Here is a 107,480-nt window from a genome sequence, read left to right as displayed (position 1 = left end):
GCCAGCGTCGCCGAAACGCGTTAACAGATCCTGACAGCACCGAACGGTCCTCCCCCGGTGCGCGCAACACCTTGACAGGCTGGCGCGCGCGTCACCCGCTTGCGCCCGAAGGCCCCTGCCCTTACGGAGCGCGCCATGCCCGACGATCCCCGGACCCTCGTTTCCACCGAATGGCTGGCCCAAAGGCTGGGCGGGCCGGACCTCGTGATTCTCGATGCCTCGTGGCACCTGCCCGGATCGGGCCGGGATGCCGAGGCCGAGTTCGGCGCAGGGCGCATCCCCGGCGCGCGGCGATTCGACATCGAGGCGGTCGCGGATACCGAAAGCGCCCTGCCCCACATGGCGCCTTCGGCCGAGGTCTTCGCCAAGGCGGCGTGGGACCTAGGCATCGGGCCGGGCACGCAGGTCGTTACCTATGACGCGGCGGGGCTCTTCTCGGCGCCGCGCGCGTGGTGGACCTTCCGGCTCATGGGGCATGAGCGGGTCGCGGTACTGGACGGGGGCCTCCCGAAGTGGCGGGCCGAGGGGCAGGCGTTGGAGACGGGCGAGGCCGGCGCCGCGCCCGAGGCCGCGCCGCTGACGCCCGCGCCCGAGGCGGCCCGCGTCGTGGATGCGGACGCCGTGGAGCGCGCGCTGGAGACGGGCGAGGCGCAGGTGCTGGACGCCCGGGCGCGGGCGCGATTCCGGGGCGAGGCGCCGGAGCCCCGGGCGGGGCTTCGGGCCGGGCACATGCCGGGAGCGCTGAACGTTCCCTTCGGCGAGGTGCTGAACCCGGACGGCACGATGAAGGACGAGGACGGTCTTCGCGCGGCGCTGATCGCCGAGGGGGTGGACCCCGCGCGGCCTGTCATCGCCACCTGCGGATCGGGCGTCACGGCCGCGATCCTGGCGCTGGCGCTCGAGCGGCTCGGGCGCAGCGCCGCCATCTATGACGGCTCCTGGGCCGAGTGGGGGGCCGATCCCCTGCGCCCGGTGGCCACAGGACCCTGAGGAGATTCCATGCTCGACCAGTTGAAGGACCAGCCCGCGGACAAGATCCTGAGCCTCATGGCGGCGTTCCGCGCCGACCCGCGCGAGGGCAAGATCGACCTGGGCGTGGGCGTCTACAAGGACGCCGAGGGGCGCACCCCGGTCATGCGCGCCGTGCGCGCCGCCGAGAAGCGCATCTGGGACGAGGAGACCACCAAGACCTACACGGCGCTGGCGGGCGACCCGGCCTTTGCCGACGCGCTGGTGCCGCTGGTTCTGGGGCCGTCCGTGCCCCGCGCCAACGTCGCCGCCGTGGCGACGCCCGGCGGCACGGGGGCGGTGCGGCAGGGGTTCGAGCTGATCCGCATGATGAGGCCCGAGGCCACCGTCTGGGTGCCCGAGCCGACCTGGCCCAACCACCTGTCGATCCTCAAGCACCTCGGGATGACGGTGAAGGGCTACCGCTACTTCGACGGGTCCACCCTGGCGGTGGACGCCGAGGGGATGCTGGCCGACCTGCAGGGCGTGACGTCCGGGGACGCGGTGCTGCTGCACGGCTGCTGCCACAACCCGACCGGCGCGGACCCGGAGCCCGCGACGTGGAGCCGCCTCGCGGACCTGCTGCGCGAGAAGGGCGCCCTGCCCTTCATCGACCTCGCCTATCTGGGCTTCGGTGATTCGCTGGAGCTGGACGCGGCGGCGACGCGGATGATCGCGGGCGGGGGCGAGTGCCTGATCGCGGTCTCGTGCTCCAAGAACTTCGGCATCTACCGGGAGCGCGCCGGGCTGCTGATGGCGGTGGCACGGGACGAGGCGACGGCCAAGCTGGCGCAGGTGAACCTCGCGTATCTGAACCGGCAGAACTATTCCTTCCCGCCGGATCACGGGGCGCGGGTCGTGTCGACGGTCCTGGGCGACGCCGACCTTCGCGCCGACTGGGAGGCGGAACTGGAGGAGATCCGGGCCGGGATGCTGGGGCTGCGCGAGAGCCTTGCGGCGGAGCTGCGGCGGCTGACGAATTCGGACCGCTTCGACTTCCTGACCCGGCACAAGGGCATGTTCTCGCGGCTGGGGGCCACCCCGGAGCAGGTGGAGGCCATGCGGCGCGACCATGGGATCTACATGGTGGGCGACAGCCGGATCAACGTGGCGGGGCTCAATGCCCGGACCGTACCGGTGCTGGCCAAGGCGATGGTGGAAGCGGGGCTGTAAGGCGTCCTCCCCTCTCCGAGCGGATGAAGGGGCCCCGCGGGGCCCCTTTTTCGTGTCCACCGGCACGAAACGGCCCGCGCGGGAGGAGACGCGCGGGCCGCCGGTCCGGTCCTGGGCGCGGAGGGAGGCTCCGTCCCGGGCCGGAATCACATGTTGTAGGCGGGCTCGCCGTGCTCGGCGAGGTCGAGGCCCTCGCGCTCCACGTCCTCGGTCACGCGCAGGCCCATCACCATGTCCACGACCTTGAAGAGGATGAAGGAGCCGATGCCGGACCAGGCGAGCGTCAGGAGGACCGCCTTGAGCTGGGCCATGATCTGGAAGCCGAAGTCGTAGGCGCCGACCTGGAGCGTGCCGGGCTGGCTCAGGTAGTCGGGGATCCCGGCGCCGCCCAGGGCGGGGTTCACGAGGATGCCGGTCGCCAGCGCGCCGATGATGCCGCCCAGGCAGTGGATGCCGAAGACGTCGAGGCTGTCGTCGAGGCGCATGGCCGCCTTCATGTAGGCCACGAACCAGAAGCAGCCCACGCCGGCGACGAGGCCCAGGACGATCGAGCCCATGGGGCCGGCGAAGCCCGCGGCCGGCGTCACCGCCACGAGGCCCGAGACCACGCCCGAGACGAGGCCCAGGAGCGAGGGATGGCCCTTGAGGCTCCATTCCGCGAAGAGCCAGGCCACGCCGCCCGCAGCGGCCGCGACGAAGGTGTTCACGACGGCGAGCGAGGTGATCGAGTTGGCTTCGAGGTTGGAGCCGGCGTTGAAGCCGAACCAGCCGACCCACAGGAGGGCGCCGCCGATCATGGTCATGGTGAGCGAGTGGGGGGCGAAGTTCTCGCGGCCGTAGCCGACGCGACGGCCCAGGACGATGCAGCCCACGAGACCCGCGATGCCGGCGTTGATGTGGACCACGGTGCCGCCCGCGAAGTCGAGCGCGCCCCAGTTCCAGATGAGCCCGTTGGCGGCCAGCGCGGCGGAGGCGGCCTCGACACCCGCGGTGTCACCGGCGGCTTCGGCGATGCGGCGCAGGGTTTCCTGCTCGGCCAGGAAGTCCGGGCCGCCCCACCACCAGACCATGTGGGCCACGGGGAAGTAGATGAAGGTCACCCAGAGGATGGTGAAGACGAGGAGGGAGGAGAACTTGATGCGTTCCGCGAAGGCGCCGACGATCAGGGCCGGTGTGATGCAGGCGAAGGTCATCTGGAAGGCGATGAAGGTGTATTCCGGCAGGTAGATGCCGTTCGAGAAGGTCGCCACCATCGTCGTGGGATCGACGCCAGCCAGGAACGCCTTGCTGAAGCCGCCGACGAAGCTGTTGAGCGAGCCGCCGTCGGTGAAGGCGAGCGAATAGCCGTAGGTCACCCAGATGATCGCCACCACCGAGGTGATCGCGAAGACCTGCGTCAGCATCGACAGCATGTTCTTGGTGCGGACGAGGCCGCCGTAGAACAGGGCGAGGCCCGGTACCGTCATCAGGAGCACCAGCACCGTGGAGATGGTCATCCAGGCCACGTCGCCTTTGTCGACCGCCATCTCGTAGGTGTAGGGCGCCAGGGCCGCGGCGTCGCTGGTGGCGGAGGCCACGCCCTCGGCCGCCTCCTGCGCCATCGCGGGCAGGGCGGCCAGTGCCGTGCCCAGGGCCGCGAGGCCGGATAGTCTGGTAAGTGTCGTCATTGTCCGGTGTTCCCTGACCCCATGCCCCTCAGAGGGCGTCCTCGTTGAGCTCGCCCGTGCGGACGCGGAGGGCCGCCTCCACGTCGACCACGAAGATCTTGCCGTCGCCGATCTTGTCGGTGCGGGCCGTGCGCGCGATCGTCGTGGTGACCTGGTCCACGAGGACGTCCGGCACCACGATCTCGAGCTTGACCTTCGGCACGAAGGCCACGGCGTATTCGGCGCCCCGGTAGATCTCGGTATGGCCCGACTGCGCGCCGAAGCCCTTGATCTCGGTCACCATCATCCCGCGCACGCCCACGGCGGTCAGCGCCTCGCGCACCTCCTCGAGCTTGAACGGCTTGATGGTCGCGATGATGAGTTTCACGTCCCTGGTCCCCCTTCGGATCTCCGCTCGGGATGACCAAGGCGCGGGAGCGGCCTGCGGGGCAAGAAAGCGCGGGGCCCGTCGAACCCGACGCTCGCCACTATCGGCCGGGCGAACGCACAAAATGTGCGCATTGCACATTATTCGTGCGTTCGGTGAAAGGTCACGTCGGCGTGAGTCGTTTCCGCCCCTTCGACAGTGGCGCAGGGCTGGGTTATGGTGCGCCCTCAAAACGAGGGCGGCCGACGCGGGCGGCCGGAGGCGCATGGGCAGACAAGGATCGGGCAAGCCGCCGCTGGTGGCGGATCGGCGCTATGGCGGCGGGTCGGCCAAGGCCGCCAAGGCGCCGCCGCGCGCCGCCGCGCCCAAGCGGCGGGCGGCGGCGCCCAAAGCCCGCCGCCGGCGCGGGCCGCTGGGCTGGCTCGTGGGGCTGGTCCGAATCGTCCTGCACGCGATCTGGTCGGTCGTTTGGCGCGCGGGGGTCGTGGCGACGCTGCTGCTGGGCGCGGCGGTGGCCTGGCAGGCCTCGCGGCTTCCGGGCGTCGAGACGCTGGTGGATGGGCGGGCGCGCGGCTCGGTGACGCTGCTCGACCGCTCGGGCGAGCCCTTCGCCTGGCGCGGCGACCAGTTCGGCGGCATGGTCACGGCGGGGGAGGTGTCGCCGCATCTCGTCCATGCCGTCATCGCCACCGAGGACCGGCGGTTCTGGTGGCATCCGGGCGTGGACCCGCAGGGGATCGCCAGCGCCGTCCGCATCAACCTGAGCGAAGGGCGCGGGCCCCTGTCGGGCAACGGCGGCTCGACCATCAGCCAGCAGACCGCGAAGCTTTTGTGCCTGGGGCGGCCGTTCCGGCGCGACGAATGGGAAAGCGAGGCCGACTACGAGGCCGACTGCCGCCGCTCCACCATCGCGCGGAAGGTGCAGGAGGCCGTCTACGCGATGGCGATGGAGCTGCGCTATTCCAAGGAGGAGATCCTGACGATCTACCTCAACCGGGCCTATCTGGGCGCGGGCACGCGCGGCTTCGAGGCGGCGGCGCAGCGCTACTTCGGCGTCTCGGCGCGCGAGGTGAAGCCCGCCGAGGCCGCAATGCTGGCGGGGCTGCTGAAGGCGCCCTCGGCCTATGCGCCGACGGGCAACCTCCAGCGCGCGCGAGACCGGGCGGCGGTGGTCGTGGGGCTGATGGCCGACCAGGGCTACCTGGACGAGGCGCAGCGGGCGGAGGCGCTGGAGAACCCGGCGCGGCTGTCGCAGACGGCGTCCGCGCGCATGGGCGGGGCCTTTGCGGATTGGGTGATGGAGTCGGGCCCCGAATTCTTCACCCGCGACACCACCGAGGACGTGACGATCCGCACCACGCTCGACCCGCGCATCCAGGCGGCGGCGCAGGAGGCGCTGTCCCATGTCTTCGAGACGCAGGTGCGCGCGGGCAGCAAGGCCGAGGCGGCGATCGTGGTGATGAGCGCCGACGGCGCCGTGCGCGCCATGGTGGGCGGGCGGCAGTCGGGCGCGGGGCAGTTCAACCGCGCCACCCAGGCGCTGCGGCAGACGGGGTCGAGCTTCAAGCCCTTCATCTATGCCGCGGCGCTGGACCTGGGGCTGCACCCGATGGACCTCGTGGACGACACGCCGCTCTGCCTGTCGATCGTGGGGTCGGGCGACTGGTGCCCGGACAACTACGACGACACCTTCAAGGGCCGCATCACCCTGACCCAGGCCCTGGCCGAGAGCCGCAACATCCCCGCCGTGCGCCTGTCCGAGCAGGTCGGGCGCGAGAACGTCCGCAACGTCGCCCAGGGCTTCGGCATCGGCCGGGACCTGGCGGCGGGACCGGCGCTGGCGCTGGGGGCGTCGGAATCGACGCTGCTGGAGATGACGGGGGCCTATGCGGGCATCCTGAACGGCGGCTCGGCGGTGGTGCCCTACGGGCTGATCGACGTGACGCTGCAGGGGGAGCTGGAGCCCGTCATGGGCGCGGGTGGCGGCATCCGCGAGCGGGTGATCCAGGAGACGGCGGCGCGGGAGCTGACCTGGATGATGTGGCGCGTGACCGAGGACGGCACGGGGAGCCGGGCGCGCGTCCCCGGCTGGGAGGTCGCGGGCAAGACCGGCACCACGCAGGCCGCGCGCGACGCCTGGTTCATCGGCTTCTCGGCCGACTACGTGACCGGCGTGTGGATGGGCTACGACGACAACACGCCGCTGTCGGGGGTCACGGGCGGCGGGCTGCCGGCCGACATCTGGCGCGAGACCATGACGCGGGTGCTGGCAGGCGAGGTGCCGAAGCCCCTGCCGATGGCGCCGCCCGCGGGTGGGGGCACGAGCTTCGTGGACCCGAACGGCGTGCTGGCCGACGGCTCGGGCGAGCCGTTCCGGTCGACGGGCGACCCCGCGACGGACGCCGCGCTGGCCGAAGCCTTCGGGGCCCCGCAGGCGGCAGCGGCCCAGCCGCAGGCCGAGAGCGACCCTGTGCTGGACGCGCTGCTGTCGATCTTGGGGGCGCAGTAGGCCCTAGTCGGCGGGAGCGGCCTCTTCGGGGGCGGCCTCTTCGGGGGCCGCGCAGCTTTCGTAGCGGAAGGCGTAGCCGCGCCACATCAGGAAGATGGCGTCGCCTTCGGCCGCGCGCATGAGCATGGCGCGCTCGGTCCATTCCTGGCCCTCGCCCTCGCAGGCCATGACGTAGAGCGTGGCGCCCAAGTCGAGCACGTCCACGGGCTCGGTCATGCGGCAGGTGGATTCGAGGCCGTGCAGGACGTTGTCCTCGATGCGCAGGAGGCCGGCGCCGGCCGCGCAGTCGGACTCGGAGGACAGGCGGTAGGTGCCGTCCCAAGGCAGCGCGACGGCGAGCGAGGGGGCGAGGAGAAGCGCGAAAGCGAGGCGGGCGGGCATGGCAAAGGCCTCCGGTCGGGGTTCCGGAGGCCTTATGGCGCGGGGCGCGCGAAGGACCAAGCGGGCCGGGCGCGTCACATGGCCGACAGGTCCGCGATAAGCCGGTCGATGTCGCCGCCGCGTTGGTCGAGCAGGGCCTGCACCTCGGTCCGCTCGGAGAGGAGCATGTTCACGCCCTCGATGATGAGGTTGAAGAACTTCGGCTGCCCCGTCGCCTCGGACACCCAGAAGTCGGCGCGGAAGGGGGCCTGGTTGCGGAAGATCGCGGTGGTCGTCACCTCGATGCCGTTGGGGACGGCGCGGGCGTCCTCCACCACGATCTCGCCGCCCACGAACTCGCGGAAGCGGCGGCCGTACTTCTCGGCGACGTAGTTGGAGAAGGCCTGCGTGTAGCGGGCGAGCTGGTCGGGGCTCGCGGCGCGGGCGTCGGCGCCGAGCGAGTAGCGCGCGATGGTGGGGGCGTCGGCGTAGGCCTGGAAGATCTGGGCGAACTGCGCGATCATCCGGTCCTCGGGCACGCCCGAGGCGATCACGGCGTTCACCTCGGCCACCAGCCGGTCGACGAGGGCGCGGGCGGCGGCCACGTCCTGGGCGCGGGCGGCGGCGGGCCAGAGGGCCAGGGCGGCCCCGGCCCCCAGGAGGGCGCGGCGGGTCAGGGTCATTCGGCGGTCTCCGCGTAGGGGTCGAAGTAGTAGTCCTCGTCGGTGGCGGCGGGGGCCTGCCCCAGCTCGAACCGGCGGTTCTGGAGGTAGATCAGCCGCGCCTGGGCGTAGCTGTCGGCGCTCTCGTAGAGGATCTCGTCGAAGGTGGACCCGAGCTGGCCGCGTTCCACCACCTGCTCCGCCACCTTGGCGGGGAAGGACAGGTCGCGCACGGGGTCGGGCACCTCGCCCAATCCGTCGAGCGGGTCGAGGAGGATGTCCACCACGCGCCCGGCGGCGTCCCGCTCGGTCGAGGGGCCGAAGCCCGGAAGCTCCAGGTAGGCGCCCTCCGGGGCGCCCCAGCGGGCGAGCGTGGCGCCGAAGTCGGTCTCGACCTCCTGAAGGCCGATGGCCCCGGCCGGGTCCGCGAGGCCCAGGACGCCCACGGTGGTGTTGACGACGAAGCGCAGCGAGTTGCGCGCGGCGCCCTCGACATCCCCCTGAAGGAGATTGTTGACCACCGTCCCCGGCAGGCCCGCGTTGTCGGAGAAGTTGACCACCGGCTGGGTCACGACCTCGGGCGCCTGCGCGGCGAGGCGGCCCAGGGGGCGAAGCGCGACGCGATCGGCGGCCTTGTTGACCGCGTGCACCCGCCGGTTGAGCCCTTCGTAGGGGTCGTGGACCTCGGCCCCCGGCGGCGCGACCGAGCACCCCGCGAGGGCCCCCGCGGCCAGCAGGAGCACGAGACTGTGAGGAAGGCTTGACATGATGCGTCCGGGGTTACGGCAAAGGCGATCTCTGGTATAGCGACACAGGGAGCGGGCGGAACCCCCCGGGGTGTTCACGATTGCCGCCGGGGGCGGATCGGCCCGCGGCACGTTGGTTGAGGGGACCATGGCCAAGGAAGACGCAGCCGCGCGGGGCGCGGCCGAACTGCGGGCGGCGCGGGCCGAGAGCCGATGGCTCTTCGGGTCGGTCGCGATCTTCAGCTTCTTCGTGAACATGCTGATGCTCACGGGGCCGCTCTACATGATGAACGTCTATGACCGCGTGCTGGGATCGCGCTCGGTCGAGACGCTGGTCGCGCTGTCGGTGCTGGTGCTGTTCCTTTACGGCTGCATGGGCCTGCTGGACTTCGTCCGCGGCCGCGTGATGCAGCGGGTGGGCGCGCGCTTCCAGGCGCGGCTCGACCGGCGGGTGTTCTCGGCGGCGATGCGCGCGCCCCAGGCGGCGCGGGCCCAGCGCGAGGCGCAGTCGGGCCTGCGCGACCTAGAAAGCGTGCAGAAGTCCTGGACCTCGCCCGCGTTCATGTCGTTCTACGACATCCCCTTCGCGCCCATCTTCTTCGCGGGCATCTTCCTGCTGCATCCCTGGCTGGGCTATCTCGCCATCGGCGGGGCCATCCTGCTGGTGGTGCTGGCGGTGTCCAACCAGCTCGCCACCAAGCGGCCCCTGGAAGTCGCCGCCCACACAGCCATCGCCGCCGAGTCCATGGGCCAGCAGGTCCGGCACGAGAGCGAGACCATCCAGTCGCTGGGGATGCGCGACGCGGCTTTCGCCCGCTGGCAGCAGGCCCGCGGCCGGTCGCTGGAAACGACCATCGCCGCGCAGGACGCGGGCGGGACCTTTTCGGCGCTCATCAAGACGCTGCGGATGTTCCTGCAGTCGGCCATGCTGGGCCTGGGCGCCTATCTGGTGCTGAAGGGCGTGGCCACGGGCGGCGCCATGATCGCGAGCTCGATCCTGCTGGGCCGGGCGCTGGCGCCCATCGAGCAGATCGTGGGGCAATGGGCGGTCATCCAGCGCGGCCGCGAGGGCTGGAAGAACCTGGCGGTCCTGCTGGGCGAGGTCCCCGAGGAGCAGAAGCGCACCGCCCTGCCCCGCCCCAAGGCGAAGCTGGAACTGGAGCAGGTCACGGTGATCCCGCCCGGCGAGCAGCAGGCCACGCTGCGCATGATGTCCTTCCGGGTCGAGCCCGGGCAGGCCGTGGGCGTGATCGGGACCTCGGGGTCCGGCAAATCGACGCTGGCGCGCGCGATCACCGGGGTCTGGCGCGTCGCCGCCGGCAAGATCCGGCTGGATGGCGCGGCGCTCGACCAGTACGACCCGGACGTGCTGGGCCGCTACGTGGGCTACCTGCCGCAGCGGGTCACGCTGTTCGACGGCACCATCAAGGACAACATCGCCCGACTGTCGCCCAACCCGGACGACGCCGAGGTGGTGCGCGCGGCCAAGATGGCGGCGGCGCACGAGATGATCCTGAAGCTGCCCGACGGCTATGACACCCGCGTCACCGCCAACGGCGGGCGGCTGTCGGGCGGGCAGATCCAGCGCATCGGGCTCGCCCGGGCTCTGTATGGCGACCCGGTGGTCGTGGTGCTGGACGAGCCGAACTCGAACCTCGACAACGACGGGTCGGTGGCGCTGAACCTCGCCATCAAGAACCTGAAGGAGAAGGGCGCGGCGGTGCTCATCATGGCGCACCGGCCGGCGGCGATCCAGGAGTGCGACATGCTCCTGATGATCGAGGGCGGTGCCAGGCGGGCCTTCGGGCCCAAGGAGGAGGTCCTGCGCGAGATGGTCGCGAACCATCGCCAGATCGCGACGCAGGGCCAGACGGGAGGTGTGACGTGACCCATCCGGTGGATCAGCGCTGGTCGGCGCGCTCGCCCCTGCTGACCGGGGCGCTCTGCGTGGGGCTCCTGGTGGGGGGCTTCGGCGCCTGGGGCGCGACGACCCACATCATGGGCGCGGTGATCGCCCATGGACGGGTCGAGGTGGCCCAGAACCGCCAAGTGGTGCAGCACCCCGACGGCGGCGTGGTGGCCGAGATCCTGGTGAAGGAAGGCGCGCGGGTCGAGCAGGGCGACCTGCTGATCCGGCTCGACGCCGAGCAGCTCCGGGGCGACCTCGCGGTGGTCGAGGGGCAGCTCATGGAGGTGCTGGCGCGCAAGGCGCGGCTGGAGGCCGAGGAGGCGGAGCTTCCCGCGCTCGAGTTCGACCCGATGCTGACGGGGATGGACAACCCGCTGGCCGCCGAGATGATGGCGGGATCGGAGCGGCTGTTCCGCCAGCGGCTGGAGACGGCCGAGCGCGAGATGGAGCAGCTGTCGCGCCAGCAGGACCAGATCGCCGACCAGATCATCGGCATCAAGGCGCAGCAGGAGGCGATCGGCCGGCAGCTCGAGCTGATCGAGCGGGAGTTGGCGGACCAGCAGACGCTTCTGGCGCGCGGGCTCGCGCAGCAGGCGCGGGTTCTGGAGCTGGAGCGCGGGCAGGCCGACCTCCTGGGCCGGCAGGGCGAGCTGGCGGCCGCCGTGGCGCAGGCCGAGGGGCGCAGCACCGAGCTGGAGATCCAGCGCCTGCGCATCCAGTCGCAGCGGCGCGAGGAGGCGTCGTCGGCCCTGCGCGATCTCGGGTTCAACGAGATCGAGTTGGCGGAGAAGCGCGAGGCGCTGCTGCTGCGGCTCGACCGGCTCGACATCCGCGCGCCGGTCGGGGGGGTGATCTACGGGATGCAGGTCTTCGCGCCGCGCTCGGTCATTCGGCCGGCGGACCCGGTTTTGCACATCGTGCCGCAGGACAGGCCGCTGGTCATCTCCTCGCAGGTGGAGCCCATCCACGTGGACCAGGTCCATGTGGGCCAGGAGGTGACCCTGCGGCTGTCGGCCTTCGACCAGCGGATGACGCCCGAGCTGAAGGGCCGGGTTGTGCAGGTCTCGGCGGACGCCTTCCAGAACGAGCAGTCGGGGCTGTCCTTCTACCGCGCGGACATCGAGCTGCTGGAGGGCGAGGCCACCAAGCTGCCCGAGGGCATGGCGCTGATCCCGGGGATGCCGGTCGAGGCCTTCATCCGCACGGGCGAGCGCACGCCGATCTCCTTCCTGACCAAGCCGCTGACCGACTACTTCGCCAAGGCCTTCCGCGAGACCTGATGGCGCGGACGTGATGGACGGCCCCCCGGCCCCGGGCTAGCTTGCCGCCCGGACAAGGGCCGAGGGGACCGATTCATGGACGACATCGAGGAGCGGCTGCGCGCCCTGGGGCTGGAGCTGCCCGAGCCCGCGGCGCCGCTGGCGGCCTATGTGCCCTTCGTGCGGGCGGGGGACCTCCTGCACATGTCGGGGCAGATCGCGCGCGACGGCACGGGCGTGATCCGCGGCACGCTGGGCCAGGACCTCGACGCCGAGGCGGGCGCGCGGGCGGCGCGGGCCTGCGGCCTGCACGTCCTGGCGCAGGTGAAGGCCGCCTGCGAGGGCGACTGGGGGCGGCTCCTGCGGGTGGTGAAGCTCACGGGGTTCGTGGCGAGCGCGCCCGGCTTCTTCGACCAGCCCAAGGTGGTCAACGGCGCCTCGGAGCTCATGGTCGAGGTGCTGGGCGACCGGGGGCGGCACGCGCGCTCGGCGGTGGGCGTCACGGCGCTTCCCCTGGGCGCGGCCGTGGAGGTCGAGGCCGTGGTCCTGCTGCGATGAGCCTGCCCTCGGCCTTCCTCGACCGGCCCATCGCGCACCGGGCGCTGCACGACCGCGCCCTGGGGCGGCCCGAGAACGGCCGCGCGGCGATCCGCGCCGCCGTGGAGGCGGGCTACGGGATCGAATGCGACCTCCAGCTTTCGGCCGACGGGGTGGCGATGGTCTTCCATGACGAGGCGCTGATGCGCCTCACGGGGGAGACGGGGCTCGTGGCCGAGCGGACGGCGGCGGACCTGGGCCGGCTGCGGCTGAAGGGCAGCGACGAGGGCATCCCGACCTTCGCCGAGCTGCTGGCGCTGGTCGCGGGCCGGGTGCCGCTGCTCGTGGAGGTCAAGGACCAGACCGGCGTGCTGGGGCCGGTGGAAGGCGTGCTGGAGGAGGCGACCGCGCGGACGCTGAAGGGCTACGAGGGGCCGGTGGCGCTCATGTCCTTCAACCCCCATTCGGTGATGGCGCTGCGGGACCTCGCGCCGGACGTGCCGCGCGGGCTCACGACCGACGCCTTCGAGGCGGGCGCATGGCCGGGCCTGACCGAGGCGGCCTGCGCGCGGCTTCGGGAGATCCCGGACTACGAGGAGGCCTGCGCCTGCTTCGTCAGCCATGACTGGCGCGACCTGTGGCGCCCGCGGGTGGCGGAGTTGAAGGCGGCGGGGGCGGCGTTGCTCTGCTGGACGATCCGCTCGCCCGAGGAGGAGCGGCAGGGGCGCCGCATCGCCGACAACGTCACCTTCGAAGGCTATCTGGCGTGACGACCCTGGAGGTGAGCGTCCACGACCGCATCGACGAGATCCCGGCCGCGACTTGGGATGCCTGCGCCGCACCCGAGGCGGTCGGGGGCGGACGGCCCCGCGACCCGTTCACCACGCACCGCTTCCTCAAGGCGCTGGAGGACAGCCGCAGCGTGGGCGGCCGGTCGGGCTGGCAGCCGCGGCACCTGTCCGTGCAGATGGGCGGGCAGACCATCGCAGTGGCGCCGCTCTACGCCAAGAGCCACAGCCACGGCGAATACATCTTCGACTGGTCCTGGGCCAACGCCTGGGAGCGGGCGGGCGGGCGCTACTATCCCAAGCTCCAGATGGCCGTGCCCTTCACGCCCGTCACGGGGCGGCGCTTCCTCTGCCGGCCCGGGCACGAGGACATGGGACGCGCGGCGCTGGTCCAGGCGGCGGTGAAGATCGCGAGCGACAACGACCTGTCCTCGGTCCATGTCACCTTCTGCGACGCCGAGGAGGCCGAGGCCGGGGAGGCCATGGGGCTCCTGTCCCGCGCGTCGCAGCAGTACCACTGGGAGGACGGGGGCTACCGCAATTTCGCGGGCTTCCTTTCGGCGCTGTCGTCCCGCAAGCGCAAGACCATCCGGCGCGAGCGGGAGGAGGCGCAGGGCTTCGGAGGCGAGATCGTCGCGCTGACGGGCAAGGCCATCGAGAAACGCCACTGGGACGCGATGTGGCGCTTCTACCAGGACACGGGCGCGCGGAAGTGGGGGCAGCCGTATCTCCCCCGCGCCTTCTTCGAGCTCGCGGCCGAGCGGCTGACCGACGACTGCCTCCTGATTCTTGCAGAGCGCCAAGGGCACCCCGTCGCGGGGGCCTGGAACTTCGTGGGGCGCGACACGCTCTTCGGCCGCTACTGGGGCGCGACCGAGCACATCCCCTTCATGCATTTCGAGCTGTGCTACTATCAGGCCATCGACTGGGCGCTGGCTCATGGCCTGACCCGCGTCGAAGCCGGGGCGCAGGGCGAGCACAAGATCGCGCGCGGCTACAAGCCGGTGATGTGCCATTCGCTCCACTGGATCGGGGACGAGCGGTTCCGCGACGCCATCGCCGACTACCTGGAGCGGGAACGGGCGAGCGTGGACGAGGAGATCGAGGTGCTGACCTCGCTAGGCCCCTTCCGGCGCGAGGTCCACGAGGAGCAGGACTGAGACGCCGCGATGGGGGATCGCGGCCGGGGGCGCGCAGACCGCCGCCAGTCGGTCGGGCCCGGGCGCGCGGGGGGCTGACGCAGGCGGAAGGGTGGGTAGAGTGCCTGCGTCCGCAACAGGAGTCGGCCCATGGCGCTCACGCTCTACACCAACCCGATGTCGCGCGGTCGCATGGCCCGCTGGATGATGGAGGAGGTAGGCGAGCCCTACGAGGCCCGCATCCTCGACTTCGGCCCCGCGATGAAGGCACCCGAGTACCGGGCCATCAACCCGATGGGCAAGGTCCCGGCGCTCGTGCACGACGGCACGGTGGTGACCGAGGTCCCCGCGATCCTGAGCTACATGGCCGAGGCCTTTCCGCAGGCGGGGCCGATGCCGCAGGACCGGGCGGGCTTTTTCCGCTGGATGTTCTTCGGGGCGGGGCCGCTGGAATACGCCGTGACCAACACGGCCCTGAAGGTCGAGGTCCCGCCCGAGCGGCGGGGCATGGTGGGCTACGGCTGCCTGGAGGACGTGGTGGCGGCGCTGGCCGGGCACCTGGAGGGGCGGACCTATTTCTGCGACGAGCGCTTCTCGGTCGTGGACGTCTACCTGGGGTCGCAGATCGGGTGGGGGCTGCGCTTCGGGACCCTGCCCTCGGAGCCCGCCTTCACGGCCTACTGGGACCGGATCAAGGACCGGCCCGCCCATCTCAAGGCGTCCGAGACGGACGACCGGCTGCTGGCCGAACGGACGACGACCCATGCCTGAGAAGCTGACCCCCGAGGAACGCGACGCCCTGCTGCCCGCGCTGGGCGCGGCGGGCTGGGGGGCGGACCCCGAGCAGGACGCCCTCCGCAAGATCTGGAAGTTCCGCAACTTCTCGCAGGCTTGGGCCTTCCTGAGCCGCGTGGCGCTGCTCGCGGAGAAGCGCAACCACCACCCGGACTGGCGCAACGTCTACAACGTGGTGGACCTGCGGCTGACCACACATGACGCGGGCGGGCTCACGAAGCTCGACACCGACATGGCGGCGGTGATCGACAAGTATGCGGGGGATGCCGAGGTGCAGCGGGACCAGGCGGAGGAGATCCGGTGCCTGTGCCAGGAGCGGCACGCGGGGACGACGAAGGGCGGCTGACAAGGTGGCCGCCCGGCCGGGGAGCCGGGCGTTCGGCGGGGAAACGGCCCACCGGACCGTTTCCCAATCCGCCTCACCCCATGGCCGCCAGCATCGCCTCGCCGGCGGTGGCCTCGCAGACGCCGGGGCCTGCCTCCTCGTGCCAGAGCTCGACCACCCCGTCCACGACCAGCGCCGAGAAGCGGCGGGAGCGACGGTGGAAGCCCACCTGCGGCGCGTCGAAGGCGGTGCCCAGCGCCTCGATCCACTCGCCCGCCGGGTCGGCCAGCAGCGTGATGCCGGCCGGAGTCGCCCCGGTCTGCTCGCCCCAGGCCTTCATCACCCAGGGGTCGTTGGCCGCGACGCAGACCACCTCGTCCACGCCGCGCGCCAGGAGCGAGGGCATGACCCGCATGTAGGAGGGCACATGCGCCGTCGAGCAGGTGCCGGTGAAGGCGCCGGGCAGCCCGAACACCACCACGCGGCGACCGCTGAACAGGCCGGCACTCGGCACCGTTTCGACCCCGTTCTCGCCCATGCGAAGGAGATTGCCCTCGGGCATCCGCTCGCCTGCCTTGACCGCCATCTGCGTCACCTCTTTTGCGATTGCGCGTGCAGCAAGGGGAGATAGGCTGCGCGCCGTCAAGCGGGAGGGGCGGAGCATGACCCATGTCGTCGTGGTGGGGGCCGGTCAGGCCGGGCTGGCGCTGGTGGCGCGGCTGCGGGGCGACGGCTTCGAGGGCCAGATCACCCTGATCGGCGACGAGCCGCACCCGCCCTACCAGCGCCCGCCCCTGTCCAAGGACTACCTGCTTGGCGAGCTGGAGCGCGAGCGGCTCTACCTGCGACCCGAGTCGTTCTATGCCGAGCACGGCATCGACCTGCGGCTGGGCGCCGAGGTCGCGGCCGTGGACACCGGGCGGCGGGTGGTCATCCTGCAGACCGGGGGCGAGGTGCCCTATGACGAGCTGGTGCTGACCACGGGATCGACCCCGCGCCGCCTGCCGGCCGCGATCGGGGGGAGCCTCGACGGCGTGCTGGTCATGCGCGACATCCGCGACGCCGACCGGCTGGCGCCCGAGCTGGCCGAGGGCAAGCGCGTACTGGTGGTGGGCGGCGGCTATATCGGGCTGGAGGCGGCGGCGGTCTGCGCCAAGCGGGGCCTGTCGGTCACGCTGATCGAGATGGCGCCGCGCATCCTGCAACGGGTCGCCGCGCCCGAGACCGCGGACTACTTCCGCCGCATCCACACCGAGATGGGCGTGGCTATCCGCGAGGGCGTGGGGCTGGAGCGCCTTCTGGGCGACGAGCGGGGCCATGTGCGGGCGGCGGTGCTGTCCAAGGGCGAGGAGATCCCGGTGGACCTCGTGCTGGTGGGGGTGGGGATCGTGCCCAACACCAAGCTCGCGGAGAGCGCGGGCATCGCGGTGGAGAACGGGGTCAAGACGGACGAATACGGCCGGACCTCGGTGCCCCATGTCTGGGCAGCGGGCGACTGCGCCTCGCTGCCCCATGGCGAGGGGCGCATCCGGCTGGAATCGGTGGGCAACGCCATCGACCAGGCCGAGACGGTGGCGCGCAACATCATGGGGGCGGAGCAGCCGTATGTTCCGCAGCCCTGGTTCTGGTCGGACCAGTACGACACCAAACTGCAGATCGCCGGACTCAATACCGGGTACGACCGGGTCTTCGTCCGGCAGGTCGGCGAGGGGCTGTCGCACTGGTACTACTGCGGCGAGAGGCTGGTCGCGGTGGACGCCATGAACGACAGCCGCGCCTATATGATCGGCAAGCGGCTGATCGAGGGGGGCAAGTCCCCCAAACCCGAGGTGGTCATCGACCCGGCCACGGACCTCAAGGCGCTCCTGAAAGCCTCGTGAGACCCGGTTCGTGAGGATCGTCGGGGGCGCGAACCGGGGGCTGAAGCTCGCCGAGGTCGGCGCGGGGGATGCCGGGGCGCATCTTCGGCCGACGAGCGACCGGGTGCGCGAGGCGATCTTCAACCTGCTCGGGGGCGGGCGCTTCGGGGACCCGGTGGAAGGGGCGCGGGTGCTCGATCTCTTCGCCGGGACAGGCGCGCTGGCGCTGGAGGCGCTGTCGCGCGGCGCGGCCGAGGCGGTGCTGGTCGAGCAGGGGCGCGTGGGCCAGAAGCTCATCCGCGAGAACCTGCGGCTCATGCGGCGCGAGGGGCAGGCGCGGCTGCTGGCCGTGGACGCGACCCGGCTGCCGCCCCACGCGGGCGAGGCGTTCTCGCTGGCGTTCCTCGATCCGCCCTATGGCAGGGGGATGGGACAGCTCGCGCTGGGCGCGGCGCTGGCGGGCGGCTGGCTCACGCCCGGCGCGGTGGTGGTCTGGGAAGAAGCCGAGCCCCAGATGCCCCTGCCCGGCACCGCGCTGCTGGACCGGCGGAGCTATGGCGGGACCTGGATCACGTTGCTCGGGGTCGAGCCCTAGCGGAGCGCGGTCTCGATTCGGGCGGCCCAGGCGGCATCGGGGTTCCAGCCCGCGAGCCGCGCCGCGCGGAGAAGGCCGCCGCCCAGCACGGAGAGCTGCGGATCAGACGGGGGGCCGAGCCGATCCGTCACGGCGGCCAGGACCGCCCGACTTTGGAACACGCCTCCGGCAGGGACCCAGGGCGAAGGTCCGGGCAACCCCGCCCTCTGCGCGGCCGTACGGGCGGCCCAGGCGAGGTCGTCGCCCGCCTCCTCCAGGATCGCCGCCGCCGTCTCGTCCCCCTGCTGCGCGAGGGCATCCACCTGCCGCGCCACCCCGGCCAGGGCGGGGCGAGGGCCGGCTTCCTGCGCCATGAGCCAGGTCAGGGGCGCGAAGGGGCCCGTGGCCTCGGACCCCAGCCCCGGCAGGAGCGCGTCGGCGAAGGGGCGGGCCTGCGGGAGGCGGCCGTCGAGGGCGCGGGCGGCCGCCGTCAGAGCCGCGCGGCCAATGGCATGGGCGCTGCCCTCGTCGCCCAGGAGGTCGCCCCAGCCGCCCACCCGCACCTCGCCCGCGGGACCCCGCGCCCAGGCCATGGAACCGGTGCCCGACAGGACGAGAACGCCGAAGCCGCCGCCGAAGGCCCCGAGATGGGCAAGGGCCACGTCGTTCACGGGCTCGAAGGGGACAGGGAGAAGGTCGCGCAGAAGCGCGAGCGTGGCGGCGTCATGGGCGGGGACCTCGCCATGGCCAGGCAGGCCCAGCATCATGGCCGCGAGCCCTCCCGGAGCGTCGAGGGCGTCCGTCACGGCGGTGCGCAGGACCCCGTCCCAGCCGGAGCCGTCCTGCGGGTTGCAGCCAGCACCGGAGGGCCGCCGCAGGACCTCGCCCCGGCGGTCGGCAAGCGCCACCGCCGTCTTGGTGCCGCCGCCGTCCAGCGCGGCGACCCAGGTGCCTGCCGTCATGCCGTCCCCTCCCTGCCCCGCGCCAGACTGGCACGGGAACGAGGGGCGCGTCAGCCCTCGGGACGCGCGACGGGGCGCAGCGGGGCCTTGGCGACCTCGGCCGCCGCAGCGGCGGCGATGGCCGGGGGCGCGGAGGAGGTGGAGAGCCGCTCCACGGGCACGAGGGTGGTCGCGTCCACGAGGCGCGGCCGCGACTCGGGGCGGATGAAGGGCGGCTCGCCCTTGAGGAGCGCGGTGAAGCGGACGGGGCCGTTGGTCTCGCCTGTCAGGCGCGCGCGGTAGACCGGGATCGATTCGGAGACGCGCATGACGTAGGTGCGGGTTTCCGCGAAGGGGATGTGCTCGATCCAGTCGACCACGTCCACGCCGTCGTCGCGAATGTCGCCCCGGCGGCCCATCCATTGGCGCGGACGGCCAGGGCCCGCGTTGTAGCCGGCCGCGATCAGGACCGGCGAGGTGCCGAACATCTCCTCCAGCGTGGCGAGGTAGCGGGTGCCCAGCGCGGCGTTGTACTCCCAGTCGGTCAGGCGGGCCTGGGAATAGGGCAGGCCCAGTTGGCCCGCCACCTCGCGCGCGGTGCCGGGCATGAGCTGCATCAGGCCCTGCGCGCCGACCGGCGAGGAGACGCCCGCGTTGAACTCGGATTCCCGCCGCGCGATGGACAGCGCGAGGTCGGCTTCGACTGGCCAGTCCTGGCGCGCCATCGGGTGGATCGGGAAATAGGCGGTGGGGACGACAATGCCCCGCTCCACGGCGGCCTTGCCGACGAGGACGGCAATGTAGGGCTCGTGCATTTCTTCGAGGAGTTGGGCGAGCTGGCCTATGGCCGGGCGGTCTGCCGTCCGCGCGATCTGGAGCGCGAAGCGCAGCGCGTCCTGCCGCTCGCCGGCGGCGAGGAGGAGGAGCATCGCCTGCGGCAGGGGCGCCGCCATCGCGGGCGAGCGACGCCAGTCGCCGAAGTCCTCCTGCCCCGTCAGGCGGGGGTCGAGGGGAAGGCTGGCCTTTTCGGCGGCGAGGAGGCCGTAGAAGGCGGTCTGGTTCCGACCGGCCTCGGCATAGGCCTCGTGCGCCTCGCCGTCGCGGCCCAGCGCCTCGAGTGCGCGGCCCTGCCAGTAGAGGGCGCGGGACAGCGAGATGGGACCGGAGACGGACTTCTGGGAAGCGCGGAAATGGAGGAGCGCCGTTTCCGGCCGGTCGAGTTGGCGCAGCGCCAGATAGCCCGCGAGCCATTCGAGGTCGGCGTAGGCCTCGCTGTGCTCCGTGAGCCGGTGGCGGGTCGCGATCTCGTAGGCCTCGGCGGGGCGCCCCTCGCGCATAAGCCAGCGGGCGATCTGCGCGCGCCAGGCGGCCCAGCGATAGGGCTCGCCCAGGTCGGCGGCCGAGCCGGTGCGGGCGCGCAGGATCTCCAGCGCTTCGGAGTAGTCGCCGTCCTCTGCCAGGTGGTTATAGCGGTCGTAGGCCAGACCGGGATCGGCCTTCAGCGCCGCGGGCAGGTCGTCGATCAGCGCGTCCGCGCCGCCGCCCCGGATGAGCGCGATCCGGGCGCGCACGAGGGTCTGCCGGGCCGGGGACAGGTAGGGCAGCATCCGCTGGGCGTCGGAGGTGCGCCAGCGCCAGAGCATCGCGTCGGCGCGCCGGGCGTGGAGGGGCGCGAGCCAGTCGGGAAAGGCCTGCGCCAGCGTGACCGTGCCCGCGTCGTTGAGGGGCTGGGTGAGCCAGACCCGCTCGACCACGCGGCGGGCCTCGCCCTCGCGGCCCTCGGCAATGAGCGCGCTGGCCAGCGCCACGGCGCCGCGGCCCGTCTGGGGCAGGGCGTCACCGAAATAGGCCAGCACATCCGCCGGGGTGGCGCCGACAGGGATCGAGGTCTCGCCGCTGGCGCGCAGGTCGTCGAGGTCGGGCCAGTCGGGATGGGCGGCGAGGAAGCGGGCGTACTCGCGGAACTCGCCGCCGTCGTCGCGCAGCGCCTGCCAGTCCACCAGTGACTCCACCACGGGGCCGCCCTTCTCGGCGGCCGCGAAGGCGCTTTCCCAGTCGCCCTGCCGGACCTCACGCATGGCGTCACGCAGCGCGACCAGCGACGTGGGCTCGGCCCAGGCGGGGGCTGTCGCGACCAGGACGGCCAAAAGGGACGCCGCAAGGCGGCGGGCGGCCGAGGCCGGACGTTCCGAGAATCGCATGGGGGCGCCTGCTGCCGGAAAGTGGATTCGAGGGAATTCCACCTTAGGGTTGCAGGCAGGGATGCAACGGGCAAGTCACTAACTTGGCAGTCGGCGGAAAACCGTCTAGGGGTTCCCGCGCCGTGATGCCGGGGCCACGGCCCCCGGATCGCATGGTGGATCAACGGAAAGGACCGCCGAAATGTTCCAGGGCTCGCTTCCCGCCCTCGTCACCCCCTTCCGCGATGGCAAGCTGGACCTGGATGCGCTCAAGCGGCTGGTAGAATGGCAGATCGCCGAGGGCTCGCATGGGCTGGTGCCGGTGGGGACCACGGGCGAGAGCCCGACCCTGAGCCACGAGGAGCACGACTTCGTCGTGGCCGAGGTGGTGCGGCTGGCCGCAGGCCGGGTGCCGGTAATCGCGGGCGCAGGCTCGAACAGCACCATCGAGGCGGTGCGGCTGGTGGAGGCCGCCAAGACGGCCGGAGCCGACGCGGCGCTGGTGGTCACGCCCTACTACAACAAGCCCACGCAGGCCGGGATGATCGCGCATTTCCGCGCCGTGGCCGAGGTGGGCCTGCCCATCGTGATCTACAACATCCCCGGCCGGTCGGTGGTGGACATGATCCCCGCCACGATGGGGGAGCTGGCGAAGCTGCCCGCGATCATCGGGGTCAAGGACGCCACCGGGGACCTGAGCCGGGTGCCCAAGCAGCGCATCGCCTGCGGGGCGGACTTCGTGCAACTGTCAGGCGAGGACGCGACGGCGCTGGGCTTCAACGCCCATGGCGGACGGGGCTGCATCTCGGTGACGGCGAACGTCGCGCCCCGGCTCTGCGCCGAGTTCCAGGAGGCGACGCTGCGCGGGGACTACGCGGCGGCGCTGGAGCTGCATGACCGGCTGATGCCGCTGCACGAGGCGATCTTCCTGGAGCCGGGCGTCGCGGGCGCGAAATACGCGCTCTCGGTCCTGGAGATGTGCTCGGAGGAGGTGCGCTCGCCGCTCCTGCCGCCGACCGATCGGGTGAAGGACGCGATCCGCGCGGCGATGCGCCACGCGGGCCTCATCAACTAGAACGGGACCAGCGAGGTCACCTTGAAGGTCCGTCCTCCGTCGGGGTGGCGGACCTGAAGGCTTTCGGCGTGGAGCATGAGGCGCGCGTGGTCGTCGCGCGCCGGACCTTCGGCGTAGAAGGGGTCGCCCAGGATCGGGTGGCCGAGCGCGGCCATGTGGACGCGAAGCTGGTGCGAGCGGCCCGTCTCGGGGAAGAGCCGCACGCGCGTCTCGTTGCCGCCGCGCTTGAGCGCCTTCCACCGGGTGACGGCGGGGCGGCCGTCCGGGTGGACCATCTGCTTGGGGCGGTTGGGCCAGTCGACCATCAGGGGCAGGTCCACGACCCCGTCCCGTTCCGCCATCTCGCCCCATAGGCGGGCGAGGTAGGTCTTCTTCGCCTTCCGCTCCTCGAACTGCCAGCCCAGGTGGCGCTGGGCGAGGGGCGTGAGCGCGAAGACCATCACGCCCGAGGTGTCCCGGTCGAGCCGGTGCACCAGCAGCACCGTCGGAAAGACCTTGCGGACCCGCTCGATCAGGCAGTCGGCCAGGTGCTCGCCCTTGCCGGGGACCGAGAGGAGGCCTGCGGGCTTGTCGACGAAGACCATCTCGTGGTCGTCGTGGAGGATCTTCAGCGGGTCGGTGGGCGGGTTGTAGGCAGCGTCCATGCGGGGCCATGTGGCCGAGCGGGATGCGGCTGGCAAGGGTGGATGAGGGCCCGGCTCCCGCGCCTGCGGCTCTCTCCCGGGATATCGGGGACCAAGGGAAGGGCCCTCAGTCCGGGCCGGCCTCCGGGGCGGCCGGAACGTTCGGGGGGATGTCGTAGTAGTCGCCCTTGAAGGCCGTGAAGATGTGGAGATCGGGCGCGCGGCCGGCCAGCGCGTCGAAAAGGCCCGCCTCGAGCGACAGGAGGCCCGTGGGGCCGTCGAAGGCGATCTTGGTGCCGCAGGTCGGGCAGAAGCTGCGGAGCGCGCCGCCGGGGCTTTGGAAGGTCGCGACCTCGCCCTCGATCCGCGAGAGGCGGTCGGGGTCGTCCAGGCTGTGGGGGACATGGCCCGAGGTCTTTCGGCACTGCACGCAATGGCAGGCGGTGATCGCGCCGGGGTCGGCGTCCAAGGTGACCGTTACCGCGCCGCAGAGACAGGCGTCCCGGAGCGGGCCGCCGGGCTGGGCCGCCGGATCGGGCACGTAGAGATGGCGCAGCACGACAAGCTCCGTGGGGCCGTCGACGGCGCCCAGCGCCACGCCGATCTCGTCCGACGCCTCATCCTCCCAGAACAGAAAGGCGCCGCAGGTCGGGCAGAAGCCGCGCTGGGCCCGGTCGGTCGCGTGGTACCAGCGGACCTCGCCGGTGATCGTCACGTCGCCGCGCGCGAGGTCGGCCGAGGCCCAGGTGCCCCCCGACTGCCGGCGGCATTGCGAGCAGTGGCAGATCGAGGTCCGGCGAGGCGGGCCCCGCGTCTCGAAGCGGACGGCGCCGCAGTGGCAGGAGCCCCTCACGCCAGGCGCCCGAAGGTGTCGGACAGGATCGCAGCCAGTTCCCGCGCGTCCTGCTCGTCGAAGGCCGCCGGCTCGTCGCTATCGATGTCGAAGACGGCGATCAGGTCACCGGCGGCATCGCGGACCGGCAGGACGATCTCGCTCCGGGTCGAGGAGGAGCAGGCGATGTGGCCGGGGAACGCCTCGACGTCGGGGACGAGTTGCACCTCGCCCGTCCGCGCCGCCGCGCCGCAGACGCCGCGCGCGAAGGGGATCACGAGGCAGCCGTGCCCGCCCTGGTAGGGACCGATCTTCAGGAGGTCTGGCGCGACCACGCGGTAGAAGCCCGTCCAGTCGAAGCGGTCGTCGGCGTGGTGGATCTCGCAGGCGACGGTGGCCATCAGGGCCACGGCGTCGTCCTCGCCTTCGGTGAGGGCCGCGATCCGGCGGCGGAGGTCGGGGTAGTCGGCGCGCATGGGGCGATCTCCGGGCTCGTCGCGGGATCAGGCCCGCTCGCGGCAGGCTTGTCCAGCATCGTTTCCGGCTGCGCAATGCTCTGGCCACGCAACGCCGCCGTGCCGCCGGATTGCAGCCCCGATACGGCCTCCTGGAGGGATCAGGCAGGAATCAAGGCACGGACCGTCGGCGCCGGGGGACCAGGCCCCCACCCCTCCCGGCGCCGGCGGAACCGGCTGCCTCAGTTGAGCTGGACGTGGAGCGGGTAATGCCCGTCCTCGTAGGGACCGAAGAGGTCGGTCAGGTCGGGATGGTCCACGGGCTGGCCCGACGTGTCGGGGACGAGGTTCTGCTCGGACACGTAGGCGATGGAGGCGCCCTCGGCGTTTTCCGCCAAGAGATGGTAGAAGGGCTGGTCGCGCCGGGGACGGCTGTCCTCGGGGATGGCGAGATACCAGTCCTCGGTCCGCGAGAAGCTGGCATCGACGTCGAAGACCACGCCGCGGAACGGATGGGTGCGGTGCCGCAGCACCTGGCCCAGAGAGTATTTGGCGCATGTGGTCTGCATGAGGCCGTCCCCTTTCGATGTGATTAGGCGCCGATCTGGACGTAAAGTCCACAATTCCGCCGCAGTTATGCCAGAAACAGTCCGTCCACTTCTTCCCAACAGTGGCCCGCTCACAAGGTCGGGCGCAGCAAGACGGTTTGCCGCGGGCCACGAGGCTGCTACACTCGGCCCCAAGAACCGCCGGGACCAACCCGGCGCCCGAGTCTGAGGGACATCGAGCATGAGCAAGCAACTGCGCGCCTTGGCGCTCGTCCTCCTTGTGGCGGCCTGCGGCGGCCAGCGGGAGTATTCCGCCCCCCGGGAGCTCGACAACGCCTGCAGCATCCTGGCGCAGCGGCCGAGCTATTCCCGCGCGTTCCGCGCCACCGAACGGCGCTGGGGCGTGCCCGTCGCCGTGCAGATGGCGATCCTCTACCAGGAATCGAAGTTCGTGGGGAACGCGCGGCCGCCGCACCAGTACGCGCTAGGGGTGATTCCCGTCGGGCGGCAGAGCTCGGCCTACGGCTACAGCCAGGCTCTCGACGGCACCTGGGACGAGTACCAAAGGGCACAGGGGCGCGGCCGGCGCGACGACATCTTCGACGCCACCGACTTCATGGGCTGGTACATGGCCCAGACCACGGCCGAGCTGGGCATCCCGCTGCATGACACCGAGAACCAGTACCTCGCCTATCACGAGGGGCGCGGCGGCTACGCCCGGCAGAGCTATCGCGAGAAGGCCTGGCTCATGCGGGTGGCGGCGGACCTGGAGAGCCGGGCGGCGATGTACGACGCCCAGCTTCATTCCTGCCGGCGGGCCTGACCGGGATCAGCCGCCCCAGTCGCTCATGGCGGCCTGGATGTTGAAGGCGCGGTCGCCGATGCGCACCCCGGGCTGGAGATCGTTCAGGACCACGGTGGTCTGGTTGCCGCTGCCGTCGGTGACGACCCATTGGCGCAGCTCTATGGGGCTCGCGGTGAAGACGAGCTGGATCGAGCCGTAGTCGGGGTGCTGCGGGTCCTGCGCCGTCACGGTGGTCGTGGTGCCGTCCGACGTGTGGCCCGTGACCATGCCGGCGCGGCCCAGATCCACGTTGTCGGCCAGGATGATCGAGAGTGGCGTCTCGCTGAGCGGGAAGCGCTGCGGCCCTTCGGTCGAGGCGGCGTCGAAGACGGCGACCTGCCCGCCCCCGGCCAGGAACAGCGCCGAGGCGTCGGCGTACTCGAACCGGATGCGGCCGGGGCGCTTGAGGTAGAGCGTGCCCGTCGAGATGCTGCCGTCGACGTTGACTTGGGTGAAGCCCGCGGTCGCCGTCTGCAGCGCGTTCAGGTAGCCGGAGATCTCGCCCAGCGAGAGTTGCTGGGCGCTCACCGGGGCGGCCACGACGATCGCAGCGGCGGCGAGGAGGTGGCGGAGGGGCATGGTCGGGTCCTTCGAGATTTGATGCCGGGGTGGAATATAGCACCCTTTGGCCCCGGAGCCCGCCGTCAGGCGATAACGGCCGGTCACGCAGGGAATAGCGGGAGGCGGAACCGGGCACGGCTCGTCCGGCTTGTGCCGGCGCGAACGGGGGCCGTGCCCCGTGCCCCCGCGCCAGAATGGAGAGCGACATGCCCGAATCCTTTGCCGGAGGCCTCGACGCCCAGACCCGCACCCGCATGGCGGACCTGCTGAACGCCAACCTCGCGGACGCCATCGCGCTCACGCTGTCGGTCAAGGAGGCGCACTGGAACCTGAAGGGGCCGGGCTTCATCGGCGTCCACGAACTGCTCGACAAGGTGGCCGACCGGTTGCGCGAGAGCGCCGACCTGATGGCCGAGCGCGCGGTGATCCTGGGTGGCCTCGCGCGGGGGACCGTCGAGGCGGCGGCCCGGGCGAGCCGGGTGGAGCCCTACCCCACCGACATCGTCGCCATCGAGCAGCACCTCGAGGCGCTGCGGGACCGATTCGTGGCGGTGGGCGCGAACCTGCGCGAGGCCATCGACGAGGCGGGCGAGGCGGGCGACGAGGACACGGCCGACATCCTCACCGAGGTGAGCCGGCAGGTCGACAAGGACGCTTGGTTCATCGGCGCGAACCTGCGGCCGTCCGAAGTGGGCCGTTAAGGCCCCCCACCCCGGCAGGGGAGGGGGGGCCGGCCGGTCAATGCGGCTCGGGGACCAGGATCTCGCGCTTGCCGACATGGTTGGCGGGCGTGACGACGCCCTGCTCCTCCATCTGCTCCACGAGGCGCGCGGCCTTGTTGTAGCCGATGGCGAGCTTGCGCTGGATGTAGCTGGTGGAGCACTTGCGGTCGCGCGCCACGATCTGCACGGCCATGTCGTAGAGCGCGTCCTCGGTCTCGTTGCCCGTGGGGGTGGCGGTGGGGCTCTCGGTCTCTTCCGGGGGTTCCTCCAGCACGGCGCCCACGTAGTCGGGCGGGCCGAAGCCCTTGAGGTAGGTCACGATCTCCTCGACCTCCTCATCCGAGCAGAAGGGACCGTGAATGCGGGTGATCCGCCCGCCGCCCGCCATATAGAGCATGTCGCCCTGGCCCAGGAGCTGCTCGGCCCCTTGCTCCCCGAGGATGGTGCGCGAGTCGATCTTGGAGGTGACCTGGAAGGAGATCCGGGTCGGAAAGTTGGCCTTGATCGTGCCGGTGATGACGTCCACCGAAGGGCGCTGTGTCGCCATGATGAGGTGGATGCCCGAGGCCCGCGCCATCTGGGCGAGGCGCTGGATGCAGGCCTCGATCTCCTTGCCGGCGACCATCATCAGGTCGGCCATCTCGTCCACGATGACGACGATGAAGGGCAGGATCTCGGGCTGGATCTCCTCGGTCTCGAAGATGGGATCGCCCGTCTCGTCGTCGAAGCCGGTCTGGACGGTGCGCGAGAACATCTCGCCGCGTTCGAGCGCGTCGCGGACGCGGCCGTTGTAGCCCTCGATGTTGCGGACGCCCATCTTGGACATCTTGCGGTAGCGCTCCTCCATCTCGCCCACGACCCACTTGAGGGCGACGACCGCCTTCTTGGGATCGGTGACCACGGGGGAGAGCAGGTGCGGGATGCCGTCGTAGACCGACAGCTCCAGCATCTTGGGGTCGATCATTATGAGCCGGCATTCCTCGGGCGTGAGCCGGTAGAGGAGCGACAGGATCATGGTGTTGATGGCCACCGACTTGCCCGAGCCGGTGGTCCCCGCGATCAGCAGGTGGGGCATCTTGGCGAGGTTGGCGACCACGGGCTCGCCCCCGATGTCCTTGCCCAGCGCGAGAGGCAGGCGGATCTGGGCGTCGTCGAAGGCGCGGGCGGCCAGGATCTCGCGCAGGACGACCTTCTCGCGCTTGTCGTTGGGCAGCTCGATGCCGATGACGTTGCGGCCGGGAACGGTCGAGACGCGGGCCGAGAGGGCCGACATGTTGCGGGCGATGTCGTCGGCCAGGCCGATGACGCGGCTGGCCTTGAGGCCCGGGGCAGGCTCCAGCTCGTACATGGTGACGACGGGGCCGGGGCGGACCGAGACGATCTCGCCCTTCACGCCGAAGTCGTCGAGCACCTGCTCGAGCGAGCGGGCGTTGTCGGCGAGCTGGGCGTCGGGCAGGTGATGGCGCTGCACGTCCGCGGGATCGGTCAGGAGATCGAGCGGCGGCGGCACGTAGTCGATCACGGCCGGCATCCGGGGCGCGACCGGCTTGGGCGCGGGCCGGGGCGCGGCGGCGGGAGCCGCAGGCGCGACCGCACGGGGCGCGGGGCGCGGCGGCTCGGGCATCGGGGCGGGATCGACCGGGATCTCGGCATCGAAGGGCTCGTCCTCGTCGTCGAGGGCGAGCGCCTCGACAGGCTCGGGCTGCCGGGGTTCGGGCGCGCGGGACGCGGGCGCCGGGGGCGCCTCGACGCGACGGGGCATGGCCGGCTCGATTGCCGGCGCGGGACGGCGCGGCGCCTGCGCCGGCTCGGGGAGCAGCGGGTCGAAGGCATCGGCCTCGAACGGGTCGGCCTCGAACGGGTCGGCCTCGACGGGCTCCGGCTCGAACGCCTCGACGGGTCGCGTAACCGGCGGTGGCTGCTTGCGGGCGCGGATCGCGTCGCCGATGCGGGCGCGGATACGTTCGTCGGTTTCCGGGTCCTCGGGCAGATCGTGGACAGCCACGGCTTCGGGCTCGGGCTCGGGCTCGGGCCGGGTCCGGCGCAGGAGACCCGACAGGAAGCCCGCCCCGCGCGGGCCCGATTCGGGGGCGTGGTCGGGCGCCGAGGCCGCCAGGAAGGAGGGCGCGGGCGGGATCGGGGGCAGCGCCGGGGCGGTGTCCTGCCAGAAGGCGTCGTCGTCCAGCAGGTCGAGGTCGTCCTGCGGCTCGGGCGCCGGGGGGACCTTGGCGAAGGGCGGCGGCGGCATGACATGGCTGCGCGAGGGATCGGGCGCGCGACGGATGGTCGTGCGGAGCGGCACCGGGTCCACGGCGGGCATGCCCGGCTCCGTAGGCGCGGGCAGGGCGCGGGGCGGCCGGGCCGCGGCCTCGCGGGCGCGCTCGGCCGCGTGGGCCGCACGCTCGGCCAGGAAGGCGCGGGTGCGGGCGTGGACATGCTCGTAGACATCGAGCGCCACGAGGAGCGCCCGGCCGCCGTTCCGCAGCGCCCAGGCATAGGCCAGGACCAGCGCGAGGCCCGTGCGGGCGCGGGCGGTGCGGATCTCGGCCCGCGTCACGCCCAGGACGTAGAAGCCGAGCGCCAGCGTGCCCGCCCAGACGAGGAGGGAGACGAGGATGGTGCCCAGCGGCAGCACCGTGAGCACGAAGCCCAGCGCCGTGTCGCCGAAGAGGCCGCCCGCGCCGTAGCTCTGGCTCCAGCCCTCGCCCGGCGGCAGCGCGGCGAAGGCGGCGGCCAGCGCGGCCACGAGGATGGGAGCGAAGACGGCGCGCGCGCGCTCCTCGGACCGATGGATGGCGTGGCGCAGGCCCCAGGCGAGCAGCACGAGGGGGATCGCCCAGGAGGCGCGGCCCACGATCATCATCAGGGGATGCGCGACCGAGGCGCCGAAGCGGCCGAGCCAGTTTCCCGTCGGCGCGTCCGAGGCCAGGAGCCAGTTCGGGTCCTCGGGCGAGTAGGTGCCGAGCATCACCGCCGCGAGCAGCCCCAGGGCGAGGAGCGTGAAGCCCAGGAGCTCCTTGCCGCGCTTCTCCAGGGCGGCCTGGGTGTCGCTGTCGAGGAGGGGGGCGCGGTCGCGGGTCTGATAGGCCATGGAACGCCTCCTTATCGGTACAGCACATCGCGGAGGAGCCCGAGGCCCCGCCGCACGTCGGATGCGCCCGCCACGAGCGCCACGCGGATATAGCCCTGCCCCGGGTTCCCCTGTCCCGCATCCTTGGCGAGATAGGCGCCGGGCAGGACGCGGAGGCCCGCCTCGCGCCAGAGGCGGAGCGTTGCGGCTTCGCCGTCCTCGACGGGCAACCAGAGGAAGAAGCCCGCCTGAGGCGGCCGGTAGCCCGGCACGTCGCCCAGGATCTCGTCCGCGAGGCGGTACTTCTCCTGGTAGAGCGCGCGGGAGGCGGCGACGTGGCCCTCGTCGGCCCAGGCACGCTCGGCCACGCGCTGGAGGGGCAGCGGCAGGGGGGCGCCCGCGTAGTTGCGAAGCTGGCGCATCCGGGCGATGGCCCCTGCCCCCCCTGCGGCGAAGCCGGAGCGGAGCCCCGCGAGGTTGGACCGCTTGGAGAGGGAGTGGAAGACCACGAGCCGCTCGGGGTCGGCGCCCAGCGCCTGCGCGGCGGCCAGCGCCCCGTCGGGGGGCGCGTCGCGGTAGACCTCGGAATAGCATTCGTCGGCGAGGACGACGAAGTCATGCCTCTTGGCCAGTTGCAGGAGCGTCGTCCAGTAGGCCCGGTCGGCCACCGCGCCCTGCGGGTTGGCGGGCGAGCAGACATAGGCCATCGCCGTGCGGTCCAGCACCTCGGGCGGCAAGGACGCGTAGTCGGGCAGGTGCCCGGTCGCGTCGGTCGCGGGGACGAAGACGGGCTCGGCCCCGACCGACAGCGCGGCGACCATGTAGACCTGGTAGAAGGGGTTCGGGACCAGCACGACTGGCCTCTGGCCGTTCTTGGTCTCGGGGCAGAGCGCCATGGCGACGTTGTAGAGCCCTTCGCGCGTGCCGTTGAGCGCGAGGAGCCGGTCGGGCGCGACCTCGACGTCGTAGCGCCGGCCGAGCCAGCCGGAGATGGCGGCGAGAAGCTCGGGCGTGCCCTCGTTCGGCGGATAGGAGGCGAAGCCCTGAAGGTTCGCCGCGATCACCTCTCCCACGAAGGGGGGCATGGGATGGGTCGGCTCTCCGATGGACATGGCGATGGGCTCGCCCCCGGGCGCGTGCCCGTCGAGAAGCTTCCGCAGGCGCGGAAACGCATAGTCCGGAAGGTCCGAGAACCGCGCAGGAGCCGCCATTACCGCCTCATGTTCCGAGGTCGTTGCTGCCCCGGCTCGGGACAAGAGTATCGTCCCCTTCGCCACGCTGTCCAGAAATCCAAGGACGAATCGGGAGGGCGGCCGGGGGGGTCTGTGGCATCTAGGCCATGATCCTTAACATGGCCTGCCCCAATCTTAACAACTGTCCGTCCCGGCCCGGACGGGCGCTGAGCAGGAGCCCGCAGGAGGGCAGGCCGGCGGGAATCGACAGCGAGCAGAGCTCCAGGAGATTCGCCATCCGCGTGTTGCGCAGGGCCAGGAGGTTCGTGGTGCGGAAGGCCTCGTGGTCCGCCTCCATCGCGGCGGCGAGAGGCGGCAGGATCGGCGCGGTGGCGCAGAGGACCGCGTCGAAGCCCGCCACGGTGGCCTGCGCGCGGGCGCGGATGCGGCGCAGTTCCTCCATCGCCGCGAGATAGTCGGCGGCCAGGACGTCGCGACCCATGTGGACGCGGGCGAGGACGGGCGGGAAGACCCGCTCGGGCGCGGGGGCGATCACCTCGCGCCACGAGGCCCAGGCCTCGGCCGCGTAGAGGGGACCACCCAACTCATAGGCGCGGGGAAGGTCCGGAAGGTCCAATTCCTCGACCCTAGCCCCCGCGCGGGCGAGCGCGTCGCAGGCCGCGGCAAGCGCGCGGGCGGGGGCCTCCTCCAGTCCGTCGCCCACGACGGTGCGCAGGACGGCGAGCCGGACGCCTCCGAGGCTAGCCCCCGCGAGGTCGACGCGAGGACCGCCCAGCGCCTCCCACAGGAGCGCCGCGTCCTCGACGCTGCGGGCGAGCGGGCCCGCGGTGTCGAAGGACGGGCAGAGCGGCACCACGCCGTCCAGCGGCAGCGCGCCGTGCGTCGGCTTGAAGCCCACGAGGTCGTTCCAGGCGGCGGGCAGGCGGATCGAGCCGCCGGTGTCCGAGCCGATGGCGCCGGCCGCGAGCCCGTAGGCCAGCGACGCGGCGGCGCCGGAGGAGGAGCCCCCCGCGAGCCGAGCGGGATCGTGCCGGTTGGGCGGCGTGGCCGTCGCGGGGTTGAGGCCCAGGCCCGAGAAGGCGAACTCGGTCATGTGGGTCTTGCCCAGGCAGACGGTGCCGGCGAGCATGGCCGTCTCCAGCACGGCGGCGTCGCGGTCGGGGATGCGTCCGGCGAGGAGCGAGGTCCCGGCCTCGGTGCGGGTCCCGGCGCTGTCGAAGAGGTCCTTCCACGACAGGGGCACGCCGTCCAGCAGGCCGCGGCGGAGGCCGGACCTGGCGCGGTCGCGGGCGGCGCGGGCCTCGACGCGGGCGCGTTCGGGGGTCGTGCGGGCGTAGATGCGGGGGCCCAGCTCGTGGGCCTCGATGGCGGCGAGAAGCGCCTCCGTCACCTCCAGCGGGTCCGCCCGACCCGCGTCGATGGCGCGGCCCAGTTCCGCCGCCGTGGTCGTGGCCCAGTCCATTCCGCCCCCCTGCCCTGCCCGCTACAGAGCTAGCGCAGGCCGCCCCGCATGGACAATGGCGCCTGCGCGCTCCATCTAGTCGGCCATGACCGATGCGATATCCGATACCGTGATCGTGGGCGGGGGCCTCGCCGGCCCGGCCCTGGCCCTGGCCCTGGCGCGCGAAGGCCTGTCCGTCACCCTGGTGGACGCCCGGCCCCGCGCGACGGGCGACCAGCCCTACGACGGACGATCCTACGCGCTGGCGCTGGCCTCGCGCCGGCTTCTCGCCAATCTCGGCGTCTGGGCGCGGGTGGCGAACCAGGCCCAGCCCATGCTCGCCATCAAGGTCGCGGACGGGCGGCCGGGCGAGGCACCCTCGCCGCTCAGCCTGGCCTTCGACCATGCCGAGATCGAGGAAGGCCCCATGGGCCACATGGTCGAGGACCGGCACCTGCGCGCGGCGCTGGACGCCAGCCTCGACGAGACGCCGGGCGTGACGATCCTGGCCGGCGCCGCGGTGGTGACGCAGGAGGTGGGGCCCACGTCGGTCGTCGCGACGCTGGCCGACGGGCGGCGGATCGAGGGACGGCTCCTGATCGGCGCGGACGGCCGCGAGAGCGGGACCGCGCGGCGCGCGGGCATCGGGCGGATGGGCTGGCGCTATGGCCAGACGGCCGTGACCTGCACGGTCGCGCACGAGAAGTCGCATCGCGGCACGGCCCACCAGCTCTTCCTGCCGTCGGGACCGCTCGCGATCCTGCCGCTGACGGGCAACCGCTCCTCCATCGTCTGGAGCGAGACGGACGCGCGGGCGCAGGCGCTGATGGCCATGGACGACGACCGGTTCCTCGCGGCGCTGCGGCCGGTCTTCGGCAGCTTCCTGGGCGGGATCCGGCTCGACGGGCCGCGCTTCGCCTATCCGCTTGGCCTGACGCTGGCCAAGAGCCTGACGGGGCCGCGCCTCGCGCTGGTCGGGGACGCGGCGCACGGAATGCACCCGATCGCGGGCCAGGGGCTGAACGCGGGGCTCCGGGACGTGGCGGCGCTCGCGGACGTGCTGGCCGAGGCGCGGGCGCGGGGCGAGGACATCGGCAGCGCCCCGGTGCTGGACCGCTACGCGCGCTGGCGGCGCTTCGACACGGCGACGCTGGCGTGGACCACGGACGGGTTCAACCGGCTCTTCTCGAACGATTCGCGGCCCCTGCGGCTGGTGCGGGATCTCGGGCTCGGGCTCGTGAACCGCCTGCCGCCGCTTCGGCGCGCCTTTATCCGCGAAGCGGCGGGGCTGACCGGGGACCTGCCGCGGCTGATGCGGGCCGAGGACCGGGCTGCGGCCCGGCCCTCCGCGCGGGCCGTCAGCGGCGGAGCGCGTTGATCGAGCGACGCAGCTCGGCGGCCATGTCGAGCCGGTCGGCCTCGGCATCGGTGACGCGGAACCGCGCCGTCCGCTCGCCGCCGAGCTTGAAGATGCCGCCCCGGTTGTCCACGGTCAGCATCACCTCGATGCCGCCGGGCGCGGGCGCGAAGGAGATCTCGACCTCCTCGATGCCATAGTCGCCATAGGACATCGGCTTGAAGTCGAACTCCTGCACGAAGGGGTTCGCGCGGCGGGGGCTGTATTCCACCTCGGTCTCGGCAAGTCGGAAGCCCGCGCGCTCCATCCCCCGGAACACCGCGTCCATGGCGCGGGTAGGCAGGACGCGCACGCGGTCGCTGTCGCGGGCGTCGACCGCGCGGGCGATGTCGAGCCGGGTCCGCAGCACCGTCGAGGTGGAGCCCACGGTCAGCGGCGCCGAGGGCGGCAGCGGGATGCGGAAGGGCAGGACGCGGCTGTCGCGCGGTCCGATGGGGCCCGGGTCGAGATGGACGGTGCCCAGCGCGATCTCGGCATAGACCTTGTCGTCGCCCCGCGTCTCGACCACGCAGCGCGTCACCAACTCCAGCACCACGTCGCCGATCTCCTGCGCGACCTCGCCGCCCTTTATGCGCACCTCGCCGGTGATGAGGCCGCCCACCTCGACCTCGGCGTCGTGGAGGACGGTGTCGACGCTGGCGCCGCCGATACCGAGGCTGCCGAGGATGTTCTTGAGCATGAGTCTCTCCCTGTCTCGCTTCGGCAGGGAGATAGGGATTGCCGGGGCCGGTCCGCTAGGGCCGGCCCGTGCGATTTCGCGTCAGTCGAGGCCGCGCGCCTCGGAGGCCAGCATGATCGGGATGCCGTCCCGGATCGGATAGGCGAGATGGGCGGCGCGGGAGATCAGCTCCTGCCGCTCGGCGTCATAGGTCAGCACGCCGTGGGTCTGCGGGCAAACCAGGGCCTCGAGCATGCGGGGGTCGAAGCCGGGGAGGCGGGGCTCCTCGGACATGGAGGCGGTCGGGTCGGTCATTGCATCACCTCGCCCGCCTCGCCGCCGTGGAGCGCGAACTCGATCAGCGTCACGAGCGTCTCGCGCCGGGTGGGCAGCGTCGGGGCTTCAAGGAGCGCCTGCTTGTCCTCGGGCGGGAAGGGGCAGAGCATGGACAGGGAATTGATGAGGAGTTCGTCCTCGGCTTCGCGCACGGCATCCCAGTCGGTGGACAGGCCCTGCGTCTGGAAGAAGCGGTTCAGCAGGTCGAGGAAAGGCGTGCGGTCGAGGCCGGGGTCCTTCTCGGTGGCGCCGCGGTCGCGCTCGAAGCCGGTCCAGGACACCTCGCAGCGGCGATAGGGGGTGAAGCCCTCGACCTCGTGAAGGATGCGGAAGCGCGACACGCCCGAGAGCGTGATCATGTAGCGCCCGTCTTCGGTCTCGGAGAAGGCCGAGAGCCGCCCGGCGCAGCCGATGGCCTGGAGCTTGTCCGGGCCGTTCGGCGTCTCGCGCGGCTGGACCATGCCGATGAGCCGGTCCGGCGTCTTGAGCGCGTCCTCCACCATCGCGAGATAGCGCGGCTCGAAGATGTGGAGCGGCAGGCGCGCCCGGGGCAGCAGGAGCGCCCCTGGCAACGGGAATATCGCGATCGTGTCGGGCAGCTCAGCGGGCAGTGGCATGTGTCGGATCTAGACCGCCTGTGCTTTAGGCAAAGATGAGAGAGGAGAGTTTCCGCCGACCGGCGAGCGCGATCGGGTCCTTGGGCGGCAGCGCGTCGAAGATCTGGAAGAGCTGCGCCTTGGCCGCGCCGTCGTTCCATTCGCGGTCGCGCCGGAAGATCTCCAGGAGCTGGTCCACCGCCTCCTGCACCCGGCCGGAGGCATGGAGCGCGGTGGCGAGGTCGAAGCGGGCCTGGTGGTCGGCGGGATCGGCCGCCACGCGGGCGGTCAACTCCTCGACCGGGCCGGCCTTGGCGGCCTGGCGGGCCAGCGCGATCTGGGCGCGCACGGCCTCCAGCTCGGGCTTGAGCGCGATCGAGGCCGGAGCGCCGTTCAGGATGGCCTCGGCCTGGTCGAGGTCCCCCGCGAGGATCATGGCCCGGACGAGGCCCGCATAGGCGCGGGGATTCTCGGGCTCCTCCTGCAGGATGGCGGCGAAGGTCTGGGCGGCGTCCACGGCCGCGCCTTCCTCCAGCATGGCCTCGGCGGCCTCGATGGCCTCGCCCAGGCCGCCGTCTCCGGCGAGGTCGGCGAGCTTCTGGACGAACTGGTCGACCTGGCTGGCGGGCAGCGCGCCCTGGAAGCCGTCCACCGGCTGGCCCTGCCAGAAGGCGTAGACCGTGGGGATCGACTGCACGCGGAGCTGGCCCGCGAAGGCGGGGTTCTTGTCCACGTCGATCTTGACGAGCCGGACCTTGCCCTTCTGCTTGGTCACCGCCGCTTCCAGCGCGGGGCCGAGCGTCTTGCAGGGGCCGCACCAGGTCGCCCAGAAATCGACGATGACGGGTACCTCCTGCGAGGCCTCGACCACATCCTTCATGAAGCCCGCGTCGGTGCCGTCGATGATGTCGCGCTGCGCCTGCGCCGCCTGAGCCATGATGTCCCTCCTGATCCTTGCCCCGCTATATGTGTGCGCCGGACGGGAAGGTGAAGGGCCGTTTGACCGCTCCGGGGCTCCGGCCTAGCGTGGCGCGGACCCCATCGGAGCCCTTTTCATGCCCATCCTCCTGTGCTTCGGCGACAGCAACACCCACGGCACGCCGCCCATCGTCACGCGCGGGGAGTACGCCCGCTTCGACGCCGACACGCGCTGGCCTCGGGTGGCCGCCCGGCGCCTGCCCGGCTGGGAGGTGGTCGAGGAAGGTCTGCCGGGGCGGACGGCGCAGTTCCCCGACCCGGTGATGGGCGCGCACATGGACGGGCGCGAGGGGATCAAGATCGCGCTCCAGAGCCACGGCCCCATCGACGCGATGACGCTGTTGCTGGGCACCAACGACGTGAAGACCCGATTCGGCGCGACGCCCGAAAAGGTCGCGGCCGGGATCGCCGGGCTTCTGGACATCGCCATGGGCCCGGAGATGCAGACGCGGCACGGGGGATTCCGCGTGCTGCTGATCTGCCCGCCCCCGGTTCTGGAGCAGGGGCCCATCGCGTCGGAGTTCACCGGCGCGCGCGCGGTGTCGCGGCAGCTCGCGCCGCTTTACCGGGCGCTGGCCGAGGCGCGAGGGGCGGCGTTCCTCGATGCCGCGGAGGTCATCGAGGTGAGCCCGCAGGACGGCATCCATTTCGAGGCGGAAGCGCACCACGCCCTGGGCGCGGTCGTGGCCGAGGTGGTGGGGAAGCTGTAGTCCACCCCTGAACGGCACAGCTTCCCCTACCCCGGCCCGGGTTGGCAACCCGGCGCTCGGGAATCACTCTGCCACAGAACGGTTAAGAATTCCTTGATAGCTTAAAGGTCAAAGGTGGCGAAGACCGGCACATGGTCCGAGGGCCCGTCCCAGCCGCGCGCGTCGCGCAGGATGCGGCTGCCGTGGGTCGCGCCCACGATGTCGCGCGAGGCCCAGACATGGTCGAGCCGCCGGCCCTTGTCGGCGGCGTGCCAGTCGGGGGCGCGGTAGGACCACCAGGAATAGAGCTTGCCCTGGGGGCGGTCGAGGCGGGTGACGTCGACCCAGCCGCCCTCCTCGCGCGCGTCCTCGAAGTGCTCGACCTCGATGGGGGTGTGGCTCACGACCTTGAGCATCTGCTTGTGGGACCAGACGTCGTCCTCCTGCGGGGCGACGTTGAGGTCGCCCACGAGGATGGCGCGGCGGGGGCGATCCGCGCGGAAATGGTCGCGCAGGTGAGTGAAGAAGTCGAGCTTCTGGCCGAACTTCTCGTTCGCCACGCGGTCGGGGATGTCGCCTCCGGCGGGGACGTAGACGTTGTGGATCACCGCACCGCAGGGCAGGCGCGCCGCGACATGGCGGGCGTGGTTCAGGCCGGCGAAATCCACGCTGCCCGCGTCCTCCAGGGGGCGCTTCGAGAAGATGGCGACGCCGTTGTAACCCTTCTGGCCGCGGATCACGACGTGCGGGTAGCCCAGTGCGGCGAAGGTGGCGACGGGAATCTTCTCGGCCGGGGACTTGCATTCCTGCAGGCAGAGGATGTCCGGGTCCTCCTCGCGCAGGAGGCGGGCGACGAGCCCTTCCCGCAGGCGGACCGAGTTGATGTTCCAGGTGGCGAGCGTCAGGGGCATGGGCGTCTCCGTGGGCGGCCCCTGATAGCCGCAAGCGCCGCCGGGGGGAACCCGGCGTCCGGGAGGATCGACTGTCAGTAAATATTGTACTGGCTGTAGGAGCAGATGTCCCAGGTGTCGGTCTCCTGGTAGCCCGACTCCCATTCGACCAGGACGTCGTAGTAGCAGTTCGACACGTTGTGGATCATCACGTCCAGGCCCTGGCCCGGATAGAGGACGTTCGCGCCGAGGAGGTCCCGCTCCCAGTTCTGGTTGTGGGTGGGCGAGGAGTAGATCCGGTAGACCGTCGCCCCCGAGTTGTTCTGGAAGCGGATCTCGTAGGACTGGGCGGCGGCGGGCAGCGCCGCGAACGCGCCGAGGGCCAGGGCGGAGGCAAGGGAAAGGAAGCGGGTCATGGGAAAGGCTCCGGGAAAGGGTGGGTCTGCAATGACCCTGTCCTACCCCCGGCGCCCCCGGCCGTCAGGTCGGGAAATCCCGACGGAGAGGTGCGGAAAACCCACCTTTCCCGCAAACGGGAAAAGGGCGCCTGACCTTGCGGCCGGCGCCCCGGATCGGCGGCCCTGTCGCTTCGCGTCAGCCGGGGCTGAGGGTGTAGCTGGCGCTGTCGCAGACGTTGACGGTGTCGGTCTTCTCCGAGCCGTCCTCGAAGACGAAGCGGATGTCGCGGTCGCAGGTCTCGGAGCCGCCGGCGATGGTGACGGTGCCGGTCTCGCCCGCGGGCAGGACCTGAGCGGCCAGGAGGTCGTCGCTGGCCAGCGAGCCTTCGCCCGCGGGGGCGGAATAGAGCTCCATCAGCGTGAGGCCGCTGTCGTTGGTGATCTGATAGCTCACGTCCTGGGCCAGGGCGGGGACGGCCAGCGCGGTCAGGAGGAGGGCGGAAGCCAGTCGGGTCGAAAGCATCGTCGGTCCTGTCGGGCCGGGCGGGCCCAGTCGGGGGCGCGCCATGCGCCCTCGTCCACCATATAAGGGATGGCGGGGCCGATTGCATCCGTCCGCAATCCCCGGGCGACAAAAATTCGGCGACGCAGAAAAAAGGCCCGGAGCAAGCTCCGGGCCAAGTCCAACAGGGAGGGATGATGGCATTGCCCCGCCATCGAGGGGACGTAGGGGCAACGGTCGAGCCTGTGCCAGGTTCCGGGGCAACGCCCAAAAAACCGCCGCTCAGGCGACCAGGCGATAGCCGCCGGACTCGGTGACCAGAAGTCGGGCGTTGCCGGGGTCGGGCTCGATCTTCTGGCGGAGGCGGTAGATGTGCGTTTCCAGCGTGTGCGTCGTGACGCCCGCGTTATAGCCCCAGACCTCGTGCAGCAGCACGTCGCGCGGCACCACGCCGTCCTGGGCGCGGTAGAGGAACTTGAGGATGTTGGTCTCCTTCTCGGTGAGCCGCACCTTCTTGTCGTCCTCGGTAACGAGGAGCTTCTGGGCGGGCCGGAAGGTGTAGGGGCCGAGCTGGAAGATGGCGTCCTCGGACTGCTCGTGGGTGCGCATCTGGGCGCGGAGCCGGGCGAGAAGGACCGGGAACTTGAAGGGCTTGGTCACGTAGTCGTTCGCGCCGGCATCAAGGCCCAGGATCGTGTCCGAATCCGAGTCGTGGCCGGTGAGCATGACGACGGGACACTTGACGCCCTGCTTGCGCATGACACGCGCGAGCTCGCGCCCGTCGGTGTCGGGCAGGCCCACGTCGAGGATCACGAGGTCGAAGAGCCCCGCCTTGGTCTTGGCCAACGCGTCCTGGCCGGTGGCGGCCTCGAAGACGTCGAAATCCTCGGTCCGCACGAGCTGCTCGGACAGCGCCTCGCGCAGGTCGTCGTCGTCGTCCACCAGGAGAATCTTCTTGAGCTGCGCCATCGCGGCCTCCGTTCGAACACTGGATGTTCACAGGGGCGCAGATGGGGAGGAACCCTTTGCAGTCCAAGGGCTTGTAGGATTTCTCACGCCCATGTGTCGGCTGGGGCCCGATTGTTTCAATCCGGCCTTCGCCGGGGTATGGGAAGCCATGGCCGACCTTCTCGCCCTCAGTGATGCCGAACGCCTGGCGCGCGCCCGCGCCGACCTGCGCATGGGGTTGCCCGTGCTGCTGACCGACGGGGACGCGCGCGCCCTGGCGCTGGCGGCCGAGACGGCCACCGTTCGGCGGCTGGAGGGCCTGCGCGCGGCGGGCGAGGTGATCCTGGCGCTGACCGCGCGGCGGGCCGAGACCCTGCGGGCGCGGGCCTATGACGGCGACCTCGCGCGCGTGCGGGTGCCGGAGGACGCGGACCTGCCCTGGGTCCTGGGGACCGCAGACCCGGCCGAGGACCTCGCGCGGCCTCTGAAGGGGCCGTTCATGACCTTGCGGGACGGCGAGGGCCCCTCCCCCGCGCTCGCCCGCGCGGCGATCCGGCTGGCGAAGTCCGCGCGGCTGCTGCCGGCCGCCCTGCTGGTGCCGTTGGCAGGCCCCGCGCCCGAGGGGATCGTGGCGGTGCCCGCGGCCGCCACGCGCGACGCGTCGCTCGCGCCGCTGTCGGAGGTCGTGTCGGCGCGGGTGCCACTCGCGGTGTCTCAGGCGGGACGGGTGCATGTGTTCCGCTCTCCCCTCGACGACGCCGAGCACGTGGCGGTGGAGATCGGCTCGCCCCCGCGCGACGCGCCGGTGCTGGCGCGGCTGCATTCGGCCTGCTTCACCGGGGACCTGCTAGGCAGCCTCAAGTGCGACTGCGGCCCCCAGCTTCAGGCGGCGCTGGCCAGGATGGCCGAGGAAGGCGCAGGGGTGCTGCTTTACCTGGACCAGGAAGGCCGTGGGATCGGGCTGGCCAACAAGATGCGCGCCTATTCCCTGCAGGACCAGGGCTTCGACACCGTGGAGGCCAACCACCGCCTGGGCTTCGAGGACGACGAGCGCGACTTCCGCGTCGGGGCTCAGGTGCTGCAGGCCCTGGGGTTCGGGGCCGTGCGGCTTTTGACCAACAACCCGCGCAAGGTGCGTCTGATGGAGGAGGCCGGGGTCCGCGTGGCTGAAAGGGTGCCGCTGCGCGTGGGGCTCAACGATCACAACGCGGCCTATCTCGCGACCAAGGCCGCCAAGTCCGGGCACCTGCTGTGAGGGGCGATACGATCCGCATCGCGCCCGAGGACCTCGTGGTGACGCCGCGGGGGCTGCGCTTCCGGGGCCGGGTCTTTCCCTGCACACGCGGCCGGCGTGGCCTGACGGACGACAAGCGGGAAGGCGACGGCTGCACGCCCAAGGGCGCGCACGGGATCGCGGGGGTGCTCTACCGGCCCGACCGGATGACACCGCCCACGGCAGCCGCGACGCCGATCCGGCCCGGCGACCTGTGGTCGGACGACCCGCGCGATGCCCGCTACAACGGCCCGGTCCGCGCGCCCTATGGCCCGTCGCACGAGCGGCTGCGGCGGGCGGACCCGCTCTACGACCTCGTGCTGGTGACGGACTGGAACATGGGCCCGGCGCGGCCGGGTCGGGGCTCGGCCATCTTCGTGCACCGCTGGCGAAGGCCGGGGGCGCCCACGGCGGGCTGCATCGCGCTGCGCCCAAGCGATCTGCGCTGGATCGCGGCCCGCCTCACGCCCCGGTCGCGGCTGGTGGTGCGCTGACTCGGTCCCCGAAAATCGCCGAGCCCACGCGGACATGGGTCGCGCCCTCGCGCACGGCGGCCTCGAAGTCGCCGCTCATGCCCATCGACAGGCCCGGCAGGCCGTTCCGCTCCGCGATGCCCCGCAGCAGGCGGAAATGCGGAACCGGGTCCTCGCCCTCGGGCGGGATGCACATCAGTCCCCGGACCGGCAGGCCGAGGGCGCGGGCGCGGGCCACCAGGGCATCGGCCTCCTCGGGCAGGCAACCCGCCTTCTGCGGCTCGCGCCCCGTGTTGACCTGAAGGAACAGGTCCGGGGAGGCGCCCCGCTCCTGCGCGAGCCGCGCCAGGGTCTCCGTGAGACGGAGGCGGTCGACCGAATGGATGGCCTGGAACAACTCCACCGCCGCGCGCGCCTTGTTGGTCTGGAGGGGGCCGATCAGGTGCAGCTCCACCCCTTCGAACTCCTCGCGCAGCGGGGTCCATCGCCCCTGCGCCTCCTGCACGCGGTTCTCGCCGAAGATGCGTTGGCCGGCCCGGAGCACGGCGCGGACGCGGTCCTCGGGCTGGACCTTGGACACGGCCAGCAGAGTCACCGACCCCGGCGCGCGGCCGGCCTCCCTTTCCGCGGCGCCAAGCCGCGCCCGGATCGATTCGAGCCCTTGCGGTTCCATTCCACCCCCATTATGCGCGACCGCCAGCGGCCCTGGGCAAGGCCCGGTCGCGCCCTAGCTGGCATATTGCGACGTCCGCCTTGCCATGGCTCAGGGCCCGTTTCCACCTGTGTGGCCTGCCTGCATCAATTTCGTTGCCCGCCTTCCTCACGGTTCCGAGACTGTTGAATGTGGCCCCCCGAAGGCTCAAACACGGGCCAATGCTAGTCGATCTGGCATTCTCGGGAATGCACAACACGAGGGAAACCATGAAAAGCATCCTGTTGGCCACGGCGTCGATCCTGGCCTTCGCGGGCGCCGCGTCTGCCGACGTCGTCTTCGGCGGCAGCGCCACGCTCGGCTTCAACGAAGACAACGGCTCGGAACCGCGCGACGAGGGCGACACCGACGTCAACGGCGACGTCGACAACGGCGAAGGCTTCTTCTGGGAAGCTGACCTCGGCGTCACCCTGACGCAGGAACTGAACAACGGCGTGACAGCCACCGCGTCGTTCGGCCTGAACATCACCGACGAGGATGCCTCGGGCCAAGACGACGTGGGCGTCGATGACGACTTCCTGCTGAGCCTGACCACCGAGCAAGGCGGCCTGTTCTTCGGCGACACCGAGTTCGCGGCCTTCACGCATTGGGACGCCGCCGGCAACATGCTTGCCGACCGCTTCTCGGAGCAGGACGATGAAATTGTGCTGCGCGGCGACGCCCTCTTCGGCGGCGTAGAGGCCTCGGTCTCGTACACCGTCGCGGATGCCGAGGAAGAGCGTCCCCAGGACGACCTCGACCAGCTCTCGATCGGTGCCTCGGGCACGCTCGCCCGCTTCACCTTCTCGGTCGCCTATCAAGAAGAATCCGAGATCGTCGACAACCCGGCCGGCGAGTATCAGGCCTATGACGACTTCGAAGTGTCCGAAGTGTTCGCGCTGTCGGCCGGCACCACCTTCGGCGGAGCCGACGTGGCCGTGGCCTACGCCTCGGACCAGACCCTCGAGGACAGCTCGCTCGGCTTCGAAGTCGCCTACCCGGTCGGCCCGGTGACCCTCGGCGCCTACTATGTCCTCGAAGAGAATGATGCCAGCGACTTCGACGCCGGCTTCGACGACATCGAGAACTCTCTGGGCGTGTCGGCGGATTACGCCTCGGGCCCGCTGTCGGTCTCGGCCTTCTATGAAATCGAGGATGACGGCGACGCGATCGACAATCCCGAAGGCGGTGACGCCAACGAGTTCGAAGGCGACGACGACGACGAGAACTCGAACTACGGCCTCGAAGTCGGCTACGACTCGGGCGCGGGCATCGAGTTCTACGCCGGCTACATCCAGGAAGACGGCGGCTACGCCGGCGTCGAGTACGACCTGGGCAACGGCGCCGAGCTGATCGCCTCCTATGCCGACGAGGACGAGGAAGGCGCCCGCGAGTACGAGGGCGGCACCACCGTTCTGGTCTCGCTGGAATTCTGATCCCTCACGGGAACCGGACGGAAGGGCGGCCCATCGGGCCGCCCTTCTTCGTTTGGGACGGGATGGTTCGGCGGGCTGGACAAGGGTGCCCCGCTCGGCCATGAGCGAAGGCGTTTCCCGATGCCCGAAGGATCGCCCATGTCCCGTCCCGACATGCCCGCCTACTCCGCCCCCGCCATCGAAGCCCGCTGGCAGGCGGCCTGGGACGAGGCCGGGTGCTTCCGCGCCAAGGCGGACCCCGAGAAGCCGAAATATTACGTGCTGGAGATGTTCCCCTATCCGTCGGGGCGCATCCACATGGGGCATGTGCGCAACTACACCATGGGCGACGTGGTGGCGCGGCACCGGCGCGCGACGGGGCACGCGGTGCTGCACCCGATGGGCTGGGACGCCTTCGGCTTGCCCGCCGAGAACGCCGCCATGGCCTCTGGCGGCCATCCCAAGGACTGGACCTACGCCAACATCGCGGACATGCGCGGGCAGATGAAGCCCTTGGGCTTCTCGATCGACTGGAGCCGCGAGTTCGCCACCTGCGATCCCGAATACTACGGCCAGCAGCAGGCGCTGTTCCTCGACATGCTGGACGCCGGGCTGGTGACGCGGCGGGCCGCCGTCGTGAACTGGGACCCGGTCGAGATGACGGTGCTGGCCAACGAGCAGGTCGTGGACGGCAAGGGCTGGCGCTCGGGCGCGGAGGTGGAGCGGCGCGAGCTGACGCAGTGGTTCTTCAAGATCTCGGACATGGCCGGGGACCTGCTGGACGCGCTGGAGGGCCTGGACGACTGGCCGTCCAAGGTGAAGCTGATGCAGGCCAACTGGATCGGGCGCAGCCGGGGGCTGGAGCTGTCCTTCGCGCTCACCACTCCCGCGCCGGGCTTCGACGCGATTCCCGTCTACACGACCCGGCCCGACACGCTGCTGGGCGCGAGCTTCGTCGCCGTGAGCCCCGACCACCCGCTGGCCAAGGCGCTGTCCGAGCGGAACCCCGAGATCGCCGCCTATTGCGAGGAGGCGCGCAAGGGCGGCACGACCGAAGAGGCCATCGAGACCGCCGAGAAGACGGGCATCGACACCGGCTTGCGCGTACGGCACCCGCTGGACCCCTCATGGGAGTTGCCGGTCTGGATCGCCAACTTCATCCTGATGGACTACGGCACCGGGGCGATCTTCGGCTGTCCGGCGCATGACGGGCGCGACCTCGATTTCGCCCGCAAGTACCGCCTGCCGGTGGTTTCGACCTTTGTGCCCGTCGAGGGCGAGCACGTGCGGCCCGAGGAGGGCGCCGAGGCCTTCGTGCCCCAGAAGTCCGAGCCCGTGCGCTATGTGAAGCTGTTCGCGGGCGAGGAGGTGCAGAGCGGCGATGCGGGCGTCGAGGCGGCCATCGCCTTCGCGGAAGGACTGGGCTGGGGCAAGGGCGTCACGCGCTACCGGCTGCGCGATTGGCTGCTGTCGCGGCAGCGCTACTGGGGCTGCCCGATTCCGGTCATCCATTGCGAGGCTTGCGGCGCGGTCCCCGTCCCGCGCGACCAGTTGCCCGTGCGGTTGCCCGAGGACGTGACCTTCGACCGGCCGGGCAACCCGCTCGACCGCCATCCGTCCTGGGGCAAGGTCCCCTGCCCGTCCTGCGGCGGAGAGGCCCGGCGCGAGACGGACACGATGGACACCTTCGTCGATTCGTCCTGGTACTATGCGCGCTTTACGGCGCCCCAGTCCGCCACGCCGACCGACCTGGACGAGGCGGCCTACTGGATGAACGTCGACCAGTACATCGGCGGCATCGAGCACGCGATCCTGCACCTGCTGTATTCCCGCTTCTTCGCCCGCGCGATGGTGAAGACGGGGCACCTGCCCGCCGCCGCGTGTGAGCCCTTCGACGCGCTGTTCACGCAGGGCATGGTCACGCACGAGATCTACCAGACCCGCGACGCGAACGGCCGCCCCGTCTACCACTTCCCCGAGGAGGTCGAGGGCGGCACGCTCAAGGCGACCGGCGAGTCGGTGGAGGTCATCCCCTCGGCCAAGATGTCGAAGTCCAAGAAGAACGTCGTGGACCCCGTGGGGATCGTGGCGACCTATGGGGCCGACACCGCGCGGTGGTTCGTGCTCTCCGATTCGCCGCCCGAGCGGGACGTGGAATGGACCGCCGCAGGGGCCGAGGCGGCCTTCCGGCACCTGGGCCGCGTCTGGCGTCTGGCGCACGAGGCGGCCGCGTCGGAGGCTCCGGCGAATCCCGCGGCCGATGCGGCGCTGGAGCGCGCGCGGCACAAGGTGATCGCCGAGGTGAGCGGGGGCATCGAAAGCTTCGGCTTCAATGCCGCCATCGCCAAGCTCTACGGCTTTACCAACGCGCTGGCGAAGTCCGAGGCGGGGGCCGAGGCCAAGGTCCGCGCTGCGCGGACGCTGGTGCAGCTCATGGCGCCTATGACGCCGCACCTCGCCGAGGAGCTCTGGACGCTGCTGGGCGGCGTGGGGCTCTGCGCGCAGGCGCCCTGGCCCAAGGCCGACCCCGCCATGCTGATCGAGGACAGCATGACCCTGCCGATCCAGGTCAACGGCAAGCGCCGGGGCGAGATCAGCGTGCCCCGCGACCTGGCCGTGCAGGAGATCGAGCGGCTGGCGCTGGAGGCCGTGGCCAAGAGCCTGGAGGGCGCCCCGCCCAAGAAGGTGATCGTGGTCCCCGGCCGGATTGTCAACGTTGTGGCCTGACCGGACGCGCCGCGCCCTGCTGCTGGCCCCGCTCGCGCTGGCGGCCTGCGGCTTCGCTCCGGCCTATGGGCCGGGCGGGTCGGGGACGGCGTTGCGGGGGCTCGTGGCGGTCGAGACGCCCGAGACCTCCGACGGTTTTCAGTTGCGCGCCCGACTGGAGGACCGGCTGGGACGCGCGGCTGCACCGGTCGCGACGCTGGCGATGGACCCTGCGGTCGAGGTCGTGCAGGCGGCCGTGACGCCCGAAGGCGCCATCACGCGATACAATCTGCAGGGTCGGGCGCCTTGGCGGCTGACGGACGCCTCGGGAACGGTGCTGGCCGAGAGCGAGGCCACGGCCTTCACCGGCTATTCCGCCACCGGGCCCATCGTCGCTAGCCGCACCGCGGCCGAGGACGCGCGGGAGCGGCTCATGATCCTTCTGGCGGACGAGGTGGTGATGCGGCTGCTTCTCCTGCCTGAAGGCACGCTGCGGTGAAGCTGTCCTCGCGCGATGGGAAGGCGTTCCTGCGCAAGCCCGATCCGGCGGTCGCAGGCGTGCTGATCTCGGGCGAGGATGGGGCGCGGGTGGCGCAGGCGCGGACCGAGCTGGTGCTAGCGCTGATCGGGCCGCAGGGCGAGGCCGACATGCGGCTGGAGCGGATCGCCGGGGCGGACCTGCGGCGCGACCCGTCGCTGGTGATCGACGCGCTCAAGGCGGTGGGATTCTTCCCGGGCCCGCGTGCGGTCCTGGTGGAAGAGGCCACGGATGGCCTTGCCCCGGCGTTGGGGGCGGCCCTGGAAGCCTGGTCCAAGGAGGATGCGCGGCTGGTGGTCACCGGCGGCGCCCTGCCCTCCAAGGGGGCTCTGCGCAAGCTCTTCGAAGGACGGCGCGACGCGGCGGCGATCACGCTCTATGACGATCCGCCGACCGAAGGCGAGGTGCTGGACCTCCTGCGCGAGGCGGGGCTGCGGCCCGACCCGGCCGCGCGCGCGCATCTGGTGGGTCTTGCCCAGAGCCTGTCGCCCGGCGACTTCCGGGGGCTGGTGGAGCGGCTGGCGCTGCACGAGCTGGGCGAGGGCCGGCCGCTCGACGATGCCACGGTGAGCGCACTCGCGCCGCAGGCGGAGGAGGCGGAGATGGACGACCTCCTTGCGGCGATCACCGAGGGGCGGCGGGATCGGGTGGCGCCGCTGCTGGCGCGGCTTTCGGCGCAGGGGATGGGGCCGGTGGCGGTGACGATCCAGGCGCTGCGGCACGTGCGGGCGCTCCTGCAGGTCGCCAGCGATCCGGGCGGGGTGCAGACAGGACTGGCGTCGCTGCGGCCCCCGGCGGGCGGGGCGCGGCGGCAGATGCTTCAGCGAGGGGCCGAGACCTGGCGGCGGGAGCGCGTCGAGGAGGCGCTGCGGACGCTGGTGGAGTTGGACCTCACGCTCCGCTCGGGCCGGCCGGTGCCGGATGCGGCGATTCTCGAGCGGGTCTTGATGCGGCTCGCAGGCTGAGCCGCCGATTCGACCGTCCCGAAATGCGACAAGGCAGGCCCGGGGGCCTGCCTTGTCAGTTCCCGCCACGATGTGGCGAAGAGTCGGATCACTCGGGCGAAACGGGGCTCGAGTCGCCTTCGTCGTCATCGGAGGCCACGGCGATGGCCACGAGGCCGCCGAGCAGCGCGAGCGGCAGCAGGAGGCCGAAGGTCGAGCGGGGAGCTTCGGGCTCCACGATCACTTCGGGGGCGACGGGCGTGGGCTCGGCCACGACGGGGGCGAAGCCGCCGGCGACGGCTTGGCCGGCGACGGTCGCGGCCACGGCCGCCGAAAGGGCGAGGACCTTGAGGTTCTTCATGCTAGTGCTCCTGTGGATAGGTACGGCCATGGCCGTCGTCGCGATCATGGCACCGGCCTTTGAACGAAACAAGGCAGGCCCATGGGCCTGCCTTGCCGGTTCTTGCCGCAGTGTGGCGAAAGAGCCGATCAGATCGCGCCGATCACTCGGGCGAGACGGGGCTCGAGTCGCCTTCGTCGTCGTCGGAGGCCACGGCGATGGCCACGAGGCCGCCGAGCAGCGCGAGCGGCAGCAGGAGGCCGAAGGTCGAGCGGGGAGCTTCGGGCTCCACGACCACGACGGGCTCGGGCTCGGCCACGACGGGGGCGAAGCCGCCGGCGACGGCTTGGCCGGCGACGGTCGCAGCGACCGCGGCGGCGAGAAGGGCGGTGGTGAGGCGCATGTCTCTACTCCAGTTGGTAACAAGACGTTGAAGTGGTGATAGTGTTATAGCGCTTGTGTCTCAAGGGAAGGCAGCCGCTCTGGCGTGAGTCCGATGATTCAAAGTCGGCTGCTGCGCAAATATGCAACAGTCGGCGACACATATTGCCGCGATGACACGATCTGGCCCGCGTCGTCGAGCCAGTAGATGTTGTCGAAGATGATGGCCGTGCCGCGGCAGTTCTCATCGAATCGGGCCAGGTCGGCCTGTCGCAGGCCCAGATCGACGGTCTCGCGGCCTGCTGGGGTGATGGTGCAGGCGAAGCTGTCGGTCAGCACCTGGTCCTGGCCGTCGAGCGCTTCCATCCGGCGCGTGACCTGCCCGCCACCCGCGCGAAGAGCCGCGCGCACGTCGCCCGATTCCATCGTGAGCAGGTCGTCGCCGAAGCCGCGCGTGGCGACGAGCACGCCCCCGTCGAAGGCCGCCGTAGGCCCCGACTGGAGGGCGAGCGTGGTCTCGTCGCCGTTCTCCTGAAGCAGTCGCGCCGGCTCGGCCAAGCCCAGCGCGTTGATCTGGACGAGCCGATAGGCCCCGGGCTCGGCGGCGATGGCCTGGGGCGTGAAGCCGCCGGGCACGGCGCGGGGCGCGCTCACCGACGTGCGCGTGCCCAGGCCGCCGAAGACGCGCTGCACCTGCCCCACGGCGCCCGCCGCTCGGGCTTGGACCTCGGCCGGGCTCTGCGCCGTCTCGCCGCCGCAGCCCGCCAAGGCGAGCGCCGCGGCCAGGATGACGAGCGTCCGCCTCATCTCCAGAACCGTCCCCATGAATCCTCGAGCTCCGTGTAGTGACCGTCGCGCACGATTTCGTAGAGCCGCCCTTCGACGCCCAGCCGGGCGCCCCCGTCCCGGTTGAGCGAGCGGATCTCGGTGTCCACCTCGCGCCGGGTCGGCGTCCCCAGGACGAAGTCGATCGGGATCGTCAGGCGGATGCCCTTGTCGAAGGACCCCTCGCCGAAATCCTCGAAGGGGATGTCGGTCAGCGTGAAGTAGCCGCCCACGCTCCAGCCGTTCTCGAACTCGCGGTCGAGCGAGAAGCTTGCCCCCCAGTCGCCCGCGAGGAACCGCCCCGCATCGATCTGGCCGTGGAAGCCGTTGCCGAAATCGTAGTAGGTGGACAGGTGTCCGGTGACCACGTCGTAGTCGCGGAAGCCGAAGTCCTGGTCGAAGTCGCGCTGCACCGCATAGTTGACCTCGACGCCGACGCCCAGTCGCGACTCGACGGGCTTCCACAGGAATTCGGAGGAGACGCCGCCGTACATCGTCTCCAGGTAGCCCACGGTGACGCGGCTGTAGAGGTCGCGGCTCGGGTGCCCGTACCAGGCCAGCGTCAGGTTCGAGAGCACCGGGCCGCCGTCGGCGCCGTAGAGCGAGGCGTTGCGTCGCACCACGGGCACCCCGCCCACGGGCTCCCGTTCGGTGGTGTCGGGCTCGCTGGTGCGCACGATCCTCTGGCGCACGGCCCCCGAGAGCACGAGGCCGGGCCGGAGCCGGTAAGAGGCCGAGAGCTGGGCGCCGAAGCTCAGGCGGAAGGGGTCGCTGGCGTCGAAGAGCGACAGGCCCACATAGGGCCGCAGGCTCCAGGTGAAGTCCGGGCTGGCCGGGGCCACCGGCACGAGCCCGGCGGCCGGGCCGGCGCCTTCGAGCCGCAGGCGGCCGAGCGCCGCGGCAGTGCCGCCCACCTCGTTCTCCAGCGCCTCGACGTCGGAGCGGGCGAAGGTCGCCGCGGCGAGCGGGACGCCCTGCTGCTCGGGCTCGAGGGTGAGCGTCTCGATGGAGGGGGGCAGCTCCTGGGTCAGGATACGCAGGACGCGGCCCATGGCCTGCGCCTCGGCGCGGTAGCGGGTGTTGGCGTAGCGGATCCGCGCGCTGCGATCGGCAAGCTGCACCCCCAGGAGTTCCACGCCCTCGGCCCGGAGCGCGGCGCGCAGGCGGTCGCGCAGGGCCGATTCGGACAGCTCGGCGCGGTCCCAGCTTTGGGAGGCGCGCACCGCCTCGGCCCGCACGGCCACGGGCTGGGGCGCGGGATCGAGGCCGGCACCGAAAGGCCGGTCGTTGGGGTTCACGGTCGCCGTGACGGTGAAGGCGAGCTGGGTGCCGTAAAGATAGGCCAGGCCGAGCTGGATCCCGGGCAGCGGGCGCCAGGTCGCGCCGAAGTTCAGGGGCGAGGCGACCTCGAACAGCTCGTCGCCGTTATCGTCGACATAGGCGTCGTCCGAGGAATACTCGGCCTTGAGGACCCAGCGCTCGTTGGGGGCCCATTCGATGCCGCCGAAGACCGCGGCGTCGCCACGGAAGAAGGCGTCGATGCCCGGGGTGCCCCCCTTGTCGCCGCCCTCGAAGGTGTCGGGGCGGGTCTCGAAGCGGTCGTCGAGGACGCCCAGGGGATTGGTGAAGCCGTTGTGGGTGCCCAGCCTCCCCCAGCCCAGGCCCGCGGTGACGCGGAAGGCGTCGCCCAGGGTCTTGGTGGCCACCACGTATTCACCCGAGTAGACGCCGGTGCCCAGGAAATCCTGAAGGCCCACCGCGACCATGGGCAGGTAGCGCCCCTCGTCGTTGAAGCGGAAGCGCAGGTCGAAGCTGCGGTCCCAGAAGTTCTCGTCGGGATCGGGGGTGTATTCGGGAATGCCCGAATAGCGGAACGAGCCCGACAGGCGCGGCGTGACCTGGAAGGTGAAGGTGGTGCGGGTCTGTCCGCCGAAATGGCCCACCGTGCCCGCGATCTCGCCATCCTCGGCGCTGATGGCCGAAGGCATCTCCAGGAGCCCCGGCGTGCCGAACAGCGTGTAGGTCACGGCGCGGTCCTGCGCGAGCGTGGGCGAGCCCAGCATCAGCGCAAGTGCGCTGGCGGCACCCAGGCGGGTGGATCGGGCCATGGCGGGTCTCCTCGTCGCGGTCGCGCCCACCTAATCCGAACGGGGGGGCGATGGAAAGCCGGGAGCCCTCTGCCAGGGCGGCTTCTGTCCCGACGTGATTCGGCGGCGCATCAGCGCCCGAGCCAGGCCGCCGCCCCCTGCCCCGCGCGCCTCCCCGTGGCGAGGCACGCCGTGAGGAGATAGCCGCCCGTCGGCGCCTCCCAGTCCAGCATCTCGCCAGCGGCGAAGATGCCGGGGCAGTCCCTCAGCATCAGGTCGTCGGTCAGGGAGCGGAAGCGCAACCCCCCGGCGGTGGAGATCGCCTCATCGAGCGGGCGTGGCCCCGCGTGGCGCACGGGCAGGGCCTTGAGGAGGGGCGCGAGATCGAGGGGCAATGGACGACCCCATTCCTGCAGGAGCGCGGCGCGGACGCCCTCCAACCCGAGCCGCTTGCGCAGGTGGTTGGGCAGGCTGTCCCGGCCGCGTCGGCCGAGACGGTCGCGGAGCGCGGCCTCGGTCAGGTCGGGGACGAGGTCGAGCCGAAGCGCCGCGCCCTCGCGCAAGGGACGCGAGAGGGGGTAGAGGCCCCCACCCTCCAGCCCCCGAGCCGAGACCACGACCTCGCCCCGGGAGACGAGGGCTCCGGCGCTCCAGGCGGCGCTCTTGACCGGCTCGCCGAAGTGTCGGGCCATGTGGGGGGACCAGTTCACCAGGAGGCCCATGTTCGAGGGCGCGAACGGGGCCACGTCGGGCAGGTGCGCGGCCCAGGCGCCGTCCGAGCCGAGCCGCCGCCAGCTCGCCCCGCCCATGGCGAGGATGATGGCGCGGGCCCGCAGGAGGCGCGGGCCTTCGGGCGTGTTGAGGAGGGCGGCGTCGCCCCGGAACCCTTCCCAGCGCCACCGGGTGCGCAGGTGCACGCCCCGCTCCGCCAGCCGGGCGAGCCAGGCGCGCAGGAGCGGCGAGGCTTTCCAGGCCACGGGAAAGACCCGGCCCGTGGAGCCCGTGAAGGGCTCCTGCCCGAGTTCGCGCATCCAGGCCATGACCTCCGACGGGCCGAAGTCGCCCAGCGCGGCCCGGAGCGCAGGCGGAAGGTCGGGGCCGTAGGCGGCAAGGAAGGGACTGGGCGCCTCGTCCTTGGTGATGTTGAGACCCGACTTGCCCGCCATCAGGAGCTTGCGCGCCGCGGAGGGCATGGCCTCGGCCACGAGGACGGGGTGGCCCGCGGCGGACAGGACCTCGGCCGCCGCGAGGCCCGCGGGCCCCGCGCCGATCACGAGGGCGCCGGGCAGGTCGAGCGTCGGGGGTGGAGCGTCAGGGTGAGGCACGGGCGGGCTCCGGGGCGGAAGGATCGCCGGGAGGTGCCAGCGGCCTAGCCCGTGCGCAAGGCCACAGGACGCCCTGCGGCGTCACGCCCGCGCCAGCGGCCCCGCAGACGCCTTGTCCCGAGGGGCCAAGATGCCGACATCCTTTCCATGGCTCGCTCCCACCGCATCCGCCTTCGCGAACAGGTCAGGTCCGAAGTTCCGGCCGAGGAGCCCTCCTGCGCGCTCTGCGGCCGGCCGATCCCGGCCGACGCGCCCCAGAGCCTGCATCACCTCGTGCCGAAGCTGAAGGGCGGCAAGGGCGGGCCCACGGTGCGGCTGCACCACATCTGCCATAAGGAGATCCACGCGACGCTGACCGAGGCGGAGCTCGCGCGCGACTACGCCACGCCCGAGGCGCTGCGGGCGCATCCTCGACTCGCGCGGTTCGTGGACTGGGTGGCCCGGCGACCGCCGCACTTCCTGTCCCGCGTGCCGGGGCGGCGGGGGCGCTGACGCTCGCGCCGGCCTCTCGGGGAGTTTTCCGGTCGCGAGCGCGGGGGCGCCGCTTTCCCCTTCCCGACCGTTGCGACCGGGCCTAAGGTCCCGCCCGGGTGCCGAAAACCCCACCTTGACCCGAGTCCGTGGGACGCGTCAGGGAAGGGGCATGACTTGATCAGGGAGTTCTTTCGATGACCGCATTCCGACCCGTTCCGGCCGTTTCGGCCACCGCCCTTCTCCTCGCGCTGGGTGCCGGCCCCGCGATGGCGGCCGTGACCGCCCAGCAGGTCTGGGACGACTGGAAGGCCCAGATGGCCGTCTATGGCGAGAGCGGCATCACCATCGGCTCGGAGGAGCAGGCCGGCAACGTCCTGACAGTCACCGACTTGGGCTTCGACGTCACCAGCGAGGACGGCTCGACGGCCACGGGCAACCTCGCCCAGCTCGTTTTCACCGAGAACGACGACGGCACCGTGACCGTCACCATGTCCGAGGACTATCCGATCCGCATCACGAGCCCCGCCGACGCGGCGACGGGTTCGCAGGCCTCGGAGATCGACATGGCCCTGCGGCACAATGGGCTGGAGATGACCGTCTCGGGCTCGCCGGGCGCGCTGACCTACGACCTGTCGGCCGCGCGCTACGCGCTGGAGGTGGACAGCATCAAGGAGGACGGCGCGGAAGTCGCCGGCGACGCGACGATCGCCTTCAACGACGTGTCGGGCACCTACACCTCGACCATCGGCGCCGCCCGCGAGGTCGTCTACGACCTGGCCGCAGCCTCGATGGACCTGCTCCTGGACGTGACCGACCCGACCGACGGCACGCAGGCCACCATGTCGGGCAAGGTGAACGAGGTCGCCACGGAGGCCACCGTGACCCTGCCGCTCGACCCCGCCGCCAACCCCGAGGCGATGCTGATGAACGGCCTGTCGCTCGACGGCGGCTACACCACGGGCGGGGGCAATTACCTGTTCGAGGTGACGGACGCCAGCGGACCGTCGAACGGCACCTTCACCACCGAAGCCAGCCAGATGTCCTTTGCCATGGACAAGGACGCCATCGCCTACAGCGGGCAGGCGACCGGCGTGGGGCTCGACGTGACGGCGGCCACGTTGCCGATGCCGATCCAGGCGACGCTCGCGCAGTACGGCTTCGACTTCGAGATGCCGTTGTCGAAGACAGGCGCGCCCGCGCCCTGGGCGCTGGGGCTGAACCTCACCGACCTCGCGCTTGGCGAGGAGATCTGGGCGATGTTCGATCCGCAGGCGATGCTGCCGCGCGATCCGGCCTCGTTCGTCTTGGACCTGACGGGCACGGCGACGATGCTGTTCGACCTCATGGACCCGGCGCAGGCGGAGGGGATGGCCAACGCCCCGTCTCCGGCCGAGATCAACTCGGCCAATCTCAACAATCTGCGTGTGGCCTTCGGCGGGGCCGAGGTGACGGGCAGCGGCGCCTTCACTTTCGACAACACGGACACGACCACCTTCCCGGGAATGCCGCGTCCGACCGGCGCGCTGGATCTCCAGCTTGATGGCGTGAACGGCCTTCTCGACACGCTCGTGGCCATGGGGCTCCTGCCCGAGGACCAGGCGATGGGCCCGCGCATGATGCTGGGGATGTTCACGACCGCCACGGGCGAGGACCAGCTCACCTCGCGCATCGAAGTGACGGAGGACGGCCAGCTCCTCGCCAACGGCCAGCGCCTCCAGTAACACGCGCCCGGCCAAGACCAAGGGGGAGGGCGAGAGCCTTCCCCTTTTCTGTTGTCGGGGGCGAGTCGTCCCGGCGGCGCTTGCTCCGCTTGGCCTCCCGGCCTAACTCGGGCGGGGACAGCAAGGGAACCCGCCATGGCATCGCTTCAGGACCTCACCGCCCGCCTTCTGGACGCCGCGCGACAGGCGGGCGCCGAGGCGGCCGACGCCCTGGTGGTGCAGGGCACGCAACTCTCCATCGAGGTGAGGCAGGGACGCCTGGAGGAGGCGCAGCGGTCCGAGGGGATCGACCTCGGCCTGCGGGTCCTCTTCGGGCAAAGGCAGGCGGTCGTCTCCTCCTCGGACCGGCGTGACGCCACACTGGCCGCCATGGCCGAGCGGGCGGTCGCCATGGCCCGCGAGGCGCCCGAGGACCCCTCGGTGGGGCTGGCCGATCCGGCGCAGATCGCCCGCGATCTCGACGCCGCGCGGCTGGAGATCGAGGATCCCGCGGAGGACCCCGAGCCCGCCGCGCTGGAATCCCGCGCCCGCGAGGCCGAGGCGGCCGCGCTGTCCGTTCGGGGGGTGACCCAGACCGTCTCGGCCTCGACCGGCTGGACGCGACGCGAGGTCTTCCTCGCCGGAACCAACGGCTTCGCCTCGGGCTACCGGCGCAGCGATCACGGGATTTCCTGCGGCGCGATCAGCGGCACCGGGACGGGGATGGAGCGCGACTACGACTGGGACTCGCGCGTGTTCTTCGCCGACCTGCGCAGCCCCGAGGAGATCGGCCGCACCGCTGGAGAGCGCGCCGCCGCCCGCGAGGGCTCCCGGAAGCCCCGCACCGGAACCTTCCCCGTCCTGTTCGACGAACGCATCTCCTCGTCGCTGGTCGGGCATCTCCTGTCGGCCATCAACGGTGCCGCTATCGCGCGGGGCTCCTCGTTCCTGCGCGACGCGATGGGCCAGCCCGTCCTGCCCGACGGCCTGTCGCTGACCGAGGACCCACACCGGCCCCGCAGCCCGGCCTCGCGGCTCTGGGACGCCGAGGGGCTGCCCACGCGGCCCCGCGCGCTCGTCGAGGACGGGCGGCTCGCGACCTGGGTGCTCGACCTGGGCTCGGCCCGGCGGCTGGGACTGGAGAGCACGGGGCACGCGGCGCGCAGCCCCGGCGGCACGCCCTCGCCCTCCGTCACCAACATCGCGCTCACGCAGGGGGAGCAGACGCGCGAGGACCTGCTGCGGCAGATGGGGACGGGGCTCCTCGTGACCTCGCTCATCGGCTCGACCATCAACCCCAACACGGGGGATTATTCGCGTGGGGCCTCGGGCTTCTGGATCGAGAACGGCGAGATCGCGTTTCCGGTCAACGAGTGCACCATCGCCGGGAACCTGAAGGACATGCTGCGACGCATCGTGCCGGCCAACGACGCACGGCCCTGGCTCACCCGCGTGGTGCCGTCGCTCTTGGTGGAGAGCATGACCCTCGCGGGGGACTGATCGCCGTTAACTTGAACTTCAGGCGGATTCGCTTAGGGTGCCTGCGCCCTCAACAGGACCGTTCCATGACCCAGCGCCTGCATCTCGTCTTCGGCGGCGAGCTCGTCGATCCTACGAAGAACGTGTTCCGCGAGGTGGACAAGCTCCACATCGTCGGCATGTTCCCCGATTATGCCTCGGCCTACCAGGCCTGGAAGGCCGAAGCCCAGCGGACGGTGGATAACGCCCACATGCGCTACTACATCGCCCATATCCATCGCCTGCGGGACGAGGAAGCCGCCGCCTCGGCCACCGAAGAACTGGGGAGCTAACGCGCCTGCCATGCCCCGATCCCTGGCGCTGGGCGCCTATCTGGCGATGGCGGGATTGGGCGGGCGCGGGCCCGAGCCCGAACCGCCCCGGCCCGAGGGCCCGCTCGTCTGGATCCATGCCGATGGCCCTAACCGGATGGCTCCCCTGCTCGCGCTAGCCGAAGGGCTTGGCCCTGAGATCGCCACGCTCCTCACCCTGCCCCGGCGGGCCGAGCTGCCCCCCGTGGCCGGCCGCGTGATCCTGCGTCACGCTCCGACCGAGGGGCGTGCGACGGTGGAAGCCTTTCTCGGCCACTGGCGACCGGACCTGCTGCTCTGGGCGGGCGGGGGACTGCGGCCGGCGCTGGTCGCGCGGGCGCGGATGCCCCGGCTCCTGGTGGACGGCGCGCCCGAGCCGCAGCTCCTGGCGCGGGGGTCGGGCTGGCCTGGACTCGCGCGCGCGGTGGTGCCCCTGTTCGAGCGCGCCTTGGTCGCGGGCGATGCGGCGGCCGAGCGGCTGATCCGCGCCGGCCTGCCCGAGGAGCGGCTGGAGATCGCGGGGCCGCTGGATGCCCCCGCCCCCGTGCTGCCCTGCAACGAGCGGGAGCGGCGCGACCTCGCGCAGACGGTCGCCGCGCGCCCCGTCTGGCTCGCGGCGGACCTGCCCATGTCCGAACTGCCGGCCGTGGTGGCGGCGCAGCGCGTGGCGAGCCGGGGGGCGCACCGGCTTCTCCTGATCCTCGCGCCCCGCCACGCCGAGGACGAGCCCGCCATGGCCCGTGCCCTGACCGAGGCCGGGCTGCGCGTGGCCCAGCGCGCCGAGGGCGCCGAGCCCGAGGACGGCACGCAGGTCTATCTGGCCGACGGCACGTCGGAGATGGGGATGTGGCTGCGGCTCGCGCCACTGGCTTTCTGGGGCGGGACCCTGCCCGGGGGGTCAGGCGGGCGCCCGCCGTTCGAGGCGGCTGCGCTGGGCTCGGCGCTCCTGCACGGGCCCGCGACGGCGCCGCACGCCGAGGCCTGGACGCGGCTGGACACGGCAGGCGCGGCGCGACTGGTCCGCAACGGCGCCGAGCTCGGCCGTGCGGTGGAGGCGCTGCTGGCCGCCGACAAGGTCGCCGCCATGGCCCATGCCGGCTGGGACGTGGCCACGCAGGGCGCCGAGGTGGCGAACCGGGTGGCCGACCTGATCCGGACGCGGCTCGCCGAATCATCCCGTCCCGAGCCGCTGGCCGAGCCACCGGCGTTGGCGCTCCAGGCGGGGGCCTGATGGCGCCGCCCGCCTGGTGGTACGACGCGGACGGGGGCTGGCCGGCCCGGCTGCTCGCGCCCCTGGGCGCGCTCTACGCGGGTGCGACGGCCCAGCGCCTGGCGCGCGGCGCCCCTTACCAAGCCCGGGTGCCGGTAATCTGCGTTGGGAACCTCGACGCAGGTGGAAGCGGCAAGACGCCGGTGACGATGGCCTTGGCCGAGCGGCTTTCGGCCCGGAGCGTGGCGGTGCAGGTCGTCTCGCGAGGACATGGGGGACGGCTCGCCGGGCCGGTCCGGGTCGGGCCCGCGCACACGGCTGCCGAGGTCGGGGACGAGCCGCTGCTCCTGTCGGCCTTCGTGCCGGTCTGGGTCGCCAAGGACCGTGCGGCGGGCGTCCGTGCGGCCGAGGCGGACGGGGCCCGCGTGGTGGTGCTCGACGACGGGTTCCAGAACCCGTCAGTGACCAAGGACCTGTCATTGATCGTGGTGGACGCGGCGCGGGGCTGGGGCAACGGGCGCCCGATCCCGGCCGGTCCGCTGCGCGAACGGGTGGCGGCAGGCCTCGCGCGGGCCGACGCTGTGATCTCGCTCGGCGACGCAGCGGCGCAGGACCGCTTCGCCGCGCGCTGGGGGGCGGCGTTGGTCAGCCTCCCGCATCTGCGGGGCGAGCTGCGGCCGCTGCCTACGGGAATGCCTTGGGCGGGGCTCCGCACGCTGGCCTTCGCCGGCATCGGGCAGCCCGAGAAGTTCTTTGCCACGCTCCGGGGACTGGGGGCCGAGATCGTGGCGACCCGCGCCTTCGACGACCACCAACCGCTCTCCCGCGCGATCCTCCAGCGGCTGGAGGCCGAGGCCGCTCGGCTGGGCGCGCAACTCGTCACCACCGAGAAGGATGCCGCCCGCCTGCCTCCCGAGATGCGGTCGCGGGTGCTGGTGCTGCCGGTGCGGCTGCATCTGGAGGATTGGGGACCTGTCGAGGCCGCTCTCGACCGGCTCGGCCTCGGTCAGTCCCAAGGGGCGTCGATCCGGTCCTGATGCTCGCCCAGTCGCGGCGACGGATGGTCGAGCAATAGGGTCGAGTCGGAGAAGACGATGGGCGTGCGCACCCCCGGCACGCCGCCCGGGTCGATCCGCAGCCGCCGCGCCACCACCTGCGGGTCGGCGAAGACATCGGCCATGTCGTTGATCGGACCCGCCGGGACGCCCTGCGACTCGCAGGCGGCGAGCAGGTCGTCCCGGGTCATGCGCCGGACGGCCCCGGCAAGTTGCGCGACCAGTTCGTCGCGACGCGCGAGGCGGGCGGGGTTGGTCGCGTAGAGGGGATCGGCCCCCAGCCCATCGAGCCCGAGGAGGGCGCAGAAGCGCTGGAATTGGGCGTCGTTGCCCACCGCGACGATGGCATGGCCGTCGGCGCAGGCGAAGACCTGATAGGGCACGATGTTGGGGTGGGCGTTGCCCATGCGCCGGGGTGCTGCGCCCGAGGCGAGATAGTTCATCGCCTGATTGGCTGTGATCGCGGTCGCCACGTCGAGGAGCGCCATGTCGATGCGCTGGCCTCGCCCCGTCCGCTCGCGCTGATGAATGGCGGCGAGGATGGCGGTGCTCGCGTAGACGCCGGTGAAGATGTCGGTGACGGCAACGCCAACCTTCTGCGGCTCGCGGTCGGGCTCGCCCGTGATGGACATGAGCCCCGACATCCCCTGCACGATGTAGTCGTAGCCCGCGCGGTGCGCGTAGGGCCCGTCCTGCCCGAAGCCGGTGATGGAGCACCAGACGAGCCGGGGGTTGAGGGCCGAGAGGGTCTCGTAGCCTAGCCCGTAGCGGTCGAGGCCTCCGAGCTTGAAGTTCTCGATCACCACGTCGGCTTCGGCGGCGAGGCGGCGGACGATGGCGCGCCCGTCCTCGGTCGAGAAGTTGGCCACCACCGAACGCTTGCCCCGGTTGCAGGCGTGGAAGTAGGCGGCGGCGGACTCGCCGTCCCGCTCCAGGAAGGGCGGGCCCCAGCGGCGGGTGTCGTCGCCTTCGGGGCTTTCGACCTTCACCACGGTCGCACCGAGGTCGGACAGAAGCTGGCCGGCCCAGGGACCGGCCAGGATGCGGGCAAGCTCGAGGACCCGAAGCCCCTCGAGCGGGGAACGGGCGGCCGTCACTGCCCGGCTTCGGCCAGTTCCGCGTCGATGATGGCCTTCAGTTCGTCATAGGCCATGTTCGAATGCTTCTCGCCGTTGATGATGAGCGTGGGCGTGGATTCGATGCCGTCGGCCTGGGCATTCTCCTGGAACCAGGCGACCAGCGCCTCGGCCTGCGCCTCGTCCTGGAGGCAGGCGTCGAGCGTGGCGTCATCCATCCCGGCGGCGCGGCCGATGCGGCGGAGGTTGTCGCCGATGGCGGCCGGGTCGCCCTCGCCCACCCAGTCGCGCTGCTGCTCGTAGAGCACCTCGGTCAGGCCGAAGAAGCGCATCTCGCCGCCGCAGCGGGCCACCATCGAGGCCCAGAGGCCGAAGCGGTCGAAATAGACCTCGCGGAAGATGTACTTCACCTTGCCGGCATCGATGTAGTCGTCCTTGAGCCGCTGGTACTGGTCACCGTGGAAGGCCGCGCAGTGCGGGCAGGTGTAGGACGCGTATTCGATCACCGTCACCGGCGCGTCCTCGGCCCCCTGCACCATGTCGGGAATGGTGATCTCCGCGCTGGCGACCGCCGGGTCGGCGGGGGCGGCCTGCTCGGTGGCCGGCGCGGCGGTCTGGCCGGCGCTCTCGGACTCCTGCGCCCAAACCGGGGCGAGGACCCCCAGGGCGGCGACGGCGGTCAGGGCGGCAAAAAGGGCGGGTTTCGTCATGGGCGGCCTCGGGTGTTGGGTGTCCCGTCAGAGCCGGGACCTCGAGAGGACATTGGCGGCGAGCGCCGCGAGCGCAAGCCTCAATTCCGTGTCCTTCACGTCCTTGGCAAGAGGCTCGACCGCATCGGGAGGCACGGGTGCGGGCGGCGGCGGGATCGGCGCAGGCGCCTTGGCGAAGGCTTCGGGTCCCGCCTGCTTGATGCGGATCCTGGCGATGGCGTTGTAGCCGTAGCAGGCGTTGACCCGCTCGCGCAGCCGCTCCTTCTCCATCTCGAGCCGGAGCGCGGCGGCGCCGAGCGCGAGAATGGTCAGCGTCGCCCCCTCCTCGGCCGCCTTCTTGCCGCGCGGATGGCGGACCTCCAGGGGCTTGGCGATGGCCGCGAGCGATTCGCCCACGATTTCGGGCCAGTGCGTCAAGAGCCGCGTCGCCGCGAAGCCCCGCGCCTCGCCGAGCTCGCGAATTTTCTGGCGCAGCAGGTCGGAGGCTGGCTTGAAATATCCGTGACGGTCCACGCAGGGGCCTTTCCTGAATCGGTGGGAATGATAGGCCGGGCGGGCCCCCGGTGACAGCCCCCCTTACGGAATGAACAGACCGCTCTCCGACGACCTTCTCGACTGGTACGACCGCCACGCGCGGGCCCTACCCTGGCGCGTGCCTCCGGGCTGGGACATCCGACCGGACCCCTATGGCGTCTGGCTGTCGGAGGTCATGCTCCAGCAGACCACGGTGGCGGCGGTGAAGGGCTACTGGGAGCGCTTCCGGACGCGCTGGCCCACGGTCGAGGCGCTGGCCGCGGCAGAGGACGCCGAGGTCATGGCCGAGTGGGCAGGCCTGGGCTACTACGCGCGGGCGCGCAACCTGCTGGCCTGTGCGCGGGCGGTGGCGGCGCGAGGCGGCTTTCCCCAGACGGAAGCCGAGTTGCGGGCCCTGCCTGGCATCGGTCCCTACACGGCGGCGGCTGTGGCGGCGATCGCCTTCCGCGAGCGCGCCGCGGTGGTGGACGGCAACGTCGAGCGCGTGATGTCCCGCGTCTTCGACATTGCCACCCCCCTGCCCGCCGCCCGGTCCGAGATCCGTGCCCGCGCCGATTTGCTCACGCCCACCGAACGCGCCGGGGACTACGCGCAGGCGGTCATGGACCTGGGCGCCACGATCTGCACGCCGCGCTCGCCGGCCTGCGTCGTCTGCCCCTGGCGCGAGCCCTGCCTCGCGCGGGCGCGGGGCGTGCAGGCCGAGCGTCCGGTGAAGCCCGCGAAGAAGGTCGTGCCGCAGCGACGCGGCATGGCCTATGTGGGCCGGCGCGAGGACGGCGCTTGGCTTCTGGAAACGCGGAAGTCCGAGCGGATGCTCGGCGGCATGCTGGGCTGGCCGGGCTCGGCCTGGGACCGGGGCGAGGAGGAGGCCCCGCCCCCCGCGCCGGGCGACTGGGTCGCGCTCAACGCCGAGGCGCGGCACGGCTTCTCGCATTTCGGTCTGACGCTGCGGGTGCTCGTGGCCCGCCTGCCCCAGGGCACGGAGCCGCAAAGGGGACAATTCGTGCCGGTTGAGGCGTTCCATCCCGACCGGCTGCCCACGGCGATGCGGCGGGTGCTGGAGGTGGCCCGGACTTCGCCACTGATCGCGGACAGCGAACCGATTGTTCACGAAACCTGAGGAACTTGGCCGGCCCGCTGTGGGTTTCCCTGCTGAATGGACGGCCAGTGGACTTGCGTGCCGAGTGGGCCGCCGGTTCGCGAATAAAAAAGGCCCTGCCGGGTAGCGAGCCGTCGGCAGGGCCTGAGGTGGGAGCCGGGCGCATGAGGGCGCTCGCCGGCTCCGGCGGGTGAGAGGCCCGCCCCTGCGAAGGGGCGGGCCGATCTCTTAATGATGACCGGCCATCTCGGCCCGGACCTGCTGGCGCAGCACGTCGATGGGAACGTAGCCGCCGTCCCGCTTGAAGTGCCAGTAGGTCCACCCGTTGCACGAGGGCGCGCCTTCGAGATGCGCGCCGACCTGATGGATCGAGCCCTTCACGTCCTGCCCCACGAGCGTGCCGTCGGCGCGGACCTTGGCCTTGTGCCGGCCCCCGAGGCTCCAGAGTTCCTCGCCCGGGCGCAGCATCCCCCGCTCCACCAGCAGGCCGAAGGCCACGCGCGGCTCGGCTTTCTTGGAGGAGGTCGTCTCCAGCGCAGCGCTGTCGAGACGGCGGATCTGCGCGATCCGCGCCTCGGCAGCCTTGCGGTAGGAAGCCTCACGCTCGATCCCGATGAACTCGCGCCCCAGCCGCTTGGCCACCGCGCCGGTGGTGCCGGTGCCGAAGAACGGGTCGAGAATCACGTCGCCCGGGTTGGTGGTGGCCAGGATCACCCGATGCAGGAGCGCTTCGGGCTTCTGCGTGGGATGCGCCTTGGCGCCGTCCTCGCCCTTGAGCCGCTCGTGCCCGGTGCAGATTGGCAGGACCCAGTCCGAGCGCATCTGCACGCCTTCGTTGAGCGCCTTCAGCGCGTCGTAGTTGAAGGTGTACTTCGATGCCTCGTTGCGCGAGGCCCAGATAAGCGTCTCGTGAGCGTTCGTGAGCCGCTTGCCGCGGAAGTTGGGCATGGGGTTCGACTTGCGCCAGACCACGTCGTTCAGGATCCAGAAGCCCTGGTTCTGAAGCTCGGCCCCGAGCCGGAAAACGTTGTGGTAGGAGCCGATCACCCAGATCGCCCCGTGGGGCTTGAGCACCCGGCGCGCCTCGCGCAGCCAGTCGCGGGTGAAGCGGTCGTAGTCCCCGAAGCTGCCGAAGCGGTCCCAGGCGTCGTCCACGCCGGCCACGCGACTGTTGTCGGGCCGGTGCAGCTCACCCTTGAGCTGGAGGTTGTAGGGGGGATCCGCGAAGACGAGGTCCACGCTCGCGTCGGGAAGACGCTTCATCACCTCGATGCAATCGCCCGCAAGGATTCTGTTCAGAGCGCCGCTCAGGCGCTCTGCCACTGCCGTTTCTGCCATTCACTGCCTCATCACCCGGCGGATTGTCCCGCTCTGGTTGGGGATAAGTTGAGGACAGCGCGGCGGACTGTCAAAACCCAAATTGTGGTCAGGAAGAAGTGGTCTGGTATTGCCACAAGATCTTGTGGACCGGCGCGAAGGTGCGTCTATGGTGTGGAGTCGGACCCAGCGCGCGCAGGGCCGCCATGTGGCTTTTCGATCCGTAGCCCATATTGGTTTCCCATCCGTAGCCGGGATGCTGTTGCGCCAGCGCGACCATGATTCCGTCGCGCCACACCTTGGCGACGATCGAAGCCGCGGCGATGGACAGGCTGTTCGCGTCTCCGCGGATCAGGCCGGTGCCGGGGCAGCCGAGATTCGGAGGCACCTGTCGCCCATCCACCAGTGCATGGTCGACAGGAGATCCCAAAGCCTCGACCGCGCGGCGCATCGCCAGGAAGGTGGCCTGAAGGATGTTCTCGGTCTCGATCTCCTCGACCGAGGCCTGCCCGATCCCGACCCGCGCCGATTCGCGGATGAGCGCGGCCGCGCGCTCCCGGCCCCGGCGGGACATGCTCTTGCTGTCGAAGAGGCCCGGGGGGATCCGGTCGGGGTCCAGAATCACGGCGGCCGCCACCACGGGCCCGGCGAGCGGGCCGCGACCGACCTCGTCCACCCCCGCGACCTGGCGGTGGCCTCGGGCCTGGAGGTCCTTCTCGCGGGAAAAGTCGGGGATGATTCGCATGGCGCCCATCTGGCCGGGCGGGCCATCGGGGGGCAAGCGCGAGAGAATGGAAGGGTTCGGGGAGGGGCCTTTTGGGACCCCTCCCCTTGCGCGCGGACCACTGGGGCGACGGGCCCGCGCCACTGCTCGACCTTCGGTCCCCGGGACGGGGATGCCTCGGCCGAAGACTGAAACTCGTCCGACCTTCCGGGGCCCCGCCGGGCCGGGACAGGACCCGAAGGGAACTGCGGGGCCCCGGAGACGGCTCGCCGAGGGACTGCGGGCCGGTCTTTCCCCAACTCGCCCGGGACTCCCGGTCATTCAATGACAGGCCGTAAGCCGTGGCGCGACAGCCGCCGGAAACCGCCGGTTTAGGCGCGGGTTATTGAATAGCGCGTTCTCCTGCGGCAGCGTGGCCTCATGCGATCCTTCGTTCCCCTTCTTCCGCTCGTTCTCGGCCTGCTGGCCGGCGCGGCCCATGCGCAGGAGCCGTGCTACGCCGACTACAAGGCCTCGCGCGAGCAGCCGTTGGAATTGCAGTACGGCGTGGCCGAGATCCGCGGCGAATGCAGCGTGCCCGCGGCCGAGCAGGAACTGCGTCCACGGCTCGCGGCCGGCGGCTGGCAACTTCTGCAGGTCATTGCTACCTTCGGGGAGGCGGGAGCGAGGGAACGACGTGAGAGCGCTGGCGAGTATTACCTCGAGTACTGAAGTCACTTCAGGCGAGGCGCGTCAGTGGGGCAGCCGGGCGGTGATCGGAGGGATCGCCGCCGTGGTGCTGATCCTGCTGGCTGCGGCGGTGCTGCTGTTCCTGAACCTCCCCGACGCGAACGCCTTTAATGCGCGCGTCGAGCGTCTCTTTGTCGAGACGGACTTCACCGCCCAGCGCGAGCTGCGGCTTCTCGAGGTTCTGGCCCGATCGGGCACGATCTTCAGCGAGGTGCTGAACTCTTACCGCACGATTATCTTCGTGCTACTGGTCTTCGCGACCGCCATGATGATCGCCGCCGTGGCCTTCCTCGTGATGCTGGTGGCGCTGAACCGCCGCATGGGGCAGATTGAGCGCAAGGGGATCGAGGTGAACTCGCTCCTTATCTCGCGCGAAACGAATACGGTCTACCTCAACAATTTCGAGTTCAAGCTGACCGAGGCCGCCACCGAGACCCTGGCCGTGCTGGCCGAAGCGCGCATGGACGACGAGGTGCTGTCGGGCGCGCAGATTGAGGCAGTGATTTCGGGCCGCGACCCGGCCAACTGCGACGAGGCAGCAGGCGCGACGCGGATCAAGCGGCTGCGTGATACCTTGGGCAACCAGATGGTCAGCGAGCTCCTGGTGCGCAACATCGCGCGCAAGGGCTACACCCTCGCGGTGGACAAGTCGGCGATCCGGATGGTCTGAGTCTCAGGTGATCCGCAGGAAGAGCGGGTCCACCTGGCGCCAGAAGTGCAGAAGATCCTCGGCCACTGAAGGCACCTGCCCCATCGACTGCACCGCATGGACATCGGCTGAGACCAACGCCGACAATCGGTAGCCCAACGGGACTACGGGATCTCGCGCCGCGGCCTCGCCGAAGGCGTCCTCGATGGCTTCGGTGGCGCAGGTGACGGCGTAGGCGAGCGCCAAGGCAGGCTCCTCGGGCCAGCGCTCGGCCATACGGCGCACCATGGCTCGCCGGCGCGGCCCGTCGCCGGACAATAATTCCTCCATGGCGAACTCGGTCATCTGGTCCAGGGTGGCGTTGCGCGGCGCTTTCACGTCGGGTCCTCATCCGGCTTGGTCGGGGCTTCGGCGGCAGGACAGCGCGAAACCCTCAAGATCCGGTTAATTGCGGGCCGACGAAAACCCGGAAACGCACAAGGCGGGACATGAGTCCCGCCTTGCACATCGATGGACGTTCGGTCGGCTTGGCCGTCAGGCCTTGCGGGAACGTCTGTTCATCAGCGCCAGGCCGCCCAACGCCGTGATCAGGAGAGCGCCGCCGGCCGGGAGAGGAATAGGCGCGGGCTGCTGGTCCGCGTAACCGATCAGCCTGGAGGCATGGGGCTTGGCCGGGTCCGGGATGGCGAAGCGGAGGCCCACCCGTTCCAGGTCGCTCAGGGCCAGAAGGCTGCTTGAGACCTGGAAGGTGAAGGGCGAGGTCGCGACGTCGGTTCCCGAGATGCGAAGGCCGAAGTCGAAGCTCGGGTCCGTCAGGCCATTGGTGAAGCTGCCACCCAGATCGATGCCGCCGGCGACGTTGCCCGAAGCGTTCACGAAATTCCGGATCTTCACAGACGGATTGAGAATGTCTCCCAGACCGACAGCGACGTCGCCCACATCGAAGAAGATCCCACGGAGCAGGGCCGGCACGCCAGTGGAGGAGATGGAGAAGGTCAGGACTCCATCGGTGTCGTCGTCGACCGTGACGGAAGCCGCCGGAGAAGAGGGATTGGCCTTGTTGGTCGTGACGAAGTCGGCGAACGACAGGGTGGCCGCCGAAGCAGCTGATGACATCAGCGCAAGCAGCGCGGCGGCCGCAAGGGCTCGTGCCTTCATTGTGCTTTACTCCAGTCATAATCCGGCGATCAAAGTCACATTATCCCGCCAATCAGCACGGTAAAGACATATTGATGCCATATTAGTTAACAGGCGAGAGTCTGCCCAAGGCCCACCTGCGACGAAGGGCTTACACATAAGTTATGGTGTCCGATGCGGGAGAGGCTCGGCCGGGGTCGAAGCCTACCATCCGCCGTGCGACGGATTATGGTGCTCGGAGCGGTCGCGGGGCCGCTTGAGGCACCCGCACCGAGAGAACCGGCAAGGAGATGTTGGCGTGAGCGACCGCAGAGGCCCCGACCATTTCCACGCCATGCATCGGCATGGCTTCGTCCGGGTCGCCGCCAGCACCCCGCGCGTGCGCCCCGCCGATGTGGGCTTCAACCGCGACGCAATCCTAGCAGAGGCCCGGCGGGCCGAGGCGGCGGGCGCGGATCTCGTGGTCTTTCCAGAGCTCTGCGTCTCCTCCTATGCCATCGACGATCTGCACATGCAGACGGCGCTGCTCGACGCCGTCGAGGCCGCCCTGGGCGCCATCGCCGAGGCAAGCAGGGAACTGCCCCCCGTCCTCCTAGTCGGCGCACCGCTGCGGCACGAAGGACGGCTTTACAATTGCGCGATCGTGATCTCGCGCGGCGCGATCCTGGGCGTGATCCCGAAGTCCTTCCTGCCCAACTACCGGGAATACTACGAGAAGCGATGGTTTGCGCATGGCAGGGGCGTCCAGGGCCAGACGATCCGGTTCGGAGGATGGGCGGCGCCCTTCGGCTCGGATCTCCTGTTCGAGGCCACCGACCTGCCGGGTTTCGTCCTCCATGTCGAGATCTGCGAGGATTACTGGGCGACGATCCCGCCCTCCTCCGAGGCGGCTCTCTCCGGGGCCACAATCCTCGCCAACCTTTCGGCCTCCAACATCGTCATCGGAAAGGCCGACGACCGGCATCTCCTCTGTCGGTCGCAGTCCATGCGCGCCATGGCCGCCTACGCCTATTCGGCTGCCGGGCCTGGCGAGAGCACGACCGACCTCGCCTGGGACGGCCAAGGCGCGATCTACGAGTTGGGCGACCTCCTGGCCGAGTCGGAGCGCTTCTCGCTCCATCCGGCGCTCTGCCTCGCGGACGTGGACACCCAGCGCATTGTCAACGAGCGGCTGCGCACCGGCACCTTCGCCGATGCGGCCGAGCATGCGCGCCGTAGCGGGGCCAGCTTCCGCCGCGTCGCGTTTGAGCACCGGCCGCATTTCCGCGACGTGGGGCTGGCCCGGCCCGTCCGGCGCTTTCCCTACGTGCCCAACCGCGCGAGTCATCTGGACCTCGACTGCTATGAGGCCTTCAACATCCAGGTCGAGGGCCTGCGCCGCCGCTTCGAGGCGACCAACGGCACCAGCATGGTCATCGGCGTGTCCGGCGGGCTCGATTCCACTCATGCGCTGATCGTGGCGGCCAAGGTCTGCGACCGGCTGGAGATCCCGCGCTCGACGATCCTGGCCTACACGATGCCGGGCTTCGCCACAGGCGAGACGACCAAGGCCAACGCCTGGCGACTCATGCGCGCGCTGGGCGTCACGGCGGACGAGATCGATATCCGGCCTGCCGCGCGGCAGATGCTCGGGGACTTGGGCCATCCCTATGCCGAGGGGAAGCCTGTTTACGACATCACCTTCGAGAATGTGCAGGCGGGGCTGCGGACGGACTACCTGTTCCGTTTGGCCAATCACAACAACGGCTTCGTCATCGGCACCGGTGACCTGTCCGAACTGGCGCTGGGCTGGTGCACCTACGGCGTGGGTGACCAGATGAGTCACTACGCCGTCAACGCGGGCGTTCCCAAGACGCTGATCCAGTACCTGATCCGCTGGGCCGTGCGGTCGAACCAGTTCGACCCCGAGACCGACGCCGTGCTGGAGGACATCCTGGGGACCACCATCTCGCCCGAGCTGATCCCGGCGGACGACGAGGCGGGGATGCAGAGCACCGAGGACAGGATCGGGCCCTACGAGTTGCACGACTTTTTCCTGTTCCACATCATGCGCTACGGGCTGCCGCCATCGAAGGTCGCCTTCCTTGCCTGGCACGCCTGGCGCGACGCGCAGGCCGGGCTCTGGCCCGCGGGCTTTCCCGAGACGTCGAAGCGCCAGTACGACCTCGCCACCATCCGTCGCTGGATGGAATCCTTCCTGTGGCGCTTCTTCACCACGAGCCAGTTCAAGCGCTCGGCGCTGCCCAACGGGCCCAAGGTTTCGGCGGGGGGCTCGCTGTCGCCCCGCGGCGATTGGCGCGCGCCTTCCGATTCGGTGGCGACGCCCTGGCTTGAGGAACTGCGCCGGTCCGTTCCCGAAGCCTGAGAGGGTCCCATGGACGACACCCCCGACGAGACCAAGCTGACCCGCACCAAGCGCGCCTGGGCCGAGGCGGGCAAGTTCCTGACGGGCCGTGTCGCCCGTCCCGAGGCCGAGCGCCTGCCCCCCGGCCAGCATCTGGTGCGCGATTGGCCGGTGCTGGATCTGGGCGTGCATCCGAACGTCGCGCTCTCCACGTGGCGGCTCGACGTCGTGGGACTGGTGGAGACTCCGCTGTCACTGGACTGGGCGCAGTTCCAGGCCCTGCCGCAGGCCGAGGCGCGCTCGGACATCCATTGCGTCACCACATGGTCGCGCTACGACAACGACTGGAAGGGCGTGCGGGTGCGCGACCTCCTGGACCTCGCGCATCCCGACGAGGTGGCGACGCACGTGCTCCTGCAATCCTATGACGGCTATACGACCAACCTGCCGCTCGCGGACTTCGCATCCCCCGACGCGATCCTGGCCACCCACTGGCAGGGAAAGCCGCTGACGCGCGAGCATGGCGCGCCGATGCGGGCCGTGGTGCCGCACCTTTATTTCTGGAAGAGCGCCAAGTGGCTGTCGCGCATCGAGCTCATCGGGGCCGACCGCGCCGGCTTCTGGGAGCGGAACGGCTACCACATGTATGGCGACCCCTGGCGCGAGCAGCGCTACAGCAAGGATTGAGCCCTGTCAGCCGCGGGGCGCGCGCAGCGTGTCGCCCCGCTCCAAGGTTGGCGTGAGTTCGATGCGCTCGCCACCGGGCAGCGAAGAGTCGGCATGCCGCGCCGCCACGATGGCGGCGGCGCGGCAGCCGATCGCGCGGCGGCAGGCGTCCATGGTGGCAAGCCGCCGAGGCAATCCGTCGAGAAGCTCGATCCGGTTGAAGCCCGCGAGCCCGATCTCCTCGGGGATGCGGGCGCCCCGCTCCAGGAGCCACAGGAGGCCCCCGGCGCCGATCATGTCGTTCGAGTAGTAAAGGAAGTCGAGGTCGGGGTTCCTCTTCAGGATCGCCTCGGTCATCTCGCGACCCTTGAGCAGCGCCGAGCCACCTTCGTAGAACTCTTGGTCGGCGATGGGCACGCCCGCCTCGGCCAACCGCGCCCGGAACCCCTCCATGCGTTTGCGGGCCCGGTAGTCGAGCGGCATCTTGGTCCCCAGCACCCCGATGCGGCGGTAGCCGGCGGCCAGGATGCCCTCGGCCATCTCCCGCCCCGCCCGCGCATGGCTGATCCCCACCACCGCGTCGATGGCCTCGCCGTCCACGTCCATGATCTCCACGACCGGAACGCCCGCGCGCTCCAGCATGGCGCGGGAGGCGGCCGAATGCTCCAGCCCCGCGACGATCACGCCCGAGGGGCGCCAGGAGAGCATCTCGAAGAGGACCTTCTCCTCCTTCTCGGGCAGGTAGTCGGTCACGCCCACGACCGGCTGGAGGCCGGTGTCGCCCAACTCCTCCGAGATGCCGCCCAGCACCTCGGGAAAGACCATGTTGGCAAGGCTTGGGATCACCACCGCCACCAGGTTCACCCGGTTGGAGGCGAGCGCCCCGGCGATGCGGTTGGGGACGTAGCCCAGGCGCGTCGCCGCCTCTCGCACGCGGGCGCGCGTGGTCTCGCTCACGTCCCCCAGGCCGCGCAGGACGCGGCTCACGGTCATCTCGGACACGCCCGAGGCTTCGGACACGTCGCGCAGGGTGAGGGGACGCTTGGGGGTCTTGGCCACGCGGAGGGCCTCCTGAGGGAACTCGGGATCTTTATGCCGCGTCGTGCCGTGATGTCCAACCCCGGCCTCGGCCGTTGACCTGAGGCCCCCGCGCGGGCATGAGGGGGCGGACGGCCCCGTAGCTCAGGGGATAGAGCGGCCGCCTCCTAAGCGGCAGGTCGATGGTTCGAATCCATCCGGGGTCACCAGTGCCGCACTCGCGACGGGGTCGGCCGCAGGCTGCCGCCTGCATCATCGTCGGACTATAGTGTGGAAGGAATCGAGGGCGCCGGGCCGCGACGGCTATGGAGGCATGCCCCAGGATCGACCCCCGCGGTTGTCCGAGAGGGTCGCCACGATATGGTGCGGGTCAGTTCGTCGCGCTGCCGCCCAGGCAGGTGTCGACATTCTCCTGGGTGCAGATGTCGAGGCCGGTATAGATCGGGTCCTGGACCTCCTTGCCCTCGGCGATGTCCAGTAGGATGGACATGGCCTGATGGCCCATCTCGTAGGGACGTTGCCCGACCTGGCCCACGGACAGACCGTCCTTCAGCTGCGCCATCTGCATGGGCAGGGTGTCGGCCACGATGATCGAAAGCTCGCCGCTCGTCAGTTCCTCGGCATAGGGCTGGACCGCTTGGCGGTAGGCGTTGTCGAACCACTGGGTGAAGGCGCCCGTGGAAATGAAGGCTGTGAGGTCGGGGTTCGCCGCCAGTATGTCCGTCATGCCCTGGACGGCGACGTTGCCGTCGTCATCGGTGATGAGGGGGCAGCCCGAGATCTCGGTCCAGCCGCCCTGGCCCGCGAGCGGCGTGCCCGGAGGTGCCCCCGTGTCCTCGCCGGCCAAGGTGTCGCGGATACCCTTCAGGCGCTCGTTGTGGTTGGCCGCCGCCGCGCCGCCGGTCTGGAGGCAGATGGTGCCGCCGTCGGGGTGGCGGGCCTTGGCGATATTGGCCAGCTCCACGCCGATGTCGTAGTTCTTGGTGCCCACGTAGGTCGACCGGATCGCCGCGTCCTCGGGCAGGAGGTCGGAATCCCAGGTCATCACCGGGATGCCTGCGTCGACCGCGGCGCGCAGGGCGCGGCCCATGGCGGGGGCGTTCGAAGGCGCGACCGCGATGCCGTCCACCCCTTGGCTGATGAGGTCCTGCACGATCTGGACCTGCTCCATCTCGGTGTGCTCGCCGGGGCCGATGTAGTTGCAGGTGACATTGCCCAGTTCCTCGGCCGCCGCCATGCAGCCGTCACGGGCGAGGTCGAAGAACGGGTTGTTCATCGCCTTGGGCACGAGCGCGAAGGTGTAGCTCTCCTGCGCGATGGCGCCTGCCGGAGCAAGAAGGGCCACCAGCGCGGTGGCCGCGAGTAGTTTCTGCATCTTGTCCTCCCTGGTACATGCAGAACGGGGTGCGGGAGCCGGTTAGTCCGACTTCCCACGGTTGCGGATCTGTTCCAGAAGCACCGCAATGATCAGGAACAGGCCGACGAAGAACTGCTGCCAGAGGGCGTCGATGCCCGCGAGCAGCAGCGAATTGCGGATGAGCTCCATGAGCGCCGCGCCGATGGGGGCGCCCAGCGCATAGACCACGCCGCCCATGAGGTTCGCGCCGCCGATCACGGTGGCGGCGATCACGTTGAGCTCGTAGCCCGTGCCCAGCGCGTTCGTCACCGAGCCGAACCAGCCCACGAGCAGGAAGGCCGCCAGCCCGGCGGTCACCGCCGAGAGCACGTAGACCGAGACGAGGATGCGCTCGACCGGGATGCCGGCCAGGCGCGCGGCTTTGGCGTTGCCGCCGATGGCGATCACCCAACGCCCCCAGGTCGAGTAGCGCCAGACCCACCCGAACACGGCCGTGAGGATGATGAGCACCCAGACGGGATTGGGGATGCCCAAGACGCTTTCGCCGCCCAGCCAGAGGTAAAGCTCGGTGTCGGGGCCGAAGTCGTAGATCATCTTGTTGTTCGAGATGACCATGGACACCGACCGCGCCATGGCGAGCATGCCGAGCGTCACCACGAACGGCGCCATGCGCAGATAGGCGATCAGCACGCCGTTGATGAGCCCCACGAGGACGCAGACGCCCATGCAGGCCAGAAAGCCGGGAACGATCCCGTAGCCCGCCTGCATGACGAGCCCTGTCACGACTCCGGCGAGGCCCATGAGCGAGCCCACCGACAGGTCGATGCCCGCCGTGCAGATCACGGCCGACATCCCCAGCGCCATGATGCCGAAGAAGGCGAAGTTGCGCGTGGTGTTGAACAGGTTCCGTTCCGTCAGGAACACGTCCGATACGAAGGTCATCACGAGGCCAATGACGAGGATCGCCATGAGCACCCAGAAGGGTTGGGTGCGGACGATGGCCTGCCAGCCGCTCGTCTCGGTGCGGGACGTGATCGACTCGTCGATCTCGGCGTGGCCGAGGGGACCTTGGCCGGGGCGCACGCGGCCGTCTTGGTTGGTCATGTCGCTCATGCCGCTCCGATCGCCCCCGTGATGAGCCCGGTGACCTCCTCGGGCGTGGTCTCGCTGATGCGCTTGTCGGCGACCTTGGTCCCTCGGCGCAGCACCGCCACCCGGTCGCAGACGTCGAAGACGTCGGGCATCCGGTGCGACACCAGGATCACCGCGTGGCCCGTGTCCTTGAGGCGCCGGATGAGGGTCAGCACCTCGGCCACCTGCCGGACCGAGATGGCGGCGGTGGGCTCGTCCATCAGCACGAGCTTGGGGTCCGAGAGCCGCGTCCGCGCGATGGCCACTGCCTGCCGCTGCCCGCCCGACATCTGCCTGACAAGGTCGCGGGGCCGCGTCTCGGACTTGAGCTCGGCGAAGATCTCGCCCGAGCGCTGGTACATGGTCTTGTAGTCGAGATACCGGATCGGCCCGAAAGACTTCTTGAGTTCCCGCCCCAGGAAGACGTTCGCGGCGGCCGAAAGGTTGTCGCAGAGGCCGAGGTCCTGGTAGACGATTTCGATGCCGCTGTTGCGCGCGTCGATGGGCTTGTGGAAGTGGACCTCGCGCCCTTCGATCCGGATCGCGCCCGAGGTGGGGCGGAAGTTGCCGGCGATGATGCGCATGAGCGTGGATTTGCCTGCGCCGTTGTCCCCCATCAGCCCCAGGGCCTCGCCCGGTCGGATGGACAGGCTCACGCCTTGGAGCGCATGGATTGCGCCGAAGCTCTTGGTGATGTCGTCGAGCTCAAGAAGACTCATGAGCTCCTCCCCCCCTTGCGACCTGTGGAGCGCGGGCCTTGTGCCAGCCCGTTCGCGAACTGTCGTCTTGGAGTGAACGGTCACTGCGGGAAGCGCATTCTGTCAACGAGAAAGGCCAGCCGCGCCGCAGCAAAACTTCCCTTAGGTCACCGGAGTCTTCTGCAGAGCCGGCTTTCGCCTGGGCGAAGCAGGGCATCCGGTTGCAAGGGAAGGCATGGCCGCCCGGTCCCATCCGGTCGATGGCGGTCAGCGCGGGGCAATCACGGCGACCAGGCTCTGCGGCCCACGAGATCAGCCTGGATGTGGCGGCCGCGGCGGGCGTAGACGAAGACCTTGGAGAAGAAGATCCCGCCCCTTCCGGCTTTCATCGTCACCGGCAACGGCTCACCCCCGGAGGCCAGCATGGACGCGCGCCCAGACCAGCTGGGCGCCACTGATGCCGATCGCGAAGCTCAGGCTACGTCCACCCAGACCTGCGCCTTGGACGAGTCATGGACGGCCTCTACGAGGCTCTGGATGCGCAAGCCCTTGCGGAAGTTGAATGGCTCCTCCGCCCGGCCCGCCAGCGCGTCGAGATAGCCTGCGACCTCGATGGCTTTGAGGTCGTTGAAGCCCAGCTGGTGGCCCGGCGCCACGCAGAAGCGACCGTAGGGGGCGTGGTCGGGCGCGGCCTCGATCCGGCGGAAGCCGCGGCGGCCGGCGGGGTCGTCGGCCGAGTAGAAGTGCAGCTCGTTGAAGCGCTCCTGCGAGAAAAGGAGCGCGCCCCTGGTGCCGTAGACCTCGAAATCGTGCTGCATCTTGCGGCCCATGGCGACCCAGGAGGCCTCGATGGAACCGGAGGCGCCGTTCGCGAAGCGCACGAAGGTCCGCCCGATGTCGTCCACCTCGACCGCGCGGCGTCCGCCCTGACCATCGGGGCGTTCGCCGATGACGGTCACGGTGTCGCCCATGAGGCGGGTGATCGGCCCCAGCAGGAACTCGGCGGTGGCCAGCGCGTGGGAGCCGATGTCGGCGAAGGCGCCGCCCCCGGCCGGGTCGTGGCGGAAGCCCCAGACGCCGTTCGGGTCGGCCATATAATCCTCGGCGTGGATGCCCCGGTAGCTGCGGATCTCGCCCAGCTCGCCGGCGGCGATCATGTCGCGGGCAAGGGCCAGCATGGGGTTGCAGAGATAGTTGAAGCCAACCTGCGTCTTTCGCCCCGCCGCCTCGGCGGCTTCGGCCATCTCGCGGGCATCCTGCGCCAGGGGGGCGAGCGGCTTCTCGCAATAGACGTGCTTGCCGGCCGCGATGGCCGCGAGCGCCATCTCCTTGTGGAGCGCGTTGGGCGCGGTGATGTTCACGACGTCGATCGCGGGATCGGCCACCATCGCCCGCCAGTCGTCAGTGGCCCGCGCGAAGCCCAGGGCAGACGCCGCGTGCTGGGCCAGCGCCATGCTGGTGTCCGCGAGCGTGCGCAGTTCCACCCGGAACGGCAGGTCGAACACCTTCTCGGCCGAGCCGTAGCCGAAGGCATGCGCCTTGCCCATGAAGCCCGAGCCGATCAGGCCCACGCGGAGGACGGGTTTGGTCATAGGAGGTCCCTGTTCACGATGAGCGCGGAGGCGAACCGCCCCGCGAGGAAGTCGAGCGCGTTCTGCACCGGCCTCACCACCAGGCGTTCCCGCGTCCCGGCGGTGAGGCCGGCGATGCCGGGGGACACGATCACGTTCGGGAAGGCAAGACGCGGCTGGTCGAGAGGTGGTGGGTCCGTGGCGAACAGGTCGAGCACCGCCTTCCGCAAGGCGCCTCTGTCGCGGCACCTTTACCGGCCCGTCCCGCGCCGTGTTGCCCAGCATGGCCCCAGGCATGAGCCCGCCGCGTTCCTCGACCCCGGGGCGGGGCCGCTCGCCCTCGGGCGCATGGACCGAGACGGCATCGGCCCAGGCCTTTGCGCAAGCCCGCGACGCGGGAGACAGGTCCCACGGGCTAGGCAGGCGGTACGGAGGCCGAGAGCGCGCATTCCAGGTGGGCCAAGATCAACGTCATTGCGTGCTCGGCCCCCAAAGCCGAGTTCATGTCGTCCACGACGGCGAGCGCGACCCCTCGCGCGTTGAGCGCCGGGAGGTCCGCCGCGCCGCAGCCCCTGCCGAGGCGCAGGCGCGCGACCCGGGCGAGCGCGGCGGCCGAAAGCGGCCGTGTGCGGGCACGAGCGCGTCTGCCGCGACGCCTTCGATCTCCTCGACCCTGCGGCGCGAGATGAGTGGGCCCATCCGGATTGCGGGATCGAGCCCGTTCCCCACCTTGCTTGCTTTGGCGTGCCATGAAGCCCCCATGAAGCCGCGCGTGGGCGAAGGACCGGTCGGGCGTCACGCAGGCCTGACGCACGTCGATGATCACGGCCCGCGGCACGTTGGCGCCTAGCTTCATCAGGACCCTCTTCACGGTGGCCCGGGCGTCGCGGATCATCTGCTGGGCCACGAGCGTGGAGCCGGTCAGGAACATCCTGCGAACCTGCTTGTCGGTCATGAGCGGGGCGTAGATGGCCGCGACCGGACCGGTGGCGAACCCGACCATCCCGGCCGGCAGGTTCCCGGTCCGGCAGCCAGCCACGATCATCGTCAGGACGCCCACCGGCTGTGACGATATTCCCATGATGTTCGTGCGCATGGCCGTGAGCGCGAGGATCAGCTTACGCAGCACCAGCGCGACCGGGAGGTTCCCGGCGGGGAAAGCCGCGCAGATCCCCACGGGCTCGCGCGTGGTTGTCAGCGATCCGGGCCGCGATGCGCAGCGCCTCCTCGGCGTACCGGCGGAACCAGTCCACGGCGAGGCCCCACCCCCGCTCGGGCTCTGCAAGGGGCTTGCCGGTTTCGGAGCAGGTCAGCCGCGCGGCCTCGGCGCTTCGGCAGACCATCTCGGTCGCCACGGCGTGCGGCGCCTCGACGTGGGCCAAGGGACCGACCGCGCGCCACTGCGCCAAGTTCCGTTCGACCGCGTCCACCACCGCCCTGCCTGCCACGCCCGCCAACGGCACCTCGCCCCGGGCTCGCTCAATCACGGGCGGCAGAACTGGGGCCACGCCGCAGCTTGACGCCGTCACCCAGGCGCTGCCCGGAAGGTGTCCCTGTCGGTCGCACATCGCCCCCCTAGCCCGGCTGTGCGAGGCTATTTGCAAGCGCTCTGCGACGTCAGCGCGGCGTGTGGGAACGACCAGGGGATGGCTCGTCCCGCAGGGGCACTGGCGCCGCGGAAGGTCATGGACGGCAGGTCAAGCTTGCGGGAAAGTCCATCAGACCGGCCCCATGCGGTTGAGGGGTTTCGAGAGAATCCATGCAGGCCCGGCCCTGGACCTCCGAAGTCCCTCTGGCATCCGCGTGCGAGGCACGCCAAGGGACCGTGACGGGGTTGGCAGTCCCGATTCGGCCGGCCCTTCCACTGTCGCAGAAAAGGATTAACCAGGAATGAAGGCCCGGCTCGGAATCTCGCCCATCTGCTGGTGGAACGACGACCTCGTGGAACTCTCGGACGACGTGTCGCTGGAGGAGTGCCTGTCGCAGGCCGCGCAGGCGGGCTACACCGGCATGGAGACGGGCCGCCGCTTTCCGATGAACATCGACGAACTGGGTCCGATCCTGAGCCGCCACGGCATCTCGGTCTGCGGCGGCTGGTTCTCGGGCACGATCCTCGATGGTGACATCGAGGAGAACAAGGACCGCATCCGGGCGCAGATGGAGCTGTTCAAGGCGGCCAAGGCCCCCTGCATCGTCTATGGCGAGGTGGCGGGCTCCATCCAGGGCGACCGCTCGAAGCCGCTGGCGAGCAAGCCCCGGCTCTCGGACGACGAGATGAAGGCCTATGCCCGCCGCATGACCCAGTTCGGCGAATGGTGCGCCGAGCAGGGCATGCCGCTGTCCTACCATCACCACATGGCAGCGGTCGTGGAGACGGAACAGGAACTCGACCTGTTCATGGCGAACTCGGGCGAGGGCATTCCGCTTCTCTATGACGCGGGCCACATGGCCTTTGCGGGCGGCGACGTGCTGCGGGTGATCGACAACCACCACAAGCGCATCACGCATGTCCACACCAAGGACGTGCGGATGGACGTCATCGACGCGCTCGACCGCTCGAAGGAGTCCTTCCTCGACGCCGTGGTGAAGGGCGCCTTCACCGTGCCGGGCGACGGCAGCCTCGACTTCAAGGCCATCGTGACGCGGCTGGCGGGCTACGGCTACGAAGGCTGGTTCGTGGTCGAGGCCGAGCAGGACCCGAAGAAGGCCCCGCCGCTCGAATGGTCGACCAAGGGCAACAAGGAGCTGCACCGGGTCATGGCGCTGGCCGGCTACGAGGTCGTCGCATGAACCGGATGGATGGCAAGGTCTGCCTCGTCGCAGGGGCGACGCAGGGGCTGGGCGCGGCCATCGCGCACCGGCTGGCGGCGGCCGGGGCGACAGGCCTTGTCGTCACCGGGCGCAACGCCGAGCGGGGCGAGGCCGTGGCCCGCTCCATCTCGGAGGTCGGCGCGCCCGCGCGCTTCGTGCGCGCCGACCTGGCTTCGGTCGAGGACTGCCGCCGTGCGGTGGCCGAGACCGACCGGCTCTTCGGCCGGCTCGACGTGCTGGTGAACGCCGGGGCGCTGACCGATCGCGGCACGATCCTCGACACCTCACCCGATCTCTTCGACCGCATGTTCGCCACCAACGTGCGCGGACCGTTCTTCCTGATGCAGGAGGCGATCCGCCTCATGATCCGGGACGGGGTGGAGGGGGCGATCGTCAACATCGGCTCGACCTCGGCCCATGCCGGGCAGCCCTTCATCAGCGCCTACTGCGCCTCGAAGGGAGCGCTGGCCACGCTGACCCGCAACACCGCCTTCGCCGTCATGGGGAACCGCATCCGGGTGAACCAGCTCGACATCGGCTGGATGGCCTCGGATCACGAGCGCGCGCTGCAGGAGGCCGAGACGGGCGACCCGGACTGGGAGGCCAAAGCCACGGCCGGACTGCCCTACGACCGGCTCGTGGACCCTGAGGAGGCGGCGCGGGCGGTGAACTTTCTGGCCTCCGACGACGCGGGCCTGATGACCGGAGCGGTGGTGCAGTTCGACCAGTCGGTCCGGGGCGCCTATGCCGGACAGGCCCCCGTGCCCCAGGGCCCGATGCGCTGGCCTGCCTGAGCGGGCCCGGCGCCCCGGAGCGGGCACAGGGGGCGGCCCGCCCACTCAGCCCCCGCCATGATCAGGATGCGCGGACCTGTCCCATAAAGACGAGCAACCGACCGCACGGCAAGGGCCTGCGCCCGCCAAATAGGCTAAGCCCGGCTAGCGGGCTTGCGAAACTGGCTTGCTGCTCGGGCCCCGCGAATAGCAGCGCCGCTCCCTTGGCGGGAGGCGAGAGCGTCCGTCCAGAATGGCGATGACCGGTAGGCTACAGCCGCCGCACTCCTGGTCACGTTCATCGTCCCAGGCGCACGGAAGAACGGGACGGGTAGCAACTGGCCAGTCAAGTGTCTCACGGGATCGTTCAGATTACACCGCACCGCGCGATGGCCGTTTGGCCAGTCCGGTGCCGCAGGGCCCGTCGGCCGTGACAGGGCCGATGAATGGGACGGCCGGGGCGTCCGGACCGGGCTGCCACCCTCGCCGCAAGAGGTGACTTCCATGGCCAGCAGGTCGGCATTTGCCCCGTCGAGAACAAGCTTGGCCTTGCGCCGGCGCCGGTCGGGATCACGGCGGCGCACCGGCATTCACCCTGGCCCATCCTCCGGGTCCGACGTCCTTATCTGGCCTGTCACCAAGCCACTCGGGCCGCCGAGCCGGGCCCCATGGAGACCTGAAGCCGGGCAGACCTGGATGACCGCATCCGAGAAAGTTTCGGGCCGGCGCAGGCGACCGCTCCTGATCGCAGGTCACGCCCTCTCGCGATCCCGCCAGACCACCAGCGAGCCACTCTGGCCCAGGGTCATGCAAGAACGTCGGTGGGAGCACGTTGTCACCCAGCCCGGCAAGATGCCGAGCTTCGGGGCCAAAAGGTGGAACATCACCAAGAGTCGCCTGCGGGCATGAGCAATCACGAGCGGCGAAAATCTTGGGCCTGTCCCATCCCGGCACGCTCAGGAGACCCTGGCCAGAGTTCGCCATCCAAGCAGCATTCCTGGGCTTCACAGCGAAAAACGGCTCGGGACGCCATGGCTTGCTGGCCAAATGTGATCCGCCGCTCGCCTTTGGAGAGTTGCGCCGCCCGTCACATTCGTCTGGCATTGCCCGAACGGCGTCGGCCCGAACGTGAGGATCGCCTTTCACCCTGTAAGGAGGTCCTTGATGCCGCGTTACCCGGCATACCGGGGGACCGGGCGGCCAGGGCGCGATCTTGGCACGCCTGGAAGTCGCCATGACCTGGTCGGCGCATCGCTGGTTGGAGTTGGCTCGAACCGACATGTCGGCTGATGCGGCCAGCCTCGACGGCATTGCAGGCCAGAGACAGTTGGAGGTCGAGGGAGCGCCACAGGATAGCGCCGTCTCGGCCGAGCAGTCTCGGATCAACATCCCTGGCGAGGGAGCGAGGATGCTTCGTGACGATGAGAGGGCCCGCCGAAGCACGGGGGCTTCCGTCCTTCTCGGACAGAAGCCTCTGACCATCCTCATTGGTTCTTTGCCGCAAGCAGATGTCGGCGGTTGCGAGGGCAGGTCCGGACTCCTTCTCCGTGCTGTCCGGACGCCCTGCGAAGGTAAGAGAGATCGGTGTCAGGCTCCTTCCTCTTCGAGGCGGCTCAACCCAGCTCCATTGTCGCGATGGCCTGTTCACGGCCATCTCCCTGTGGCGCGGGTCCGCGATACATCCGTGCCGTGCGGAAGGTCTCACGATAGCCTCGCGCGACGAGTGCCGAGATGAACTCGTGGTTGGCCTCGGGCACGTCGATGACTCGCGTACCGATCTCTGCTTCAGAGGCGGTCAGTGCCAGGCCACACTCCGCATCCGGCGCGATGATGGGACCGATCTTGCAGCCCAAGCGGCAGAGACGTGCGGTTGCGAAGCCCTGGATCGCGCCGCCCTCCTCCAGCACGATGGTCCGGCGGTCCGACGTCGTGCGGGTCCACGCCGAGAGGAACCGCGCGCGTTCGACCCCGGTCGCCCGACGGTCAAGCGCCAGGAGAGCCGGCAGGTCCTCGGGCCGCATGGGACGGAGCGTCGGGCTGTCGCCGGTCACGCGGGGGCCTTCGAAACGGATGGTGGCCCCGGTCCGCACGAAGCCCGAACGGGCGTAATTCGCCTCCTGCGCCGCCACGCCATCCAGCCCGATGGTGCGGCCCCCGGCGTGCGTCAGTCCTTCGCGCCAGAGCGCCATCCCGATCCCTTGGCCCCGCCACTCCGGACGACAGAGATAAAGCCCCAGGAAGGCGAAGACGTCCGAGTGGTTCACGACCGAGATCGCGCCGACCGGATCGCCCGCGACCTCGGCGAGGAGGAAGCCCTCGGGGTCGGCGGCGTGAAAGGCCGCAGCATCCCCCAAGCCGGGGTTCCACCCCTCCACCGCGGCCCAGTCGAGCACGTGGTCCAGGTCGGCGGCCGTCATCCGGCGGATCGCGGGCATCGTCATGCGCCCAGCGCCTCGCGCAGGGACCGGGGCGCCGATGGCAGGTGGCGCAGGTCGAGCGAGGAGACGAGATCGAGGAGGTGCCCCTTCATCAGCTCGTCGGCGCGATCGCCGTCCCGTTCGGCCAGAGCGTGCACAAGCGCATGGTGCGCGTGGCTCTCGCAGAGCGCGTTCCGCCGCTGCCAGTAGAGCGCGATGATGAGCGAGGACCGTGCGACGAGTTGCGCGATGAACTCGGCGATCGTGTCCTGGTCGGCGATGCGCGCGATCTCCAGATGGAAGAGGCCGGACTGCCGCAAGGCGAGCCCCGCGTTCCCGGCCGCGACGGCCCGGTGCTCCTCGTCGATATGGGCCTGAAGGCGGGCGACGTCGGCCGGGGTCGTCCGCTCGGCCGCGGAGCGGGCCGTGCGGGGCTCGAGCAGGGCGCGGGCTTCGAAGACTTCGCGGGCCTCTCGGATGGTGGGCTGGGCGACGAAAGCCCCGCGGTTCCGCCGCAGGGTGATGAGGCGATCATGGGACAGGCGCTGCAATGCGGTGCGCACGATCGTCCGGCTCACGCCATAGATCTCGCCCACCTCGTCCTCGTTAAGCTTGGTCCCGGGGGCGAGCCGGTGCTCGTGGATCGCCAGGGCGAGCTGCTCGGCGACCTCGTCCCCGGAACCGGATTTCATGAAAGGCCCGTCGTCCATCCCGCTCATGTCCGCTGCTGGTCCATTCGACCCTGACGCCCCGACTCGGACGCCGGCAACACCGCATCCGGTACCGGGACAACATTGTATACAATCCTGTCGCGGAAATCGTCATGGAGTGGTGCGATCCGCCACTTCTTTCAGCACGTCGTGTCTCGTCCGGGTTTCAGGTATGATTCTCCTGTCCCCTCCGGCCGTGCGCCTGTCAGTTGGCCCCAACTGATGGAGGTCCCATGCGGACGGGTCACGATCTCGAACTCATCCATGTGACGAAGCGATACGGCGAGACCGTCGCCGTCGCCGACGTGAGCCACCTGTTCCGTGGCGGCAGCTATGTGTGCCTGCTCGGGCCCTCGGGCTGTGGCAAGACTTCGACCCTGCGGATGATCGCGGGCCACGAGACGATCTCGGACGGCTCCATCGTGTTGTCCGGGGCCGAGGTCACGCATCTTCCCCCGGCCCGGCGTGGCACGGCCATGATGTTCCAGAGCTACGCCCTGTTCCCGCATCTCTCGGTGCGGGACAACGTGGCCTTCAGCCTCAAGATGAAGGGTGTGGACAAGGCCGCGCGCCACCGCCGCGCGGGCGAGCTTCTCGAACTCGTCGACATGGGGCGCTACGCCGACCGCCTGCCCTCGCAGCTCTCGGGCGGCCAGCAGCAGCGCGTGGCGCTGGCGCGTGCGCTGGTCACGAACCCGCAGGTCCTGCTCCTCGACGAGCCGCTTTCCGCCCTCGATCCCTTCCTGCGCATCAGGATGCGGGCGGAACTGAAGCGCCTCCAGCGCGAGCTGGGAATCAGCTTCCTGCACGTCACGCATGGGCAGGACGAAGCGCTGGCCCTGGCCGACGAAATCGTGCTGATGAACAACGCCCGCATCGAGCAGGCGGGCCCCGCGCGCGAGATCTTCAACGCGCCGCGGACCGAGTTCGTGGCCCGCTTCATGGGCGGGCACAACGTCATCGCGCTGCCGCAGGGGCGCTTCGCGCTGCGCGCGGATGGCGTCCGGCTCGCGGCCGATGGCGCCGAGGCCGTCGTCCGCGCTGTCGAGTACCAGGGCGGGCACGTCGCCCTGACCGCGCGGATGGCGGGCGAGCAGGAGATCCTCGCGCTCATTCCCGAGTCCGCCTTCTTCGCGGATCCGAAGAACCCGGGGGACGCCGTACGGCTCGCCTGGGACGAGGGGCGGCTCCACCGCCTCCAAGCCTGACACCATCCTCCAACAGGGACAGACGACCATGACGAAGATGCGATACAGCCGGCGTAGCCTCCTGAAGACCGGGGCTGCCGCCCTTGCCGCGAGCGCGCTGCCCGCCCCGATGATCTGGGCGCAGGAGATCAAGGACATCACCCTGCGCCAGTTCGGCACCGGCGTATCGAACCTCAACGAGGTGGCGCAGAAGGTGAAGGAGGACCTGGGCTTCACGCTCGAGATGACGGCGCTCGACTCGGACGCCGTGACCCAGCGCGCCGCGACCCAGCCCGACAGCTTCGACATCGCCGACATCGAGTACTGGATCTGCAAGAAGGTCTGGCCGACCGGCAACCTCCAGGCGATGGATACGTCCCGGATCGCCAACTACGACAAGATCGTCGGCATCTTCCGGGACGGGAAGCTCACGCCCGAGAGCACCATCGCGCAAGGGACGGCGCCCCACACGGTGGGCTTCACCTCCGGTCCCGGCGGCACCGACTTCGTAGCCGAGGAGTCGGGCTGGATGACCCTGATCCCGACCATCTACAACGCCGACACGCTGGGCATCCGCCCCGACCTCATCGGCCGCCCCATCGAGTCCTGGGCCGAGCTGCTGAACCCCGAGTTCAAGGGCAAGGCCTCGATCCTCGACATCTCCTCCATCGGCATCATGGACGCCGCCATGGTCTGCGAGGCGATGGGCGAGATCCAGTACGGCGACAAGGGGAACATGACCACGGACGAGATCGACCGCACCATGGCGATCATGACCGAGGCCAAGCGGGCGGGCCAGTTCCGGTCCTTCTGGAAGACCTTCGACGAATCCGTGAACCTCATGGCCTCGGGCGAGGTGGTGATCCAGTCGATGTGGTCGCCGGCCATCACCGCCGTGAAGTCGCGCGGCATCCCCTGCGTTTACCAGCCGCTCAAGGAAGGCTACCGGAGCTGGGGCGGCGGCATCGGCCTGTCGTCGAGCCTGTCGGGCATGGAGCTGGATGCGGCCTACGACTACATCAACTGGTACCTGTCGGGCTGGGTCGGCGGCTTCCTCATGCGCCAGGGCTACTATTCGGCGGTGCCCGAGACCTCCAAGGCCTTCATGAGCGAGAACGAGTGGGGCTACTGGTTCGAGGGCAAGCCCGCCGTCGAGCCCGTCACCAATCCCTTCGGCGACGTGCTGGCGCAGGCCGGCGAGGCGCGCGACGGCGGCTCCTTCTATGACCGCATGGGCCAGGTGGCCTGCTGGAACGCCGTCATGGACGAGAACCAGTACATGGTCCGCAAGTGGAACGAGTTCATTGCCGCCTGAGTCCATCACCGTCGCGGGGTCCTTCGGGACCCCGCCCCTTGCGGAGCGCGCGCCCCGACAGCGCGCTCTGGCCTCGAACCACGTCACGGGCTGGCTCCTGGCCCTGCCGCTGACCTTGGTCCTGCTCGCGTTCCTGGTGCTGCCGATCCTCATGATCGTCGTCGTCAGCTTCTGGACCGCAACCGAGTTCTCGATCGTCCCTGCCTTCTCCTTCGAGAATTACGAGTTCCTGCTGGGCTCGGACGTGACCTGGCGGGTGCTGCTGAACACCGTGAAATATGCCGCGGTCACCTGGGCCATCACCTTGGTCCTGGGCTTCACGGTGGCCTACTTCCTGGCCTTCCACGTCCGGTCGCAGACCTGGCAGACGACGCTGTTCCTGCTGTGCACGATCCCGTTCTGGACCTCGAACATCATCCGCATGATCTCGTGGATCCCGTTCCTGGGCCGCGAGGGGATCGCGAACTCGGCGCTGCTGTCCTGGGGGGTGGTCGACCAGCCGCTGGACTGGCTCCTCTTCTCGGACTTCTCGGTGATCCTGGCCTTCGTGCACCTTTACACGCTGTTCATGGTGGTCCCGATCTTCAACACCATGATGCGGATCGACCGCAGCCTTCTGGAAGCGGCGAACGACGCGGGCGCGTCCGGCTTCCAGACGCTCTGGAACGTGGTCCTGCCGCTGACCCGGCCCGGCATCATGATCGGCACCATCTTCGTCGTGACTCTGGTGATGGGCGACTTCATCACCGTGCGCTTCATGTCGGGATCGCAGTCCGCGAACGTGGGCCGCCTGATCCAGAACGACATCGGCCTCCTGCAATATCCCTCGGCTTCGGCGACATCCGTGATGCTCCTCGTCGTCACGCTGATGGTGATCGGGGTCCTGCTGCGCCTCGTGAACATCCGGAAGGAGCTCTGATGGACCCCCGCCCCCGCTCCTTCTACGTGCTGGCCACCATCTTCGGCCTGTTCCTACTCTTCCTCTACGGCCCCACGATCACCATCGCGATCCTGAGCTTCCAGGGGCCCGAGGGCGGCCTCACCTTTCCGATGCGGGGCGTCTCGCTCCACTGGTTCCGCGACCTGTTCCAAGAGCAGGCGGTGGGCGACATCTGGGGCAGCTTCGGCCGCTCGCTCGCCTTGGGCCTCATGGTCATGGTCACGACCGTCGTCGTCTCGGTCATGGGCGGCCTCGCCTTCCGCAAGCGCTTCCGCGGCTCGGCGATCCTTTTCCAGCTCGTCATCGCGAGCCTCGTGATCCCTTCGATCCTTGTCTCGCTGGGCGTGGGCCTGATCTTCTCGCAGGCCGGGCTGCCCGTGCACTGGGCGACTTCCGGCTTCGGCTCTCAGCTCACCTGGACCCTGCCCTTCGGCCTTCTCATCATGTTCGCCGTCTTCAATCGCTTCAACCCGGCCTATGAGGAGGCCGCCCGCGACCAGGGCGCCACCGCGTGGCAGACGATCCGCCATGTCGTCCTGCCGATCATCGCGCCTTCGCTCCTGGGCGTCGCCCTGTTCGGCTTCACGCTCAGCTACGACGAGTTCGCGCGGACGCTGCTCACCTCGGGCAGCCACAACACCCTGCCGCTGGAGATCTACGGCATGACCACCAACGTCACCACGCCGGTGATCTTCGCGCTGGGGACGCTGACCACCGTGTTCTCCCTTGTCGTGATCGGCGTCTTTCTCCTCACCGTCGCGCTGGTCAGCCGTCGCCGCGCGCGGGCCGGATCCGACGCCGGCCGGGCCGTCTGATGCGCCTCCTCTTCATCAACCCGAACTCCACGGTCGCCATGACCGAGGCCGCCGTCGCGGTCGCCCGCCGCACCCTGCCCGAGGCCGAGATCCTGGGCTGGACCAATCACGACGGCCCGCCCGCGATCCAAGGGGCCGAGGATGGCGCGGCGGCAGTGACCGGAGTGCGCGCGCTTCTGGCTCGCGCCCGAACCGAGGGCGTGGACGTCGTCGTCATCGCCTGCTTCGACGACACGGGGCTCGAAGAGCTGCGCGCCGCGGCTCATTGCCCCGTCATCGGCATCGGGCAGGCCGCCATGCACCTCGCAGCACTGACCGGCGCTCGTTTCTCCATCGTCACGACCCTGCCCGTCTCGGTCCCCGTGATCGAGGCCAACGTGGACAGCTACGGTTTCGGCGGGCAGTGCGCGCGGGTGCGGGCCTCGGGCTTGGGGGTGCTGGAGGTGGAAGCGGCCGGTCCTCAGGTTCTGGCCCGTCTTGATCAGGAAATCTGCGCCGCTGTCGAGGAAGACCGGGCGGAGTCCGTGATTCTCGGGTGCGCGGGCATGGCCCCCCTTCGAAGCCGCCTTCAGGAGAGAAGCGCTGTTCCGCTCGTGGACGGGATCGAGGCCGCCTGCGTGCTCGCAGGGGCTTTGGCCCGTTGGAGGGTGGCCATAGCAGCCTGACGAATCAGGATGCAGGCAGTGGCCCGGGACAGACTCCCATCGACCGCCCCCTGACCTGTGCTCACCTTCCATCCGATGAACCTGACAGCAAGCATCGAAGGCCCGCTACACTCGCATGACGAAGGTTCGAGTGGTTGCGCGGACAGGATCTGGACCATGGCGAACAGTGCCGCTGACCTTGTGCAGGTCTGGCAACGGGTCAAGCAGGCACTCCCTGGCGAGAGCGGGCCAGCAATGTGTTGCCATCTTCAGGCCTGACGGATTTATGCAACTTTGGCGCGAGATCTAACTGTTTCCATCACGTTTCGATGCTACGCTGCCATTCAAGGCAGCAAGCCAGTCGCTCGAAGGTCGGCATCGCATCGTGAGTGGAGCAAACAAGATCGGCCTGGCCTTCGCGGCGGGATGGCTGGCGCGGGGCGTTCTTCGAGCCAAGGGCGGAGCCGCGCCCAGTTTCGGCCGCAAAAAGCTGGCCCCGGCCCCCCACCTGGTCCCGGATCTGGACCGCGCCCAGATGTACCTGCAGGTGGCAGGCGTTATGCTGCTGGTGCTCGACCGCGAGGGTCGGATCGAGACCGTCAACCCGCGCGGCGCGGAGATCCTGGGTCACGACAGTCCCGCCCAGTTGATCGGTCGCGACTGGTTCGAGACCGCCATCCCCGTCCGCGAACGGGAGGCTGTCCGGGCCATCTTTGCCGAGTTCATCTCTGGATCGGCCGACGCACCCGATCGGGTGGAGGGATTGATCCTGCGCCCCGATGGCCAGGAACGGCTGATCGCCTGGCGCAACAGGATCATCCGCGACGCCGCAGGTCGGATCCGGGGCACGATCTCCTCGGGCGAGGACATCACTGAGGCCCGTGCGGCCGATGAGCGAGTGCGACAGAGCGAGGCACTCCTATCGGCCGTCCTTGATGCTCTCCCAGTCGGGGTGATCATTGCTGACCCCAAGGGCAAGATCGTTCGGGACAACGCCGCCCATCGGGAGCTCTGGGGCGTCGTCCCCGATCCCGAGGTCACCAGCCTGGAGCAGTACGGCGAGTGGATCGGCTACGATCCCGAGACTGGCCGGCGCTTGCGGGCCCAGGACTGGGCCATGGCCCGCGCGCTCGTCGAGGGCGAGACGGTTCAGGGGGAGCTGGTCGAATGCCAGCGCTTCGGCACGGGCGAGCGACGCTTCTTTCTCAACAACGCGGCGCCGGTGCGCGATGCGGGCGGTCGGGTGATCGCGGGCGTCGTGGCCGAGCAGGACGTGACAGACCGCCGGGCGGTCGAGCAGGCGCTGCGTATGAGCGCCGAACGCGTGCAACTGGCCTTGGCGGCAGGCGCCATCATCGGGACCTGGCACTGGGACCTGCCCACCGACCGCTTCACGGTCGACGAGCAGTTCGCGCTGAACTTCGGCCTCGATCTGGCGCTGGGCCGGGAGGGCCTCAGCCTGGAGCAGGTCATCGCCACCGTCCACCCGGACGACAGGGAGGGTCTGATCGCGGCGATCGGTTCAGCCATCTCGCGCGGCGGTCCCTACGCGCATCAGTACCGGGTGCGTCGCCAGGATGGGCGCTACTACTGGATCGAGGCCAACGGGCGGGTCGACCACGGACCGGATGGCACACCCTTGCACTTTCCGGGCGTCCTCCTCGACGTGGAGGAGCATCGCGCCCTTCTTGCCGAGCGGGACCGGGCGACCCAGTTGCTCAAGACCTTCATCGAGGCCGTGCCGGGGGTGGTCTATGCCAAGGACCGCCAAGGCCGCATGCTGGTCGCCAACAAGGGCACGGCCGAGCTGATCGGCAAGCCGCCCGAGGAGTTCCTGGGCCGGACCGACGCCGAGTTCCTGGAGGACAAGGCGCAAGCAGCGCTCGTCATGGCCAACGACCGGCGGATCATGGACAGCGCCATGGCGGAACAGGTCGAGGAGGCCGTCACCTTCGCGGACGGCACACCGGCCGTCTGGCTCTCGACCAAGGTGCCGCTGCGCGACGGAACGGGCCAGGTGATCGGGCTGATCGGGGCCTCGGTCGACATCACCGCCCGCAAGGCCGCCGAAGCGGAGCTCGAGCGGATCAACCTCGATCTGGCCGACCGCGTGGCCCGTGCGGTGGCCGAGCGCGAGGCGGCAGCCGCCCAGCTCCACGAGGTGCAGAAGCTCGAAACCATCGGCCAGCTTACCGGCGGCATCGCGCACGACTTCAACAACCTCCTGACCCCCATCGTGGGCTCGCTGGAGCGGGCGCACCGCAAGCTCGATCAGGACGAACGCACGCAGCGGCTGGTGGCGGGCGGGCTGCAATCCGCCGAGCGGGCCCGGGTGCTGGTCCAGCGGCTTCTCACCTTCGCGCGCCGCCAGACCCTGATGGCCCAGCCCGTGGATGTGGGCACGCTGCTGGACGGCATGCACGACCTGATCGCCCGCTCCATCGGCCCGCAGATCGACATGGTGGTCGAGGTGGCCCCGGATCTTCCGCCCGCGATGGTCGACGCCAACCAACTGGAGCTCGCGCTCTTGAACCTGGCGGTGAACGCGCGCGACGCCATGCCCGGTGGCGGCCGGCTCACGATCAGCGCGGCGGAAGAAGCCGTGGGGTCGGGTCATCCGACTGGACTGGCGCCCGGCCGCTATGTCCGGCTCGCCGTGGTCGACACCGGGGTCGGCATGAGCGCCATCATTCTGGCGCGTGCGGTCGAGCCATTCTTCTCCACGAAGGGCATGGGCAAAGGGACGGGGCTGGGTCTTTCGATGGTGCATGGCCTGGCCGGGCAGTCGGGAGGCCGGCTGGTCCTGTCGTCGAGATCGGGCCAGGGGACACGGGCCGAGGTCTGGCTACCGGTGGCGTCCGAAGCGGCTCCAAGCGCTCCGGCCCCCGCCGAGATGCCGATCCCCATTGTGCGCGAGGGTCTTCTCCTCCTTGTCGATGACGAGGAACTGGTGCGGATCGGGACCGCGGACATGTTGCGCGACCTGGGCTACGAGGTCGTGGAGGCCAACGGGGGAGCTGCCGCCCTCCAGACGCTCCGGTCTGGACTGACGCCCGATCTGCTGGTCACCGACTATCTCATGCCGGGCATGACGGGGGTCGAGCTGGCCAGGGCGGCGCACCAGCTTCTGCCCGAGCTTCCAGCCCTGCTGATCAGCGGTTACCAGGACGTGCTCGACGCCAGCGTGGATGGTCTGCCGCGCCTGGCCAAGCCCTTTCGGCAGGCCGACCTCGCTGCGCGGGTGGCCGGAGTCCTGGACGACAAGAAGATTGTCAGGTTCCCGCGCCGACAGGGTTTCGATCGTCCGGGCTGACTTGGACGTCCAGGGCCATGTGGGCTGAAGGCACTAGCGGTCCTGAGGGTTGGTCGGAGGCTGTTAGCTTCATTCACTCCACGCGTTGAAGATCGCGTCTCCCATGGGCCAGCCGCAATGGAGGCCAGCGCCTCAGCGCATCCGGCGTGGCATGCAACGCTCCCAAGCCTGCATCAGGATACTCCGCACCTTCGTGACTCAGCGTGACGAAAGCTCGAATGATTTAAGCGAGGGAGCCTGCCGAAATTGGCTGGCCAGCGCGCGGCTTCGGTATGGACAGCCTGTCGACCACGAGATGAACCGGACCCTTTACCCGGTCCACATTCAGCGGCAGCGTCCCACGAGCCGGTAACCCGCCCTACCCCGATATATCTTGCCCTGTCAGTTCGAAGCGCCGACAGGACGCTTCGGAATGAGTCCGGCGGCCTCGAGCGCGTCGATCGCGACCGCGATACGGTCTTGCAGCGCGATTTCCAGATCGGCGGCCTCGTCTCCGAGGAGCGCGCGCATCTGGTGGGGCACGAAGGCGAGATCGATGAAGCGCGACGCGGCCGGCTCGGCCCGCGCGATGGCGGCCGGATCGTCCCTGTCCGGTCCGGCGATGGCCTCGGCGATACGGCGGATGCCGGCGCGGCGGCCCAGAGCATCCGCCTCGCGGATCAGGTCGCGTTGACGCGGCGCCTCGGCGATGAAGAGCCGCATCAGCTCGAGAGGAACCGGCGCCATCGCGTGAGAGATGACCGCGCGGCCAGCGCGGGTCAGGCGCTCGTGCAGGGGCAGATCGTCCGGCATGTCGGTTGAAGGCACAAGGGCCGCCTCGACATTCGCGCGGATCACCGCCGCGAACAGGTCAGGCTTCCCGGAGTAGCGCGCGTAGAGCGTGGCCTTGCTGGCGCCGGCGGCGGCCGCGACGGCCTCGCATGTGGTGCCGTCGTAACCGCGGACCAGAAACATGTCCGTCGCGGCCGACAGGATGCGCGCATCGACCTCGCCCGCGTCCTTTGCCGCCGGACGCCCGACGCGCGCCTTGGCCGACTTGCCCACTTGCCTCAGCCCTCCCGATCTGAAAATAGAACGTATACGTTCTATTACACCTTCGCCCCTGGTTCAGGTGCGACACCCTCTTCCAAAGGACGCGACATGAGCGACGCCATCAAGCCCTTCCTGCTAAACATCCCCCAGGACGACCTCGACGATCTGGCTCGACGGCTCGACATGATCCGCTGGCCTACGCCGAGCCCGGTCGAGGACGGGCGGCAAGGCCCGCCCCTGGCCAAGATACGCGCCCTCGTCGAGCACTGGCGGCACCGCTACGATTGGCGCCGCTGCGAGGCGTATCTGAACGGGCTCGGCCAGTTTCGGACCGAGATCGACGGCGTCGACATTCATTTCCTCCACATCCGGTCGCCGCACGAGGACGCGATGCCGCTTCTCATGTTGCATGGTTGGCCGGGGTCCGTGCTGGAGTTCCGCCACGTGATCGACCCGCTGATCAATCCCACAGCCCACGGCGGCGAGGCAGGGGACGCATTCCATCTGGTCATCCCCTCGATGCCGGGCTTCGGCTTCTCCGGCAAGCCGGTCGAGCCGGGTTGGAACGTCGGGCGGATCGCTTCCGCCTGGATCACGCTCATGGACCGGCTCGGCCATGAGAGTTGGGGGGTGCAGGGCGGCGATTGGGGCGCCATGGTCGCGCTGACGCTCGGCCAAATGGCACCGGCGGGTCTGGCTGGGCTGCATTTCAACTTCGTGCCGTTCCAGCCGACGGAGGAGGAAGTTGCCCAAGCGACGCCGGATGAGCGCCGGATGCTGGACGACGCGGCCCGGTACGAGCGGGACTACTCGGCCTACATGAAGCTTCAAGGTACGCGTCCGCAGTCCGTGGCGTTCGGCCTGGCGGACTCCCCGGTGGGGCTCGCATCCTGGATCTACGGGTTGTTCCAGGATGTGTCCGACAGCGGCGGCGATCCCGAGCGGGTCTTCTCGCTGGACGACATGATCGACGACATCATGCTTTATTGGCTCCCGAATGCGGGCCCGAGCTCGGCGCGGCTCTACTGGGAGGGGTTCCGGGCGATGCAGGCCGGCGGCATGCCCCACACCCCCGTTCCGACGCCGACAGGAATCAGCATGTTCCCGGGCGAGCAGGTCCGTCTGTCCCGTCGCTGGGCCGATCGCCGCTTTCGGCATCTCGTACATTTTAGCGAAGCGGATCGCGGCGGGCATTTCGCAGCGCTTGAAGCGCCGGAACGTTTTGCCAAGGAGGTTCGGCAGACATTCGGCCATCTACGGTGACCGCGATTTGCGTCGACCCAAGCGGTCGGGGACGGCGCAGGTGCCGGCAGGGGCTACCTGGGAAAGGGCGGTCGAGGTGGACTGGCCCGCTTCTGGGGAACAGGTCCGATCCCGATCTAAGCCCGGCTTCATGGAGCGCAGCATCCAGTAGCTGAGGGCCCGCCCATCCCCTCCTCCCCTTAGAGCGCCTGACAAGACCGGACTTTGAGCGTTGAGGGGCTATGAGCAAGCCCGTTGTGTCCGACGATCTCTAGGCGGCCCTTGCGGCGCTTCTGCCACCCGAGCCACCGAAGCCCAAGGGTGGCCGGCCCCGCTGCGGCGACTGAGCGGCCTTGGATGGGATTGTCTTTGTTCTGCGCTCCGGCATCCCTTGGGAAATGCTGCCGTGCGAGTTGGGCTGTTCGGGGATGACCTGCTGGCGCCGGCTTCGTAACTGGCAAGAGGTGGGTCTTTGGGCAGGCCCGCACCGCGTGCTCCTTGAGCGCCTGTCGGACGCCGGGCAGCTGGACTGGAGCCGGGCCTCGCTCGACAACGCCTCGGTTGCCGCAAAAGGGGGGTGCCGAGATCTGGCCAGCCCCGATGATGAGCCGAACGGCCCTCAGCCGCCATTGGGGAACTAGCCTCGCAGGCCCGGGGCACCCAGGACCAGCCGACCCCGCACCAGGCCCACGTCCCCGGATGCAGCCTGCGCCATGTGCGCGGGCTTTCCTGCGTTTGGAGTCTCGGCTCAGCTTCCAAACGACGTGACCACGAACGCACCAATGCCCAGTCGGCCCGATAAGCGCTCCAGGAACGACGAAGCCCCCGCGCATTGCTGCGACGGGGGCAGGTCACTGCCCTAGCCCGTGTGGGGCCGCCGTTTGTCTGGGATTTGGTTGCGGGGGCCTGATCTCACCGAGAGTTGACTCCTATGGGTTCACCGAAACACGTTTCAGGCCAGTACAGCCCCGCTAGCGAATAGCGCCGCCCTGGGGAAATGGCAGGCGACAAGCCGCCCGTCAGTCAGGGGGCGCAATTCAGGACGCTGAGCCCGGCAGACGTCCTGCGCGTAGGGGCAGCGGGTCACGAATTTGCAGCCCTTGGGCGGGTTGGCGGCGTTCGGGATCTCGCCCTTCAGGAGGATGCGGCGGCGACGCGCGGCGGGATCGGCGACGGGGACCGGGATCGCGGAGAGCAGCGCCTCGGTGTAGGGATGCGCAGGCGAGTCGAAGACCGTGTCGGTCTCACCCGTCTCCATGACCGAGCCCAGGTACATGATGGCCACGCGGGTCGAGACCTGCCTAACCACGCCCAGGTCGTGGGCGATGAATAGGTAGGTGAGCGACAGCCTCTCGCGCAGGTCGGCGAAGAGGTTGACGACCTGCGCCTGCACCGAGACATCGAGCGCTGACACCGGCTCGTCCGCCACAATAAGCCGCGGCTCCATAGCGAGTGCCCGGGCGATGCCGATGCGCTGGCGCTGCCCGCCCGAGAACTCGTGCGGGAAGCGGTCGAGCGCGGCAGCGGGCAGGCCCACGAGGTCCATGAGTTCGCGCAGCCGTCCCGGAACCTCGCGCGCTGGGCGGATGCCGTGGACGGCGAGCGGCTCCGACAGGATGTCGCCGACCCGGCGGCGGGGGTTCAGGGAGGAGGACGGGTCTTGGAAGATCATCTGGACCGACCGCCGGAAGGGCCGGAGGCCGCGCGCCCTGAGCCGGGTCACGTCCTGCCCGTCGAACACGACCGAGCCGTCCGTCGTCTCGATCAGCCGCGTGAGGCAACGGCCCAGGGTGGACTTGCCCGACCCGCTCTCGCCAACGAGGCCGAGCGTCTCGCCCTTGTGCACGGCGAGGTCGACCCGGTCCACGGCCCGCAGCACCTGACCACTGCCGGGAAGCCAGCTTCGCCGCAGGACGAACTCGCGCGTGAGCGCACGCGCCTCGATCAGGGGTGTAGCGGTCATGCGGCGACCCTGGGCGGACGCAGGGCAGCGCGGGCCGGCGCGTCAAGAACGCAGAGCGCCCGGTGGCCGCCTGCGACCTGCTCCGGCGGGGGAAGATAGCAGACAGGCATGGCGGCGCGGCAGCGTGGGGCAAAGGGACATCCGGGCTCGGTCCGGCCCGGCGGGGGCGGCATCCCGGCAATGGAGGGGAGCCTGCGAGGCCGTGCGCCGGTCAGCGGCGGGATCGAGTCGAGGAGGCCCCAGGTGTACGGGTGCCAGGGGTCGTCGAACAGCTCGGCCACGGTCCCTGTCTCTACGATCCGGCCCGCATACATGACGGCCACCCGCGTCGCCATCTCGGCCACCACACCCATGTCATGTGTGATGAGCACCACCGAAGAGTCGTGCTGCGCGCTGAGCCGCCGCAGCATGTCCAGCACCTGCGCCTGCACGGTGGTGTCGAGCGCCGTGGTCGGCTCGTCCGCCACGAGGAGGGCGGGGTTGCAGGACAGCGCCATGGCGATCACCGCCCGCTGTCGCATCCCGCCCGACAGCTCGTGCGGGTAGCGGTCCACGGCGCGTTCCGGCATCGGGATGTTCACGTCGCGCAGCAGGCTGACGGCGCGGTCCCGGGCGGCCTGGCGACTCACCCGCTCATGCGCCCGGATCTGCTCGGCGATCTGGTCGCCGATCCGGTGCACGGGGGTTAGCGCGGTCATCGGGTCCTGCGAGATAAGCGCGATCTCGCGGCCTCGAATGCGTCGCAGCACGCGTTCGGAAAGGTTCAGGATCGGCTCGCCCCGGAAGGTCGCCTGCCCCTCGACCACCGTCCGCCGCCGGTCCACGAGGCCCAGCACCGAGAGCAGCGAGACCGACTTGCCCGACCCGCTCTCGCCCACGATGGCGAGGACCTCGCCGGGCTGGACGGTGAAGGACACGTCGTGCACCGCCGTGACCGGCCCGCCATCGGTCGCGAAGGCCACGCGGAGGTTGCGGACGTCGAGGAGCGGGCTCATGCGCGCACCCGTGGGTCAATCACCGCATAGAGCACGTCCACCAGCGCGTTGGCGGCCACGACGAAGAACGAGGCGTAGATCACTGTGGCGAGGATCACGGGCAGGTCGAGGTTCTGGAGCGCGTGGAAGGTCAGCCGTCCGATGCCGTTGATGCCGAAAACCACCTCGGTGAGCAGCGCCGCGCCGCCGACCAGCGCCCCGAAGTCCAGCCCAAACATGGTCACAAAGGGCAGGAGAGAGGTCCGCAGCGCGTGGCGCAGCATGATGCGCGTGGGGCTCAGCCCCTTGGCACGGGCGGTGCGGATATAGTCCTCGGAATAGGCCTCGATCAGGTTGGCGCGCAGGACCCGGCCGTAGATGCCGATGTAGAGGACGGCGAGCGTGATCCAGGGGATCACCAGCGCCTTGAACCAGCCCGAGACGCTGTCGCTGAGCGGCACGTAGCCCAGGCCCGGCACCCAAGAGAAGAGCCAGGTGTCGTGGTAGCGGCTCTGGCTCAGGAGGTTCATCACCTCGCCCAGCCAGAAGACCGGTGCCGAGATGCCGATGAGCGACAGGATCATCAGCCCCCGGTCCACCGCCGTGTCCCGCAGCGCCGCCGCCGCGACCCCCACGGTGAGCGAGCCCAGCACCCAGAGCACCGCCGCGCCGGACACCAGCGACAGGGTCGCCGGGATCGCGTCCAGCACCTCGGGGATGACCTTCTGGCCGCGGTTGACGAAGGAGGTGAGGTCCTGCGTCACAAAGAGACGCTTCATCATCACCGCATACTGGACTGGCAGGGGGCGGTCGAAACCGAAGTCCTCGCGAATCTGGGCCACCGTCTCGGGCGAGGCGTTGCGGCCGGCAATGCGGGCGGCGGGGTCCGATCCGGGCGTGGCGAAGAAGATCAGGAAGACCAGCACGCTGATGCCGAACATCACGAAGACCATCTGCCCGAGGCGCGCGACGATGGTGGCAAGCATCAGCGGCCATGCCCCCGAGCGTCGAGCGCGTCCCGGACGGCGTCACCCAGCACGTTGAGCGCGAGTACCGTGACGACGATGGCGAGCCCTGGGGCCAGCGCCACCCAGGGGCGCGAGTAGAGAAGCGTCTGGCCGTCCTGGATGATCGTCCCCCAGCTCGCGTCGGGCGGCTGGACGCCGATGGAGAGGTAGGACAGTGCCGACTCGGTCGTGATGGCGAGCGCGAGGAGGATCGGCACGAAGACGATCAGCGTCGGCAGGAGGTTCGGCAGGACGTCCTTCCGCAGGATGCGCCCCGTGGGGAGGCCCAGGCCGATAGCGGCCAGGACGAACTCGCTCTGCCGCAGGGTAAGGACCTGCGCCCGGATGGGGCGGGCCACATAGGGGACGTAGATCACGCCGATGATCCCGATGGGGAGGAGAAGGCTGCCCGCCGTGATGGTGACGGGGCCGATGGTGAAGGCGCTGGTGAGGAGGACGATCGAGAGCGAAATGGCGAGGAGGTAGACCGGGAAGGCCCAGAGCACGTCGAGGATGCGCGACAGGATCATGTCCACGACCCCGCCCATGTAGCCCGCCACAAGGCCTAAGAGGGTGGCCAGCATGAGGCACAGCACCGTGGCCGCCCCCGCGATCACCAGGGAGTTACGACCCCCGTAGAGGAGCCGCGCCGCCACGTCCCGGCCCTGGTTGTCTGCGCCCAGGAAGTATCCGCCCAGGTCCCAGGTGGGTCCGATGGGCGTCACGCCGAGGCCGAGGCCGGTGGTGGACGGCTCCATGACCGGCACGCTCTGGCCGTCGATCATCCAGGTTCCGGCGAGGTTCGACCGGAAGGGGTCGATGCCGAGCCAACCTGCGTAAGCCGGGGCGAGCAGTGTGAGTGCCACCACGGCCAGAAGGACGGCCAGCGAGATCATGGCCGAACGGTTGCGGCGCAGGCGGCGCCAGGCGGTCCGCCAGGGGCCGCGCCCCTCCGCCGGGCGGGCGGGGTCGGCTGCGGCGGGCTCGGCCGCCGGAGCCAGGACGGGTTCGGAGGGCAGGCTCATCGTCTCGGCCGACCGACCTCGTGCAGGTCCTCGGTCACTGGACCCAGGCCTCGGACATCACCCACTTGTACTGGTTCGAGAACACGTAGTTGCCGACCCGCGTGGACAGGAAGTCGATGGCCTTGGGCGTGAACAGCGGCGCCATCGGGGCCTCCTCCATGAAGGCCTGGTCGATCTTGGCCCATTCCGCGTTGGCGGCCTCCGGGTCCGTCACGGCCAGCTCCATCGCGGCCTGCATCCGGGCGTCGAGTTCCTCATTGCAGTAGCCCGCGATGTTGATCGAGGCGTCCGACCCCGGGTGGAACGAGGCGCAGGACAGGAGCACGTTCAGGAAGTTCGAGGCCGCCGGGTAGTCCTGGTACCATTGGCTGACGCTGATCTGGACGTTGTTGTTGGTGTTCTGAATGTAGGTGAACTGGATGTTCGAGGAGATGGCGTTGACGCTGGCGTTGTAGCCCAGGTCCGTCAGCACCGATTGGAGGTAGGTCCCCACCCCGCGCGAGACGGTGGTGTCCTCGACCACGATGGTCACGTCCTGACCGGCGGTCCCGGACTCCTCCACGAGGGCGCGGGCCTTGTCCATGTCGGGCGCGGTCCAGGTCGTGCCGGGGCTCTGCGTGTAGATGCAGCTGTCCTCGTGCCCCGGGAAGCCGGGCGGCAGGATCTGGCAGACGGGCTGCGCGAGCACCGGCCCGCCGAAGACCTGCACGAGCGCGGCGCGGTCGATGGCGTAGTTCACCGCCTGCCGCACCCGCACGTCGTCGAAGGGGGGGAGATTCGTGTTCATCGGCGCATACCAGAAGGCCGTGAGCGGGTTCACGTGCACCTGCTCGGCGTACTGGGTCCCGATCTCGTTCAGGCGGTCGGCGGGGGGCTGGTCGAACATCCAGTCCGCCTGGCCGTTCTGCACCGCCGTCACCTGCGCCTCGTCGGTCAGGCCAAAGCCGTACTCGATCCGGTCGACGTAGCCGTCGGGCTGGGCGTCCTGGCTCCATTCCTGGAAGTTCGGATTCCGCGCCATCACGAGGCTTTCGTTCGGATTGTAGCTCTCGAAATAGTAGGGGCCGGTGCCGGGGATCGGGTTCACGCCCGCGTCGGTGGCCGGCGTCTCGGCCGGCAGGATCACAGCGTGGGGGACCGAGATCTTGAGGAGGAACTCCGGGTCGGGCGCCACGAGGTTGATCGTCACGGTCCGCGCCGCCTCGTCGCCCACGACGCCGCCCTCGAGCGTGCAGTCGGCGGGGGAGGCGAGGCAGGCGTCCGCGCCCACGATCCCGTTGTAGAACGTCCCCGAGGTCGGGCCCGAGATCTTGAAGATGCGCTGGAAGGAGGCGACCACGTCGTCCACGCCCACGTCGGTCCCGTCCGAGAACTTGATGCCGTCGCGGAGCTGGAAGACGTAGGTCTTGCCGTCGTTGGTGGGCTCGGGGATCTCGGTCGCGAGGTCGGGCACCACGACGCCCCCTTCCTCGCCCGCCGCCTTCTTGAAGGTCAGGAGCCCGTCATAGACCAGCTGCATCACCTGCCAGTACTGCGCGGTGTAGTTGATCTGGGGATCGATGGTGCCGCCCGCCGCGCTGGCCACGAGGCGGAGCGTGCCGCCCCGGTGCTGCTCCATCAGCTCCTCGCGCGTCTGCGCGGAGGCCGCGATCGATGTGGTGGAGAGCAGCGCGGCGCCGATGAGCGCGGCGCGTCCGATGCGCGTGGTCATTGGTGGATCCCCTCTGTTGCTTTGGTGGTCGTTGGGCCGACGCCGTCCGCCTCGTCCAGGAAAGCGGCGACGGTGGCCAGGCAGGCGTCCTTTTCCTCCACGTGCGGGAGGTGGCTCGACTCCTCGAAGATCGTCCACCGCACGTCGGGGATGCGGTCCGCGTAAGGCTGCACGCAGGCCTCGGTCGCCTCGTCATGGCGGCCCGAGATCAGGAGCGTCGGCACGTTGATCCGGTCGAGGCGGTCCTCGATGGTCCAGGTCTTGAGGGTGCCGATGACGTGGAACTCCGAGGGGCCGTTCATCGTGTGGTAGACGGTCGGATCCTCGGCGATGGCGTCGAAGGTGCGCTGCACCTCGGGCGGGTTGGGCACAACCCGGCAGACATGGCGCCCGTTGAAGACCTCGACAGCCTTCGTGTACTCCGGATCGTCGGTGGTGCCCGCCCGCTCGTGCTGCAGCAGCGTGGCCTGCACCTCTGGCGGCAGCTGCTCGCGCAGGCGGTTGGCCTCGGCCACCCAGGTGATCATGCTGGCGGGGGAGTCGGCGATCACCAGGGACTGGAGCCCCTCGGGCCGCAGCACCGCGTGCTCGGCGCCAAGCATTCCGCCCCAGGACTGGCCCAGCACGGCGTAGCGGTCCTGGATGCCGAGGTGCGCCAGCAGGTTGTCGAGCTCGGCCAGGAACAGGTCCACCGTCCAGACCTCGGGCCCAGCACCCCGCATGTGGGTGGATCGGCCATTGCCGATCTGGTCGTAGTGGATGACGGCGCGGCCCGTGTCCGCGAGGTCCGCGAAGCTCAGGACGTAGTCGTGGGTGCAACCCGGCCCGCCATGCAGGACGACCAGCGGCGGCTTGCCCGAGGCGAGATCGCCGGTCACGCGGTACCACGTCCGGTGGTCGCCAAAAGGTGCGTAGCCCTCTCGTATTGGCATGGTCTGTCTTTGATCCCTGTTGTGCTTCTTGTTTTCTTAAGCTTCAGAAATGCCGCGCAATCGTGTCAAGCTGGGGCAGCGTTATACCGTTGGGTTAACCACCAGCCGGACCGGAACCCGCTCGCAAAAGCGGCACGATCCGGCAGGTTGAACAGCCCAATCGCGACTGGCGAGAGCCCGATCATGCGCCACCTTCCGTCGCTCTCCGGCGTCCCACGTTCGCCGCCATGACGCACAGCAGCTCGAACATCATCGTGGCTCCAGCGAGCGCCGTCATCCCGCCCACGTCGAAGGGGGGCGAGACCTCCACGACGTCCGCACCGACGATGTCCACGCCATCAAGGAGCCGAAGCATCTCCTGCGCCTCGCGCGTGGTGAAGCCGCCGATCTCCGGGGTGCCGGTGCCTGGGGCCACGGAAGGGTCCAGGCTGTCGATATCGAACGTGACGTAGGTGGGCTGACCGCCGGCGACGTCTCGAGCCTCGGCCATGACGTCGGCGGACCCTCGGCGGACGAACTCCTCCATGTAGATGATGCGAATGCCCTGCTCGCGCGCCCAGCCATGCTCATCGGGGTCGTAGATGGAGCCACGGATGCCGATCTGAATGACGCGCCTGGGGTCGAGCAGGCCCTCCTCGATCGCGCGGCGGAACGGCGTGCCATGAGTATAGGGGTTCTGGCCGAAGTAGGTGTCGTTGGTATCGGAGTGGGCGTCGAAGTGGATCAGCCCCACGGGCCGGGCCCTCGCGACGGCCCGCAGCACCGGCAGGGTGGTCAGGTGATCGCCCCCGGCGCAGAGGGGAAGGACACCTGCCGCCACGATCTCGGCCATCCCCGCCTCGATCCGGGCCAGGCCATCCTGGAGGTCGATTGGATTCACCGAGACATCGCCCATGTCGGCGATGTTGGCCAAGCTGAATGGGGCCACCTTGGAGACATGATGGACCCGCCGCATCAGGCTCGACTGGTTGCGCATCTCTCGCGGGCCGTGGCGGGCGCCGGCGCGGTTCGTGGTGCCACCGTCCCAGGGAATCCCCGCCAACGCGATGTCGAGCCCGACCGGAGAGGCCACGGCCGGCAGGCGCATGAAGGTGGACAGGCCCGCAAAGCGCGGCACCACGGCCGCGTCGACCGGTTGATAGAAGGCAGCGTTCATCTCTTGTCGCCCCGCTCGAATTCTTCGTTCACGTATTCGGTCATCCGGACCGTCACGTCAGCCAGCAGCCAGCCGCCCTTCTCGGCCGATGACCCCTCGGTCAACGAGAGGACACCGGAGGGCGGCACCTCGACAGGTGGGCGCGGGTATCGGTCGTAAGGCCTGAACTGCGCCGGCCCGTCGTGTCTCGCCCGGGACAGGTCCACAAGCTCGGGCCGCAATGCCATCATCAGCGATGTCTCCAGGACGCTCGCATGCTCCAGCTCGATTCCCGGGTAGCCGTCCGGGAAGATGCGGTCGAGGGTCTCTGGCCGGACCAGCTCCCAGTGGTCGAAGCGCAGGATTATCAGGTCCTCGGACCTGTGGCGGCCGATTGCGTCGAGCGCGAGCTCGATCCCTTCGATGGAAGGGCCGATATTCTCGTAATGGCCGTTCACGATAACGATGCGCCGGACGTTCTGGCGATGAAGGTCGCAGATGACGTCGCGCAGGATCATCGCGAAGGTGCCGGCCGTCAGGTTGAGTGTGCCCGGAAAACCGGGGCCGCCCCCCGTGCGTGGCTGGGACCGGGTGCCATAGGCCAGCGTGGGCGCAACCAATCCCCCTACGGATCGGGCCACCCGCTCGCAGATCGCGGTGGGTATCACTGCGTCCACGTTCAGTGCCATGTGCCGTCCGTGCTGTTCCGTCGCGCCAACTGGCAGGAAGACGGGGGCACCGGCGGCCACGCGCTGTTCCACGTCGGGCCAGGGCAACTCGGCCCAGAAAACACTGTCCATGTCTCTCCTCAGATCATCGCGGCGCCGCCGTTGGCGCCCAGGCACTGGCCGGTGAAGAAGGTCGCGCCTTGCCCGGCAAGGAAGACGACGGCGGCGGCGACCTCCTCGGGCCGTCCGATCCGTCCGAGCGGATGGGCCGTCTCGGCCCGACGCTGCGCCTCGTTCAGCTGCTCGAACCCGAGAAGGGGAGTGTCCGTGGGTCCGGGAGCGACAGCGTTGACCAAGATGCGTGGCGCGAGTTCGCGGGCCCAGGATCGGGTCAAGCCGATGAGCGCCGCCTTGGTGGCGACGTAGACCGAGGCCTCGGCACGTCCGAGATACGCCAGTTCCGAGGCCACGTTGATGATCCGTCCGCCCTCGCGCAGGTGGGGCAGCGCCTCGCGCGCGACGAGGATCGCGCCCCTGACGTTCACGGCGAACATCCGGTCGACGTGCTCCGCCGTGACGACGGTGAGCGGCTTCTCCTCGAGGATCCCCGCACTGTTCACGATGATGTCCAGCCCGCCCAGCCGACGCGCAGCCTCGGCGACCGCAGCCACGACCTGCTCCTCGCGGGACAGATCGCAGGCCAGCACGGGAATAGGCCCCTCCGCTGCCCGCACGTCCAATCCTACGACCTGTGCTCCCTCGGCGCGCAGCGCCTCAGCGCTCGCACGACCAATGCCACTGGCCGCCCCGGTCACCAGGGCGGTCCGCCCAGCCAGCATTGCTACCATGGCACCTCTCCCCGATCGACGCCGAGCGACTGGCCCGTGATGTTCCGGGCCGAGTCGGAAGCGAGGAACAGGTAGGCACCAGCCACATCCTCGGGCTCCATCAGCCCGGGCAGAGCCTGTCCCGCGACGATGTCGGCCAGGAGGTCGTCCTCGGCCCGCCCCGTTAGGCCCGCCATCCGGCGCAGCGAGCGCATGGAGGCCTCGGTCCGGACCCAGCCGGGGCAAATCGCATTCACCCTGATGCCGAGTGGGCCCAGCTCGCGCGCCCAGGTCTTGGTCAGGCCGATGATGGCGTGCTTGGAGGCGACGTACGCGTCGAAGGCGGGCTCGGCGACACGCCCCCAGATCGAGGCCGTGTTCACGATGGCTCCGCCCGCGCGCATCGAAGGAATCGCGCGCCGCGTCACCATCGCTGTGCCTACGACATTGATCGAGACGATGCGCTGGACCGCGTTCAGCACCTCCTCGCTCGCATCCGTGACCGGGGTCATCAACTCCAGCCCCGCGTTGTTGACGAGCACGTCGATCCGGTCGAGCCCGGCCAGCGCATCGCGCACCTGCGCCGCGTCTGCGATATCCGCGACGGCCCCGGTGCAACCCATCTCCTCCGCGCGCGCCACGATGGCCGCGTCATCGGCGACAAGATGCAGCCGCGCGCCCGCCGCCTGGAACTGACGGGCGATGCCCAGGCCGATGCCGCGGCTCGCGCCGGTGATGACCGCGACCCTTCCCTCGAGTCCCGCTGTCATGCCGCCTCGCTGGTCTCGTGGCGTATGAGGTGCAGCACGTGATTCCGCAGGTCGAAGAAGGGGCGCGTCTCACGAATGTCGAGCGGCCGCTCGGCCCCTAGCTCGGCCGTCACGTCGATGTCGGCCACGATGGTGGCGGGGCGCGCGGAGAACAGGATGATCCGGTCCGCCAGAAACACCGCCTCCTCCACGTCGTGGGTGACGAAGACGACCGTCTTGGCTTCGCGCTTCTGGATCGAGCGAAGCTGGACCTGGAGCCGCTCGCGCGTCAGAGCGTCCAGCGCGCCGAAGGGCTCGTCCATGAGCAGCACCTCGGACCCGGCCGCCAGCGTCCGGGCGATGGCCACGCGCTGCCGCATCCCGCCCGAGATCCGGCTCGGATAGCTGTCCGCGAAGTCCGTCAGGCCGACCAGGTCCAAGTAGTGGCGGACGCGTTCCTGCTTTTCGGCTGCCGTGAGGTCGTCGCGGTAGCGCATGCCGAAAGCGATGTTCTGGGCCACCGTGAGCCAGGGGAACGACGAATAGGACTGGAAGACCATGCCCCGTCGCCGGTCGGGTCGGTCGACCCTTCCGCCATCGAGCTCGATCCACCCTTCGGTCGGGCTATCGAGGCCCCCGACCATCCGCATCAGGGTTGTCTTCCCGCAGCCGGAAGGTCCGAGGAACACCACGAGCGCGTCGCGCGCGATGGACAGGTCGGTGCGGCGCACCACCGGGACCGTGCCGAACGTCTTCGCGACCCCGTAGAAGCGCAGGTAATCTGCTGTCACGGCACCCTCACAAATAACGGAAGAAACGGCGGTGCAGCAGCCGCAGGAGCTGGTCCGTGACGAGGCCGATGAGGCCGATCACCACCACGCCGGCCATCACCTCGGGCGTCTTCACGAAGCGACGAGCCTGCCAGATGACGTAGCCGATGCCGCTGCTGGCCGCGACGATCTCGGCAATGATGAGGTAGGTCCAGCACCATCCGAGCGTGATGCGCAGGTTGTCGAGCAGCGTCGGACCCATCGAGCGCAGCGCCACGTCCCACATGAGCTGCCGCGAGTTGGCACCCACCGTCCGAGCGACCTCCACGTATTCGTGCGGCACGCGACGCATGTCATCGGCCACGAGCAGCACGAGCTGGAAAAAGGTGCCGAGCCACAGGAGAAAGATCTTGGTCGTCTCCCCGACACCAAACCAGATGATGGACAGCGGCACCAGCGCGGGAACCGGCAGGTACCGGATGAAGTCGATCATCGGCTCGAGCGCCGCTCCGACGATCCGGTAGCTGCTCATCAGGATCCCGATCGGAATCGCCATTGCCGCCGCGAGCAGGAACGCGGCCCAGACACGCCCTGTGGAGACCGCGATATGGTAGCCAAGGCTCTGTTCGGTTGTCATGGTCCAGAGCGCCCCTAGGACGGCGCTGGGCGAAGGCAGAAACTGCGGCGCAATCCATCCCGCACGGGAGGCGGCCTCCCACAGTCCGAGAACGATCGCGGCCGCTAGGACGCTCACACCCACCTCCACGGTGGGAGAGGATCGGCCCCGAAACGCAAACAGGCCGCCCAATGCTGTCCGCAGGGTCTTGGACCGACCCTGGGCAGGCCGCTTGCCACGTTCGGGTAGCGGCTCGTCCATCGCACCGCTCATCGTCGCTCCTCGCGTCGCCGACAAGCTCACTGAACCTCGACCTGGTTGATGACCGAGTTATCGATCTGGTCTTCCGCCACCAGCTTGCTGTCGGCTGCGCCATTCTCCAGGTTGAGGTCCAGGACAGTGTCGAAGATGTCGTGGATCGTTCCCCGTTCCCCTGACGTACCCATGTAGGTCTTGGCCTCGTCCAGGTTGTTGTAGGTGATGCTTGAGGTGACGACCTCGGTGACCTCCTCGGGGGTCAGGCCAAAGTGGGGCGCGGCCATCTCGGCGAATTGGTCCGGGTTGGCGTCGATGAAGTCGACAGCTTGGTATATGCAGGTCAGGAAGCGGCGGTACTTGTCGGGATTCGCGGCGAGATCGTCATTTCGGGCGATGATCGCGTCGATGATGAGGCCAGGATAGTCCTTAGACGAAACCAGCACCCTTGCGCCCGGACGGCCCGAGGCTTCGATGGCTTGCGACATGAAAGGCTCGTAAGTGGCGATAGCCGCAATCGACCCGTCGGCGAACACGGCCGCCGTGTCAGCCGTGGCGATGTCCACCACTGTCAGGTCGTCCAGGGAAAGGCCTGCCTCCTTCAACTCCATCTGGAGCAGCAGGCGCGAAGGGATGTTCGGCTCCGCCGCGATCGTCTTGCCCTGAAGGTCCGACACCGACTGAATGGTCTCATCTGTGATCACACCGTCGCCGCCGGCCGATTCGTCGATGGTGCCGATGATAATGCCAGGCGTGCTCGGGTCGCGAGGCCGGCCCTGATACTCCCCCACCGACCTCATCTGCACTTCGATGTCACCCCGGGCCATCGCTGCCATGACATTGGTCAGGTCGTCCTCGAAGCTGATACTGACTTCGAGATCGTTCTGCTCGAAGCAGCCAAGATCCTGCGCGATGTGGACGGGCGCGAACCCGAGCCAAGTCGGCGCGAGGATGCGGATCTGGTCGGCGGCCGAAGTTGCGCCCGCTCCGGCAACAAGGGCGAAGGCTGAGGCGACGAATGTGATCGGCTTGCGCATATCGGACTCCCTGGCGGTTTCGCGTCAGCTTCGGGGATCCCACATCGAAGTAAATCACTATGTTTGAATGTGCGCATCGGTTACCGTCGATGCTTCCAGACGATGGAGGGAGTATGCGCCGCCTAGACAACATCGATATCCGTCTGCTGCGGGTGTTCATGGCGTTGGCGGACGCGGGCGGTTTCGCTGAGGCGCAAGTGGCGCTCAACCTGTCCCAGTCGACGCTGAGCACGCACTAGGCCGAGCTGGAAAAGCGCTTGGGCGGCCAGCTCTGCTTTCGCGGCAAGCAGCAGTTCCGCCTCACCGAGCTCGGCCAAGCGACTTATGACGGGGCGCTGAAGCTGTTTCGCGACCTCGAGGACTTCAATCGGCGCATCGCCGCAGTCCGAGGAGGCCTTTCGGGCTGGCGCCTGTCAGGCACCTCGGACGGAACGATGACGGACGACCGGCTGGGCATTCAAGCGGCTATCAACCAGTTCCTGACACCGGACACGGATGTGTTCGTTGATCTGTCCCTCGACATCCGTTCCGAGCTGGAGCGTCAGGTCGCCGACGGCGAGCGCGACGTGGTCATCGGCCCGCTATCCCGAAAGGCGCCGGGCGTCGTCTAGCAAGACTTCGTCGGAGAGCCACATCACCTCTATTGCGGAGAAGGTCACCCTCTCTTCGGGCTGCTGGACTCAGAAATCACCAAGCGCCAGGTGGACGAAGCCCGCTTCTCAGTGCGAAGTTATCGCCACTTCGATGACCTCTACCTTGTGGGTCATCCACGAGCGAGCGCCTCCGTGGTGCACATGGAAGCGCAACTGATGCTGATCCTCTCTGGGCGGTTCATCGGATTCCTGCCATGCCACTTCGCGGCGTCGCATGTTGCGGCCGGCCGGCTGCGCGCGGTCAAGCCAAGAATGTTCAACTTCACCTCGGCGTTGTTGCGCAACTCGAGTTGAGGCCGAGTTCGCCCCTTTCCCCTCGAGGTCAGGCGACGCGCGTGA

104 protein-coding genes, 1 tRNA gene and 3 pseudogenes are annotated in these 107,480 nt (G+C 70.0%); 48 read left to right on the top strand and 60 right to left on the bottom strand.

Going from position 1 to position 107,480, the window contains the following annotated elements:
• Positions 1-135 precede the first annotated feature (135 nt).
• Together sseA and FHG71_RS10485 are read left to right on the top strand one after the other, a co-directional pair.
• The gene (gene sseA / locus FHG71_RS10490) at positions 136-990 is read left to right on the top strand and encodes a 3-mercaptopyruvate sulfurtransferase (RefSeq protein ID WP_139081626.1); all 855 of its coding nucleotides are present in this window, start codon (positions 136-138) and stop codon (positions 988-990) included.
• 9 nt (positions 991-999) lie between these two features.
• Positions 1,000-2,181, top strand: a complete 1,182-nt coding sequence (locus FHG71_RS10485; RefSeq protein WP_139081624.1) for an amino acid aminotransferase — start codon at positions 1,000-1,002, stop codon at positions 2,179-2,181.
• Positions 2,182-2,327: 146 nt separating this feature from the next.
• On the opposite strand, the gene FHG71_RS10480 is transcribed toward FHG71_RS10485, so the two are convergent.
• Positions 2,328-3,848, bottom strand: a complete 1,521-nt coding sequence (locus tag FHG71_RS10480) for an ammonium transporter (protein ID WP_139081623.1) — start codon at positions 3,846-3,848, stop codon at positions 2,328-2,330.
• A gap of 28 nt (positions 3,849-3,876) precedes the next feature.
• On the bottom strand, positions 3,877-4,215 hold the full coding sequence (locus FHG71_RS10475; protein ID WP_139081621.1) for a P-II family nitrogen regulator: 339 nt from the start codon (positions 4,213-4,215) through the stop codon (positions 3,877-3,879).
• A gap of 265 nt (positions 4,216-4,480) precedes the next feature.
• Here FHG71_RS10475 and FHG71_RS10470 point away from each other — a divergent pair, with 265 nt between their 5' ends.
• Complete coding sequence (locus tag FHG71_RS10470) at positions 4,481-6,724, top strand: transglycosylase domain-containing protein (RefSeq protein ID WP_139081619.1); 2,244 nt, start codon at positions 4,481-4,483, stop codon at positions 6,722-6,724.
• A gap of 3 nt (positions 6,725-6,727) precedes the next feature.
• On the opposite strand, the gene FHG71_RS10465 is transcribed toward FHG71_RS10470, so the two are convergent.
• From FHG71_RS10465 to FHG71_RS10455, 3 genes are all read right to left on the bottom strand, one after another.
• The gene (locus FHG71_RS10465) at positions 6,728-7,105 is read right to left on the bottom strand and encodes a hypothetical protein (protein ID WP_139081617.1); all 378 of its coding nucleotides are present in this window, start codon (positions 7,103-7,105) and stop codon (positions 6,728-6,730) included.
• A 74-nt stretch (positions 7,106-7,179) separates the two neighbouring features.
• Complete coding sequence (locus FHG71_RS10460; protein WP_139081615.1) at positions 7,180-7,767, bottom strand: MlaC/ttg2D family ABC transporter substrate-binding protein; 588 nt, start codon at positions 7,765-7,767, stop codon at positions 7,180-7,182.
• A complete protein-coding gene (locus FHG71_RS10455; protein ID WP_139081613.1) occupies positions 7,764-8,513 on the bottom strand; it encodes an MlaA family lipoprotein in 750 nt (249 codons plus the stop codon). Before FHG71_RS10455 ends, FHG71_RS10460 begins: the two co-directional genes overlap by 4 nt.
• A gap of 127 nt (positions 8,514-8,640) precedes the next feature.
• Here FHG71_RS10455 and FHG71_RS10450 point away from each other — a divergent pair, with 127 nt between their 5' ends.
• The 7 genes from FHG71_RS10450 (at position 8,641) to FHG71_RS10420 (ending at position 15,265) form a co-directional block, all read left to right on the top strand.
• Complete coding sequence (locus tag FHG71_RS10450; protein ID WP_139081611.1) at positions 8,641-10,380, top strand: type I secretion system permease/ATPase; 1,740 nt, start codon at positions 8,641-8,643, stop codon at positions 10,378-10,380.
• Positions 10,377-11,681 carry an HlyD family type I secretion periplasmic adaptor subunit gene (locus FHG71_RS10445; RefSeq protein ID WP_139081609.1) on the top strand — a complete coding sequence of 435 codons (1,305 nt, stop codon included), beginning with the start codon at positions 10,377-10,379 and terminating at the stop codon, positions 11,679-11,681. Before FHG71_RS10450 ends, FHG71_RS10445 begins: the two co-directional genes overlap by 4 nt.
• Before the next feature lie 75 nt (positions 11,682-11,756).
• Positions 11,757-12,218: a RidA family protein gene (locus FHG71_RS10440; RefSeq protein WP_139081607.1), complete on the top strand. Its 462-nt coding sequence runs from the start codon at positions 11,757-11,759 to the stop codon at positions 12,216-12,218.
• Positions 12,215-12,967, top strand: a complete 753-nt coding sequence (locus FHG71_RS10435) for a glycerophosphodiester phosphodiesterase family protein (RefSeq protein WP_139081605.1) — start codon at positions 12,215-12,217, stop codon at positions 12,965-12,967. The genes FHG71_RS10440 and FHG71_RS10435 overlap by 4 nt, the downstream gene beginning before the upstream one ends.
• Entirely contained in the window at positions 12,964-14,145 is a 1,182-nt protein-coding gene (locus FHG71_RS10430; RefSeq protein ID WP_139081603.1) for a GNAT family N-acetyltransferase, read from the top strand. The genes FHG71_RS10435 and FHG71_RS10430 overlap by 4 nt, the downstream gene beginning before the upstream one ends.
• 129 nt (positions 14,146-14,274) lie before the next feature.
• Positions 14,275-14,895 carry a glutathione S-transferase family protein gene (locus FHG71_RS10425; RefSeq protein WP_139081601.1) on the top strand — a complete coding sequence of 207 codons (621 nt, stop codon included), beginning with the start codon at positions 14,275-14,277 and terminating at the stop codon, positions 14,893-14,895.
• Positions 14,888-15,265: a 4a-hydroxytetrahydrobiopterin dehydratase gene (locus FHG71_RS10420; RefSeq protein ID WP_139081599.1), complete on the top strand. Its 378-nt coding sequence runs from the start codon at positions 14,888-14,890 to the stop codon at positions 15,263-15,265. The genes FHG71_RS10425 and FHG71_RS10420 overlap by 8 nt, the downstream gene beginning before the upstream one ends.
• Before the next feature lie 73 nt (positions 15,266-15,338).
• Here FHG71_RS10420 and FHG71_RS10415 read toward each other — a convergent pair whose 3' ends face one another.
• Positions 15,339-15,830: a peroxiredoxin gene (locus FHG71_RS10415; protein WP_139081597.1), complete on the bottom strand. Its 492-nt coding sequence runs from the start codon at positions 15,828-15,830 to the stop codon at positions 15,339-15,341.
• Between the two features lie 76 nt (positions 15,831-15,906).
• Here FHG71_RS10415 and FHG71_RS10410 point away from each other — a divergent pair, with 76 nt between their 5' ends.
• The gene (locus FHG71_RS10410; protein ID WP_139081595.1) at positions 15,907-17,124 is read left to right on the top strand and encodes an NAD(P)/FAD-dependent oxidoreductase; all 1,218 of its coding nucleotides are present in this window, start codon (positions 15,907-15,909) and stop codon (positions 17,122-17,124) included.
• 10 nt (positions 17,125-17,134) lie between these two features.
• A complete protein-coding gene (locus tag FHG71_RS10405; RefSeq protein ID WP_139081593.1) occupies positions 17,135-17,698 on the top strand; it encodes an RsmD family RNA methyltransferase in 564 nt (187 codons plus the stop codon).
• Here the strand turns inward: FHG71_RS10405 and FHG71_RS10400 are convergent.
• On the bottom strand, positions 17,695-18,639 hold the full coding sequence (locus FHG71_RS10400) for a BadF/BadG/BcrA/BcrD ATPase family protein (protein WP_139081592.1): 945 nt from the start codon (positions 18,637-18,639) through the stop codon (positions 17,695-17,697). The two genes, FHG71_RS10405 and FHG71_RS10400, sit on opposite strands and share 4 nt — an antisense overlap.
• A 50-nt stretch (positions 18,640-18,689) precedes the next feature.
• Positions 18,690-20,819: a lytic transglycosylase domain-containing protein gene (locus FHG71_RS10395; protein ID WP_139081591.1), complete on the bottom strand. Its 2,130-nt coding sequence runs from the start codon at positions 20,817-20,819 to the stop codon at positions 18,690-18,692.
• Positions 20,820-21,000: 181 nt separating this feature from the next.
• Here FHG71_RS10395 and dapA point away from each other — a divergent pair, with 181 nt between their 5' ends.
• The gene (gene dapA / locus FHG71_RS10390; RefSeq protein WP_139081589.1) at positions 21,001-21,873 is read left to right on the top strand and encodes a 4-hydroxy-tetrahydrodipicolinate synthase; all 873 of its coding nucleotides are present in this window, start codon (positions 21,001-21,003) and stop codon (positions 21,871-21,873) included.
• Here the strand turns inward: dapA and FHG71_RS10385 are convergent.
• The 4 genes from FHG71_RS10385 to hspQ form a co-directional block, all read right to left on the bottom strand.
• Positions 21,870-22,517, bottom strand: a complete 648-nt coding sequence (locus FHG71_RS10385) for an RluA family pseudouridine synthase (RefSeq protein WP_139081588.1) — start codon at positions 22,515-22,517, stop codon at positions 21,870-21,872. The two genes, dapA and FHG71_RS10385, sit on opposite strands and share 4 nt — an antisense overlap.
• Positions 22,518-22,623: 106 nt before the next feature.
• Positions 22,624-23,349, bottom strand: coding sequence for a GFA family protein (locus FHG71_RS24665; RefSeq protein WP_176559369.1), 726 nt, complete (start codon positions 23,347-23,349; stop codon positions 22,624-22,626).
• Entirely contained in the window at positions 23,346-23,804 is a 459-nt protein-coding gene (locus FHG71_RS10375; RefSeq protein WP_139081586.1) for a GAF domain-containing protein, read from the bottom strand. The genes FHG71_RS24665 and FHG71_RS10375 overlap by 4 nt, the downstream gene beginning before the upstream one ends.
• Before the next feature lie 221 nt (positions 23,805-24,025).
• Positions 24,026-24,352 (bottom strand): heat shock protein HspQ, encoded by a 327-nt coding sequence (gene hspQ, locus FHG71_RS10370; protein WP_139081584.1) that lies wholly within the window; start codon positions 24,350-24,352, stop codon positions 24,026-24,028.
• 220 nt (positions 24,353-24,572) lie between these two features.
• Here hspQ and FHG71_RS10365 point away from each other — a divergent pair, with 220 nt between their 5' ends.
• On the top strand, positions 24,573-25,154 hold the full coding sequence (locus FHG71_RS10365; RefSeq protein WP_139081583.1) for a transglycosylase SLT domain-containing protein: 582 nt from the start codon (positions 24,573-24,575) through the stop codon (positions 25,152-25,154).
• A 6-nt stretch (positions 25,155-25,160) separates the two neighbouring features.
• Here FHG71_RS10365 and FHG71_RS10360 read toward each other — a convergent pair whose 3' ends face one another.
• A complete protein-coding gene (locus FHG71_RS10360; protein WP_139081581.1) occupies positions 25,161-25,754 on the bottom strand; it encodes a LolA family protein in 594 nt (197 codons plus the stop codon).
• A 188-nt stretch (positions 25,755-25,942) separates the two neighbouring features.
• Between FHG71_RS10360 and dps the strand changes: the two genes are divergently transcribed.
• Positions 25,943-26,437 carry a DNA starvation/stationary phase protection protein Dps gene (gene dps / locus FHG71_RS10355; protein ID WP_139081580.1) on the top strand — a complete coding sequence of 165 codons (495 nt, stop codon included), beginning with the start codon at positions 25,943-25,945 and terminating at the stop codon, positions 26,435-26,437.
• Positions 26,438-26,474: 37 nt separating this feature from the next.
• On the opposite strand, the gene FHG71_RS10350 is transcribed toward dps, so the two are convergent.
• The 3 genes from FHG71_RS10350 to FHG71_RS10340 form a co-directional block, all read right to left on the bottom strand.
• The gene (locus FHG71_RS10350) at positions 26,475-29,549 is read right to left on the bottom strand and encodes a DNA translocase FtsK (RefSeq protein WP_139081579.1); all 3,075 of its coding nucleotides are present in this window, start codon (positions 29,547-29,549) and stop codon (positions 26,475-26,477) included.
• An 11-nt stretch (positions 29,550-29,560) separates the two neighbouring features.
• Positions 29,561-30,739 (bottom strand): aminotransferase class I/II-fold pyridoxal phosphate-dependent enzyme, encoded by a 1,179-nt coding sequence (locus tag FHG71_RS10345; protein ID WP_139081577.1) that lies wholly within the window; start codon positions 30,737-30,739, stop codon positions 29,561-29,563.
• Positions 30,740-30,860: 121 nt separating this feature from the next.
• Positions 30,861-32,183, bottom strand: coding sequence for an amidase (locus FHG71_RS10340; protein ID WP_139081575.1), 1,323 nt, complete (start codon positions 32,181-32,183; stop codon positions 30,861-30,863).
• Positions 32,184-32,268: 85 nt separating this feature from the next.
• Here FHG71_RS10340 and FHG71_RS10335 point away from each other — a divergent pair, with 85 nt between their 5' ends.
• Positions 32,269-33,540, top strand: coding sequence for an FAD-dependent monooxygenase (locus FHG71_RS10335; protein ID WP_139081574.1), 1,272 nt, complete (start codon positions 32,269-32,271; stop codon positions 33,538-33,540).
• On the opposite strand, the gene FHG71_RS10330 is transcribed toward FHG71_RS10335, so the two are convergent.
• From FHG71_RS10330 to trxA, 4 genes are all read right to left on the bottom strand, one after another.
• Positions 33,521-34,258, bottom strand: a complete 738-nt coding sequence (locus tag FHG71_RS10330; RefSeq protein WP_139081572.1) for a sporulation protein — start codon at positions 34,256-34,258, stop codon at positions 33,521-33,523. The genes FHG71_RS10335 and FHG71_RS10330 overlap by 20 nt on opposite strands.
• Positions 34,259-34,339: 81 nt before the next feature.
• The gene (locus FHG71_RS10325) at positions 34,340-34,552 is read right to left on the bottom strand and encodes a Trm112 family protein (protein ID WP_425467344.1); all 213 of its coding nucleotides are present in this window, start codon (positions 34,550-34,552) and stop codon (positions 34,340-34,342) included.
• Positions 34,549-35,190, bottom strand: coding sequence for an LON peptidase substrate-binding domain-containing protein (locus tag FHG71_RS10320; RefSeq protein ID WP_139081571.1), 642 nt, complete (start codon positions 35,188-35,190; stop codon positions 34,549-34,551). The genes FHG71_RS10325 and FHG71_RS10320 overlap by 4 nt, the downstream gene beginning before the upstream one ends.
• Before the next feature lie 25 nt (positions 35,191-35,215).
• Positions 35,216-36,106 carry a thioredoxin gene (gene trxA / locus FHG71_RS10315; protein WP_139081570.1) on the bottom strand — a complete coding sequence of 297 codons (891 nt, stop codon included), beginning with the start codon at positions 36,104-36,106 and terminating at the stop codon, positions 35,216-35,218.
• A 118-nt stretch (positions 36,107-36,224) separates the two neighbouring features.
• Between trxA and FHG71_RS10310 the strand changes: the two genes are divergently transcribed.
• Positions 36,225-36,857 carry an SGNH/GDSL hydrolase family protein gene (locus tag FHG71_RS10310; protein WP_139081568.1) on the top strand — a complete coding sequence of 211 codons (633 nt, stop codon included), beginning with the start codon at positions 36,225-36,227 and terminating at the stop codon, positions 36,855-36,857.
• 101 nt (positions 36,858-36,958) lie between these two features.
• Here FHG71_RS10310 and FHG71_RS10305 read toward each other — a convergent pair whose 3' ends face one another.
• From FHG71_RS10305 to FHG71_RS10290, 4 genes are all read right to left on the bottom strand, one after another.
• Positions 36,959-37,747: an exodeoxyribonuclease III gene (locus tag FHG71_RS10305; RefSeq protein ID WP_139081566.1), complete on the bottom strand. Its 789-nt coding sequence runs from the start codon at positions 37,745-37,747 to the stop codon at positions 36,959-36,961.
• Between the two features lie 74 nt (positions 37,748-37,821).
• Positions 37,822-38,142: a hypothetical protein gene (locus FHG71_RS10300; protein ID WP_139081565.1), complete on the bottom strand. Its 321-nt coding sequence runs from the start codon at positions 38,140-38,142 to the stop codon at positions 37,822-37,824.
• Positions 38,143-38,320: 178 nt separating this feature from the next.
• On the bottom strand, positions 38,321-38,647 hold the full coding sequence (locus tag FHG71_RS10295; protein ID WP_139081563.1) for a hypothetical protein: 327 nt from the start codon (positions 38,645-38,647) through the stop codon (positions 38,321-38,323).
• Between the two features lie 261 nt (positions 38,648-38,908).
• Entirely contained in the window at positions 38,909-39,595 is a 687-nt protein-coding gene (locus FHG71_RS10290; protein ID WP_139081562.1) for a response regulator transcription factor, read from the bottom strand.
• Between the two features lie 148 nt (positions 39,596-39,743).
• Between FHG71_RS10290 and ribA the strand changes: the two genes are divergently transcribed.
• Together ribA and FHG71_RS10280 are read left to right on the top strand one after the other, a co-directional pair.
• On the top strand, positions 39,744-40,829 hold the full coding sequence (gene ribA, locus FHG71_RS10285; RefSeq protein ID WP_246045413.1) for a GTP cyclohydrolase II: 1,086 nt from the start codon (positions 39,744-39,746) through the stop codon (positions 40,827-40,829).
• Positions 40,830-40,846: 17 nt separating this feature from the next.
• Positions 40,847-41,341, top strand: coding sequence for a L,D-transpeptidase family protein (locus FHG71_RS10280; protein WP_139081634.1), 495 nt, complete (start codon positions 40,847-40,849; stop codon positions 41,339-41,341).
• Here FHG71_RS10280 and FHG71_RS10275 read toward each other — a convergent pair.
• Entirely contained in the window at positions 41,310-41,993 is a 684-nt protein-coding gene (locus tag FHG71_RS10275; protein WP_139081559.1) for a YggS family pyridoxal phosphate-dependent enzyme, read from the bottom strand. The two genes, FHG71_RS10280 and FHG71_RS10275, sit on opposite strands and share 32 nt — an antisense overlap.
• Before the next feature lie 134 nt (positions 41,994-42,127).
• Here FHG71_RS10275 and FHG71_RS10270 point away from each other — a divergent pair, with 134 nt between their 5' ends.
• The 4 genes from FHG71_RS10270 (at position 42,128) to holA (ending at position 47,635) form a co-directional block, all read left to right on the top strand.
• Positions 42,128-43,447 (top strand): porin, encoded by a 1,320-nt coding sequence (locus tag FHG71_RS10270; RefSeq protein ID WP_246045412.1) that lies wholly within the window; start codon positions 42,128-42,130, stop codon positions 43,445-43,447.
• Between the two features lie 153 nt (positions 43,448-43,600).
• Positions 43,601-46,153 carry a leucine--tRNA ligase gene (gene leuS / locus FHG71_RS10265; RefSeq protein ID WP_139081632.1) on the top strand — a complete coding sequence of 851 codons (2,553 nt, stop codon included), beginning with the start codon at positions 43,601-43,603 and terminating at the stop codon, positions 46,151-46,153.
• The gene (lptE, locus tag FHG71_RS10260) at positions 46,143-46,631 is read left to right on the top strand and encodes an LPS assembly lipoprotein LptE (protein WP_139081558.1); all 489 of its coding nucleotides are present in this window, start codon (positions 46,143-46,145) and stop codon (positions 46,629-46,631) included. The genes leuS and lptE overlap by 11 nt, the downstream gene beginning before the upstream one ends.
• The gene (gene holA / locus FHG71_RS10255; protein ID WP_139081556.1) at positions 46,628-47,635 is read left to right on the top strand and encodes a DNA polymerase III subunit delta; all 1,008 of its coding nucleotides are present in this window, start codon (positions 46,628-46,630) and stop codon (positions 47,633-47,635) included. Before lptE ends, holA begins: the two co-directional genes overlap by 4 nt.
• 88 nt (positions 47,636-47,723) lie before the next feature.
• Here the strand turns inward: holA and FHG71_RS10250 are convergent, their stop codons facing one another.
• From FHG71_RS10250 to FHG71_RS10230, 5 genes are all read right to left on the bottom strand, one after another.
• Entirely contained in the window at positions 47,724-47,975 is a 252-nt protein-coding gene (locus FHG71_RS10250) for a hypothetical protein (RefSeq protein ID WP_139081554.1), read from the bottom strand.
• A 142-nt stretch (positions 47,976-48,117) separates the two neighbouring features.
• The gene (locus tag FHG71_RS10245) at positions 48,118-48,357 is read right to left on the bottom strand and encodes a hypothetical protein (protein ID WP_139081553.1); all 240 of its coding nucleotides are present in this window, start codon (positions 48,355-48,357) and stop codon (positions 48,118-48,120) included.
• Positions 48,358-48,455: 98 nt separating this feature from the next.
• Entirely contained in the window at positions 48,456-49,142 is a 687-nt protein-coding gene (locus FHG71_RS10240) for a YjbF family lipoprotein (protein ID WP_176559368.1), read from the bottom strand.
• A complete protein-coding gene (locus FHG71_RS10235; protein ID WP_139081550.1) occupies positions 49,139-51,268 on the bottom strand; it encodes a YjbH domain-containing protein in 2,130 nt (709 codons plus the stop codon). Before FHG71_RS10235 ends, FHG71_RS10240 begins: the two co-directional genes overlap by 4 nt.
• A 110-nt stretch (positions 51,269-51,378) precedes the next feature.
• Positions 51,379-52,536: a TIGR03862 family flavoprotein gene (locus tag FHG71_RS10230; protein ID WP_139081631.1), complete on the bottom strand. Its 1,158-nt coding sequence runs from the start codon at positions 52,534-52,536 to the stop codon at positions 51,379-51,381.
• A 183-nt stretch (positions 52,537-52,719) separates the two neighbouring features.
• Here FHG71_RS10230 and FHG71_RS10225 point away from each other — a divergent pair, with 183 nt between their 5' ends.
• From FHG71_RS10225 to lpxK, 6 genes are all read left to right on the top strand, one after another.
• Positions 52,720-53,064 (top strand): HNH endonuclease, encoded by a 345-nt coding sequence (locus FHG71_RS10225; protein ID WP_139081548.1) that lies wholly within the window; start codon positions 52,720-52,722, stop codon positions 53,062-53,064.
• A gap of 176 nt (positions 53,065-53,240) precedes the next feature.
• Complete coding sequence (locus tag FHG71_RS10220; protein ID WP_139081547.1) at positions 53,241-54,767, top strand: DUF2125 domain-containing protein; 1,527 nt, start codon at positions 53,241-53,243, stop codon at positions 54,765-54,767.
• Between the two features lie 135 nt (positions 54,768-54,902).
• Entirely contained in the window at positions 54,903-56,246 is a 1,344-nt protein-coding gene (locus FHG71_RS10215; protein ID WP_139081545.1) for a TldD/PmbA family protein, read from the top strand.
• A 65-nt stretch (positions 56,247-56,311) separates the two neighbouring features.
• The gene (locus FHG71_RS10210) at positions 56,312-56,557 is read left to right on the top strand and encodes a DUF4170 domain-containing protein (RefSeq protein WP_139081543.1); all 246 of its coding nucleotides are present in this window, start codon (positions 56,312-56,314) and stop codon (positions 56,555-56,557) included.
• 10 nt (positions 56,558-56,567) lie between these two features.
• Positions 56,568-57,806, top strand: a complete 1,239-nt coding sequence (locus FHG71_RS10205) for a 3-deoxy-D-manno-octulosonic acid transferase (protein ID WP_139081542.1) — start codon at positions 56,568-56,570, stop codon at positions 57,804-57,806.
• The gene (lpxK, locus tag FHG71_RS10200) at positions 57,806-58,822 is read left to right on the top strand and encodes a tetraacyldisaccharide 4'-kinase (RefSeq protein ID WP_139081541.1); all 1,017 of its coding nucleotides are present in this window, start codon (positions 57,806-57,808) and stop codon (positions 58,820-58,822) included. The genes FHG71_RS10205 and lpxK overlap by 1 nt, the downstream gene beginning before the upstream one ends.
• Here the strand turns inward: lpxK and FHG71_RS10195 are convergent.
• From FHG71_RS10195 to FHG71_RS10185, 3 genes are read right to left on the bottom strand one after another with little or no spacing between them, the layout of a single operon-like run.
• Positions 58,792-59,937: a CaiB/BaiF CoA transferase family protein gene (locus FHG71_RS10195; RefSeq protein WP_139081539.1), complete on the bottom strand. Its 1,146-nt coding sequence runs from the start codon at positions 59,935-59,937 to the stop codon at positions 58,792-58,794. The genes lpxK and FHG71_RS10195 overlap by 31 nt on opposite strands.
• Positions 59,934-60,626 carry a DsbA family protein gene (locus tag FHG71_RS10190; RefSeq protein ID WP_139081538.1) on the bottom strand — a complete coding sequence of 231 codons (693 nt, stop codon included), beginning with the start codon at positions 60,624-60,626 and terminating at the stop codon, positions 59,934-59,936. Before FHG71_RS10190 ends, FHG71_RS10195 begins: the two co-directional genes overlap by 4 nt.
• Positions 60,627-60,653: 27 nt before the next feature.
• Entirely contained in the window at positions 60,654-61,139 is a 486-nt protein-coding gene (locus FHG71_RS10185; RefSeq protein ID WP_246045411.1) for a DUF721 domain-containing protein, read from the bottom strand.
• Between the two features lie 70 nt (positions 61,140-61,209).
• Between FHG71_RS10185 and FHG71_RS10180 the strand changes: the two genes are divergently transcribed.
• Entirely contained in the window at positions 61,210-62,280 is a 1,071-nt protein-coding gene (locus FHG71_RS10180) for an A/G-specific adenine glycosylase (protein WP_139081537.1), read from the top strand.
• Positions 62,281-62,487: 207 nt separating this feature from the next.
• On the opposite strand, the gene FHG71_RS10175 is transcribed toward FHG71_RS10180, so the two are convergent.
• Complete coding sequence (locus tag FHG71_RS10175; protein WP_139081536.1) at positions 62,488-63,597, bottom strand: site-specific DNA-methyltransferase; 1,110 nt, start codon at positions 63,595-63,597, stop codon at positions 62,488-62,490.
• 88 nt (positions 63,598-63,685) lie between these two features.
• Positions 63,686-64,321, bottom strand: a complete 636-nt coding sequence (locus FHG71_RS10170; protein WP_139081534.1) for a ribonuclease HII — start codon at positions 64,319-64,321, stop codon at positions 63,686-63,688.
• A 399-nt stretch (positions 64,322-64,720) separates the two neighbouring features.
• On the opposite strand from FHG71_RS10170, the gene FHG71_RS10165 reads away from it, so the two are divergent.
• Positions 64,721-65,011: a hypothetical protein gene (locus FHG71_RS10165; RefSeq protein ID WP_139081532.1), complete on the top strand. Its 291-nt coding sequence runs from the start codon at positions 64,721-64,723 to the stop codon at positions 65,009-65,011.
• A gap of 40 nt (positions 65,012-65,051) precedes the next feature.
• A complete protein-coding gene (locus tag FHG71_RS10160; RefSeq protein WP_139081531.1) occupies positions 65,052-65,699 on the top strand; it encodes a winged helix-turn-helix domain-containing protein in 648 nt (215 codons plus the stop codon).
• Between the two features lie 3 nt (positions 65,700-65,702).
• On the opposite strand, the gene FHG71_RS10155 is transcribed toward FHG71_RS10160, so the two are convergent.
• Positions 65,703-66,056 (bottom strand): hypothetical protein, encoded by a 354-nt coding sequence (locus FHG71_RS10155; RefSeq protein ID WP_139081530.1) that lies wholly within the window; start codon positions 66,054-66,056, stop codon positions 65,703-65,705.
• A 156-nt stretch (positions 66,057-66,212) separates the two neighbouring features.
• A complete protein-coding gene (locus FHG71_RS10150; protein WP_139081529.1) occupies positions 66,213-66,836 on the bottom strand; it encodes a VPLPA-CTERM sorting domain-containing protein in 624 nt (207 codons plus the stop codon).
• 277 nt (positions 66,837-67,113) lie between these two features.
• Here FHG71_RS10150 and FHG71_RS10145 point away from each other — a divergent pair, with 277 nt between their 5' ends.
• Together FHG71_RS10145 and FHG71_RS10140 are read left to right on the top strand one after the other, a co-directional pair.
• Positions 67,114-69,180, top strand: coding sequence for an NAD(+) synthase (locus tag FHG71_RS10145; RefSeq protein WP_246045410.1), 2,067 nt, complete (start codon positions 67,114-67,116; stop codon positions 69,178-69,180).
• 9 nt (positions 69,181-69,189) lie between these two features.
• Positions 69,190-69,846, top strand: coding sequence for a sulfite oxidase-like oxidoreductase (locus FHG71_RS10140; protein WP_139081528.1), 657 nt, complete (start codon positions 69,190-69,192; stop codon positions 69,844-69,846).
• A gap of 6 nt (positions 69,847-69,852) precedes the next feature.
• Here the strand turns inward: FHG71_RS10140 and FHG71_RS10135 are convergent, their stop codons facing one another.
• Positions 69,853-70,884: a LacI family DNA-binding transcriptional regulator gene (locus FHG71_RS10135; protein WP_139081526.1), complete on the bottom strand. Its 1,032-nt coding sequence runs from the start codon at positions 70,882-70,884 to the stop codon at positions 69,853-69,855.
• Between the two features lie 112 nt (positions 70,885-70,996).
• Here FHG71_RS10135 and FHG71_RS10130 point away from each other — a divergent pair.
• Positions 70,997-71,072 (top strand) — tRNA-Arg (locus FHG71_RS10130).
• A gap of 161 nt (positions 71,073-71,233) precedes the next feature.
• Here FHG71_RS10130 and FHG71_RS10125 read toward each other — a convergent pair.
• The 6 genes and pseudogenes from FHG71_RS10125 to FHG71_RS10100 all read right to left on the bottom strand — a co-directional run bounded on the left by FHG71_RS10125 (position 71,234) and on the right by FHG71_RS10100 (position 77,188).
• Complete coding sequence (locus FHG71_RS10125) at positions 71,234-72,238, bottom strand: sugar-binding protein (protein ID WP_139081525.1); 1,005 nt, start codon at positions 72,236-72,238, stop codon at positions 71,234-71,236.
• A 42-nt stretch (positions 72,239-72,280) separates the two neighbouring features.
• Complete coding sequence (locus FHG71_RS10120) at positions 72,281-73,333, bottom strand: ABC transporter permease (protein WP_139081524.1); 1,053 nt, start codon at positions 73,331-73,333, stop codon at positions 72,281-72,283.
• Positions 73,330-74,070 carry an ATP-binding cassette domain-containing protein gene (locus FHG71_RS10115; protein WP_139081523.1) on the bottom strand — a complete coding sequence of 247 codons (741 nt, stop codon included), beginning with the start codon at positions 74,068-74,070 and terminating at the stop codon, positions 73,330-73,332. Before FHG71_RS10115 ends, FHG71_RS10120 begins: the two co-directional genes overlap by 4 nt.
• Positions 74,071-74,522: 452 nt before the next feature.
• Positions 74,523-75,641: a Gfo/Idh/MocA family protein gene (locus tag FHG71_RS10110; protein WP_139081522.1), complete on the bottom strand. Its 1,119-nt coding sequence runs from the start codon at positions 75,639-75,641 to the stop codon at positions 74,523-74,525.
• Positions 75,638-75,850 carry a hypothetical protein gene (locus tag FHG71_RS10105; protein ID WP_139081520.1) on the bottom strand — a complete coding sequence of 71 codons (213 nt, stop codon included), beginning with the start codon at positions 75,848-75,850 and terminating at the stop codon, positions 75,638-75,640. Before FHG71_RS10105 ends, FHG71_RS10110 begins: the two co-directional genes overlap by 4 nt.
• A gap of 185 nt (positions 75,851-76,035) precedes the next feature.
• Positions 76,036-77,188: pseudogene (locus tag FHG71_RS10100) on the bottom strand (aldehyde dehydrogenase family protein).
• A gap of 322 nt (positions 77,189-77,510) precedes the next feature.
• Here FHG71_RS10100 and iolE point away from each other — a divergent pair.
• Positions 77,511-78,410 (top strand): myo-inosose-2 dehydratase, encoded by a 900-nt coding sequence (gene iolE, locus FHG71_RS10090; protein ID WP_139081515.1) that lies wholly within the window; start codon positions 77,511-77,513, stop codon positions 78,408-78,410.
• Positions 78,407-79,225: an SDR family oxidoreductase gene (locus FHG71_RS10085; protein WP_139081514.1), complete on the top strand. Its 819-nt coding sequence runs from the start codon at positions 78,407-78,409 to the stop codon at positions 79,223-79,225. The genes iolE and FHG71_RS10085 overlap by 4 nt, the downstream gene beginning before the upstream one ends.
• Positions 79,226-80,817: 1,592 nt before the next feature.
• Here the strand turns inward: FHG71_RS10085 and FHG71_RS10080 are convergent.
• Complete coding sequence (locus FHG71_RS10080) at positions 80,818-81,645, bottom strand: GNAT family N-acetyltransferase (protein WP_139081513.1); 828 nt, start codon at positions 81,643-81,645, stop codon at positions 80,818-80,820.
• Positions 81,642-82,313, bottom strand: coding sequence for a GntR family transcriptional regulator (locus FHG71_RS10075; protein ID WP_246045409.1), 672 nt, complete (start codon positions 82,311-82,313; stop codon positions 81,642-81,644). The genes FHG71_RS10080 and FHG71_RS10075 overlap by 4 nt, the downstream gene beginning before the upstream one ends.
• A gap of 251 nt (positions 82,314-82,564) precedes the next feature.
• Here FHG71_RS10075 and FHG71_RS10070 point away from each other — a divergent pair, with 251 nt between their 5' ends.
• The 6 genes from FHG71_RS10070 to FHG71_RS10045 all read left to right on the top strand — a co-directional run bounded on the left by FHG71_RS10070 (position 82,565) and on the right by FHG71_RS10045 (position 90,545).
• Positions 82,565-83,539: an ABC transporter ATP-binding protein gene (locus tag FHG71_RS10070; protein ID WP_139081511.1), complete on the top strand. Its 975-nt coding sequence runs from the start codon at positions 82,565-82,567 to the stop codon at positions 83,537-83,539.
• A 28-nt stretch (positions 83,540-83,567) separates the two neighbouring features.
• A complete protein-coding gene (locus tag FHG71_RS10065) occupies positions 83,568-84,833 on the top strand; it encodes an ABC transporter substrate-binding protein (protein ID WP_139081510.1) in 1,266 nt (421 codons plus the stop codon).
• A gap of 67 nt (positions 84,834-84,900) precedes the next feature.
• Positions 84,901-85,752 (top strand): ABC transporter permease, encoded by an 852-nt coding sequence (locus tag FHG71_RS10060; protein WP_246045415.1) that lies wholly within the window; start codon positions 84,901-84,903, stop codon positions 85,750-85,752.
• The gene (locus tag FHG71_RS10055) at positions 85,752-86,588 is read left to right on the top strand and encodes an ABC transporter permease (RefSeq protein WP_139081506.1); all 837 of its coding nucleotides are present in this window, start codon (positions 85,752-85,754) and stop codon (positions 86,586-86,588) included. The genes FHG71_RS10060 and FHG71_RS10055 overlap by 1 nt, the downstream gene beginning before the upstream one ends.
• Positions 86,588-87,253: an aspartate/glutamate racemase family protein gene (locus FHG71_RS10050; RefSeq protein ID WP_139081505.1), complete on the top strand. Its 666-nt coding sequence runs from the start codon at positions 86,588-86,590 to the stop codon at positions 87,251-87,253. Before FHG71_RS10055 ends, FHG71_RS10050 begins: the two co-directional genes overlap by 1 nt.
• A gap of 364 nt (positions 87,254-87,617) precedes the next feature.
• Positions 87,618-90,545, top strand: a complete 2,928-nt coding sequence (locus FHG71_RS10045) for a hybrid sensor histidine kinase/response regulator (protein ID WP_139081504.1) — start codon at positions 87,618-87,620, stop codon at positions 90,543-90,545.
• 381 nt (positions 90,546-90,926) lie between these two features.
• Here FHG71_RS10045 and FHG71_RS10040 read toward each other — a convergent pair whose 3' ends face one another.
• Positions 90,927-91,589 (bottom strand): TetR/AcrR family transcriptional regulator, encoded by a 663-nt coding sequence (locus FHG71_RS10040; protein WP_139081503.1) that lies wholly within the window; start codon positions 91,587-91,589, stop codon positions 90,927-90,929.
• A 96-nt stretch (positions 91,590-91,685) separates the two neighbouring features.
• Between FHG71_RS10040 and FHG71_RS10035 the strand changes: the two genes are divergently transcribed.
• Entirely contained in the window at positions 91,686-92,840 is a 1,155-nt protein-coding gene (locus tag FHG71_RS10035) for an epoxide hydrolase family protein (RefSeq protein ID WP_139081501.1), read from the top strand.
• 272 nt (positions 92,841-93,112) lie between these two features.
• Positions 93,113-93,397: pseudogene (locus tag FHG71_RS10030) on the top strand (transposase); the annotation flags it as partial.
• A gap of 374 nt (positions 93,398-93,771) precedes the next feature.
• Here the strand turns inward: FHG71_RS10030 and FHG71_RS10025 are convergent.
• From FHG71_RS10025 to FHG71_RS09965, 13 genes are all read right to left on the bottom strand, one after another.
• Positions 93,772-94,782 carry an ABC transporter ATP-binding protein gene (locus FHG71_RS10025; protein WP_139081499.1) on the bottom strand — a complete coding sequence of 337 codons (1,011 nt, stop codon included), beginning with the start codon at positions 94,780-94,782 and terminating at the stop codon, positions 93,772-93,774.
• Entirely contained in the window at positions 94,779-95,777 is a 999-nt protein-coding gene (locus FHG71_RS10020; RefSeq protein WP_139081498.1) for an ABC transporter ATP-binding protein, read from the bottom strand. Before FHG71_RS10020 ends, FHG71_RS10025 begins: the two co-directional genes overlap by 4 nt.
• Entirely contained in the window at positions 95,774-96,742 is a 969-nt protein-coding gene (locus FHG71_RS10015) for an ABC transporter permease (protein WP_139081497.1), read from the bottom strand. Before FHG71_RS10015 ends, FHG71_RS10020 begins: the two co-directional genes overlap by 4 nt.
• A complete protein-coding gene (locus FHG71_RS10010) occupies positions 96,742-97,788 on the bottom strand; it encodes an ABC transporter permease (RefSeq protein WP_139081496.1) in 1,047 nt (348 codons plus the stop codon). Before FHG71_RS10010 ends, FHG71_RS10015 begins: the two co-directional genes overlap by 1 nt.
• Before the next feature lie 34 nt (positions 97,789-97,822).
• On the bottom strand, positions 97,823-99,499 hold the full coding sequence (locus tag FHG71_RS10005; protein WP_139081495.1) for an ABC transporter substrate-binding protein: 1,677 nt from the start codon (positions 99,497-99,499) through the stop codon (positions 97,823-97,825).
• Positions 99,496-100,431, bottom strand: a complete 936-nt coding sequence (locus tag FHG71_RS10000; RefSeq protein ID WP_139081494.1) for a proline iminopeptidase-family hydrolase — start codon at positions 100,429-100,431, stop codon at positions 99,496-99,498. Before FHG71_RS10000 ends, FHG71_RS10005 begins: the two co-directional genes overlap by 4 nt.
• Before the next feature lie 181 nt (positions 100,432-100,612).
• Positions 100,613-101,587 (bottom strand): agmatinase, encoded by a 975-nt coding sequence (gene speB / locus FHG71_RS09995; protein ID WP_139081493.1) that lies wholly within the window; start codon positions 101,585-101,587, stop codon positions 100,613-100,615.
• Positions 101,584-102,366, bottom strand: a complete 783-nt coding sequence (locus FHG71_RS09990) for a creatininase (RefSeq protein ID WP_139081492.1) — start codon at positions 102,364-102,366, stop codon at positions 101,584-101,586. Before FHG71_RS09990 ends, speB begins: the two co-directional genes overlap by 4 nt.
• Before the next feature lie 8 nt (positions 102,367-102,374).
• Positions 102,375-103,082: an SDR family NAD(P)-dependent oxidoreductase gene (locus FHG71_RS09985; protein WP_139081491.1), complete on the bottom strand. Its 708-nt coding sequence runs from the start codon at positions 103,080-103,082 to the stop codon at positions 102,375-102,377.
• A complete protein-coding gene (locus FHG71_RS09980) occupies positions 103,076-103,831 on the bottom strand; it encodes an SDR family NAD(P)-dependent oxidoreductase (RefSeq protein ID WP_139081490.1) in 756 nt (251 codons plus the stop codon). Before FHG71_RS09980 ends, FHG71_RS09985 begins: the two co-directional genes overlap by 7 nt.
• Positions 103,828-104,601 (bottom strand): ABC transporter ATP-binding protein, encoded by a 774-nt coding sequence (locus FHG71_RS09975; RefSeq protein ID WP_139081489.1) that lies wholly within the window; start codon positions 104,599-104,601, stop codon positions 103,828-103,830. Before FHG71_RS09975 ends, FHG71_RS09980 begins: the two co-directional genes overlap by 4 nt.
• Before the next feature lie 7 nt (positions 104,602-104,608).
• On the bottom strand, positions 104,609-105,469 hold the full coding sequence (locus tag FHG71_RS09970; protein WP_176559365.1) for an ABC transporter permease: 861 nt from the start codon (positions 105,467-105,469) through the stop codon (positions 104,609-104,611).
• 26 nt (positions 105,470-105,495) lie between these two features.
• Positions 105,496-106,488 carry an ABC transporter substrate-binding protein gene (locus FHG71_RS09965; RefSeq protein WP_139081488.1) on the bottom strand — a complete coding sequence of 331 codons (993 nt, stop codon included), beginning with the start codon at positions 106,486-106,488 and terminating at the stop codon, positions 105,496-105,498.
• A 113-nt stretch (positions 106,489-106,601) separates the two neighbouring features.
• On the opposite strand from FHG71_RS09965, the gene FHG71_RS09960 reads away from it, so the two are divergent.
• From FHG71_RS09960 to FHG71_RS09950, 3 genes and pseudogenes are all read left to right on the top strand, one after another.
• Positions 106,602-106,727: a LysR family transcriptional regulator gene (locus FHG71_RS09960; protein WP_176559364.1), complete on the top strand. Its 126-nt coding sequence runs from the start codon at positions 106,602-106,604 to the stop codon at positions 106,725-106,727.
• A gap of 18 nt (positions 106,728-106,745) precedes the next feature.
• Entirely contained in the window at positions 106,746-107,099 is a 354-nt protein-coding gene (locus FHG71_RS09955) for a LysR family transcriptional regulator (protein ID WP_139081486.1), read from the top strand.
• A 24-nt stretch (positions 107,100-107,123) separates the two neighbouring features.
• Positions 107,124-107,435 (top strand): annotated as a pseudogene (locus tag FHG71_RS09950) (hypothetical protein); the annotation flags it as partial.
• Between the last annotated feature and the right edge of the window lie 45 nt (positions 107,436-107,480).

The organism is Rubellimicrobium roseum, from assembly GCF_006152145.1.
Lineage (GTDB): Bacteria > Pseudomonadota > Alphaproteobacteria > Rhodobacterales > Rhodobacteraceae > Rubellimicrobium > Rubellimicrobium roseum.
This window is presented reverse-complemented; position numbering and strand designations above follow the sequence as displayed.

Excerpts from the sequence above, each read along its gene's own strand:
- FHG71_RS10340 (WP_139081575.1), bottom strand. The coding sequence starts at position 32,183 with ATGGACTGGGCCACGACCACGGCGGCGGAACTGGGCCGCGCCATCGAC.
- FHG71_RS10305 (WP_139081566.1), bottom strand. The coding sequence starts at position 37,747 with ATGCCCCTGACGCTCGCCACCTGGAACATCAACTCGGTCCGCCTGCGG.
- iolE (WP_139081515.1), top strand. The coding sequence starts at position 77,511 with ATGAAGGCCCGGCTCGGAATCTCGCCCATCTGCTGGTGGAACGACGAC.
- FHG71_RS10345 (WP_139081577.1), bottom strand. The coding sequence starts at position 30,739 with ATGGCGGCTCCTGCGCGGTTCTCGGACCTTCCGGACTATGCGTTTCCG.
- FHG71_RS10250 (WP_139081554.1), bottom strand. The coding sequence starts at position 47,975 with ATGAAGAACCTCAAGGTCCTCGCCCTTTCGGCGGCCGTGGCCGCGACC.
- FHG71_RS10070 (WP_139081511.1), top strand. The coding sequence starts at position 82,565 with ATGCGGACGGGTCACGATCTCGAACTCATCCATGTGACGAAGCGATAC.
- FHG71_RS09960 (WP_176559364.1), top strand. The coding sequence starts at position 106,602 with ATGCGCCGCCTAGACAACATCGATATCCGTCTGCTGCGGGTGTTCATG.
- FHG71_RS10150 (WP_139081529.1), bottom strand. The coding sequence starts at position 66,836 with ATGAAGGCACGAGCCCTTGCGGCCGCCGCGCTGCTTGCGCTGATGTCA.
- FHG71_RS10010 (WP_139081496.1), bottom strand. The coding sequence starts at position 97,788 with ATGAGCCTGCCCTCCGAACCCGTCCTGGCTCCGGCGGCCGAGCCCGCC.
- FHG71_RS10035 (WP_139081501.1), top strand. The coding sequence starts at position 91,686 with ATGAGCGACGCCATCAAGCCCTTCCTGCTAAACATCCCCCAGGACGAC.
- FHG71_RS10180 (WP_139081537.1), top strand. The coding sequence starts at position 61,210 with ATGAACAGACCGCTCTCCGACGACCTTCTCGACTGGTACGACCGCCAC.
- FHG71_RS10215 (WP_139081545.1), top strand. The coding sequence starts at position 54,903 with ATGGCATCGCTTCAGGACCTCACCGCCCGCCTTCTGGACGCCGCGCGA.
- FHG71_RS10325 (WP_425467344.1), bottom strand. The coding sequence starts at position 34,552 with ATGACCGACCCGACCGCCTCCATGTCCGAGGAGCCCCGCCTCCCCGGC.
- FHG71_RS10460 (WP_139081615.1), bottom strand. The coding sequence starts at position 7,767 with ATGACCCTGACCCGCCGCGCCCTCCTGGGGGCCGGGGCCGCCCTGGCC.
- FHG71_RS10465 (WP_139081617.1), bottom strand. The coding sequence starts at position 7,105 with ATGCCCGCCCGCCTCGCTTTCGCGCTTCTCCTCGCCCCCTCGCTCGCC.
- FHG71_RS10290 (WP_139081562.1), bottom strand. The coding sequence starts at position 39,595 with ATGGCGCAGCTCAAGAAGATTCTCCTGGTGGACGACGACGACGACCTG.
- FHG71_RS10225 (WP_139081548.1), top strand. The coding sequence starts at position 52,720 with ATGGCTCGCTCCCACCGCATCCGCCTTCGCGAACAGGTCAGGTCCGAA.
- FHG71_RS10210 (WP_139081543.1), top strand. The coding sequence starts at position 56,312 with ATGACCCAGCGCCTGCATCTCGTCTTCGGCGGCGAGCTCGTCGATCCT.
- FHG71_RS10385 (WP_139081588.1), bottom strand. The coding sequence starts at position 22,517 with ATGGACGCTGCCTACAACCCGCCCACCGACCCGCTGAAGATCCTCCAC.
- FHG71_RS10085 (WP_139081514.1), top strand. The coding sequence starts at position 78,407 with ATGAACCGGATGGATGGCAAGGTCTGCCTCGTCGCAGGGGCGACGCAG.
- FHG71_RS10240 (WP_176559368.1), bottom strand. The coding sequence starts at position 49,142 with ATGAGGCGGACGCTCGTCATCCTGGCCGCGGCGCTCGCCTTGGCGGGC.
- FHG71_RS10320 (WP_139081571.1), bottom strand. The coding sequence starts at position 35,190 with ATGCCACTGCCCGCTGAGCTGCCCGACACGATCGCGATATTCCCGTTG.
- FHG71_RS10050 (WP_139081505.1), top strand. The coding sequence starts at position 86,588 with ATGCGCCTCCTCTTCATCAACCCGAACTCCACGGTCGCCATGACCGAG.
- FHG71_RS10450 (WP_139081611.1), top strand. The coding sequence starts at position 8,641 with ATGGCCAAGGAAGACGCAGCCGCGCGGGGCGCGGCCGAACTGCGGGCG.
- FHG71_RS09985 (WP_139081491.1), bottom strand. The coding sequence starts at position 103,082 with ATGGTAGCAATGCTGGCTGGGCGGACCGCCCTGGTGACCGGGGCGGCC.
- FHG71_RS10140 (WP_139081528.1), top strand. The coding sequence starts at position 69,190 with ATGGACGACACCCCCGACGAGACCAAGCTGACCCGCACCAAGCGCGCC.
- FHG71_RS10125 (WP_139081525.1), bottom strand. The coding sequence starts at position 72,238 with ATGCAGAAACTACTCGCGGCCACCGCGCTGGTGGCCCTTCTTGCTCCG.
- FHG71_RS10175 (WP_139081536.1), bottom strand. The coding sequence starts at position 63,597 with ATGGCAGAAACGGCAGTGGCAGAGCGCCTGAGCGGCGCTCTGAACAGA.
- FHG71_RS10425 (WP_139081601.1), top strand. The coding sequence starts at position 14,275 with ATGGCGCTCACGCTCTACACCAACCCGATGTCGCGCGGTCGCATGGCC.
- FHG71_RS10115 (WP_139081523.1), bottom strand. The coding sequence starts at position 74,070 with ATGAGTCTTCTTGAGCTCGACGACATCACCAAGAGCTTCGGCGCAATC.
- FHG71_RS10170 (WP_139081534.1), bottom strand. The coding sequence starts at position 64,321 with ATGCGAATCATCCCCGACTTTTCCCGCGAGAAGGACCTCCAGGCCCGA.
- FHG71_RS10470 (WP_139081619.1), top strand. The coding sequence starts at position 4,481 with ATGGGCAGACAAGGATCGGGCAAGCCGCCGCTGGTGGCGGATCGGCGC.
- FHG71_RS10020 (WP_139081498.1), bottom strand. The coding sequence starts at position 95,777 with ATGAGCCCGCTCCTCGACGTCCGCAACCTCCGCGTGGCCTTCGCGACC.
- FHG71_RS10190 (WP_139081538.1), bottom strand. The coding sequence starts at position 60,626 with ATGACGAAACCCGCCCTTTTTGCCGCCCTGACCGCCGTCGCCGCCCTG.
- dapA (WP_139081589.1), top strand. The coding sequence starts at position 21,001 with ATGTTCCAGGGCTCGCTTCCCGCCCTCGTCACCCCCTTCCGCGATGGC.
- leuS (WP_139081632.1), top strand. The coding sequence starts at position 43,601 with ATGCCCGCCTACTCCGCCCCCGCCATCGAAGCCCGCTGGCAGGCGGCC.
- speB (WP_139081493.1), bottom strand. The coding sequence starts at position 101,587 with ATGAACGCTGCCTTCTATCAACCGGTCGACGCGGCCGTGGTGCCGCGC.
- FHG71_RS10295 (WP_139081563.1), bottom strand. The coding sequence starts at position 38,647 with ATGCTTTCGACCCGACTGGCTTCCGCCCTCCTCCTGACCGCGCTGGCC.
- FHG71_RS09965 (WP_139081488.1), bottom strand. The coding sequence starts at position 106,488 with ATGCGCAAGCCGATCACATTCGTCGCCTCAGCCTTCGCCCTTGTTGCC.
- FHG71_RS10235 (WP_139081550.1), bottom strand. The coding sequence starts at position 51,268 with ATGGCCCGATCCACCCGCCTGGGTGCCGCCAGCGCACTTGCGCTGATG.
- FHG71_RS10065 (WP_139081510.1), top strand. The coding sequence starts at position 83,568 with ATGACGAAGATGCGATACAGCCGGCGTAGCCTCCTGAAGACCGGGGCT.
- FHG71_RS10330 (WP_139081572.1), bottom strand. The coding sequence starts at position 34,258 with ATGCTCAAGAACATCCTCGGCAGCCTCGGTATCGGCGGCGCCAGCGTC.
- FHG71_RS10220 (WP_139081547.1), top strand. The coding sequence starts at position 53,241 with ATGACCGCATTCCGACCCGTTCCGGCCGTTTCGGCCACCGCCCTTCTC.
- FHG71_RS09980 (WP_139081490.1), bottom strand. The coding sequence starts at position 103,831 with ATGACAGCGGGACTCGAGGGAAGGGTCGCGGTCATCACCGGCGCGAGC.
- FHG71_RS10485 (WP_139081624.1), top strand. The coding sequence starts at position 1,000 with ATGCTCGACCAGTTGAAGGACCAGCCCGCGGACAAGATCCTGAGCCTC.
- FHG71_RS10375 (WP_139081586.1), bottom strand. The coding sequence starts at position 23,804 with ATGCGCGCCGACTACCCCGACCTCCGCCGCCGGATCGCGGCCCTCACC.
- FHG71_RS10275 (WP_139081559.1), bottom strand. The coding sequence starts at position 41,993 with ATGGAACCGCAAGGGCTCGAATCGATCCGGGCGCGGCTTGGCGCCGCG.
- FHG71_RS10350 (WP_139081579.1), bottom strand. The coding sequence starts at position 29,549 with ATGGCCTATCAGACCCGCGACCGCGCCCCCCTCCTCGACAGCGACACC.
- sseA (WP_139081626.1), top strand. The coding sequence starts at position 136 with ATGCCCGACGATCCCCGGACCCTCGTTTCCACCGAATGGCTGGCCCAA.
- FHG71_RS10015 (WP_139081497.1), bottom strand. The coding sequence starts at position 96,742 with ATGCTTGCCACCATCGTCGCGCGCCTCGGGCAGATGGTCTTCGTGATG.
- FHG71_RS10435 (WP_139081605.1), top strand. The coding sequence starts at position 12,215 with ATGAGCCTGCCCTCGGCCTTCCTCGACCGGCCCATCGCGCACCGGGCG.
- FHG71_RS10120 (WP_139081524.1), bottom strand. The coding sequence starts at position 73,333 with ATGAGCGACATGACCAACCAAGACGGCCGCGTGCGCCCCGGCCAAGGT.
- FHG71_RS09970 (WP_176559365.1), bottom strand. The coding sequence starts at position 105,469 with ATGAGCGGTGCGATGGACGAGCCGCTACCCGAACGTGGCAAGCGGCCT.
- FHG71_RS10410 (WP_139081595.1), top strand. The coding sequence starts at position 15,907 with ATGACCCATGTCGTCGTGGTGGGGGCCGGTCAGGCCGGGCTGGCGCTG.
- dps (WP_139081580.1), top strand. The coding sequence starts at position 25,943 with ATGCCCGAATCCTTTGCCGGAGGCCTCGACGCCCAGACCCGCACCCGC.
- ribA (WP_246045413.1), top strand. The coding sequence starts at position 39,744 with ATGGCCGACCTTCTCGCCCTCAGTGATGCCGAACGCCTGGCGCGCGCC.
- FHG71_RS10455 (WP_139081613.1), bottom strand. The coding sequence starts at position 8,513 with ATGTCAAGCCTTCCTCACAGTCTCGTGCTCCTGCTGGCCGCGGGGGCC.
- FHG71_RS10480 (WP_139081623.1), bottom strand. The coding sequence starts at position 3,848 with ATGACGACACTTACCAGACTATCCGGCCTCGCGGCCCTGGGCACGGCA.
- FHG71_RS10440 (WP_139081607.1), top strand. The coding sequence starts at position 11,757 with ATGGACGACATCGAGGAGCGGCTGCGCGCCCTGGGGCTGGAGCTGCCC.
- trxA (WP_139081570.1), bottom strand. The coding sequence starts at position 36,106 with ATGGCTCAGGCGGCGCAGGCGCAGCGCGACATCATCGACGGCACCGAC.
- hspQ (WP_139081584.1), bottom strand. The coding sequence starts at position 24,352 with ATGCAGACCACATGCGCCAAATACTCTCTGGGCCAGGTGCTGCGGCAC.
- FHG71_RS10080 (WP_139081513.1), bottom strand. The coding sequence starts at position 81,645 with ATGACGATGCCCGCGATCCGCCGGATGACGGCCGCCGACCTGGACCAC.
- FHG71_RS10110 (WP_139081522.1), bottom strand. The coding sequence starts at position 75,641 with ATGACCAAACCCGTCCTCCGCGTGGGCCTGATCGGCTCGGGCTTCATG.
- FHG71_RS10415 (WP_139081597.1), bottom strand. The coding sequence starts at position 15,830 with ATGGCGGTCAAGGCAGGCGAGCGGATGCCCGAGGGCAATCTCCTTCGC.
- FHG71_RS09990 (WP_139081492.1), bottom strand. The coding sequence starts at position 102,366 with ATGGACAGTGTTTTCTGGGCCGAGTTGCCCTGGCCCGACGTGGAACAG.
- FHG71_RS10300 (WP_139081565.1), bottom strand. The coding sequence starts at position 38,142 with ATGACCCGCTTCCTTTCCCTTGCCTCCGCCCTGGCCCTCGGCGCGTTC.
- FHG71_RS10400 (WP_139081592.1), bottom strand. The coding sequence starts at position 18,639 with ATGACGGCAGGCACCTGGGTCGCCGCGCTGGACGGCGGCGGCACCAAG.
- FHG71_RS10055 (WP_139081506.1), top strand. The coding sequence starts at position 85,752 with ATGGACCCCCGCCCCCGCTCCTTCTACGTGCTGGCCACCATCTTCGGC.
- lpxK (WP_139081541.1), top strand. The coding sequence starts at position 57,806 with ATGGCGCCGCCCGCCTGGTGGTACGACGCGGACGGGGGCTGGCCGGCC.
- FHG71_RS10165 (WP_139081532.1), top strand. The coding sequence starts at position 64,721 with ATGCGATCCTTCGTTCCCCTTCTTCCGCTCGTTCTCGGCCTGCTGGCC.
- FHG71_RS10395 (WP_139081591.1), bottom strand. The coding sequence starts at position 20,819 with ATGCGATTCTCGGAACGTCCGGCCTCGGCCGCCCGCCGCCTTGCGGCG.
- FHG71_RS10075 (WP_246045409.1), bottom strand. The coding sequence starts at position 82,313 with ATGAAATCCGGTTCCGGGGACGAGGTCGCCGAGCAGCTCGCCCTGGCG.
- FHG71_RS10005 (WP_139081495.1), bottom strand. The coding sequence starts at position 99,499 with ATGACCACGCGCATCGGACGCGCCGCGCTCATCGGCGCCGCGCTGCTC.
- FHG71_RS10360 (WP_139081581.1), bottom strand. The coding sequence starts at position 25,754 with ATGCCCCTCCGCCACCTCCTCGCCGCCGCTGCGATCGTCGTGGCCGCC.
- FHG71_RS10310 (WP_139081568.1), top strand. The coding sequence starts at position 36,225 with ATGCCCATCCTCCTGTGCTTCGGCGACAGCAACACCCACGGCACGCCG.
- FHG71_RS10000 (WP_139081494.1), bottom strand. The coding sequence starts at position 100,431 with ATGCCAATACGAGAGGGCTACGCACCTTTTGGCGACCACCGGACGTGG.
- FHG71_RS10245 (WP_139081553.1), bottom strand. The coding sequence starts at position 48,357 with ATGCGCCTCACCACCGCCCTTCTCGCCGCCGCGGTCGCTGCGACCGTC.
- FHG71_RS10335 (WP_139081574.1), top strand. The coding sequence starts at position 32,269 with ATGACCGATGCGATATCCGATACCGTGATCGTGGGCGGGGGCCTCGCC.
- FHG71_RS10205 (WP_139081542.1), top strand. The coding sequence starts at position 56,568 with ATGCCCCGATCCCTGGCGCTGGGCGCCTATCTGGCGATGGCGGGATTG.
- FHG71_RS10365 (WP_139081583.1), top strand. The coding sequence starts at position 24,573 with ATGAGCAAGCAACTGCGCGCCTTGGCGCTCGTCCTCCTTGTGGCGGCC.
- FHG71_RS10420 (WP_139081599.1), top strand. The coding sequence starts at position 14,888 with ATGCCTGAGAAGCTGACCCCCGAGGAACGCGACGCCCTGCTGCCCGCG.
- FHG71_RS10025 (WP_139081499.1), bottom strand. The coding sequence starts at position 94,782 with ATGACCGCTACACCCCTGATCGAGGCGCGTGCGCTCACGCGCGAGTTC.